The sequence below is a fragment of the Terriglobia bacterium genome (genome assembly GCA_020072845.1).
In the GTDB taxonomy this organism is placed as follows: domain Bacteria; phylum Acidobacteriota; class Terriglobia; order Terriglobales; family Acidobacteriaceae; genus JAIQGF01.
Map to the genome: position 1 here is coordinate 114,454 of JAIQGF010000014.1, position 86,309 is coordinate 200,762.

At 61.4% G+C, this 86,309-nt stretch carries 75 protein-coding genes and 2 tRNA genes; 17 read left to right on the plus strand and 60 right to left on the minus strand.

Features of this window, described 5'->3' with window-relative positions; translation table 11 throughout:
* Positions 1-336 precede the first annotated feature (336 nt).
* The 6 genes from LAN70_15085 to LAN70_15110 form a co-directional block, all read right to left on the minus strand.
* Positions 337-1,617: a BON domain-containing protein gene (locus LAN70_15085; GenBank protein MBZ5512477.1), complete on the minus strand. Its 1,281-nt coding sequence runs from the start codon at positions 1,615-1,617 to the stop codon at positions 337-339.
* A 151-nt stretch (positions 1,618-1,768) separates the two neighbouring features.
* Positions 1,769-3,100 carry a M23 family metallopeptidase gene (locus LAN70_15090; GenBank protein ID MBZ5512478.1) on the minus strand — a complete coding sequence of 444 codons (1,332 nt, stop codon included), beginning with the start codon at positions 3,098-3,100 and terminating at the stop codon, positions 1,769-1,771.
* A gap of 89 nt (positions 3,101-3,189) precedes the next feature.
* Complete coding sequence (locus LAN70_15095) at positions 3,190-4,314, minus strand: VWA domain-containing protein (protein ID MBZ5512479.1); 1,125 nt, start codon at positions 4,312-4,314, stop codon at positions 3,190-3,192.
* Positions 4,315-4,419: 105 nt separating this feature from the next.
* Positions 4,420-6,660 carry a hypothetical protein gene (locus LAN70_15100; GenBank protein MBZ5512480.1) on the minus strand — a complete coding sequence of 747 codons (2,241 nt, stop codon included), beginning with the start codon at positions 6,658-6,660 and terminating at the stop codon, positions 4,420-4,422.
* 27 nt (positions 6,661-6,687) lie between these two features.
* Positions 6,688-7,335: an Ig-like domain-containing protein gene (locus LAN70_15105; protein MBZ5512481.1), complete on the minus strand. Its 648-nt coding sequence runs from the start codon at positions 7,333-7,335 to the stop codon at positions 6,688-6,690.
* Positions 7,336-7,524: 189 nt separating this feature from the next.
* Positions 7,525-7,674, minus strand: coding sequence for a hypothetical protein (locus tag LAN70_15110; GenBank protein MBZ5512482.1), 150 nt, complete (start codon positions 7,672-7,674; stop codon positions 7,525-7,527).
* Between LAN70_15110 and LAN70_15115 the strand changes: the two genes are divergently transcribed.
* Positions 7,673-8,296, plus strand: coding sequence for an Ig-like domain-containing protein (locus LAN70_15115; protein ID MBZ5512483.1), 624 nt, complete (start codon positions 7,673-7,675; stop codon positions 8,294-8,296). The genes LAN70_15110 and LAN70_15115 overlap by 2 nt on opposite strands.
* A gap of 32 nt (positions 8,297-8,328) precedes the next feature.
* Here the strand turns inward: LAN70_15115 and LAN70_15120 are convergent, their stop codons facing one another.
* The 6 genes from LAN70_15120 to LAN70_15145 form a co-directional block, all read right to left on the minus strand.
* Complete coding sequence (locus tag LAN70_15120) at positions 8,329-9,390, minus strand: lactonase family protein (protein MBZ5512484.1); 1,062 nt, start codon at positions 9,388-9,390, stop codon at positions 8,329-8,331.
* 214 nt (positions 9,391-9,604) lie between these two features.
* Positions 9,605-9,799 carry a hypothetical protein gene (locus LAN70_15125; protein MBZ5512485.1) on the minus strand — a complete coding sequence of 65 codons (195 nt, stop codon included), beginning with the start codon at positions 9,797-9,799 and terminating at the stop codon, positions 9,605-9,607.
* A 27-nt stretch (positions 9,800-9,826) separates the two neighbouring features.
* Positions 9,827-11,041: a glycine C-acetyltransferase gene (gene kbl / locus LAN70_15130; GenBank protein ID MBZ5512486.1), complete on the minus strand. Its 1,215-nt coding sequence runs from the start codon at positions 11,039-11,041 to the stop codon at positions 9,827-9,829.
* 90 nt (positions 11,042-11,131) lie between these two features.
* The gene (locus tag LAN70_15135) at positions 11,132-11,392 is read right to left on the minus strand and encodes an acyl carrier protein (protein MBZ5512487.1); all 261 of its coding nucleotides are present in this window, start codon (positions 11,390-11,392) and stop codon (positions 11,132-11,134) included.
* A 37-nt stretch (positions 11,393-11,429) separates the two neighbouring features.
* Positions 11,430-13,127, minus strand: coding sequence for an acetate--CoA ligase (acsA, locus tag LAN70_15140; protein MBZ5512488.1), 1,698 nt, complete (start codon positions 13,125-13,127; stop codon positions 11,430-11,432).
* 30 nt (positions 13,128-13,157) lie between these two features.
* A complete protein-coding gene (locus tag LAN70_15145; GenBank protein MBZ5512489.1) occupies positions 13,158-13,559 on the minus strand; it encodes a 4'-phosphopantetheinyl transferase superfamily protein in 402 nt (133 codons plus the stop codon).
* Positions 13,560-13,764: 205 nt separating this feature from the next.
* Here LAN70_15145 and LAN70_15150 point away from each other — a divergent pair, with 205 nt between their 5' ends.
* Positions 13,765-13,953, plus strand: a complete 189-nt coding sequence (locus LAN70_15150) for a hypothetical protein (GenBank protein MBZ5512490.1) — start codon at positions 13,765-13,767, stop codon at positions 13,951-13,953.
* A 33-nt stretch (positions 13,954-13,986) separates the two neighbouring features.
* On the plus strand, positions 13,987-14,850 hold the full coding sequence (locus LAN70_15155) for a universal stress protein (GenBank protein MBZ5512491.1): 864 nt from the start codon (positions 13,987-13,989) through the stop codon (positions 14,848-14,850).
* A 5-nt stretch (positions 14,851-14,855) separates the two neighbouring features.
* On the opposite strand, the gene LAN70_15160 is transcribed toward LAN70_15155, so the two are convergent.
* Positions 14,856-15,173 carry a PilZ domain-containing protein gene (locus LAN70_15160; protein ID MBZ5512492.1) on the minus strand — a complete coding sequence of 106 codons (318 nt, stop codon included), beginning with the start codon at positions 15,171-15,173 and terminating at the stop codon, positions 14,856-14,858.
* 580 nt (positions 15,174-15,753) lie between these two features.
* On the opposite strand from LAN70_15160, the gene LAN70_15165 reads away from it, so the two are divergent.
* Positions 15,754-16,032 carry a histidine kinase gene (locus LAN70_15165; protein ID MBZ5512493.1) on the plus strand — a complete coding sequence of 93 codons (279 nt, stop codon included), beginning with the start codon at positions 15,754-15,756 and terminating at the stop codon, positions 16,030-16,032.
* Positions 16,033-16,192: 160 nt separating this feature from the next.
* A complete protein-coding gene (locus tag LAN70_15170) occupies positions 16,193-16,672 on the plus strand; it encodes a hypothetical protein (GenBank protein MBZ5512494.1) in 480 nt (159 codons plus the stop codon).
* A 436-nt stretch (positions 16,673-17,108) separates the two neighbouring features.
* On the opposite strand, the gene LAN70_15175 is transcribed toward LAN70_15170, so the two are convergent.
* The 10 genes from LAN70_15175 to LAN70_15220 all read right to left on the minus strand — a co-directional run bounded on the left by LAN70_15175 (position 17,109) and on the right by LAN70_15220 (position 25,933).
* Positions 17,109-17,606: a GNAT family N-acetyltransferase gene (locus LAN70_15175; protein ID MBZ5512495.1), complete on the minus strand. Its 498-nt coding sequence runs from the start codon at positions 17,604-17,606 to the stop codon at positions 17,109-17,111.
* A gap of 14 nt (positions 17,607-17,620) precedes the next feature.
* Positions 17,621-18,343, minus strand: a complete 723-nt coding sequence (locus LAN70_15180; GenBank protein MBZ5512496.1) for an SDR family oxidoreductase — start codon at positions 18,341-18,343, stop codon at positions 17,621-17,623.
* Positions 18,340-19,188, minus strand: coding sequence for a benzoyl-CoA reductase subunit D (bcrD, locus tag LAN70_15185; GenBank protein ID MBZ5512497.1), 849 nt, complete (start codon positions 19,186-19,188; stop codon positions 18,340-18,342). The genes LAN70_15180 and bcrD overlap by 4 nt, the downstream gene beginning before the upstream one ends.
* Complete coding sequence (locus LAN70_15190; GenBank protein MBZ5512498.1) at positions 19,185-20,513, minus strand: acyl-CoA dehydratase activase; 1,329 nt, start codon at positions 20,511-20,513, stop codon at positions 19,185-19,187. The genes bcrD and LAN70_15190 overlap by 4 nt, the downstream gene beginning before the upstream one ends.
* A gap of 5 nt (positions 20,514-20,518) precedes the next feature.
* Entirely contained in the window at positions 20,519-21,802 is a 1,284-nt protein-coding gene (bcrB, locus tag LAN70_15195) for a benzoyl-CoA reductase subunit B (protein MBZ5512499.1), read from the minus strand.
* Positions 21,799-22,956, minus strand: a complete 1,158-nt coding sequence (gene bcrC / locus LAN70_15200; GenBank protein ID MBZ5512500.1) for a benzoyl-CoA reductase subunit C — start codon at positions 22,954-22,956, stop codon at positions 21,799-21,801. Before bcrC ends, bcrB begins: the two co-directional genes overlap by 4 nt.
* Positions 22,957-22,964: 8 nt before the next feature.
* Entirely contained in the window at positions 22,965-24,065 is a 1,101-nt protein-coding gene (gene oah, locus LAN70_15205) for a 6-oxocyclohex-1-ene-1-carbonyl-CoA hydratase (protein ID MBZ5512501.1), read from the minus strand.
* Entirely contained in the window at positions 24,062-25,171 is a 1,110-nt protein-coding gene (gene had / locus LAN70_15210) for a 6-hydroxycyclohex-1-ene-1-carbonyl-CoA dehydrogenase (GenBank protein ID MBZ5512502.1), read from the minus strand. Before had ends, oah begins: the two co-directional genes overlap by 4 nt.
* Before the next feature lie 143 nt (positions 25,172-25,314).
* Positions 25,315-25,701, minus strand: coding sequence for a hypothetical protein (locus LAN70_15215; protein MBZ5512503.1), 387 nt, complete (start codon positions 25,699-25,701; stop codon positions 25,315-25,317).
* 131 nt (positions 25,702-25,832) lie between these two features.
* Positions 25,833-25,933: transfer RNA gene (locus LAN70_15220), tRNA-Phe, on the minus strand.
* Positions 25,934-26,046: 113 nt separating this feature from the next.
* Between LAN70_15220 and LAN70_15225 the strand changes: the two genes are divergently transcribed.
* From LAN70_15225 to LAN70_15235, 3 genes are all read left to right on the plus strand, one after another.
* Complete coding sequence (locus LAN70_15225) at positions 26,047-26,745, plus strand: hypothetical protein (GenBank protein MBZ5512504.1); 699 nt, start codon at positions 26,047-26,049, stop codon at positions 26,743-26,745.
* 151 nt (positions 26,746-26,896) lie between these two features.
* Positions 26,897-27,667, plus strand: a complete 771-nt coding sequence (locus LAN70_15230) for a N(G),N(G)-dimethylarginine dimethylaminohydrolase (protein MBZ5512505.1) — start codon at positions 26,897-26,899, stop codon at positions 27,665-27,667.
* A 125-nt stretch (positions 27,668-27,792) separates the two neighbouring features.
* Positions 27,793-29,439 (plus strand): formate--tetrahydrofolate ligase, encoded by a 1,647-nt coding sequence (locus tag LAN70_15235; GenBank protein ID MBZ5512506.1) that lies wholly within the window; start codon positions 27,793-27,795, stop codon positions 29,437-29,439.
* Between the two features lie 353 nt (positions 29,440-29,792).
* Here the strand turns inward: LAN70_15235 and LAN70_15240 are convergent, their stop codons facing one another.
* The 5 genes from LAN70_15240 to LAN70_15260 form a co-directional block, all read right to left on the minus strand.
* The gene (locus LAN70_15240; protein ID MBZ5512507.1) at positions 29,793-30,689 is read right to left on the minus strand and encodes an energy transducer TonB; all 897 of its coding nucleotides are present in this window, start codon (positions 30,687-30,689) and stop codon (positions 29,793-29,795) included.
* Between the two features lie 201 nt (positions 30,690-30,890).
* Positions 30,891-31,082, minus strand: a complete 192-nt coding sequence (locus tag LAN70_15245; GenBank protein MBZ5512508.1) for a hypothetical protein — start codon at positions 31,080-31,082, stop codon at positions 30,891-30,893.
* Positions 31,083-31,126: 44 nt separating this feature from the next.
* Positions 31,127-32,416, minus strand: a complete 1,290-nt coding sequence (locus LAN70_15250) for a cyclopropane-fatty-acyl-phospholipid synthase family protein (protein MBZ5512509.1) — start codon at positions 32,414-32,416, stop codon at positions 31,127-31,129.
* Positions 32,417-32,685: 269 nt separating this feature from the next.
* Positions 32,686-33,678: a radical SAM protein gene (locus LAN70_15255; protein ID MBZ5512510.1), complete on the minus strand. Its 993-nt coding sequence runs from the start codon at positions 33,676-33,678 to the stop codon at positions 32,686-32,688.
* Positions 33,679-33,782: 104 nt separating this feature from the next.
* Positions 33,783-34,670, minus strand: a complete 888-nt coding sequence (locus tag LAN70_15260; protein MBZ5512511.1) for an aldo/keto reductase — start codon at positions 34,668-34,670, stop codon at positions 33,783-33,785.
* A gap of 465 nt (positions 34,671-35,135) precedes the next feature.
* Here LAN70_15260 and LAN70_15265 point away from each other — a divergent pair, with 465 nt between their 5' ends.
* Both LAN70_15265 and LAN70_15270 read left to right on the plus strand, forming a co-directional pair.
* Complete coding sequence (locus tag LAN70_15265) at positions 35,136-36,386, plus strand: radical SAM protein (protein ID MBZ5512512.1); 1,251 nt, start codon at positions 35,136-35,138, stop codon at positions 36,384-36,386.
* A 131-nt stretch (positions 36,387-36,517) separates the two neighbouring features.
* Complete coding sequence (locus LAN70_15270) at positions 36,518-36,937, plus strand: hypothetical protein (GenBank protein MBZ5512513.1); 420 nt, start codon at positions 36,518-36,520, stop codon at positions 36,935-36,937.
* Positions 36,938-37,177: 240 nt separating this feature from the next.
* Here the strand turns inward: LAN70_15270 and LAN70_15275 are convergent, their stop codons facing one another.
* From LAN70_15275 to LAN70_15285, 3 genes are all read right to left on the minus strand, one after another.
* Entirely contained in the window at positions 37,178-37,864 is a 687-nt protein-coding gene (locus tag LAN70_15275; GenBank protein MBZ5512514.1) for a PEGA domain-containing protein, read from the minus strand.
* Positions 37,865-38,336: 472 nt separating this feature from the next.
* Positions 38,337-39,032 (minus strand): lipid-binding SYLF domain-containing protein, encoded by a 696-nt coding sequence (locus LAN70_15280; protein MBZ5512515.1) that lies wholly within the window; start codon positions 39,030-39,032, stop codon positions 38,337-38,339.
* Between the two features lie 202 nt (positions 39,033-39,234).
* Positions 39,235-40,005 carry a hypothetical protein gene (locus tag LAN70_15285; protein MBZ5512516.1) on the minus strand — a complete coding sequence of 257 codons (771 nt, stop codon included), beginning with the start codon at positions 40,003-40,005 and terminating at the stop codon, positions 39,235-39,237.
* A 670-nt stretch (positions 40,006-40,675) separates the two neighbouring features.
* Here LAN70_15285 and LAN70_15290 point away from each other — a divergent pair.
* Positions 40,676-40,849, plus strand: coding sequence for a hypothetical protein (locus LAN70_15290; GenBank protein ID MBZ5512517.1), 174 nt, complete (start codon positions 40,676-40,678; stop codon positions 40,847-40,849).
* A gap of 174 nt (positions 40,850-41,023) precedes the next feature.
* On the opposite strand, the gene LAN70_15295 is transcribed toward LAN70_15290, so the two are convergent.
* The 28 genes from LAN70_15295 to LAN70_15430 form a co-directional block, all read right to left on the minus strand.
* The gene (locus LAN70_15295) at positions 41,024-41,683 is read right to left on the minus strand and encodes a molecular chaperone TorD family protein (GenBank protein MBZ5512518.1); all 660 of its coding nucleotides are present in this window, start codon (positions 41,681-41,683) and stop codon (positions 41,024-41,026) included.
* A gap of 7 nt (positions 41,684-41,690) precedes the next feature.
* Positions 41,691-42,413, minus strand: a complete 723-nt coding sequence (locus LAN70_15300; protein MBZ5512519.1) for a hypothetical protein — start codon at positions 42,411-42,413, stop codon at positions 41,691-41,693.
* Positions 42,414-42,422: 9 nt separating this feature from the next.
* Positions 42,423-43,424 carry a respiratory nitrate reductase subunit beta gene (locus tag LAN70_15305; protein ID MBZ5512520.1) on the minus strand — a complete coding sequence of 334 codons (1,002 nt, stop codon included), beginning with the start codon at positions 43,422-43,424 and terminating at the stop codon, positions 42,423-42,425.
* 10 nt (positions 43,425-43,434) lie between these two features.
* Positions 43,435-46,200: a molybdopterin-dependent oxidoreductase gene (locus LAN70_15310; GenBank protein ID MBZ5512521.1), complete on the minus strand. Its 2,766-nt coding sequence runs from the start codon at positions 46,198-46,200 to the stop codon at positions 43,435-43,437.
* On the minus strand, positions 46,197-47,669 hold the full coding sequence (locus LAN70_15315; protein ID MBZ5512522.1) for a c-type cytochrome: 1,473 nt from the start codon (positions 47,667-47,669) through the stop codon (positions 46,197-46,199). The genes LAN70_15310 and LAN70_15315 overlap by 4 nt, the downstream gene beginning before the upstream one ends.
* A gap of 10 nt (positions 47,670-47,679) precedes the next feature.
* Positions 47,680-49,218, minus strand: a complete 1,539-nt coding sequence (locus LAN70_15320) for a cytochrome b N-terminal domain-containing protein (GenBank protein ID MBZ5512523.1) — start codon at positions 49,216-49,218, stop codon at positions 47,680-47,682.
* A gap of 10 nt (positions 49,219-49,228) precedes the next feature.
* Positions 49,229-49,693 (minus strand): ubiquinol-cytochrome c reductase iron-sulfur subunit, encoded by a 465-nt coding sequence (locus LAN70_15325; protein MBZ5512524.1) that lies wholly within the window; start codon positions 49,691-49,693, stop codon positions 49,229-49,231.
* Positions 49,666-51,579, minus strand: a complete 1,914-nt coding sequence (locus LAN70_15330) for an FAD-dependent oxidoreductase (protein MBZ5512525.1) — start codon at positions 51,577-51,579, stop codon at positions 49,666-49,668. Before LAN70_15330 ends, LAN70_15325 begins: the two co-directional genes overlap by 28 nt.
* A 364-nt stretch (positions 51,580-51,943) precedes the next feature.
* Complete coding sequence (locus LAN70_15335) at positions 51,944-52,693, minus strand: hypothetical protein (GenBank protein MBZ5512526.1); 750 nt, start codon at positions 52,691-52,693, stop codon at positions 51,944-51,946.
* Positions 52,694-52,812: 119 nt separating this feature from the next.
* Positions 52,813-53,163: a hypothetical protein gene (locus tag LAN70_15340; GenBank protein ID MBZ5512527.1), complete on the minus strand. Its 351-nt coding sequence runs from the start codon at positions 53,161-53,163 to the stop codon at positions 52,813-52,815.
* Positions 53,164-53,768: 605 nt separating this feature from the next.
* Positions 53,769-54,863: an RHS repeat-associated core domain-containing protein gene (locus LAN70_15345; protein MBZ5512528.1), complete on the minus strand. Its 1,095-nt coding sequence runs from the start codon at positions 54,861-54,863 to the stop codon at positions 53,769-53,771.
* A 149-nt stretch (positions 54,864-55,012) separates the two neighbouring features.
* The gene (locus LAN70_15350) at positions 55,013-55,786 is read right to left on the minus strand and encodes a hypothetical protein (protein ID MBZ5512529.1); all 774 of its coding nucleotides are present in this window, start codon (positions 55,784-55,786) and stop codon (positions 55,013-55,015) included.
* Between the two features lie 359 nt (positions 55,787-56,145).
* Positions 56,146-57,525, minus strand: coding sequence for an NAD(P)-binding domain-containing protein (locus LAN70_15355; GenBank protein ID MBZ5512530.1), 1,380 nt, complete (start codon positions 57,523-57,525; stop codon positions 56,146-56,148).
* Between the two features lie 11 nt (positions 57,526-57,536).
* A complete protein-coding gene (locus LAN70_15360) occupies positions 57,537-58,472 on the minus strand; it encodes a hypothetical protein (protein ID MBZ5512531.1) in 936 nt (311 codons plus the stop codon).
* On the minus strand, positions 58,469-59,248 hold the full coding sequence (locus tag LAN70_15365; protein ID MBZ5512532.1) for a hypothetical protein: 780 nt from the start codon (positions 59,246-59,248) through the stop codon (positions 58,469-58,471). Before LAN70_15365 ends, LAN70_15360 begins: the two co-directional genes overlap by 4 nt.
* Complete coding sequence (locus LAN70_15370) at positions 59,245-60,888, minus strand: hypothetical protein (protein MBZ5512533.1); 1,644 nt, start codon at positions 60,886-60,888, stop codon at positions 59,245-59,247. Before LAN70_15370 ends, LAN70_15365 begins: the two co-directional genes overlap by 4 nt.
* Before the next feature lie 851 nt (positions 60,889-61,739).
* Positions 61,740-64,301, minus strand: coding sequence for a hypothetical protein (locus tag LAN70_15375; GenBank protein ID MBZ5512534.1), 2,562 nt, complete (start codon positions 64,299-64,301; stop codon positions 61,740-61,742).
* 398 nt (positions 64,302-64,699) lie between these two features.
* Positions 64,700-66,700: a cytochrome c family protein gene (locus LAN70_15380; protein ID MBZ5512535.1), complete on the minus strand. Its 2,001-nt coding sequence runs from the start codon at positions 66,698-66,700 to the stop codon at positions 64,700-64,702.
* Between the two features lie 809 nt (positions 66,701-67,509).
* The gene (locus LAN70_15385; protein ID MBZ5512536.1) at positions 67,510-68,583 is read right to left on the minus strand and encodes a hypothetical protein; all 1,074 of its coding nucleotides are present in this window, start codon (positions 68,581-68,583) and stop codon (positions 67,510-67,512) included.
* A gap of 21 nt (positions 68,584-68,604) precedes the next feature.
* Complete coding sequence (locus LAN70_15390; protein ID MBZ5512537.1) at positions 68,605-69,099, minus strand: hypothetical protein; 495 nt, start codon at positions 69,097-69,099, stop codon at positions 68,605-68,607.
* Positions 69,042-70,283 (minus strand): hypothetical protein, encoded by a 1,242-nt coding sequence (locus LAN70_15395; protein MBZ5512538.1) that lies wholly within the window; start codon positions 70,281-70,283, stop codon positions 69,042-69,044. Before LAN70_15395 ends, LAN70_15390 begins: the two co-directional genes overlap by 58 nt.
* A 190-nt stretch (positions 70,284-70,473) precedes the next feature.
* Positions 70,474-70,563 (minus strand) — tRNA-Ser (locus LAN70_15400).
* 29 nt (positions 70,564-70,592) lie between these two features.
* Positions 70,593-71,075, minus strand: a complete 483-nt coding sequence (gene bfr, locus LAN70_15405; GenBank protein MBZ5512539.1) for a bacterioferritin — start codon at positions 71,073-71,075, stop codon at positions 70,593-70,595.
* A 228-nt stretch (positions 71,076-71,303) separates the two neighbouring features.
* Positions 71,304-72,101, minus strand: coding sequence for a response regulator transcription factor (locus LAN70_15410; protein ID MBZ5512540.1), 798 nt, complete (start codon positions 72,099-72,101; stop codon positions 71,304-71,306).
* 18 nt (positions 72,102-72,119) lie between these two features.
* On the minus strand, positions 72,120-72,443 hold the full coding sequence (locus LAN70_15415; GenBank protein ID MBZ5512541.1) for a PilZ domain-containing protein: 324 nt from the start codon (positions 72,441-72,443) through the stop codon (positions 72,120-72,122).
* A gap of 145 nt (positions 72,444-72,588) precedes the next feature.
* Positions 72,589-73,968: a TldD/PmbA family protein gene (locus tag LAN70_15420; GenBank protein MBZ5512542.1), complete on the minus strand. Its 1,380-nt coding sequence runs from the start codon at positions 73,966-73,968 to the stop codon at positions 72,589-72,591.
* Between the two features lie 25 nt (positions 73,969-73,993).
* The gene (locus LAN70_15425; GenBank protein MBZ5512543.1) at positions 73,994-74,782 is read right to left on the minus strand and encodes a hypothetical protein; all 789 of its coding nucleotides are present in this window, start codon (positions 74,780-74,782) and stop codon (positions 73,994-73,996) included.
* 21 nt (positions 74,783-74,803) lie between these two features.
* On the minus strand, positions 74,804-76,276 hold the full coding sequence (locus LAN70_15430; GenBank protein MBZ5512544.1) for a TldD/PmbA family protein: 1,473 nt from the start codon (positions 76,274-76,276) through the stop codon (positions 74,804-74,806).
* A 45-nt stretch (positions 76,277-76,321) separates the two neighbouring features.
* Between LAN70_15430 and LAN70_15435 the strand changes: the two genes are divergently transcribed.
* The 6 genes from LAN70_15435 (at position 76,322) to LAN70_15460 (ending at position 83,677) form a co-directional block, all read left to right on the plus strand.
* Positions 76,322-76,678 carry a Smr/MutS family protein gene (locus tag LAN70_15435; GenBank protein ID MBZ5512545.1) on the plus strand — a complete coding sequence of 119 codons (357 nt, stop codon included), beginning with the start codon at positions 76,322-76,324 and terminating at the stop codon, positions 76,676-76,678.
* Positions 76,679-76,778: 100 nt separating this feature from the next.
* Complete coding sequence (locus tag LAN70_15440; GenBank protein MBZ5512546.1) at positions 76,779-78,491, plus strand: hypothetical protein; 1,713 nt, start codon at positions 76,779-76,781, stop codon at positions 78,489-78,491.
* A gap of 9 nt (positions 78,492-78,500) precedes the next feature.
* Entirely contained in the window at positions 78,501-79,334 is an 834-nt protein-coding gene (locus LAN70_15445; protein ID MBZ5512547.1) for an endonuclease III domain-containing protein, read from the plus strand.
* 75 nt (positions 79,335-79,409) lie between these two features.
* Entirely contained in the window at positions 79,410-81,641 is a 2,232-nt protein-coding gene (locus LAN70_15450; protein MBZ5512548.1) for a HAMP domain-containing protein, read from the plus strand.
* The gene (locus tag LAN70_15455; protein MBZ5512549.1) at positions 81,634-82,983 is read left to right on the plus strand and encodes a sigma-54 dependent transcriptional regulator; all 1,350 of its coding nucleotides are present in this window, start codon (positions 81,634-81,636) and stop codon (positions 82,981-82,983) included. Before LAN70_15450 ends, LAN70_15455 begins: the two co-directional genes overlap by 8 nt.
* Before the next feature lie 22 nt (positions 82,984-83,005).
* Positions 83,006-83,677, plus strand: a complete 672-nt coding sequence (locus LAN70_15460) for a hypothetical protein (GenBank protein ID MBZ5512550.1) — start codon at positions 83,006-83,008, stop codon at positions 83,675-83,677.
* Positions 83,678-84,198: 521 nt separating this feature from the next.
* Here the strand turns inward: LAN70_15460 and LAN70_15465 are convergent.
* Positions 84,199-86,309 (minus strand): protein kinase (locus LAN70_15465; GenBank protein ID MBZ5512551.1); only part of this gene is annotated, 2,111 nt, incomplete at its 5' end.

Sequence of the window (86,309 nt, forward strand, 5' to 3'; positions counted from 1 at the left end):
GGCTCGGGATTAGCCACGAGCGCAGCCGCGAAGTAAGGCTTCGCCGCTTCTGTTCCTCTGAGTCTTTCAACCTTTCGACCGAGGAAGTAGTAGAAACCACTTGAACAGCGAGGTGCCCGATGAGGAAAACGCAAATCGAATTTTAGTTAAGGATGCAAGGGTGGGCCGGTCTCCGACACGGAGGAGAAACCCCGGCCAAGCCAACCCCGGGCATGACCGGGGCACCCTCAGGTTCAGTTCCTGCGCTTGGCCGAGGCCATCGGCAAGAATTCAAAAAGCAGGTTCCTCGCAGGGTTTTTATCCTCTTAACAGCGCGAACTGCTCAAGCAGCACGAACTATTCCGGGGGATTGCTGTAGCCCTGTTGGTAATTGTCGGTTTGCGGACGACGCTTCAGGACCGGCCGGTTGGGGTCGCTGCTGCGATTGGAATCGTCCGAGTAATCAATGATGTCGTTGTCATTGCTCGACGGCGGCGGCGCATTGTAGTTGTGGTCGGAGGGCGGCGCGTTGTACCCGCCGCTGTAATCGTTGCGCGGGCGCTGAAGGCTGCTCACCGGCATGACCGTAATCGGACTCTCCAGGCGGAAGCTGAGCAGCGCTTCCGTTTCGACCCGCACCTGCTGCGGCTTGGTGACGGCTTGCGCTCCGCCGCCGACGCCCGCGCCGGTCGCCGCTCCAATCGCGGCTCCCCTGCCACCGCCGGCGATCCCGCCGATGACCGCACCAATGGCCGCCCCGGCTCCAACTTTCTTGGCGGTGCTGGCGCCGCGCGACGTGCCCTGCCGCGTGTACTGGTTGGTGTGCAGGGTGTACTTACGGCCGTTCACCGACAGGCTGGCAAGTTCGAGCGCCAACTGCGGCTGGCCGGCAAAGTGTCCGGCATCCTTCAGCTCGGCAATGCGGCCCACCACGTCGGCGCCTTCGGGAATGATGACCTTGTCACCGATGGTGATCGGCGAATCGAGGGTGGCGCGGAAGCTGTCACCCGGATGATTTCTGCCGGTGTCCACCGCATCGATCATGCGGATGTTGAGCATCGTCCCGCTCTCGATCGTGACGGGTGTCGGCGGAGGCGGCGGTGGCGGAACCACCGGCGCGGTCACGTTGGAGGTCGGCATGGGCGCCATGGCGGCCGTGCTGGTGGTATAGGCCGCCGGGCCCGAGGAGACGATCGGCATGTCGCTGCTGCTGCCCTTGGCTTCATTCCTGGCGTGGCGGTTTTCGCGATATGCGGAGGGCTTCCTGGCCGGGCGCGCGGGAGCCGCGGCCTTCGCGGCGGGCTGTTCTTGCAGAGCCGGAGGCAGCTCGCTCGCCTGCAACGATGGCGGCGCGGCGATCAGCAGGTTGTTGACAACGGTCTTCACGCCCTCGACCTGGGCGGCGTCGTTGGCAGCCTGGGCGCGCTCTTCCTCGGTGGCGGCGGACCCGCTCAGGGTGACCACACCGTTGCTGGACATGACGGAAATGTGTTTTTCGGAAATCTTCGGATCGCTGTTGATCCTGGTCACCACTTCGCCGATCACCTGCGCGTCGCTGCGCCCGCGGCTGCAGCCCACGGCGACAGCCAGCGCCAGCACGGCCGCGATCAGCACGATGGATACACGCTTCGTCGTCATCACTCACTCCTGCCTGCCCAGAGCCAACTCTTACATATGACGCTGGACCTTGCACACCAGAACCGGAAAACTGTTACCAGAATAAACCCGCTCACCCAAGAAAAGTTCCTCGGCGCGCCGGACCAGGAGGTACTAAGGCCAACGGGCGCCGCTACTTGGCCCCAGGCGCGGAGGCTGCCAGATCAACCTGCTTTGCGATGTGGTCCCGGATCCAATGCGCGTCCCACCACTCCTTGGGGTCGATCTGCACTCCATCGAGTTGCATGCTGAAGTGGATGTGGTCGCCGCCGGCAAGCCCGGTTTGGCCGCTCTTGCCCATGACCTGCCCGCGTTTGACCATGTCGCCTTCATGCACGGCAATCTCGCTCAAGTGGCCGTAAATAGACTGCAAGCCGTATCCGTGGTCCACGACGATGCAGTTGCCATAAATGCCGAGTGGCGCGGCATACACCACCCGTCCGTCGTTGCTCGCCTGCACTCCCACATGCTGCGTAATCGACAGGTCGTAACCAAGGTGCACCTGCTGGTCGATTTTCTTGCCCTGGTAAAAGTAATTCCGCACGTCGGCGAAGTTGGATTCCACCTTCGAGTTCGGCTGCTGCTGAAACGGTAGCGCCCACAGGAACCGCGCTTCCGTCTTCAAACGCAAGTCGGAAAGCGTCTTGTTGTTGGCGCGGCGCATTTCGCCGTTGATCTTCAGGAAGCGGGTCACCAGATCGCCCGAGCCATTGGGGTCGAGTTCGCCCACGGCCTTTTGTAAGAAGCGATCGTCCAACGGCAAGTCGCGTACGCGGTATCGGGGCTGCTCTTTCTTGGGGAACGAGAAGACCATTTGGCCGGTCACCTGATTGCCGGCGGGATTGGTGGCGTATACAACCGGGGCGGTACCGGCCGGCGCGTCCCAGGGAAACGCGAACAGCGAAAAGAAACCAGGCTTGCCGCCGGGCATGGGCCAGCTCCGGAATGTCAGGTTGCCGATCTTCACGCCCGCCTCCGTGGAGTAACCGGAGAGGTTGAAGGACACCAGGTCAGCCATGCCGAGATAGAGATAATGCTGCTCGGAGTCAACGCTGAGGACGGGCGGCTGGGTCACGATCGTCACCTCGCGCTCCAGCCGCACGGTGCTTCCCCGGAAATCGTTGGAGGTTGCTTCGACCAAGAGCCGCGCCTTGCCGTCTTTCAGTTGTGGCGTGGTCTTCGCACCGGCCGCGAAATCCCACGTGGCGTCTGACAGGTGCCGTTGCCACAGGATTCGACGCGCCGGCTGCATCTGTTGCGCGAGCTGATAGCGGGCGCCATTCTGCTCTACGTACGCCGCCAGGCGCCGTACTCCATGCGGATCGCTCACGCGAACCGAAACCGGCGTCGCTTGGCCGAGCACGGTGACCGCAGGCGCCAAGACGAGGACCGGCGAGACTGACAACACAAGCAGGGCGATAATCGCAACTGCCGCCAGGAAGATGAAAATGATAATGGTTCGCACGATGGACAATGAAGTTAGCACACCCGGTGCGCGCGGGGGATCAGCCAAATGTGCACTATGTGCTCAGCCGAGCTCTCCGTAAGCGAAGGCTACGGCCGCGCGTAATAGCCGTCTCGGGACTGCACGATCAAGTCTTTCTGCCGGGTGGCGAGTTGAATCTTGTGATAGCCGCCTTCGATGCGGTCGGGAGTGTAACCCAGGCTGTACTGGTTGCGGAGTTCTTCCTGGATCTGGGCATAGATCTCGCCGATGGGCTGCTTTTTGGAAACCTCAAACATGCGGGCGCCGGTTTCCTTGGAGATTCTTTCCAGCACCTTTTTGCCGTCGGCGGTGGATTCCCGACGTTGAGGCCTGGGGTAGCCTCCGCCGCCGCTCCGGCCCCATGGGCCGCTGATGCCCCCTCTGCCTCCGAAGCCGCCGCCGCCGTAGGCTTCCGAGTCGGCGAACAGAATCGAGTACACCATGGTATCGGCACGCTGCGCGGATTCGATGGCGCGCTCCAACGAGATGCGGCTGGCGTTGTCCACGCCGTCGGAAAGAATAATGAGCGCCTTCCGGCCTTCCGTTTTGTTGATGACCTCATCGGAGGCGAGAAAAACCGCGTCGTAGAGCGCGGTGCCGCCACCGCCGTGCGCACCGCCGCGCGAGCCGCCGCGGCCTGACCCGCGCCCACCACCGCCGCCCGACCCGGGATAGCCGCCGCCGTGGCTGCTCTGCATCTGGGGAGCTTGCAGCGCGTCCAGCGCCGACTCCAGCTTCTGGCGCGACGAAGTCAGGTCCTGCAGCAGTTCGACCTCGCCTTCAAAATGGATCACAAATGCCTTGTCCCGGTCTACCCGCAGCATTTGCTGCAGAAAGGCATAACTGGCGCTTCGTTCCTGTTCGATAAGACGCCGCTGGCTCCCGCTGGTGTCCACCAGCAACCCGATGCTGAGTGGAAGATCGCTCTCCCTGGCAAAATACTTGATGGATTGCGGGCGCCCGTCGTCGGTCAGCGTGAAATCATCCTTGGAGAGGTCGCGGACAATTTCGCCTTTTTTCGTCCGCACCGTCGCCGGCACGTTCACCACCTTCACGTTCGATGAAAACGTGGGCACTTGTTGCGCGCTCAGCGGGGCTAAGGCGGCGCAAACGGAGAGCACGGAAAGGAATGAGCAGAATTGGCGCCAGCGCCGAAACCTGCCGCTACATTCGTGTTGGGTTGGTGGCTTCACGTTGGTGGATCCTGCAAGGCTGGCCGGGGCGGCGCCGTCCCTAACGGTCTTAACACGAAATGCGGTAAAAAGTTAGCCGGGCAATCACGGAATCGCAGGCGGCCGCTAATCCTGCCGTGCCATCTTACCCGTTAACACCCGGACATTGTCGGTTTCCAGAATCAGCGCCTGGTCGGAATCCAAAATGTACAGGATGAAGCCGGCATTGCTGAGGACAGCTGAGCTGGGAAGCGCCGTGGCAAATCCGCGGCCAGTGTTGACATCCACCGTGAAACCGCCAACTGTAAAGGCGCCCCCCTGGGTTGCCGTACCGTTGGCAACAATGTCGAGCACGCCGGTGAATGGCGCGCCTCCGGGTAGAGCAACGTGACCCGTAATGCTCTCGTTGGCGACGCTACTGGGCGGCTCGGCCCCTGCCAAGGTGACGGCGAAATTCCCCTGCAGCGAAAAAGTGCTGGGAGCGGACACGGTTTGCGGAAGAACCACGCCCTCGGCGGCCGCGCCTCCGTCGACCTCAAGCATCACGAATCCGCCATCGTTGCGCGGGTAGAACACGAATTGCGACATCGCTCCGTTGTTGACGGTCCAGGTAACGGTGGTGCGACCCAAGGCAGAGTCGGTAACCACGTACGATCCTTGCGTATCAAACACGGTCTGGTTCACGCCATCAAGCAGCCGGTTCGTAATCCCGCCGAGGTTCATGGTGAACAGGCCGCCCATCCCGAAGGAGGCCCCGCCCCTGGAGCCCGCCGCCGTGAAAGCGAACCGGCCATTGAAGCTGGTATTGGCGAAGGGACCCGCCGGCTCGATTGACAGATCGCCGGCCAGGGCGTTGGCGCCATCGATTTCAACCAGCTTGAGACGCGTGTCGTCAACCTGGTAGTAGGCGAACGTCTGAACCCCGAGAGTGCTGGTGATGGTGAGCACTCCGCGGCCGGACGAGGATGGAGAGGTCAACGTGCCGGAAGCGCCCACGTTCGTGGTCACGGTGGCGTTGCGGCTGAGGTCGAGAATGCCGCGACTGACGTTTCCGGCGCCATCGGCGGCCAGGCTTCCAACCATGGCGGTAAAGGCGGGCGAAGCGCCCGCGCTGACGCCCACCAGGCTCATCGCATAATTCCCCTGGATCGAGGCCAGGTTGAATTTGCTTGCCTGCTGCAATTCAAGGGTGCCGCTGGCGGTCGCACCGTTGCTGTCGAAACGAACGACGAACCCCAACGGTTGGTTGGTCAGAACGAATTGCCAGGCAACCAGTCCCTGGGCCGTGTTTACGACGGCAGTTCCGCGTCCATCGCTGCCCACCTGGTAGGTGCCCCCGTTGATGGCAATGGGCGAGCCGCCATCGTCGCTGCGATCGATGATGCCGGCGGTGATGTTGCCGTTGCCATCGAAGGTAATCGTGCCCGCTTCCGCGGACAATGCCTGGGCGGAGCGAATCACGAAAGCAAACGCGTACTGGCCGGCGAGCGAAGCACTGGAAAACTGGATCGAGACAGTGGTGCTTGCCGGGACCGCACTGCCATCCGCCATCTTCGCCGTGACGGTCACCGTCCCGCCCGGAGGTGGCAGCGACGGCGCGATAAATAAACCGCCCGACGAAAGCGTCCCACAGGCGCTCGGCAACTGGCTCCGGCAAGCAAGACTCCAAACCGGGGTGACGCTCGCCCCATTCACCGTGGCGGTGAACGCCTGCTGCGCGCCGGCCGCAAGGGTTAGCCCGGTGGGACTGATGACCAGCGACGGAGGATTGATGGTCACCGTCGCGGACACAGTTTGCGTCGGATCAGCCTGGGCGACGACCGTGACGGTGACGCTATTGGGGTTGGGCAGGCTCGCCGGGGCGGTGTAAAGACCGGCGGTAGTGATGGTGCCGACCGTTGCATTGCCGCCAGTGACGCCATTCACCTGCCAGGTAACCGCCGTATTGGTGGAAAAAGTCACGGTGGAGGCAAATTGCACCGTCCCGCTGAGACCGATCGCGGCGGTGGTAGGCGAAATCGAGATCGGCAGCGCCACGGTCACCGCTGCCGAGGCGCCCTGGGTGGTGTTGGCCACGGAAACGACGGTCACGGTGACCGAGGCGGGACTGAGCGGAGCCGTGTACAGGCCGTTGGTGGTGATCGTGCCCGTGTTCGAGTTACCGCCGGTCGTCCCATTCACCTGCCACGTGACCGCAGTATTGGAGGTGTTCTTCACGGTGGCGGTGAACTGCTGCGTGCGTCCCAGAGCAACCGTCGCGCTGGTCGGAGAAATGGAAATGGAAACCGTGCCGCTGGTACTGCTGCTGCTGCAGCCGGTCATCGTAGCGGCGAAAAGGATCGCAATCGCCGCAGCTACGTGCTTCATGAGGTCTCCCGAAGTCCGCCCATCCGACTATGGCGCGGTCACGGTCAGCGTGGCCGTCTGGCTGGTTACAGTGCCGACCGAGGCGTTAATCATCGTCACGCCGGGGGCAAGTCCGGTCGCGAGCCCATTGGTGCCGACAATCGCAACCCCGGCAGAGCTGTTGTGCCAGGTGAACGTGACCCCGCTGACAGGATTTCCGCTGGCATCCACGGCGCTGGCGGTGAACTGCTGAGTTTGGCCGACCTTGATGGTGGAACTGAGTGGCGTCAGCGAAACGGAAGCGACGGCGGTGGTCGTACTCACGACGTTGAGGTTCGCCGCCGCGCTGGTCACGCCCGATGCCGACGCCGTGATTTGAGCCGTACCGACCGTGTGGGCGGTGGCGACGCCTGCGCTGTCAATGCTGGCAACGTCGGGCGCATTACTGGTCCAGGTAAACGTGATTCCACTCAGGGTTTTTCCTTTGGAGTCCTGGGCCGTTGCGGTAAACGTCTCCTGGGCATTGATGCCGAGAAAGCTGGTAGCGGGGCTAATGACGATTGCGACCAGTGAGCCGGTCGAAGAGCCCCCACATCCCAAGAGCAGCAAGAGCAGCGCGGCCAGCGCCAGCAAGGAGCACCAGCGATGTGCGCTGAGACGAGACTTGGGCTGCGTCGCGGAAAAACGCGTTCGCATGCGCGCGATAACTCCTGGATATCCTGAGGTTCGCCGCTTCCAAACACCTGGCGTTGGGCAAAGTTGCTGGGCGAATTGATCAGCGGACACAAGCTTCACAAGAAGTTTACCATCTCCCGAAGATCTTGCGGTACACTCCCCATCTGCTGCCGACTTTCCGATAGGCGCTGTGTCCGCGTATGATGTGTGTCAGCGCGATGCGCCGCAATTTACCGCAAACGAATCGTGCAGCCGGCCAGGCAACTTAATGTGGCACGCAGGGTTGAAAGCGGATGCCGACCGCATGCCGCGCTTCTGCACCTGCGCCACGGCCAGGTTGGCCTCCAAGATCATGCTCATGGCACTTGCCCGTAGGACTACTCGACGCGCTGCTGTACTGATGTGCTTGCTGGCTCTCAGCGTTTCCCTTGCGAGCTGCGGGGGCAGTTCCTCGTCCAGTTCGACGGGACCGCCGGCGACCATCAACATCACGCCCCTAAAGGCATCCATCTCGCCCAACCAGGTGCAATCGTTCTCGGCAACGGCTCAAGACTCGAAAGGGAATACGCTCACGGGCGTGAGGTTTGCCTGGGCGAGCAGTACGCCGAATGTGGCCAGCATTGACAGCAACGGACTTGCGCTGGGGCGCAGCAACGGCAGCACGCAGATCACGGCTTCTGCGTCCGGCGTGACCAGCGCCCCGGCAACGCTCACCGTCACACAACCCATAGCCTCCATCACCATCGCGCCGCCAACCGCGACGATCGCGGTGAATGCAACCCAGCAGTTTACGGCGGCGGCGGTGGACGCCAATGGCAACGCCGTAACCGGCGTTACCTTCAACTGGGCTTGCAGTTCCTCAGTGATCGCAACCATTGACCCCAACGGACTGGCTAAGGGCGTAGCGCCCGGAACTGTCAGCATTTTCGCGACTGCTTCGGGAGTGACGAGCCCGCTGGCCACGCTGACCGTAACACCGTAATCGCAGATCTCAGCGACAATGCAGCCGCGAGACTAGAAATTGCTGGCGATCGCCGCCGGATTTCCCACCACCGTTGCAAACGGTGAACCGCTCGCCGCACTTAGCGCTCCGCCACCGCCTACCTGGAACACAGAAATATTGTTGGATCCCTGATTGGCAACAAACACCAGCCCGCCCGAGTTGCCAGATGCGATATATACAGGATTCGTGCCAGCGGCGTAGGGCGAGCCGCTGATTGCCGTCAGCGCTCCCGAGCCGCCGATGGAGTAGCCCGATACGTTCCCCGACCCGGAATTGGCGACGTACACCGAACTTCCGACAACCCGCACACTCACGGGCGTTGTTCCCGCCGCAATCGGCGATCCGGAGATAGCTGAAAGCGAACTCCCCGCTACGGCAAAGGCGAGGACGCTGTTCGCCGCCTGGTCGGCGACATAAAGAAACTTGCCGCTGGAATCGACGTCGAGCGCCGTCGGGCTGGTTCCCGCCGCAAAGGGTGAGCCGGCCGCCTGGGTCAGACTCCCGCTCGCCTGATCAACCGTATAGACCGACACCGTTCCCGCACCCTGGTTGGCGACGAACAGCGTGTTCCCGGTCGTTGCCAAACCGCTCGGCCCGGCGGAAGTGGCAAAAGGCGATCCTGTTATCTCGGTCAGAAGACCGGTGCTGCCGTCCTGGCTGAATACGGAAATTGAATTCGAGCCCTGGTTGGCCACGAACACGAACTTGCCGTTGGAATCCATGACCATGGAAAGCGGGTTCAAGCCGGTCTTGGGTGGCGTGGAGGTCACCGTCGTGGTGCTGAGAACCTGGGCGGTGCGGGCCCCCGAGAGCGTACCCGAACCTCCGATCGCGTACTCCGATATCCCGCCTGGCTGAGCGCCGCCGGTGGAATCGAGAACGTAGGCGTAGTGGCGAGTCAGGATGATTGCGTCCGGCCGGGAGCCGGTGCCGGCCAGGTTGTTGGTGTCCGCCGTCAACCCCCCTGAGCTGGAGGCCCCGAAGATTTGCACATTCGGCGTTCCCAAGCCGACAACGTAGATCTTCTTGCCATTGCTGCTGCCGCCGCACGCCGTCAAAGCCGCAGTCAACAACACAAGTGCGGCTATGGAAAATGTCCGGGCAGCCCGACGAATGCCGCACTGGGGTTCGACTGTGATGGCACGCACGCGCATGGCTTTACAGTGTATATGAATTGTCCTGTTGCAGAGCAGGGATGGAAAAGCTCAGCGCACAACTATGCCCTGTGACTCGATCACTCTCACGCGGAGGCTAAACACCGGGAAAACCCAAAAGTTGCGGCGCTGACTAATACCTGTCGTTTTGTTCAAAGCAGGGCCGACCCTCGTGGCCGCCGGCCTGGTGAGTGCGTATCTCTCGCGCTATTCGGACGTAGGTCTCCTCCAATTCCTTCTTGCGCTGTTCCGGCAGGCTGAGATCTTCCAGCGCGCTGACAATGTCGTCGAACTCCGACTCGAGGCGCTCCATCTCTGCGCAAAGCATTTTTCACCTCCATTTCCGCGCCGCGGATCACGCCGCGCACCGGGCGATGAGTTCCTTCCTGCTCAATCCCAGGATCCCGTGTTTCTGGCCGACTTTCTTGAAGGCCGCAATCGCCGAATCCAGATGATGCTTTTCGTGAGCGGCCGACATCTGGGTGCGAATGCGCGCCTGGCCCTTGGGCACCACCGGAAAGAAGAAGCCGACCGCGTATACGCCCTCCGCAAACAGATCGCGGGCAAAGTCCTGCGCCAGTTTGGCGTCGTAGAACATGACCGGCACAATCGGGCTGTCGCCTTCCTTGATGTCGAATCCGGCCTCCTTCAGCAACCCGCGCCAGTACTTGGCGTTCCATTCCAGTTTGTCGCGCCGATCGGTGCTGGCCGTGATCAGGTCCATGACCTTAAGCGCGCCCGCCACGATCACCGGCGCCACTGCGTTGGAGAAAAGGTAAGGACGCGCCCGCTGGCGGCACATCTCCACCAGCTCGCGGCGCCCGCTGACGCAGCCGCCGGAAGCGCCACCTAGCGCCTTGCCCAGCGTGGTGGTGATCACATCGATCTTGCCGAGAACGCCACAATGCTCGTGCGTTCCGCGGCCGGTGCGCCCGATGAAGCCGGTGGCGTGCGAGTCGTCGAGAAACACCATCGCGTTGTATTTTTCGGCGAGCTCGACGACTTGATCGAGCTTGGCCGTGTCGCCATCCATCGAGAAAACGCCGTCCGTGATGATCATGCGCGCGCGCTTGTCCTGGTGCTCTTGCAGCTTTTCCTCCAGGTGTTCCATGTCGGAATGCTTGAAGGTGTCCTGCATGGCCTTGCACAGGCGCATGCCGTCAATGATGGAGGCATGGACCAAGCGGTCGGCGATCATCACGTCCTGCTCGTTCAGACAAGCCTCGAAAAAGCCGGCGTTGGCGTCCATGCAGGAAGGAAACAGCAGAGTATCTTCGGTGCCGAGAAATGCGGTGAGGCGATTCTCCAGCTCGCGATGGATGTCCTGCGTGCCGCAGATGAAGCGCACCGACGACATGCCGTACCCGCGGCTGTCCAGGCCGGCGTGAGCGGCGGCGATCACGTCGGGATGACTGGAAAGACCCAGGTAATTGTTGGCACAAACGTTGATGCACTTCCTGATCCCGCTTCCGACGGGAAACTCAACCTCGATTTCCGAAGATTGCGGCGAATGAATGAAACGCTCTTCTTTAAACAGGCCGGCGGCCTTGATCGCCTGGATGTCGGCCAGATAGGAATTGCGGACTGCATCGTGAAAGGCCACGGGTTGCCCTCCCAGTGAAGTTATGAATTCGAAGCCCGAGAACCGAACGCCCGGGGCTCATGCCACGGGGACTTGCTGGAAACGCCGCACCAGCGCCACGATGCTCTGCACGGTGTCAAAGGCCTGGGGCGTGGCGTCAGCGTCGGGAATCTTGATCGAGCACTTCCTCTCCAGGAAACGCTTGAGAGAAACCATGGAGAAGGAATCGACGATGCCCCCCGAGATCAGGGGCGTCGTCTCGGTAACCTCCCGCTCGTCACCTTCCTCCAGGTACTCCTTGATCACGTAATCGCGCACCATTTTGGCGAGTTCGTCCATTGCCCTGTTCTCCTGTTTGCGCAAACCGCTGCGCGTATCACTCGTTCATCACGGTGGAAAGATCGCCCACCGGCTCGTGGAACTCCTTGCAGCGCAAAATCCGGCGCACGATCTTGCCGCTGCGGGTCTTGGGCAAGGAGTCCACGAACTCGATTTCCTGCGGCATCGCCAGCGGAGACAGCCGCTTGCGAATCCGGTTCATGATTTCCAGTTCCAGGTCCGCCGAGGGCTCGTAGCCCCGCTTCAGGGTGACGTAGGCCTTGACGACCTCCATGTTGACGGGATCGGGCTTGGCCACCGCCGCCGATTCGTACACCGCGGGATGCTCCAGCAGCGCCGACTCGATCTCGAACGGGCCGACCAGATGGCCGCCGGTATTGATCACATCGTCGTCCCGGCCCATGAACCAGAAATAGCCATCCGCATCCACCGAAGCGCGGTCGCCGCAGAGGTACCAGCCGTTCTTGAATTTATTTTGAAAGCCCGCCTCGTTCCTCCAATAACTCCGGAACTGCGAGGGCCAGCCGGGGCGCAGCGCGATCAGCCCGGCAACTCCCGGCTGGTTGACCGGCTCATGGGTCTTGGGGTCCAGCACCGTCGCGGTGATGCCCGGAAACGGCTTGCCCATCGAACCCGGTTTGATCCGCATGCCGGGGAAATTGGTGATCACGATGCAGCCGGTTTCGGTCTGCCAGTACGTGTCGTGGAAGGGTTTGCCGAACACTTCTTGCGACCAGATCACCGCCTCGGCATTGAGCGGCTCGCCCACGCTCGCCAGATAACGCAGGCTCGACAGGTCATGCTTGCGGGGAATCTCGTTCCCCTCTTTCATCAGCAGACGGATGGCAGTGGGCGCCGAGTACCAAACGGTGACGCGGCGCTTCTCGATGAACTCATACCAGCGCTCCGCGTTGAAGCCGGAATCGAGCACCACCTGCGAGATGCCGTTCGCCCACGGGCCGATGATGCCGTACGACGTGCCCGTGACCCAGCCCGGGTCGGCGTTGCACCAGTAAATGTCGTCCGGCCGCAGGTCGAGCACGTATTTGGCGGTGAGGTACTGCGAGACGATGGCGTAGTGGACGTGTTGCGCGCCCTTGGGCTGGCCGGTCGTGCCCGAGGTGTAATGCAGTACGGACGGCGACTCGGCGGTCGTCGGATAGACGGCAAAATTCTCGACTCGGGGCAGTTGCTCCATCTGGAAGGCCGTTTCTCGCGTCTGGAGCGGCGAGCCGCCGGCGTCCACCACGATGATGTGGCGCAGTTCGGGCAGTTCATCGCGAATCTTCCGCACTTTGTGCACGTGCTTTTTCTGGGTGATGATCGCCGAGGTCCGGGCGTCGGCGAGACGCACGAACAGCGACTCGTCGCCGAACGCGGAAAAAAGAGGCTGCGCCACCGCTCCCGTCTTCAGAATGCCGAGAAAGCCGATATACAGCTCGGGAACACGGTCCAGGAAAAGACACACGCGTTCGCCGGGCTGGATGCCGAGTTCGACCAGGAACGCGGCGATGCTGTTGGAGAGAACGCGCAGGTTGTCAAAGGTGAACCGCTTCTCGTTTCCGAGATAGTCTTCCCAGATGAGCGCGAGCTTGTCCGCCTGACCGAGGCGGCAAATGCGGTCGCTGCACATCCAGCCAATATTGAGCGGCTGGCCCGGCTCATAGCCCAGTTCACGCTCGGCCAGCGACCAATTGAATCCGGAGACCAGTTCCTCGTAGGACGGCGGGGCCATAACCTGTCCGATCTCGGCGCACGATCCTGGTCACGACTCCAAGATGACCATCGCGCCGGTTTGTCGTTTGCTCGGAGCGACTGAGAGCCTGATGTGCCGCACCCCCAGTTGTTCGGATTCCGATTTCATTCTGTCGTGCAGCACGATTGCACAGTCGTCGCCCAGCTCGACTTCCACCTCGCGCATCATGCCCAGATCAGCGACCTCGACTCCCAAGGCCTTGAGCGTGGCTTCCTTGGCTGCGAAGCACGCGGCATAACATAGTGCCGGTCTTCTATCCCTGCTGCACCGGCTGATCTCCCGGCTGGTGAAGATGCCATCGCCCGACACCCATTCACCTTGCGCGAGTTCCCGCTCCACTCGGCTGGTTGCGACGAGATCGATCCCGAAGCCAATAATCATGACAGTTGCCAGGCGCAACGCCGGATGCAAGCGCCTCGCCTGCTTGCATCATGATCCACCTCAGGGTTCAGGGTGGAGCCGAATTTTCAATTCTGCCCACCCAGGAGTTCCCGAAATAGGCCTCCGGGCACACCCTCGTTGCCACCGCAGCTAATTGCGGTCGCGTAAATTCGTGTTGAGGGTCCTAGAATGGAGGCAGCAGAGGTTCGATTGCCGCCTGCGTTCGGAGGCCGCCATGGAACTGCAACTGACCTTGCAAGAAGAACAACTGGTGGCCGAGGTTCTCCGGCAGTACCAGCGGGAACTGAGGTTGGAGATTTCGCACACCGATCACCATGAGTTCAAGTCGAAGCTGCGTGAACGGGCGCAAGTGTTGGAAGGAGTGCTGGAGAGGCTCGGGGTTTCGCAATTCGCCGCGAATTGATTACCGATCAACCAGCGGCGCCAAAGGCGCACGATGGAATTCGCACCGAAGAAAATTTTGTCGTTAATTGACCTGAGCCAGGCGTCCGCCAATGTGCTGAAGTGGACAAGGCTGTTTGCGGAGAAGTTCGGTTCCGAGGTCCAGATTCTGCATGCCATGTGGCCGCCGGTTCCGCGCGCCGTCACCGAGGCCGAAGGCGCACAGTTGCTGGAAGAATTCGAAGAGCGGCGGGTGGAATTGCAACGGGCCATCCGCGCGCAGGCCGACCAGGTTTTCAACCACCGGATTCACTGCGAAATTGCCGTTGGGGTAGGCCACCCCGTCAAGGTGGTGCTGGGCGGAATCGGCCAATTGCGTCCCGATCTGATTGTGTTGGGCAGCCACGGCCACGACGGCATGGCGCGCTCGTTGATGGGTTCGGTGGCGGAGAACGTGGTGCGCGAGTCGGCTTTTCCCACCCTGGTGGTCAAAGGCGCGGACTTAACGCTGGGCCAGCAAACGCTCAACCGGCTGTTGTGCCCGGTGGACCTTACGCAATCGGCGGCGGAATTTCTGGACGCGTCGGCGAGCCTGGCCAGCAGCTTCGGCGCGACCTTGGAAGTGTTCCGCGTGCTGCCCGATGACACCGCCGATGTGGAGCAGGAAATGGACCGGCTACAGCAATGGGTGCCCGACCTGGTGCGACAGCGCTGTCCGATTTCCGAGACCGTGCATGCGGGCGATACCGCGGAGCAGATCGTCATCTTCGCGCGCCAGCGTGCGGTGGACATCATGGTGGTGGGAGTGGAGCCTCGCAGGTTTCTCGAGTACACGGTTTTGGGCCGGACGACAGAGCGCGTGGTCCGTCACGGGCCATGCTCCGTCCTGGTGTTGCGGCTGGAGCCTCGAAGCAACTAGTCTTGCTATACCTGCGGTACGGGTGCGAAACGGTCGATCTCCACAGCAACGCCGTACTGCCCGCTAGCGGAATCCGAGCGAACGATGCGCCCGTGGCAGCAAACCATCCCACTTAACGGTAATCCGACTTCTTCCGGCAACATGATAACCATGTCGATTTCGCTGCCTAGGTCAATACGAGCATCGGTGAAGAAGAACAGCCCTCGGTCACTGATGTCCTTCGTGGATGCGGCGATGCTGTGCTGGCCCGCCGTAACCGTCGCCGGGGCTTCGTAACGAATGCGCCGCTGATTGCGTCGTTCCTTAGATTTGGAGTCGCTCACTGGTATCTCCCACGCGCCTGAAGGCTGATAATGCTACCGCCGATCCGCTAGTCGCACCACATTTATCAGAGCTCGGTGGGAATGACTGTACAAGAATGGCCAAATTAAAAGGGCCGCGACATTGGTTATGCTCTAGCCGCCAGCTCCTGCGAGGGAGTCAACGACGTGGAACATGCACCGTCACAGCCCCTTGATGCAATCGCTGCTTTCGCAGTGCCGAACCCCAACGGAACCTCGCAGAACCGTCGGTTTTTTCGGGTCCGGCCGCTCAACGAGTCGCCTCGCCGTGCGGATCACCCAGCCTACTTTGGACTGGCGACCGATGATTGACGCCAACCCTTTCAGCCGTCGACGGCAGGGAGATTAGACATTGCACTAATCATTGTCAATGCCCATTTCTTGTGCAACTGTGGAAATTCCGGCCGAATTCCGCGCGGCTCGCGAATGCCCCCGCAACTGGTTCAAGCCAAGCCAAATAGAGTTGCATGATTTGGATTGACTTGCAGATGGGTTGGCGCAATATCTGACTCTACGATTTTTCGTGATCGCCCAGCCGCTTCCTGCGCAGAGGCCACCGCCCATGACGGACGAACTCGACTCGTTGGTGAAGCAAATGTATCAGCGAGGGATTCTCTATCGCGAGGCGGTCAGCGAATTCCAGAAGGTTTTCGTAGCTTCCGCCCTGCACGAATATAGAGGGAACCTCTCCCACGCTGCTCCAAAATTGGGCATGCATCGGAACACTCTGACGCGGGTGATTGCTCAGTTGGGGTTGGATGTTTCCGCGTTTCGTTCCCCGCGACGGCGTCCGCCCGCCAGTGTGACGGCTGCAGAGCGCAAGACGAATGCTCGCCGATAGCGGCTCCCGTCTCCCAAAATTGAACTTGCCCCCCGCACCGAAACGGGAACGACCGCGTCTGCAATGTGCGCTGTGCCCTTGCGGTTTGGCCCCAGCCCGAGCAGCCTGAGAGTGGCGCGAGTCCCTCCTGCTCGCGTACGGCGGTTTGCAGGAGTTGGCGATGTCAACTCTGCGGCAAGTACGCACTCGAAGCTTCTGGGCAAAAGAGTACTCGTGGATTCATTCTGCTTCCTCAGCGCAAATCACTCTGATATCGGCGTTCGCCGGATTTCTAGTCTTCGGCACGGCAGCCATGTGGGAGTGGATCGCATCGCGGGAAGGGTGGTCACTGCTGCCCATGGCGCTGGTGTCCGATGTGGTTGCGGGTACGCTTTCCGGAGTTTTTATCTTTGCGGTGCTCCGCAACGCTCGGGAGCGCCGCCTGGCGATGCTGCGGCGACTCAAAGCCATCCGTGAGATCAATCACGAAATCCGGAACGCGTTGGAATTGATTCAATTGTCCGCCTATTCCACCCAACATCAGCAGGCCATCGACACCATTACGAATGCAGTCGACAGGATTCAGTGGACACTGCGGGAAATCGTCTCTCCAACAGCAGAAGCAGAGGAAACAACATCGGACCGCGATCGAACGCCTTAGCAGCTACGGATGCAGCGAGGAGTCAGGCAATCGCGCCCGAGGCCCTCAGCCAATGCTCGGCAGGATCAACCTTGAGTGGGAGCTTGCGAGACGTTGTGGCCTCGCAGCGATGGGCACGGGCTGCGATGGCGATGCTCCCCAGTTCCGCCGAGGCGGCAACGAAGTCCTTACAGTCGGCACAGAATGCAAGCAAAACTCGACCGTGTATGGACACGTAAACGGAGGAGCGCTCGCCGGCCATAGATTGCACCTTCGCTGTGGCATACACACTTTAATGCCGAATCAAGAGCTGTCAATTGGCGAATGTTAGTGCAATCCGGTCTTCCTCGCAGTCGCTTGACAGAGCGCGTCTTGGCGGAGTTTTGTACCGAATTTCCACAGGCAGTCCGATGGGCGCAGACTTGCTGGTGAATCCGCTCCCCGGAGCGCGTTCGAGTCACTCGATGCGCGTGGGATCGAGCACGCAGTCGAGGCAGAGACGGCGGGCCGGGGCGAAGCCCTCGTGTTTGAAGAAGGCGAGGAGGTCGAAATCATCCCAGGAAACTTCGGTCCGCAGGGTGGTGACGTGAAGAGCAGAAAGATTCATCCGCAACTGCCGGAGCAAAGCCCTGGCGACGTGCTGGCCGCGGTAGGCGGGATGGACGCCGATGGCATCGAGGGACGCGGTGGGCTCGAGGACGCCGTACTCGCCGTAGTAAAGCGAGGCAATGACGAAGCCGACGACGCAGCCGTCGACTTCGGCGGCGAGGGACACCTGCAGCGCCGCCTGCTTCACAGCGCGCTCCAACATCAGCTCAAAGTACCGAGGACGGCGGCGTCCGGTGGCGGCTGCGTCAATGGAGACGACGGCCTCCAGGTCGCGTTCGTGCATGATGCGGACAGGAAGGCTGTCCGTTTCCAGCATGCCGGGTTCGTCCACAGGTTTGGAATTCATCACGATCTCCCTTCTCACGCGCTGCCGAGGGATTGTCCACCGTCCACGCGCAGGATCTGGCCGGTAATCTGCCGCGCGCCGGGTCCGCATAGAAAGGCGACCGCGGCGGCGACGTCGGCGGGTTCGACGAATTTTCCCAGCAGGCTTTCCGCCAGCGCAGCATTTTGAATGTCCTGCGGCATGGATTGGGTCAGCGGAGTGAGCACCCATCCCGGCTCGACGACATTGATGAGGATGCCGAAGCGCGCCACTTCTCGGGCGGCGGTTTTGGCCAGCGCGATGAGCCCAGCCTTGCTCGCCGAATACGCCGCCGTGCCGAACTTGCCCCGCGAGCCGTTGATGGAACCGATGAGCACGATGCGCCCGCCGCCGCCCGCGCGCATCAGGGGAATGGCATGGCGCAACAGCAGAAAGGCGCCGCGCAGGTTCACGCGTTGCACAACATCCCAATCTTCAACCGCAAGTTTCCACAGCACGCCTTCGCGCGAAATTCCCGCGGCGTGTACCACCAGGTCGAGGCGGCCGTACTCGCGCTGCACGGCGGCGAGGGCCGACGACACCGAAGCGTCGCTGCCGACGTCGCAAACCTGGTAAAGCCCGCTGCCTGATGCCGGGCACGCGACATCGAGCGATACCGCGCGCGCGCCCTGCTGATCGAGTGCGGCAACGATGGCGGAACCGATGGCGCCCGAGCCACCAGTTACCACCGCGATCTTGTCCTGGAGAGATGCGTTCACGCTACCACCTCGGCGCGCCGGGCGAGGATGCGATGGCGGTACGCGCCCCAGAGCGCCGCGCCCAGCGCGCCAGCATAAATGGAATCGGCGTGAGTGCGCACCCGCATGTCGAGTTTTTCTTCCGCGATCTTTTCCTCCAGGGCGCGCGTCAGGCCGATGTCGGAGGCGAGACCGCCGGTAACCGCCACGTCTCCGGAAGCGCCGATGGCGCGCAGCAATTTGATGTAGCGTCCCGCCATGGAAAGGTGAATGCCTTTGAGAATGTCGTTGCGCGATATACCGCGGCTGACCATGTTGATCACGTCCGTTTCCGCCAGCACGGCGCAAATGCTGCTGACCAGCTCGGGATTCTTCGCTTCGCACGACAGCGGGCCGACATCTTCCAGCATGATGCCCAGGTAGCGCGCGACGTTCTCGAGAAACTGCCCAGAACCGGAGGCGCACTGGCTGGTCATGCGATAGTTCAACACGCGGCTGCGTTCGTCAATGCACATGGCACGCGCGTGCAGGGCGCCGACATCAATGACCGCACAAACGCCCGGCATCAGGAAAGCGGCGCCGCGCGCGTGCGTGGTCATGCCGTAAAAATGGCCGCTGCGAAAATCCACCAGCTCGCCCTCGCCGGTGCTGGCGGTATAAGCAATGTCGTCGCGGCGCACCCCGGCTGATTGCAGCACAACTTCATAGCCTTCGCGAATGACCTTGCGCAGGTCGCGCCGGCGAATGCGCTCATTGTGCACGGCCAGAGGTTTCGCGGCGCCGTCCGCGGCGGTTTTGACCAGCACAAACTTTGCGCCGCTGGAGCCAACGTCCACGCCGGCGGCGATGATGGTCTCGGCGCTCATGCGGCGCGATCTCCTGCAGCATCGCGCAGAGCGAATAACGCCGCTCCGAGCGCTCCGGTGTAGATGGATTCGGAAGAAATATTGAGCGTGCGCTCGCCGTAATTATGGCGGACAAGGTTCTCCAGCGCGGAGACAGCGGCGGGATTACGCGCCACGCCGCCGGCAAAAGTGAATTCGTTGGAAATTCCTCCGGAGCGCGCCAGCAGCGACATGGCGCGCAGCATGATGGCGCGGTGCAGGCCGGCGAGGATGTCGGACTGCTTCTGGCCGAGCGAGAGGCGGTCGCGCAACTCGGCGCCGGCAAAGACGGTGCATGTGCTGTTGATCTTCACGCTGCAGGTGCTCTCCTGTGCGAGCGTGCCGAGTTCGTGCAGGCCGAGGTTCATTTCGTCGGCGATGTAACCAAGATAGCGGCCGCACCCCGCCGCGCAGCGGTCGTTCATCTGAAAGCTGGTGACGATGCCGGCGGCGTCGACCTGAATCGCCTTGGTGTCCTGGCCGCCGATGTCGAGCACGGTGCGCGTGCCGGGAAACATGGCGTGCGCGCCGAGGCCGTGACAGAGGATCTCGCTGCGAATCTGCTCTTTGGGAAATGGAAGTCGCTGGCGCCCGTATCCCGTGCCGACCATGCCCACGATGCGGAATTCGAGCGAGCGCACTGAGGTGATGGTGGAACGAAGACTGGGGGCACGCTCCCGAATGGCCGCCGGCGCAGTGGCCAGGGTCTGTTCGAGAGCGGCGGCGGCGTGGCGCCCGAAGGCGTCGTCGGTGGCGGCGTTTTCCACTTCCAGGATGGTGGCATCAAACAGGCCGCAGAGAACGTCGAAGGAGATGCGCTTGGGATCGCTGCACTGCTCGGCGAGTTGCATGTAGTCGGCGGCGGCCAAGTCGCGGAAGAAATCGCTCTTGCGCACCGCCAGCTCGCTGAAATGCTCGGCGACCCGGGAGCGCATGGAGTCGCAGATACGCTTCAGAGATTCGTTGATCGCGTCGCGGTTGGAGGCGTAGCGGGGCGCGCCGGCATGGCGATGAAGCGCGGATTCGAGGTGGTTGAGTTGTTCCAGGTGCTGTTGACGGCGGAAATTGCGCGCCAGCGGTCCGAGAAATTTGTTCTCCATTCCCGTGAATTCGGGATCGGCGGCGAGCGCCTGGCGGACGAGTTCAAATCTGGACTGCACCAGGGCTTCCTCGCGCACGATCTGCGACGCGACCTCGTAATTGCTGCGGGTATTGGTGATGCCGCGGCCGATCACGCGGCCCGCACGGTCGAGCGCGACGGCTTTGGTCGTGGTCGAGCCGAGATCGATGCCCAGCACAATTTCCACCGCGCTCATGCGCTCACCCGCTTTTGCTCGAGCATCTGGAGGTAGCTCTCGATGCGGTTCTTGATATTGGCGGAGGAAAAGTAGCGCGGGTCCACCAGGTCGCTCTCGATGAAGCCGCCGGGGACGCCGGTACGCTGCTCGAGTTGGCGCAGCATGAGCAGTTGGCCGACGCTGAAGGAATTACAACTCTTGACGCTGTTGATCATGAACCCGTCGGCGCGGTATTCGCGGATGTAGCGCTCGAGCAGATCGACGCGCGCCGGCAAGCCCAGGTTCGTATAGCAACCGAGGCAGTATTCGGCGAGGCTCTCCAGCGGGCGGTTGGGGTCGTGGCGGAAGCCGCGGTCGTAGAGCCCGCCCACCTTGGTGTAGGTGCTGGCGACCACCACGGCGCCCTCGTCGTAGAACATCTTCCAGAACTCGCGGAAGCTGGTCCAGTTGGGCGGGCCTTCGACGACGAGGCGGTAGCGCTGCCGCTCCATCGTGCCTTCGGGCGTGATGGGGCCGAGGCCGAGGCGGATGCGCTCGGCGATTTCTTCGCGGAGCACGCGGTAGTAGTCGACGCCTTCGGCGGTGCCGCGGAAGGCGGTGAACATCGGCCCGATGTAGTAGACGCCGCCAAAGTAGGCGTCAATCGGCGAGGGCTCGTGTTTCGCGCTCTCCAGCACCCAGACCAGATCGTCTTCCGCCTGCGCGGAGAGGGCGAGCATCTCCGAAAGGCGCGCCTCGTCGTAGCGGCGTCCGCTGATTTGCTCCAGCTTGGGGATGACCTCGGAACGAAGCTGCTGCACAACATAATCCACATGGTGCGGTTCAATGCGGCCGTTGGCCAGGTACGGTACGTGCAGCATGGCGACCGGGCATTGATATTCCTGCCGCAGCAGTTCGAACCACTTCAGAAACGTGAAACAGCCGGTGTAGGAAAGCAGCAGCAGGTCGGGACGCGGTAGCAGGACACCCGTCGGGCCAACGTTGCCCGACTTCAGCATGCCGATGTCGCACTTCACGTAGGTGCAGACATCCTCGCTGTGGCCCTGCTTTTCCGCTTCCGCGATGAAGTTGGCCGAGAGCTTGCGCATGCCCGACTGCAACGCGTTGATTTCCGGAAGGATCGGCAGCAGGTCGAAGGAGCGCAGCAATTCCGTGAGGTTCCCGGGAACGAAGGTGGAGACGACTTGCTGGCCGGTTTCGCGCGCCCGCCCCAGCGACTCGTAGTAATTCCCCACCAGCTCCTTCTGCAGCACCATGCTGCGCTCTTTCTGCACGGATGTATCCTGCAATCCGCTCATGCCTCGCTCCACAGCCGGATGGAATCCGAAAACGTGCCGGCCTGTTCGCGGATGACGGCGAACTGTCCCGTGTCCTCGGAATACTTGAACTGCGTGTGGGGAATGCGCTCGCGCTCGAGCGCCGCCACCAGCATGGGCTGTTCGAGCAGCGCAGGATCACAAAAACTGGGTGCGCAAAAAATGACGCCGTCGGCGCGGTCGCGGCGTACCGAATCCACCAGCCACCGCCCGCGCTGACCGTCCGGCGCGTAGCACGAGGCGGTGGCAACGCTGTGCGCCAGGTAAGCGTGCGCGAGGTTCTCGAGGGGATTGCCGTCTTCCGGCACGTCGGCGGTGAACCAGCGCAACCCGAGCAGCAGGTCGTCGTCCACGATCCAACAGCCCGCACGTTCCAGGGTAACGAGCAAGGCCACCGGAGGCTGCTCGCAGAACATGCCGGTCAGCACAATGCGGCTGCGGTCCTCGGCAAGTCCAGGTTCCTGCGAAGCCAGATCGAGGTAGCGGCGCACCATCGTGGTGTGCTCCTCCGGGGGAAGCACACTGCCCGCTCGCAGCACCGCATAAACCTGCGCGATGGGGTAGAGCCACGGCGAGCGGCTGCGTGCCTGGTAGAGTTCCCGGAGCACCCGGCGGTTCTGGTTGTACACCTGAATGCTGCTGCGGAGGTCTTCATCGGAAATCGGCCGGCCGGCCAGTCGAACCATGTCGTCGCGCATCGCCGCCAATTCCCGCCGCCAGAATTCGCCTCCGACACGAGCGTCGTAATTCTGGGGAAGGTCCACATAGCGCACATAGCGTCCGGGAAAGAGCATGCTCCACATGCCGCTCAGGTTGCGGATCACATCGCAAATGGATGGGAACAACATGCCTTCGAGCGCGTCCAGGCGTCCCGAAAGCGCCAGTTCGATCGTGCTGCGCGGGATGTGGCAGATGTAGCTCTGGAAGTAGGCATCGCCGCGGATGATCTCCAGCCGATCGCCGCCGCCGAAGATGCCGACCGGCAGCATCCCGGCGGCGTGAATCAGTTCCCGCGGGACATACATCGGCATGTAGCCGATCGCCTTCCGCCCGGGTGCGGCGGATTTCCATTCCGCAACCGCCTTGAAGTCCAGATCTTCATACAGCGCTTGCGCGTGGCCGAGGATTGCTTCCAGTTCCCGGTTCAAGCGGTCGTTCCTTTCTTCTTTATGCCCGGCGTAATTTCCGCGATCAACTCCTCACTCCAGCGCACACCTTCCGCCAGACGCTGGCGCAGGAGCACGAAGTCCACCTCGCGCTGCTGCTTCGGCCCGAAGTGGAATGCGCGGAAGCCGGCGTTGCCCTCGGTCATCATGTTCAGCGCCAGCCATGCGCGGTTGGTTTCGCGATTCCGGTCCCAGTGTTCCAGCTTGTGCTTGCGCACGCTTTCGATGGTCTTCGCCATGCACTCCGGCATGGTGTGCAGCAGCTTGGTACAGAGCTGCTCCACGGCGTCATCGAGCAGCGCAAGATCAATCGCGCCGCTGGACATCGCGGCCTTGCCGGCTTCGCGGGCGTCACCGATTTTCCAGTCTCCGAATACGTGCCGGCCAAACTCGTCGTGCTCGCGGTCGGTCACCACCAGCGGGTTGGCAACGTACTTGCTGTCCAGCATGAGCGCGGGCACGATCTGCGTGAGTCCGCCGAGGCGATAGAAACGATGCGCGCTCCAGGGTTCACACAGCGTGGCGCTGTACATCGCGTGTTCGATCCCGACGAACAGCGGCAGGAAATCGGTGCTGCCGCCGTCGGGCACGGAACCGTGCCGCGGCCCGGCCTGGCCGAACACGGCGAGATCGCTGGCGACGGAAAAATCGCAGGCCATGCCGATCTCCTGCCCGCCGCCGACGCGCATGCCGTTCACGCGACAGATCACCGGCTTGTCGCAGTGCAGGATGGCGGTGACCATGTCGTTGAACAGGCGCATGTACTGGCGGTATTCGCCGGGCGCGCCGGCGTAGACCTCGGCGTACTCGCGCGTGTTGCCGCCGGTGCAAAATGCCTGCGTGCCCGTGCCGGTCAGCACCACCGCCACCGCGGCGCGGTCGTTGCCGGCCTGGCGCAGCGCGAGGATGACCTCTTTGATCATGGTGGTGGTGTAGCTGTTCAACTCGCGCGGGTTGTTCAGCACGATCCACACGTTGTGGAGCCCGTTGACGAGCTTGCCGTCACGATCGCGCGCCGGTTTGCGTTCGATCAGGATTTCGCTCGGGCAAAACTTTTCGACCAGGTTGTGGTCCTTCATGGTTTCGATCCTTGTTGCTGAGGAACCAGCACGGCTCGGCGACGCAGTTGATGGTGATGCGCGGCTTCCAGTACCTGCACGGCTTCGTCCAGGGGGTGGAGTTCGACGAAGGGCGCGAGTTGCACTTTGCCGTCGAGCACCGTCGCGAGCGCGTGCGGATACTGTTCTGGAGGGCAGCCCCAGTTGCCGCGCGCGGTGGCGTCAAAGGCCATCAGGTTGGAAAGGCGCAATTCTACTTTTTGCGCGGTGTATCCGACCACCGCCAGATGAGCGCCGGGATCGAGCAGGCTGAATGCGGTCTGCTGGCCGGCGGTGGTGCCGCTGGTTTCAAAGATCTTGAGGCCAATGCCGCGCCGGCCACTCTGCTTCGCGAAAGAGCGCACCGCGGAACGCACGTCTGCGCACTCACGGCTGTTCACGGCAAGCGAAGCGCCGTGTTGCGCGGCAAGTTCCAGGCGCCCGTTGTCAACGTCAATCGCCGCCACGGCTGCGCCCAAGGCGGCCGCGATCTGCGCGCCGAAACCCCCGATTCCGCCGACGCCGACGAAGATAGCAACGTTGTCCGCGCCGAGGCCGGAGCGGCGAATCGCCTCGTAGGGGGTCGTTACCGCGTCGGCCACCACCGACAGCATCTCCAGCGTGATGCCGGCGGGCAGTTGGTCGGGTACGGGGCAGAGGCCGCGCGCGGGCACGCGAACGTGCGTGGCGAATCCACCATCGCCATCATTGCCCGGCATGAATTGCTTGCGGCAGATGGTGGCATGGCCGCAGCCACAAGCGTCGCAGGCGCCGCAAGGAATCACGGCGGGCACGATGACCGAGCGCCCCAGCCATTCTCCGGCCTGTTCCCCCGCGAGCACGACGCGCCCGGAGATCTCGTGGCCCAGGATCAAAGGCAGGCCATGGCGGGTGGGGACGCCGTCGTAGGCAAATCCGATGTCGGTGTGGCAGACGCCGCAGCCGGCAACCTGGATGAGGACATCGTCCGCCGCGAGGTGCGGTGGGGCTGCCTCGACGCGAGCGAATTTTCCTTGGGCGACTAAAGCCAGGCCTGGCACGAGGGCGGGCGCGGCACAACCCGGTGGCGTAGACCGGACGGCAGCCATGGTCATCCCCATTCGAACGAACGTTCGATATATACAAGCTTACGGGGCCTCGGGCAACACGGCTGTGACCGCCATCACGCCCCGCTGTGACCATCTGGCGGGGATGGATCTGTAGATTAAGGACGCCGAGCGCTACCCTGCTCTCACGCGTAATCGATGGGGTGGCTCTTCAGCCAGTGCTGATCGCGCGCCGCGGCCACATTGGTTATGGCGCCGCGAGCGACGGTTTCAGCGAAGGTGTGACTATTCCATGCGAAGCTTGCCGCAAAGCCGACGGCGCCGCCGAGAGCACCGTAGGCAACCGCCCGGACCGCCGGCTGGTGTTTCCTGCCCAGGTACCCGCCCACCACGCCGATGCATGCACCAAGGGTTGCGAGCTTCAATGCTTTCTTGTTCACATCGGCGAGAAACGGGGAGATCGGACCCCCGTTTAGAAACGCCGTGCGACCTCTGCTCGCTCCCTGGAGGCCGGAACCAACCAGCTCCCGCCCGTAACCAACGATGGATGCAATCCGCTCGTGCAGATTCATGACAAGGATGCTCCCAGAAGCCCGGCCTATGTTCTCGTGGCTTGTCTCCCGGTGCAGTGACGGGGGTCACGCGAACCAGTGCGGGCACAAGCGATTCTCGAGGACTCCGGCCAAGTCGTCAAGAATCACGGTGGCCAGGGACGGAATCGAACCGCCGACGCCAGCCATTTCAGGGCTGTCGTCGCCCTAATCTATCGGTTGTGGCAAGATCTGCCCTCGCGTCAAGAGACGCAACAAAATCCTCCACAGCGGGTTCCAACAGATAGCCACTTTGCCACAAGGATTTTGTCCGGACGGGAAAGGCCCCTTAACCGAGGAGGCCCGTCGCGGGAAGGAAGGTAAGCCATGTTAACCAGGAAAATGAAGCTGGCCTTGGCGGCGTCGCTGGTGCTGATGCTGTGCGGGGCGGGCTTCGCCCAGGAGCAAGAGCACAACCGGGCATATCAACATCAACAAGGTTCTCGTGACGGGCACAATGACCGCGCACGCGACCACAGCTATCGCACGCCCGACCACCGCCAGGACGAATACCGCGGGAATGGCCAGTACAGGCGCTACCCCAACGGTCCGTATGGCGGCTCTACCAACGGCACTTACCGCCATAGTCCCTACTACGGGAATGGCCAGTACGGTGGCTATTACAACGGTCCGTACGGTGGCTATGGCAACGGCCCTTACGGCAATAGTCCCTACTACGGGAACGGCCAGTACGGTCGTTATCCCAACGGTCAGTATGGCGGCTACGGCAACGGCCAGTACGGCAACTACGGCGGCAACGCGCAAAGCGTGGCCTACAACCAAGGGTATCAGACCGGCCTATCTTACGGGGCGGCGGACCGCAATAACGGTCACAGCTACCGTCCGACCTACAGCAGCACCTATCAAAACGGCACCAGTGGCTACCACTCCTCCATGGGCAGCCAGACGGCGTACAAGAATGCGTTCCGGCAAGGCTACCAGGCCGGCTACCAACGCGGCTACGGCTCTGGCGGCTCTGGCGGCTACGGTGGTTACGGCGGCGGCTACGGCGGGCGGAGGTACTAGTCGCGAGTCCCGAGTCGCGCGTAAGTAAGAATTGCGGGCCATACGGCCCGCGATTTTTTTATGTGGGCGACGCAAATTGCGCGCAAAATCGCACCCGAGAACGAACATCTTTCCCGCTCTCGTGAAAGCATCCTCGAGGAGGACTCGCCGCTTGTTTAGGAATGCGATTGTTCGAATCCCGGGAAGTAATTTTGGAAAGGGGCTCACCACCGCCGGCCTGGGAGTTCCGCGCTATGACATCGTAGTGCACCAGCATTCACGCTATCGCGAAGCGCTGGAGGAATGCGGCCTCACGATCACAACCCTGGACGCCGATCTCCGTTATCCTGACTCGACCTTTGTGGAGGATACCGCGGTACTGACCCCGCGCACCGCGATCTTGACACGACCTGGAGCCGCGAGCCGCGCGGGCGAGGTCGCTGCGATCCGCGAGACCATCCGCCGCTTCTTTCCGGCCACACTGGAAATTGAGGCGCCGGGAACGCTCGACGGAGGCGACATCTGCGAGGCTGAAGATCACTTCTTTCTCGGCCTGTCGCACCGCACCAACGAAGGGGGTATCTGGCAACTGGCGGCACATCTTGCCGGTCTGGGTTACACCTCTTCCGTGATCGATGTACGCGAAATGACCAGCATTCTTCACCTGAAGAGCGGCATCTCCTACATCGGCGACAACACCATGGTCGCGATGGAAGAGCTGGCGGGAAATAATCTCTTTCGCGACTACGAACTGATTCGAGTTCCCTTGCAGGAAAACTATGCCGCCAACTGCGTTCGCGTGAATCAACGAGTGCTGGTGGCAGCCGGATATCCGCATCTCACGGCGGAACTTGCCGATCGTGGGTTCAATCCTCTGGTGCTCGATATGTCAGAATTTCAAAAAATGGACGGCGGCCTCAGTTGCCTTTCATTACGGTTCTAGCAAATCACACACATGCGTGACCGCCGCCGCTGTCAACCAGCCGGCGCACATCCAGAGTTGTAGTGGAGCGTCCGAGCATAACCAGCCCTGGTCGCAGTGCCAACGCTCGCTCGCCGGGAGGCCGTATGTCTGCTCCCTTGCTGCCCATCCGAGAGATCACCGCCAAACTCAATATTCCGGATACATTTGTCGAACCCTGGGGTACGCACATCGCCAAGCTGCGGCTGGAACTGTTGTCGGCGCCCCGGCCGCCGGGCCGACGGCGGTTGATTCTGGTCACAGCGATGACTTCCACCAGCAGCGGCGAGGGGAAAACGGTCACCTCGATCGGGTTGGCCCAGGCGCTGGAACGGATCGGCAAGACGTCGATCGTAACTCTCCGGGAGCCGTCGCTGGGGCCCGTGTTCGGATTGAAGGGTGGAGCGACCGGTGGCGGCCGCTCCGAAGTGCTGCCCAGCGAGCGGATCAACCTGCATTTTAGCGGCGATTTCCATGCAGTAACCTCGGCCCATAACCTGCTCGCGGCGATGCTCGACGCCCACATCCATCACGGGAATGGGTTGCGCGTCGACGTGAAGAACGTGCTCTGGCCACGCACGATGGACATGAACGATCGGTCCCTGCGCACAATCGTCAGCGGCTTGGGCGGCCTCATGAACGGGCCGGCACGCGAGACCGGGTTCGTGATCACGGCCGCCTCGGAGGTGATGGCCATTCTGGGCCTGGCTTGCAGCCGGCAGGATTTGCGGCGACGCTTGGACCAGGTGGTGGTCGCGCTCGACTACGATGGCAAAGCCATTCGCGCGCAGGATCTCCATGCAACCGGCGCCATGATGGTGCTGCTGAATGACGCTATCCTGCCGAATCTCGTGCAAACCACGGAGCACACGCCGGCCATCATCCATACGGGTCCGTTTGCAAACATCGCACACGGAACCAGCAGCGTGCTGTCACTGCGCATGGCGCTGCAGCTGGCGGATTATGTCGTGAACGAGACGGGGTTCGCGGCAGACCTGGGGGCAGAGAAATATTTTGACCTGGTGATGCCCTCCTCCGGCCTGCAGCCGTCGGCCGCCGTACTCATCGTCTCCGTGCGATCGATCCTGAGGCAAGGCGGAAAAAACGCCAGCACACTGCCGCTTAGCGCCGGCTTCCAGGCAGGGTTCGAGAACATTGCCAAGCACATAGATACGCTGCGGAAGTTTGGCGTGCCGGTGGTGGTCGCAATCAACAAGTTCCCGGGCGACACGGTGGAGCAGCTTGCTGCGATCGGCGCCTTCTGCCGCGAGCTGGGCGTAGAGTCTGCCGTTTCGGAGGTCTATGAACGGGGAGGAGCGGGCGGCATAGACCTGGCCGAAAAGGTCGTCAGTGCAGCTGAACAAGCCGGGGTGGGATGCGGCCGCACCCTCTACACGCCCGATCGGCCCCTGCGAGAAAAAATCGAGACGATTGCCCGCGAAGTTTATGGAGCAAGCGACGTCGCGTTCGAACCCACAGCCCGAAAGAAATTGGACGTCTTCACGCAACGAGGCTACGCGCACTTGCCGGTATGTGTGGCAAAGACCCAGGCCTCCCTGACGGATGATCCGGAAGTCTTGGGCGCCCCTCGCAATTGGACGTTGACCGTGAGGGACGCCGGGCTGTTCGCTGGAGCCGGCTTTGTTGTGGCCGTGACCGGGGAGATGATGCTCATGCCCGGTCTGGGCAAATCCCCCCAGGCAGTTCGGGTGGACGTGGACGATGAGACGGGCGCAATTCAGGGCCTGATTTGACAGTGGAACGCAAACATCAGGGCAGTTTTGAAGAATGATCGGGCCGGCGACACGCCTGTCTCCCGCTAGTGGACACAAGCGGCGAAAAATTGCGGAACTTACAGCATCCAGTTCCGCGGTTCGGCCTTGGGCGGTTGTGGTTTACCTGCATCTGTAGTCGGTTTGGCAACTGCAGTTTGCCTGGAGATCGACCGCTTGGTCGGACCCCTTCGTGGCCGCTCGATGTTGAAATGTCCGGGCATCGCAGGTGGATTGTGCGACCGATTGGACGCGCGATTTGCCTGACATGTATGAGGCGTAGGTTGCTTACTCGACATGTTCTCCTACTCGCTGATTACGCTGGCTGCCGAAGTTCAATAGAGCCGGAAATTAACCTCCACATTGATCTGCACTGCCACCGGAACACCGTCTTTGCGGGCGGGCTCGAATCGCCAAGTGCGAATGGCTTCGATCGCTTTCTCATCCAGGCCCATCCCAAGTGTCCGCTGAACGCGGATCTTTTGCGTGTGTCCGTCCGACCCCACGATGAGCCATAGAACCACCGTACCCTGATACTTGGCCTTGCGCGCTTCCTCGGAGAATTCCGGATCGGGCGCGTAGATAACGCGCGGCGCAGTGACGCCGCCGCCGACGCGATACACGCCACCCCCCATTCCCCCGCCCCAGCCCGGTCCGACGCCGGGACCCCGGCCAGAGCCCACGCCGCCGCCGCTCCCGCTCCCGATTCCCCCGCCCGAGCCGGTTCCGCTCGATGGTGGTCCCAACACAGACGACAGCGGGTCCCCGAGCGGACCAGCCTGCTGCGGCAGTTGAAGTTCGGGCGGGACGACCACGGTGGGCTCGGCGACGAGCTTCGGAGTCTCATTGCGAATCACCACCATGGGAGGCGTGATCTGCTCGCGCGAGAATTTCGGCAACACGCCTTTGGATGCCGCCAGCTTGTCCCGATCTCCGCCGCCACCGCCGCCGCCTGCTCTTGTCGCTGCGGGCGGGAGCAGATACGGGCTCACATCCGACACCAGCCCGATCACCTGCTGCTTAATTTCGCTGCGGTGATGCATCACGTAAGTGCCTGAGGTCAGAAGCACCACGATGGCGAGCACGTGTACGAGAAAAGACAAAACGAAGGTACTGGGGCGAGTCGTGTAGAGCCCGTAACCCTCGCCGAAGAGGGTGGGCAGAACGGTCGGCTCCGGGGCAGAGCACGCCTGCGGGTGCTCCGCAATTCGAGGCGAAGCAAACCCGATCATTGTGATTCAAGTATAGCTCCGGAAGCGCCTCGTCTCTTGTCAACTTCACTCTTGTGGATAGCGCTCCCGTTCCCGGCGTGGGAAATGCGTCCGTATACGTGGTTCCCAATTCGGTCGGTGAACGGTCGTCAGGTTGAGTCCGCGTCACCGGCCCAGGCCTGATCGGAAGCAGGGAGAGACCGATCAGCGCGCCGCTTCTGTCTACAGCATGCCGCCTGTGCTCACTGTCAGCATGTTTAAGGCGGTTTCAATCCTCAGAATGGCTTCCTCGAGTTCGGGGTGCTGGTCGAGTCTTTTGCGCAAACTGTCGAGCAGCCGATGTGCCTCCTCGAGATGCCGGGCCGCGTCTGCCTGTTGTTCCGGTGAAGGCGGGTTGGTTGGCGTTTCGGTCATTTCAGTCCTCCGTGTGCGCCTCAGCAGTCGTGCACCGGCCAGCTCTAGTTCCGATACCAGTCATCGCGGACCAGGGGTAGCCGGCTGTCGCCGCGCTCGGGTTTCGCCAGCAACGTCTGATAGATGTTCACCCGCCCGCTCGCGAAGCGATGCGCCGAGCCTGCCATGTATAGTCTCCAGATGCGATAGGTGCTGTCATCCGTGATGCGGCGCGCTTGCTCGGCATGGTCCTCGAGTCTCTGCACCCACCGTTTCAGGGTCAACGTGTAATGCTCGCGCAGGCTCTCCACATCCCTCACCTCGAAACCGCTGATTTCCGCCGCATGCAAACTCTCGTTGATGGGCACTAACTCGCCATCCGGAAACACGTACGCGGCGGAAAACGATGCCTTGGGCAGAGGCCATGTCGCCGAGTAGGCGATCCCGTGGTTCAGGAACACGCCCCCGCCTTTCAGCAGCCGCCATGCGCGCGAGAAGTATTCAGGCAGCCGTTTCTTGCCCACGTGTTCAAACATGCCCACGCTGACGATCTTGTCATACTGTTGGCTGCCATCGAGGTCACGATAGTCGCGGAGCTCGACGCGGCACCGGCTCTCCAGCCCGGCCGCGCGAATCCGCTCCCCGGCCACCTCTGCCTGCTTCGCGCTGAGAGTGATTCCATACGCATCCACGCCATAGTGCTCCGCCGCGTGCTGGACGAGAGCACCCCAGCCGCAGCCGATATCCAGCAGACGTTCGCCCCGGCACAGCCGCAGTTTTCGGCAGATGTAGTCCAGCTTGCGCACCTGCGCCGCGTCCAGATCATCTTGCGCAGTCTGAAAATAGGCACAGGAATAAACCAGCCGTGAATCGAGCCAGAGCGCGTAGAACTCGGTGGGCAGGTCGTAGTGATAGCGGATCGCCTGCCGATCGCGGCCTTTGGAATGGAGCCAGCCATGGAGGCGGGGCGCCCGGCGAAGCAGCCGCAGGTGACCGCTCGGCGGCAATCTGCGTACGAGCGCTCCCATGCGAAGACGTTCCGCCAGCGAAAATTCCTGGCGCAGAAGATAGTCACCGAATTCAAGAGCTGTGCCGATGTCGCCCGCAATATCGAATTCGTCGTTTACGTAGGCTTCGCCCATCCCCTGCTCGTTGGGAAGATCGCACATCTGCCGCACTGCGTCGGGATGCTTGATGACGAGAGTGCAGCGCGGTTGGCCGGCGCCGCACGTGCTTCCGTCCCACAATCGGATCTGCAAGTCGGCTTTGCCGTAGCCCGCGAGAAGAGTTTCGAAGAGCTCGATTGCGGCTTGGGCCGGAACTTCTCTGACGACATTTTTGGCCAACGCGCCCATGAGTCTCACCTCCTCGGCTGCCTCGAGGTGCAGGTCACTTTTGCCTGGATACGATCTTGCCGCAGGATCCGGCCAAGTGCAACCTTCAGCGGGCGCCTGTCGCCAAAATTCCGAATTGGCACAAATGGTCAGCGAAGGCTTCACCACCGGCCTCGCTGCCGATGGCAGCCTGCACCGTCGTCATTGCCCAAGCGGCGTTGGTGAACAACTCGCCCAGATTGCGCCCTCGGACCCGGAGGGCGCGGTCGGCGGCATGTTCGATCTCCTTATTAAACCACAGGCACACTGGCGTCAGCGCCGCCACTGGATGGGCGGACACGACCGTCGATCCGATTCAGGCCACAAGCAGCGGCACAGGTGAAGGCATCTGCCATCTCCCGCCGCGTGACGCAACGGGCGATCTTGCCGTAATGATCCTGGTCGACGCAGCCGGCGGGATGGTACTGCGACATCAGGTTGACGTAGGTGTCGGGTCCGAGTTCCTGGGCAATCCAGCGCAGGACGTGCGGCGTACCCGCCAGGCCGTCCGGCATCACGAGGTGCCGCAGCAGAACACCGCGCGAGGCAATGCCATCTTGATCGAGAACCAACGGACCGACCTGACGATGCATTTCCTTGATCGCGGTACGGGCGGCCTCGGGGTAATCGGCGGCGTGGGAACAACACGTGGCGACATCCGCGTCCCAGTACTTGAAATCCGGCATGTAGATATCCACCACGCCGTCCAGCAGAGCGAGCGCGTCCAGAGAGTCGTAGCCGCTTGTGTTGTACACCAGGGGAAGATGCAAACCCGCTTCCACTGCCAGCAGCAGCGCTTCCAGGATTTGCGGGACGACGTGCGAAGGCGTCACCAGGTTGATGTTGTGACAGCCGCGTTTCTGCAGGGCAAGAAACATTGCCGCCAACTCCGGCGCGGTGGTGGCCCGTCCTTCACCGCCCCAGCTTATTTCGTAGTTCTGGCAGAACACGCAACGGAGATTGCAGTACGCGAAGAAGACGGTTCCCGATCCGCGGGCGCCGCTGAGGCATCGTTCTTCACCGAAATGCGGACCGTAGCTACTAACAATGGCGTGGCGGCCGGTGCGGCAAACGGAGGTTTCGTCGTTCAGCCGGTCCGCACCGCATCGCCGGGGACACAACTTGCAGCCGGCGAGCGCGGCGACGGCGCGTTCGACCCGGCCGCGCAGTTCACCGTTCTTCCACAGCTCAAGGTACGCCGCTTCAAACGGACGGCGATCCCGCGCATGTTTCCGCAGTGCCATAGGACCCGGGTGGACCAAAGCGATTCCAGTTCTTGGGACGAGAAGAAAATAGGCGCGGTGAGTGCGGCGGAGCGACATTCCCCCGTTGGGCACCGCGCCCGTGCTCACGAGCTCCAGCGGCGGAAAAAGAGCGCTTCGCGCGCAATCGGCGCGGCTTTCGCCGTCAATGCGGCCCGCTGTTGTTCGCTGAGGGGCGTGAACTCGCGCGCGAGCTGGACATTTTCGGCCAACTGCTCGACCGAATCACACCCGATTATCACGGTGCTGACCGGCAGCGACAGCACATAGTAAAACGCGTCCCGGATGCCCAGTGGGCCGGGCTGCTTTTTCCCCGGCGCATACGGCCCGACCGCGGGCCAGTTCGACAGCAGGCGCCCGCGCGCGGGAATCTTCATGCCGATGATGCCCATCTGTTTTTCCACCGCCATCGGGAGCAGTTTTTGCTCGAAGCTGAGGTGGTGCGGGTCGGCCGCGTTGACCGCCATGAGAATCTGGTCGAAGGGAAACCGCCGCAAGCATTCCATGAGCACTTCCGGATCGGTGTGGCCGGTCACGCCGAGGAAGCGCACCAGCTTCTGCTCGCGCGCTTGCTGCATCGCCTCGATGGCGCCGCCTTTGGCGAAGATCTGGTCCACATCGTCCATGGAGCTGACGTGGTGCAGTTGCCACGCGTCGAGGTGGTCGGTGTTGAGCAAGCGCAGGGATTCCTCCAGCAGTTTGAGCGAGCCGTCGCGGGTACGGTCGTGCGTCTTACTGGCGAGATAGACCTCCTTCCGGCGACGCTTCATCACCTGACCGATGTAGCGCTGGCTCCAGCGTTCGCTTCCTCCGTACCGTGGCGCGGTATCGATGTAGTTGATGCCGAGATCGATCGCCTTCTCGACAATGGCGACCGCCTCCGCCTCTTTATTGGGCTGCTCGACGGTGGCCTGCCCGCCGAGACTGAAGATACCTACGCGGAACCCGGTGCGACCCAGATTGCGCGTCGGCAGTGCCTGCGGCGTCGCCGGGTTGAAGGGCAGCAGCGGCTCGGCAATCGCTACTTTCTCGGCCATGCCCTCCGCCACCAGTCCCGCCGTCAGCGCGCCCGTCGCCTTCATAAAATTGCGCCGCGAACTCGAACTGGGCTTCCCATTTGCCTCGCTGCTCATGATTGCCTCCCGCACCGCTGTTTGCCCGGCAAGTTCGACCGTCAGTTGCTGAGGCGATCGGTGAATCTGCCGGCGCCAGCGCATTTTGCCTGACAATGATGACTCACGCCGGCCACGTGGGAGTCACAGATTGCGGTAACCGTCACTTTAATGACTCCCGAAACGGAACGGCATTCGCACATACCGAAGTTGCCGAGTGTGCAGCGGCACGTAATCGTGGGAAGCTTAGAGACAGACGAAAAGCGTTGCACGCTTGTTCAAAGCTTCGCCAATGCCGTCCGCCTACGCTTGGCCGGGGAAATAATCGTGAGGGTGCTGTTCATCTCGAGCAACAACGTAACCAGCGGCCTGGAAACGCCCTTGCCGCTGGGCTTGGCGTGCGTTACCGCCGCGACGGAGAAGGCCGGGCATGAAGTGCGGCTATTGGCGCTGGCGTCGGAAGCCACTTGGGAAACAGCGATCCGGAATGCGATCGCGCAACTGCACCCCGACATCATCGGCATCTCGGTCAGGAACATTGACGACCAGAACATGCAGGGCGCGCACTTCTTCCTCGCACCATTAAGACAATTGGTTGCGGTTTGTCGCAAGGTTTCGCGTGCTCCCGTCGTCTTGGGGGGCGCCGGCTATAGCATTTTCCCCGGAAGCGCTTTGACATTCCTGGGCGCCGACTTCGGAATTCAGGGCGAAGGTGAGATCACGTTTCCCGCTCTGTTGTCCTGGCTGGAAACGGGCCGTCGAACCGCTGTGCCACCCGGCGTGTATCTGCCGAATCGCGCGGCCCTCCAACGAAGCTATGTCGAACACTTGGACACGCTGTGTTTGCCGGAACCTCGCTTGTGGTTGGACTCCACCGATACGGCGGCGCGAGTTCCGGTGCAGAGCCGGCGCGGTTGCCCGCTGGATTGCGTCTTTTGCTCCACCAGCGCCATTGAGGGCAAACCGGTGCGCAAGCGGTCACCGGAATTGGTGGCCGCATGGATCGCCGAAGTCTGCGCACGAGGATTCCGGAACTTCCATTTCGTGGACAATACTTTCAATCTCCCGCCGTCCTACGCCAAAGACCTGTGTCGCAGAGTGATCGACTCAGGACTTGGCCTCGACTGGTGGGCCATTGTCTACCCGAAATGGGTTGACCTTGAGTTGGTGCGGTTGATGGCCAAGGCAGGGTGCACGCAGATAAGCCTGGGATTCGAAAGCGGGTCGGAACCCATACTTCAGATGTTGAACAAGCGGTTTCATTGCACCGAAGTCCAAATCATCTCCGAGATGTTTGCCGACGCGGGCATCGAGAGGTTCGGTTTTCTGTTGCTCGGTGGACCGGGTGAGACCAGAGACACCGTCGAGGAGAGTCTGGCGTTTGCCGAGTCGCTGCATCTCGATTTTCTGAAGATCACTGTGGGAATACGAATCTACCCGCACACACCGCTCGCAGCCCGGGCGGTGGCGGACGGTGTCGTGAGAGCAGATGACGATCTGCTTTCTCCACGATTTTATTTGGCTGCCTCGCTGCGGGACTGGCTGCCCGAACGCGTGGCTCAGATGGCGGCATCTTGACTCGAAGTGGACATCACCTGATCGAGCGCGGCGCCGGCTCGTAGGCGAGTCCGCTAGTCCCAACATGGCTTGAGAGCCCGATCGACTCAATCTGCGTAGCAGTCCGGACAGAATTTGATGTGGAGGTCTATATGCTGCAGCGATTCGTTGCGGGGACCGCAATTGCAGCGGTGGGAATTGCGTGCGGAGCGCTCGCCATTCTCCTCGTGCCTACCGTGCCAGTGCAGAGGAGCTACCTGCTTCCGCTCTTCTGGTGCTTCGCGCCGCTCGCGTGGGGTATATGGGCGATGCTGGCGCCGCGCTCCTGGGTCCCACGGAGGCTGCCGGTCTGGGGAGCGATCCTGGGACTCATCGCCGGCACGCTCGCGGCGTTCGTGCTCGATATGCCCGCGCGGATCCTGGGCCAACCCGTGCCGGCCGCACTCCGCGGAGTAGGCGTAGCGGTGATCGTGGCGTTCTATTACCTCTTGTGGATGCTGGTGCGTGCTGTCTATCGGGCACTCGGACCAACCGACTCAGCCGCGCCGAAGTCCTTCACCACCGCGGCCTAAGATCGGTTTCACCAGCTGCAAATCCTCCCGGCGGTGGGATTTTGGCCCACAGCTCAGCAGCTCGCAGTCGAGGCAATTATTGCGCTTCGCATGCACGCCCGGTTGCTTCCAAGGGCCAATTTGGGAACACCTTGCTTAGCGCGTCGCGCATTCCTTTTCGGTCCGACGCAAAAAATCGGCCAGCCAGGGCGAGTTGGCCCAGCCGGCCTGTTATGTCTTAGGTTCCCCGGAGAAACGAACTCACCTACTTCTTCGGATGATCTTGGAGCTCTTGCGGACGCCACGAGCGACAACCGCCGATGTACTCTCACTTGTTTCGGTCGTCAGCAGGGGCTCTGCCAGGGGAGCGCCGTTCTTAACCAAATCAGTCTTGATTTGTACCTTCTGATTCGCCAGCGGATTGATATCCGTCTCAAAAGTCTGGTAGCCGGGAAGGGCAATCCTGATCTGATGTGCTCCTGGCGCGATCAGCATGCCTCGACCCGCGCCCTTGAACTCACCCACATGGCCCACGAAAAGACCGTCCATGAAAACCGCAGCCCTCGATGGGTCGACATCGAGTTTGACTTCGGCCGTCACATTTGGCATCGGTCCTGTGGGTGCATTCGTCATGCGTACGAGAACGACTTGCTTCTGCCCGGGCTGAACAAGTACTTTTGCCGTGAAATCCTGGTAGCCGTCCTGGCGCACTACAATGTCGTGGTCGCCAGGCAATAGCAGGACCTTCTTCGATCCCTTGAGTTCCTTCAAGTAGCCCACGTATTGTCCATCAACCCAAACGCCGGATGTCTTTTCGACATGGGAGATTCCTTTAAACTCAATCTCTCCCATGACCGCGTTTTCGGCGTACATAGTGAGGGCCAGAAGCAGAGTGGGGATCAGAAGCATCGCCCACCGTAGTGGATGCATTGTCCGGAGTATTTTCATCGTTACCTCCTTTCCCAGGTGGGAGTGGTGCAATACGCTTGCCAGCCTTTGTAAGTCATTCCATTGAAACAACCTCCGTCAAGGACGCGCCTTCACTGGGTGGAAAGAATGTTCGGGCTACGGTAAGAATTGCAAGTCGCCCCTGTGCAGACATGTGCCAACAACACTGCGGCCACGCACCCGCTATAAGAATGCGGATGAAACCACAGCGGCCAAAACTAACCAATCCCACCACTCAATTTTTTTCAGTTTCCTCCTGGGCGGGACATACAATTCGAGAACCGCGGCGAAAACAAACCATTCCCACCACTTCACTCTCAGTTCCCTGTTGCCCGGGTCAGACAATTCACGCTTAGCCATCGCTGTGATCCATCCATGAAGAAAGGCGCGCCACGGTTGATGGTCTTGGAGTCAAGCGATTGTGCGTGTCCAGCGAGCGGCGTCGCTTTGGACACGCACAATGTCCCAGCGGCTACTGGTTGCTTGCCTGTTCGGCCCGTGTATACTGCCCGATTTCTTTCAGCAGCGGCTCCGCAGCTTCAGGCACTTTCACGGAGCCATTAAGGATCTCCCGCCGATTGACATTCCCCCCATACATGGCATGGTTTCCGCTGTGGTCGGCCTGGACAACGGCGCCATCCAGGCTGACGCCGGCGAACAAGCCCTTACTGCGAGAATAAGTCAGGATTTCCGCATTCATCTTGGCATCCGTAGCGGCGGCCGCATGCCGACCGACTGGGCCGGCGGCTGCGGTTGCATCGGCGCCGATTTTAAACTTATCGCTGAGCAGGCTTCGCAAACCCTTCTCATTCCTGAAAATCATCACGACGTCGGTGGACGAAGCGCCAATCTGGAAACCGACGCTGCCGCCGCCGAGGGCGACAAACAAGGGACTGCTCCAACCCTCAGCCGTGCGACAGGTTGCTATCCCCTTGCCATAGTTCCCACCAACGACAAACGCGGCCTTCTTTTCCCCGGGAATGATGGCGATACATTTTGCCGACTCCAACAATTCCTGGGGGATCGCTTTGTCCGGGGTCGCCATGATCTCGCGAAAGACTTGCGTAGCATCTTGGATTCGTTCGATGTCGTCGCTGCGTCCGGAACTGGCGAACGCAGAAGAAACCAGCGCCACAAAAAAGACAACCGCGATCATGATTCGCTTCATCATCACGAAACCTCCATTTCTTGATCCCGCCTCTCTCTGCTCTGAATGTGCTTCCAGCCAGGCAAGAGGACGGCGTAACAGCGATTCGTCGAGCAGTTCTCAGCCCGGTTGGGGGAGAGGCGGCCTGCCCTGCGAACTGCTCGACATCTTCGCTCTGCGCAGCGAAACCTGTTCCGAGCCAGCGCGTAACGTGATTGCTGTTCTACTGCGCCTGCGCCACCATCTCTTTGGGAGTGCTCACGTAGCCGCTGACCTTGCCCTTGTCAACCGTGAACACGACCACCTCGTAGAGCCCCCGGTCACGTCCGGTGTAAAACTGCAAGGGCTCAAACATGGTGCGATCTTTTTTCTCGATGACACGATCGTCCGCCACCACATTGAGGGTGTACTTGCTGCGTTTGGGATCCACTTTCTTGAGTTGCAAGCTGATGTTGGAGACCCGCGCCGGGACTTGTCCTTTCACCAAGGTCAATTCGTAATAGCTACGCTCCCCGCGGCGCCGCAGAAGATCCAGGTCCTGCCGCGTGTGCGCGATCAGGCCGCTCTGCACACCCAGGTCGCCGACAGTTTGTTCGAGCTTGTTCTTGGTTCCTTGCAGGTCTGACTTGGTAGCGTCGACATCGGTCTTTACGCTACCCACTTCGGTTCTCACGCTGCCCACCTCGGTCTTCACTCCGTCGATCTGCTCTTTCTGCTCCTTCTCCGAGGCTTTCTGTTGCTGCTGCAGTTGGGCGGTGCGTTCATCCAGTTGTCTTCCGGTCATACCCAGCGTCTGGGCCAGGGCGTCGGTGGAAGCCCGCATGGTCGAGTCCGTGGAATCGAGATGCTGGTTGAGTTTCTCCTGGGTCGCAGCCGTGGCGGTTTGAGCCGCCTCCAGCTTGCCGATGCGCCCGCGCGCTTCGAACATCAGAAACAGTGAAGCCAGCACATAGACGCTGGCTATGCTGGCGATCACCAGCCGCGCGGTTTTCATGCCGCTGCCGGTCTTCGGGGAAGAATCATGCTCAGACGTCTTCGGAGAAGAATCATGCTCAGACATCTTCGGGGGAGGATCGTACTCCGACATGGTGTCTACCTCTCTGTGGTCAGATTTAGTCAACAGCTTTGAACCTGCCAAAACGTTCCAGTCGGACATAGTGAAATGCAGGCCAGTTGCCACAATGGCAATGAAAGCTGAAACTGATTGTGGAGACAGACACTTATTTCGGGCGGCCCACGATTTCACTTCCGCTCGCCATGAAAAACTTACCCGTATGGAGCGGTGGCCCTGCATTTCTGTCCCAGTGAACAGAGGATAAATAGGTAAAAAGTTCCGTCGCCGCTGGGCTGCCTTTGACCCGACTTCCCGCGAACTACATCATTGCCGCGGTTGCAGTTATCTATCGGATCTGCGAGGTGGCATGCAAAATGCAAATGCACTCTCCGAGGTATGTGGACCATGAATCCAACTTACTACACTGTGACGCGCTTTCTGTGGAGTGTCGCTTACAAGAGTGAGGTTTGGTTTCGTCTCATTTATGAGCGTACCTATTTACCGGAACGCGGTTTGTATCGTGACAAGTTAGTCCACGCGGAAATCGTCCAGTAGTTCAAGGGCATTGACGCGTGTCGAACTTTGAATCGAGAGCGGGAGGTGTCTGCAAATGAAGATGCCAAGATGGAGCTACATCGCACTCGTTGCCCCCCTTGCAATAGCCTTGGGGTTCGCAGGCAAAACTCTGGCCGCAAAGCCCAAGATGGTGACGGTCCCACAGAATGGGGTCATCGAGGTGAGGCTCGACCAGGCACCCGGTGGGAAGGCGCTACAGGTGGCATGAAGGTTATTGGACCCGGCCACCGTACGCGGGAGCTCATTGGGTGGCACCTCATCATGATGGAGAGCGGTTCTTCAACGGTTACTGGGACGGAGATCGCGGCCGGTTTGAACATGACCACCGCTGGGACCGCGACCGGGACCGTGACCGGGACCGCGACCGCGACCACGACCGCCGCTAGTGGCGCATGACCGGCGGACCCGCCTTCGCGGTATTGCTGACTTCATCGCGCCGGTCCTGCAGGAATGCCGCGAGCAGAATCGTGAGCGGACCGAAGGCAGAGGGAGAATTGTTATTCAGCTTGGCAGCGGCTGTGGGCACCCAATTCAGCAGGTGGCGGCCGAGAAAATCTGCTTCGAGCTTTGCGAGACTATGGCGGGTGGCAAGATCCTGCGCATTCTCCAAGGTGTAGTGCACAGCAGCCAGGAATTCCAGTTGGGTGATGAGGTAATCGGGAACGGCACAGCTTGCATCCCATCTGAGCCCGAGTGCGTCGTAAAACCATGTGTTCTCGAGCGCGATCTCTTGCGCGGGCCTGGTCTTGTCATGCGCTGATTCGAAAAGAGGTACCGGAGGCTCGGGAATGCCAACATCGAAGAGCGCGATGTACGTCGCTTCGTATTCCTCGTAGTTCTTGAACCAGGTGAGGTCCGGGGAGTCTCCCGCGCAGCGTAATTGCTGCCACAGGCCGGCAAGCGCGTCCTTCAACGCCGGCTGCGCGAGTGTGTCGAAGCGCTCGGGTGACGGCTGCGAGAACACGAAGGCGAAGAATCTGTACAGATCGAGGCCTGCCCAATCAAGTTTCGCAGGTGCGCGGGATTCGCCGGCTACTGTCATGAACTCCTCACTGCAATACCTGCCATACGGAAAAGTATTTTCTCCCGTCGCGATCCTTCTGGCTGCCATTCCAGATGGCAAAAGCCAACGGCGTGCCTGCCGGCAGATCGGGCAACTCAATCGCCACCGTCCAGCGGCCCTTCTCGTTTGCGGCGTGGGCCGCGAATGAGGCTCCGGTCCGGCGCGTAGTACCGCGTCCAGCCGCCTCCATCAGCATGGGACCGCGCGCGGCGTTCCAGTAATAGATCTGCACGGGATCATCCGTGTCACCCATTTGCAGCGAAGGCGTCACAGCACCCGGCTTTGTCGGGAACATGACGGCGGCCGCGTCGAAGAATCTGTCATCGGCTTCGGTGGGGAGCTTGCGAAAGCGCGTCTCGGGGGGCGTGTTCGGGACGTCGGGCAGCGCGGCGCTGTCGTGGGTTCGATCGGCCCACGACATCTGCACCAGCACTTTGCCGCCGGCGCGCGCGACTCGCACCTCCAGTACTGGGATTTCCAGAGATGCCGGCTCGTCGGTGTCGTACAACGGGGGCGTGCGGTTCAGGCTGATCCGGTGGGCGGAAACCTGCCCCCACAATGCCGGGTCGTTGAGGAGCACGTCGGCCGTTGCCGACAGTGACGTTGCGTTCAGCGTCTGACCGGCCGGCGCCTTGCCGGCCTGCGCACCGGCGATCGTACTGGTTGCAAGTACGACCACGAGAAGCAACGTCACTCGATTCGTTCGCATGGCAGTCTCCTAAAGCTTGATCTGCACCAGTTCGGGCTTGATGCGATAGCGCGTTTCAGCATCGCGGCCAATGAGCAGTTGCAGCAGTTCGCTGCGCCCGCCGCGCTGGGCCGACTTTAGTTCGGCCTCCAGGCGTGTGATCACGTCGCGCACCTCGGGGCCAAAGAGGTAGATCAGGTAATCGAGCGGCAAGCGCGGGTCTTCGAGAATGCTTTTGTCATAGCTCCCGCGCTTGGGCGGATTGAACGGCGGAACGTAGAAAACATTCGGCTGTGTTCCCTTCTCTGGAAATAGCGGCAAAGCCGCGCGATGTACCAGGACAAGTTTGTGCACCGGGGATTCGGGATCGTCGAGCAGGCCGACGAAGCGCAACCGTCCGGGACATTGGGCGGCACAGGCATTCACCTGGCCCTTTTCCAGGCGCGGATAACAGAAAATGCACTTCTCCGACTTGCCGGTCACCTCGTTGTAATAAATCTTTTTGTAAGGGCAAGCCTTGATGCAGTAGCGGTAGCCCTGGCAGCGCTCCTGATCGAGGACGACGATGCCGTCTTCATCACGCTTGTAGATGGCCTTGCGCGGGCACGCTTCCAGGCACGCCGGATAGGTGCAGTGATTGCAGATGCGCGGCAGATAGAAGAAGTAATTCTCCTCGCCGTTCATGCCGCCGACATCTTCGTCCCAGTTCGCGCCGGACGTCGGAGTGGGCGATGGCATGACCGGCTTCTTCTTGCCCTCATAGAGCCGCTGTTCGTAGTTGAATTCCCAGGCGTGACCGTAGTCGTCCATGGTCGGAAGCGGGCTGGGCTGGAGCTGGCCGTTTTTCCACCCGCCGCCGATCCGGTCCCACTGCCGCGGGTAGCCCATCCCGGGCCGCGTCTCCACGTTGTTCCAGTACATGTAGCCGGTGCCGTCGCGATCGGTCCAAAGCTTCTTGCAGGCGATGGTGCAGGTCTGGCAGCCCAGGCACTTGTTCAGGTCCATCACCATTGCATATTGGTGTTTCGACATGGCTGCCCCCTCAGACCTTTGCCTTCTCGATTTCCACTTTGATGTCGCGATTGTTGCCGGTCGGCCCCCAGTAGTTCAGCCGGAAATTGACGTGTCCATACTTGCCGATGAGCTGCGTGGGTTTGATCTTGATGTAAGTGAGCGACTGCCAGCCGCCCTGCTGGAAGCCGAGGTACTTCTCCCAGCCGTGATACATGGTCACGCGGCCCCGTTTCTCTCCCGGCAGAATCTGCAGGCGGCAGACGCACTGGCCGACGTCGTTATGGATGCGCACCCAGTCGTTGTCTCGCAGGCCGCGTTTGCGGGCGTCGTCGGGATGCATGTAGACGATGGGGCCACCGCGCTGCAACCGCAGCATCGCCCGGTGGTCACGCCAGGTGGAATGGATGGACCAGCGCCCGTGCGGAGTGTTCCAGTAGAGCGGATACTTCTCCGGCACCGGTTCCTTGAAGGTGGGCAGCGCCTCACCCAACTCCAGGCACCAGGGATGATCGATGTAGAACTGCTGCCGCCCGGTGAGGGTGCGCCATGGCCGCTTCTTCTCCAGTTGGTGCTTGAACGGCGTGTAGGCGATGCCGTCCTCGATGTCGCTGTTCCATGACTCCGGGTCGGTGGCGACAAAGCGGTGCGGCTTCTCCTGCAAATGCTGGTAGTTCATGCCTTTGGTCTCAACCGCGTTGGCGAGGATGAAGTTGGCCGCTTGCTCGTCGGTGAGGATGGTTCCTTTACCCGTCCAGTCGTGCGCCAACTGCGTGAAGTCGCGGTTCCAGTCGAAGGCATCGTCGTGGAAGGGCTTCAGACCCTGCTTGGTGGCCAGCTCCGCCATCTTCTCGGCCAGGGCGTGGAAGATGTCCCAGTCCGTCTTGCTCTCGAACAACGGTTCGAGCGCTTTGCCGAAGGGATGGATGTAGCTGTGGCAATCGGTGGTGTTGATGTCCACCTTCTCGTAGTAGCTGGCGGCGGGCAACACGACATCGGAATAGAGCGCCGTGGTGTCCATGCGGTAGTTGATGTCCACGATCAGGTCGAGATCGCGCCACAGCGATGACTCCAGGATCTCGTTGCCCTTGGCCTGATTGAGATAGTTGGCGCGCCACACAATGAAGGCGCGCGGCTTGCGGCCGCCCTTGGGCCACAGCGGCATCCACCCATTCTTCACCGATTCCTGGATGTACCAATCGATGGGCTTGCCGTTGTAGAGGTGCGGATCCTTGCTGGTGGAGTGGACGTAGCTCCACAGCGTGGTGTTCTGGAAGCGTTGCTTCTTGCGTCCTTCGGGGAAGGCAAGCTGAAAGAAACCATGCTCCGGCCAGACGCGTTCCTGGCCCACGTAATGGTTGAAGCCGCCGCCGTTCTTGCCCACGTTGCCGGTGAGCACCACCAGCAGGATGAATGAGCGGTTGATCAGGTCATTGTGGAACCAGTGGTTCGTCCCCGCGCCGTGGATGATCATCGCGGGTTTGCGTGTTCCTAATTCTTTGGCGAACAACTCGATTTCGTGTGCCGGCAGTCCGGTGCGCGCGGCTACTTTGTCCAGCGTGTACTGGGCCAGCTCTTTCTTGAGCATCTCGAAAACGGTGGTGACCTCGACGGTCTTCCCATTCGCAAGCTGCACGCTGAAGTTCCCCGTCAGAGCGGGATCGACGCCGTTGAGCTGGATCGTCTTCTGTTCCGAGCCCATGGACCCGGGTGCCGGTACGGCGCGCTGTTGTCGCGCGTCCCAGACGTAAAAGACATCCTCTTTGCCCTTAGCCTCGAGGTCCGATTGGCGCAAAAAACGCTTCGTGCCGGATAACACAAGCAGCGGCAGGTCGGTCTGCTCTTTCACGTAGGGAACATCGATCAGGTTCTGCTCGATGAGAAGCCGCGCCACCCCCAAAGCAAGAATGCCGTCCGTGCCCGGATTGATCTGCCAGTAGAGGTCGGCGTGCGTGGCGCTGGAGTTGTAATCGGGCGAGATGCAGACGATCTTGGCGCCGTTGTAGCGAGCTTCGTAGGCGAAGTGGGCGTCGGGAATGCGCGTCTGCGAAATGTTCGAGCCCCACAGCACGATGTACTTGGAGTTGAACCAGTCGGCGCACTCGCAAGCCTCGGTTTGCACGCCCCAAGTAAGCGGCTCGCCCGGCGGCAGATCGCAGTACCAGTCATAGAAGGAAAGGAATACTCCCCCGATGTAGTTTGCCAGGCGCGATCCCGCGCAGAAGCTGACCGGACTCATGGCCGGGATCACGCTAAAGAACGTGTTGGTGTCCGGCCCATAGTTGTAGATGTTGTCGAGCAGTTTCCCGGCGACCAGCGTGAGAGCTTCGTCCCAGGTGGCCCGACGCCACTTGCCTTCGCCGCGCTCCCCGGTGCGGATCAGCGGATAGCGCAACCTCTGCGGACTGTACACATACTCGACGAAGCAGCCGCCCTTCTGGCATCCGCGCGGGTTGTAATCGGGCAGGTCCTGGCTGATGCGCGGATAATCCGCCGCCTGTTCTTCGCGTACCATCACGCCGTTGCGGACATAGACTTTCCATGAGCAGGAACCGGTGCAATTGGCGGAGTGCGTCGAGCGAACTACTTTGTCCCAGGTCCAGATCTTGCGATAGAAGTCCTCCCAGCCGCGGTAGGGATAACTGCGGAGAGGGTCGAAGTCGCCGACGAGCGTAGTGAGAACCGGCTTCTCTTTGCGGGAACAGCCAGGGATCGCTAGTGCCGCCGCCGTCATGGCGGCGGTCTGAAGGAAGGTGCGCCGCGACCGCTGGTTGTCCGACTTGTCCTTATTGGTCATGGCTTACCTCCCGGAATCACGCTCTGCGCAACCGCCTTCTCTCGCTTGTGCGCGCCGAAAGTCCGCACGTACGCCAGAACGTCGGCCACGTCCTGGTCAGTGAACGCCGGTGCGTCGGTTCGCTCGAAGGCCGGCATGGCGGTTCCCTGCCGTCCGTAGCGGATGGTGCGCACGATGAATTCGTCGGTCGCTGCCTTCTGAAAGACCGGATTGCCGATCTCCGGTGCAATTCCTCCGCGGCCTTCCATGCCGTGACAGCCCGCGCAGTTGCGCAGGAACAGCGTCAAGCCCCGAGTTGCATCGCCCGCCAGCGTGAGAGGCGGCATCTTTTCGACCGCCGGCACCCCGGCTCGCAGGTACTCGGTGACCGCCGTGATCTCCTCCGGCGCCAGGCCGCCGGCTTGCTTGTCCCACGCCGGCATCTGCGTGCCTGGCCGGCCGTGCTGGATGTTGCTGGTCAAGTACTCGCGGCTCGCGGTCGCGATCAAGGAAACGCCGCGAATGGCGGGGATGAAGCGCTTGAACGTTTTGTCCCAGCGGCTGTAAGTCCCATTGCCATGGCAGGCCGCGCAGTATTGCCCGTAGACCTGCTCGCCGGAGAGCGGCGCCGGATGCAGCGCACGATACTTCTGCTCGATCTTGTCGGGAGCGAGATAACTCTCGGGTATATCGCGCTTCCACTGCGAGAGCATGTAAACCGTCAGCGCCAGCGCTTCCTGCCGGGTCACGGTCGGGTTACGCATCTGGCTGCCGGCAACCAAGCTCGCGGGATCGCGGAAGTGAGCTTCCTGCCACCTCCAGGTTGTGTGTGGCGGCCTGAGATTGCTCATGATGAGCTGGTGGCGCGTCTTGGCGCCTTCGTTGTCGAGCACCGGCCCCAACGCACCCCCGCGCCCTCCCAGCTTGTGGCAGGAGCCGCAGCTCTTTTCCTGATAAAGCTTCGTGCCGGTGAGCAGCAGTGGGATTTGTGCTGCCGGCAACTTTTCCGCGTCGTGACAGGTGGCGCAGGTGGACTGCGTCATCTCTGGCGGCAGCAGAGGATAGTCCCAATAGGCGTCGTCCGCCTTGGCATCGCGGAACGTGGTCGCCGGTCCTTGTCCGTGATGGCAGATGGTGCATCCGAAGCGATCGACAGGATGCTTGTCAAGGATGCCCGCGGGGTGGACCCGGTGGGGCAACGCGACATCGGTCATTCTGGGATCGTCGATTCCGTTGTGGCAGGTGACGCAGCGGTCCACCGTCCCCAGCGCCGGCAGGCTGACCTGTTTCAACTCAACGTGGAACTTGGCCAGCAGTTCGCGCCCGCGCTCGTCGGTGGCTTTTTCCCGGAGGATTTCGCGGTATTGGCGCTGCACGGCGCTCCACTGCGCCAGGTAGTTCTCGTGGACCGCGGCGCCCACCAGATAGACGATGGTGAGAACGCTGGCCCCGAGCAGAATCCAACGATAAATGCGTGAGGGGTCCTTCATCGCATTCCCCCTAATGCGCCGGCCACTGCGAGGGCCACCAGTAGAAATGCCAGTTCGGCCCCCGGTGGACGGTGGCGAAATAGGTCAGAATGGTGAAACCGACCAGGAAACAAGTGAAAAGCGCGACTGCCGCCAGGCGCACGGAGTCTTTGCGCTTCAGGACCAGCAGCGACCAGGCCGCGAAGATAAGCACCAGCAGCGAGCCGGGGTTAAAGATGATGATCCACAACTGATGAACTTCCGGGAACCAGTTGCGCAACCACCCGTAGTTCACCGTAAAGACCAGCATGCCGACCGTTACGAGCACCGCGAATAGCAGCGAGTAGCGGAAGACGGACTTCTCTCCCGGAGTCCCGAACCATGTGCCTTCACCGTCGGGCCTGCGGTCGAGGAATGGAATGAGGGCGAGTCCGAGGACGACGATCAACGGGATCATCAGTCCGCCAGTAAACGCGGAATACGAAACCAGTTCCTGGATTCCGAGAAAGTACCAGGGCGCCTTGGCCGGGTTTTCCGGAATCGCAGGATTGGCCAGTTCCTTCAGCGGCGCGTCCCAGTAAAAGGAGAGCACGAGAGTGGACGCCACCGAGACCATGAACACAGCCAGTTCCGCCCAGAAAAGATGCGGCCAGCTCATCACTGTGTTCTCCGGCCCGCGGTTTACGGTTGGCCGCTGGCCTTTTACCAGGGCCATCAAGCCGTAGGTCTTGGTGGGAATGGGTTGGAAAACGGTTCGGCGGGCGCCGCCCCATTCCGCCTCGCCGCCCATCGGGTCCTCGGGACGCGCCAGGCCGCCGTCTTTGCGAATCCGCCAGAAGTGCACGCTGAGCAGAGTGACCAGCGCCAGGGGCAGCAGGAACACGTGCAGCACATAGAACCGGATCAGCGCGTCCTGGCCGACATAGTTGGCGCCCAGGAGCAGCCGTTTCTGGAGACCGCCCGGGTCAAGCCAGCGCGTGACGCCGAGCGCGTCGGTCAGTTCACGGGGCGAGTTGGCGATATTGGAACCGATGGTGATGGCCCAGTAGGCAAGCTGGTCCCAGGGCAGCAGGTATCCGGTGAAGCTGAGGGCCAAAGTCATGACCAGCAGCCCCAATCCCACCAGCCAGTTGAATTCGCGCGGCTTCTTGTAGCTGCCGGTGAAGAACACCCGCGCCATGTGCAAGAGCACGGTCAAGACCATCAACTGTGCCGCCCAGCGATGAATGTTGCGGATGAACCGTCCGGTGTAGACCGTGAAGTGGATGTCCTTGATCGACTGGTAGGCCAGGTCGGTGGAAGGCTTGTAATAGACCATCAGCAGAAGACCCGTGACCACCGTGATCAGGAACGTGGCCGCCGCCATCAGACCCAGGCCGAAGGTGAGCGTGGGACTGAGAGTGCGCACGTGGACGCGCACGCTGTGAATGTGCAGGAACAGGTTATGAAAAGTAGCCTGCGACTCTTCACGTTCGGATTCCGGTTCTTTGCCCAGGCGGAACCAGGCATCCTTCACCGTATGCGGCAATGCCTGCAGGTTGCGAATGAATTCCTGGGCCGCGGTCGCCATGGTTCGCCTCCTACACGCGGTAACGCGTGCCTGCGGGTACCTCGTTGTCGGCATTGATCACGAGCTGGCCATCGGCAGCCCGGCTGATTTCCAGCCACGGCAGCGGACGCGGCGCCGGACCGCCCACCACTTTTCCGCGATCGTCGAAACGTGATCCGTGGCAGGGACAGGCAAACCCCTGCTGGGCGCGCGAGACGATGCATCCCAGATGGGTGCAGGTGGTGGAGATGGCGTAGAAGCCATCGTCGTCGCGGAACAGCACCAGGTTTTCATCGGAGAAGAGGGTTTCGCTGCCGGCCGTAAACTGCTCCGGCGCACCCAGCTTGAAGCGCCGCACCGGCCCTGGCAGTACCGCGGGGTTTGGCAGCCGGAACAGCCCCGCTGCCGCAGTGCCAACCGCGGCAAAGAAGCTGCCCAGCGACGCGATGCTGAGAAAACTTCGCCGGCTTACGCGGGGTGGGTCGAGACGGGACATGGCTTCCACTCCTTGGCGAAACTGAATTGCTCCATGGTGATTGCGGTTGTGGGACAGCGTTCGGCGCACAGGCCGCAGCGGATACAGCGTTCTTCGTCCTTGATGATGGCGGAAAGGTCGGACACATCGAGTTCCAGTGCGCTCACCGCCGCCTGCCCTTCCGGCGTGGGCGCGATGCGATCGAAAGACACCAGCTTCAGGCACACCGTCGGACAGACATCGACACATCCGCCGCACAGGATGCAGCGCTCGCCGTCGAAAATGGTGTTGATGCCGCAATCGAGACAGCGTCCGGCCTCGGCGCGCGCCTGCTCTTCGTTGTAGCCGATCTCCACCAGCGCCAAAGGGTCCTTCAGCCGCTCTTCCGCGGAACGGGTGGGAATGGCCAGGCGAGCGCGTCGTTCGTAGTGCTTTTCCCGCCGGTAATGCTCCAGAGGAGCGTGGAATTGCACTTCCTCCGGCGTGATCTCCCGGCCTCGCAGATGCCGGTAGATGGAGCGAGCGGCCTGCTTGCCGCTGGCAATGGCATGAATCATCAGCCGCGGTCCGTAGGCGATGTCACCGGCGATGAAGATTCCCGGCGCGGAGGTGGCACAGGTCGCGGGATCGTTGACGATCTGCTGCGGCGAGCGCATTTGGATGCCGTCGCGCTCCGCATCGAGGAAGCTCAGGTCCGCCGATTGCCCGACCGAGAGCAGGACGGTGTCGCCCTCGATCTCGGTGGTGACGGTCTCGTCGAACTTGGGAGCGAAGCGCTTGTTCTGGTCATAAACCTGGCTGCAGCGGACAAAGCGCACGCCCCGCACAAACTTCTGCCCGTTGCTCTCCCGCACCAGGATTTCCTTCGGCCCCCAACTGTTGTGCCGGAGGACGCCCTCTTCCTGACCCTCAACGATCTCTACCGTGTCGGCGGGCATTTCTTCCAGCGATTCCAGGCAGACCAGATTCACCTGGCGTACGCCGGCCATGCGAGCCGCCGTGCGGGAGACGTCGTACTCTTCCTGTCGCAACACGGTGCGCGCCACGTCATAGGCGACGTTGCCACCGCCCACCACGATGACGCGCTGGCCGAGTTCCACCTTCTTGCCCAGGGCCACGTCGCGGAGAAAATCCACGCCGCCCATCACGCCGATGGCATCCACGTTGGGGATGGGCAACGCCCGCGAGCGTTTGGCGCCGCAGGCGATCACAACCGCCGCGAAGTCGCGCCGCAGGTCGGTAAAGCTCACGTCCTTGCCCACCTGGGTATTGCAGCGAATCTCCACGCCCATGGCCTGGATCACCGCGACTTCAGCCTCGATCAGTTTGCGCGGGAGACGGTAGCCCGGGACACCCGTAGCCAGCATGCCCGCAGGTACGGGATCCATTTCGAAGATGGTCGGACGGAAACCCATCAGCGCGAGATCGTGCCCGGCGGCCAGACCGGCAGGCCCGCAGCCGATGATCGCGATACGCTCTCCCGAGGGTTGGGGAAACGCGGCGTTGGCGAGGAAATCGAGAAGATGACGGAGTTCGTCGAGGTCGTCGCACTGACGATCGGCGTTCTCGCTCTTCAGGTACGGGAACAGCTCTTTGCCGGCATCGGCGCGGGATTCGCACCCGAATTTTTCGCACACGAAGCGCTTGAGCGCGCGGATGGAGATGGGCTGGTCAATGCTGCCGCGCCGGCAGGCAGTCTCGCAGGGTGCTCCGCAGATGCGTCCGCAGATGGAGGCCAGAGGGTTTGGACCGCGAGCGATCAGGTAGGCGTCTTCATACTCGCCCGCCGCAATGGCCCGCACGTAACCGCGCGCATCGGTGTGGACCGGACACGCGTACTGGCATTTGATCTGTTCGCGCCAATACTCCCGGTCTGCGAATCGGACCTGGTATCGCTGCTGGTCCAACGGTTCCGCCTAAGAAGAATATGAATAAAGCGACAGAGTGCGCTTTGGATCGCGCCTCGTCTATGACAGAAGTCACACCCCAAGAGGACATCTTCACTTCTAGCGGTCAGAAAGTGCGCCGGCTGACCGTTCTCTGCCTTCGAAACAGGTTGCAAGGGCCCCTGGTCCCGAACCAGATTCCATCGTCTATTGAAATCTGTTGAATTCTGCTGTCTGTTACTGATTGATGTTGAATCTGTTGCGGGCTGCTGGTTGAAAGCTGTTGAATCTGAGTGCTTCTGGATGCTTTCACCGCCACAGAATCGACTACATTCCAAGATAACCGATCTGGAACCGCGTTACCTTCGCCGTGCTCGCCCGCTTACTATTTTCCCCCGCTGTTCTGCACCGTGCTCAGTTGGCTCCGGAGGTTCGCCAGAAACGTTGTGGCGGTTGCGCCCTCGTACTGGTCGAACTGCTCGCCGTCGTCCAGCGCGAATATTGAACCGGCTGTGAGTTCATAGGCAGTGGAGAGTACGTAGTCGCCGCCCGTCGGGCTCGATTTTCGCAGGAACATCACGTAATCCGTCTGATCCTTGGGAAAGCCCACGCCGGCGAAAATGATGCGGCGGACGTGACCCGACGGGAAATAAACATCGCCGCCGCGTCGGGTGACCACAACGGCCGATCTGGTTGTGATGGGTGCGGTCCCATCCTGCTTCAGAACCTCCGTAACAGTGACAGTGAATTCGGAATACACTCCTGTCTTGTCGCGTGTCACGAAGCCGCTGGACGAGGTCACTCGGCCGATCAAAACCACGTCTGCACTGCTGATCGGCAAACCTTCCTTGGGAGCAGCCGAGTCGACCGTCACCGACACGGTTGAACTCTTTGGCGTGGGATCGGTTGCGATTGGGTCGGCCAGCGGATTAGAAAAGAAATGCCGCATACGATCATCTTTGGCGGTGCGTGCTGCAGCGTCCACGCCGGAGCGGACGTAGTCGGCTCGTGGGCCTTCAGCGGAATGTAACCGGGGAGGTTTGGTTTGCTGGAGTTGCGCGCCAGCGGTTGCTGACATCACAAGAATCACTATTGCAGGCAGTAGCCTGAGGCATCGGTCCAGTTGTGTTCTCATATGTACCTCGACACTATTTCTTGGAAAAGCGGACTTAGAGGCATATCAGCAAGGCGTCTCTCCTTCATTAGGCGTGACGTGTCTTATCCCTTCTATTCCTATCTGTCGAAGATGGTTTGTCACGACTCTAAATTAGCGTCGCCCTTTGTGAACATGGCGATATCCTCCAGCGTGTCTTCGGCAGTTCCTGCGAGATTCGAGTCTAGAGCGCATCTCTGAACCAGCGGAACGACCTTATCGAGGTGCAATCGATGGTGAAGGCGTACGACATGCCCAAGCGCCACCAAGGCCGCTCGCCGGACCTCATATCTCTGATCCGAAAGCGCACCCACAAGTACCGATTCGACCCATTCCCAATCATCAATTGTTAAAGCCGCCCGTATGAGTGCATCCGAGGCTATCTGGCTGGAGCTGACCAAGGCTCGCTGTACTGCTTCCTTGGATATCTGCTTTGGTTCTTCGTAGTTCATTCGGGTGCCTTAATAATTAAGCCCTTCTTATCGGTTAATCCCGCTTTCATCAGAGAGTTCCTCTGCTGCTGCGTGAGCTTTTCCCAACCCCGGACATGGCCGTGAAACACTCCGTCCCGTGTCTGGTCTAACACCACAAGTTGCCCGTTCTGCCTGTCAACACCGACTCTCCTTAGAGACGTGTCCTTCACTTGCACGGAGTTGTCTAGTGCCGCTTGACCGTCCTTCGGCCCTTGGCTCGCTCCGCCCCGGTCTTCGGACCCGTGCTTAGGGCTCGGTTCAAATCGAGGTCCGTCTGGCTGAGCAGGGGTGCTTTCGCTGTTGGCTGATGCATTGGCTTGCTGAGCTTTACTAGGTCGGAGCGCCTCGCTAACCGGCTAGCGCCACGATCCAACCTACGATCGCTAGCAGATTTACTGCCGCCAGCGCGTACCACCATCGGTTTCCACGTCTCGCGGCGTAGAGTGACGCTGCAGAGTTGAGAAGAAATCCAGCTACCTGAACGTCCCAAAGATGACGGAATGGAATCCAAAACTCCAGGGTCAGCAGGACAACTAGTGCGACCGAACTCAGGACTCCAACGATGTTCGCTGTTCGACCCATCATCAGCATGCCCCCGCCAAGTCGCAAACGCCATGCAAGATGGGATGTTCTTCGGGATCGTATTCGCCGGTGTGAACATCGCCGAATGTTGTCGGTTGACCGGATTTCGGTTCAAACGGAACCTGGTCGACGTTGGCGTGTCGCGAACTGCGATCCTCGGCTGGAGTGCGGAACTCGTCAAAGCCGACGTTAATCCCTGCCTTTCGTGGCTCATACCCAGCCTGTTGCCAAGCAGCCTCGGCCTGCGCAACGGTCCCTCTAAAACTCCATATGGCGTTTAGCTCTTGGTGCCCGCCATGATTCTCGAATGTGAAGCTGAAACGACTATCTAGCTTCCCGCCTGCCGTTACGCCGCTGGTAGCACCGCTTCCCTGAATCCAATATCCGGTGGACTTCGCTCCCTTCGCATCGGCGAAAGTCACACTCTTGCCGTCAAAGGTTCCGGTATATTTGTTGCGACTCTGATCCGTAAGATTTCCTTTCTCATCGCTCTTGATAACCGTTTTCCGGTAATCCCCATTCTCGTCTTTGTAGTACACGTAGCCGCCTTGGCACGTTGTGCCGTTGTTCTCTGAGCAGTTCTGATTGAAGTCGAGTCCTGTCGGGTCCGTGAGATTGATGGGGTTATTCCTAACGTAGGAGTAGAGGTTCCATTGCTGGGGATCCCTGATGCGCTTCTTAGTGATGAAGATGGGATCGGGCGTCATAAAGCGCCCGAGGCTGGAAGCATTATACCTGGCACCGAAGTTATCCAGTCCGCTCTCGCTATCCCGTTCTTTGCCGGTGAAGTGGCGTGGACTCGGATCGCTTCCTGAGCAGCTTTGCGCGTCGCCAAAGGGCAGATTCGTGCACCATTCGTGCAGGCCTCCATCCATTTGCGTACGCGCGCGCTGCGTTCCCAGCCAATCTGAGTGTGTGAAGTACGTCGTCGCATCGGCATACGAGCCGATGTGGTGCCCGCCAGCGTAAATTTCGCCCCGTATCCAGGACCCATCCGTGACGCTCAGCGTCGTTACGGCGCTGCCGCCGAGATCGTACAGATACTCGACGCTCTCCGTCCCCGTGCGTTTCACCCGACGCCCCTGCGCATCGTACACGTATGTGAAGCTGCCATTATCCCCCGAAATGATCCGGTTTTCAGCGTCGTAAACATACGTATGCGTACCGTCCGACAGCAGGTTGCCTGCAGCATCGTAGCTGTAGCCGTCAATACGGTTGTTCTGCTGGGTGAAGCTGAATGTTGGCGTCAGGCACGACCCGTTATGGGAGCGTAAGTCAGCGTATAGCTGTAGGGCGTGTAAGTTCCTGGGTCGCTGCCCCCGGTCAACGCTGCCCCTGACGGAGTTGCCGGAAACGATGTGCCGGTAAAATTCGAGTTCCCGGTACTGGACGAAGCAGACAGTGAGTAATTGACAGTGGATCCAACTGCCTTTGTGGCCAACGCCAACGTCCCACCCGCCGCAGTCGCCGTTACTGGCGATCCGGAATCGCCATTAAAAGCGACGGCCAGCGCCGAGGCCAGCGAAGAGGGGGTTGAAGATTGTCCATAAGACACCGACTTCGCAGTCCCATTTACGGTGGCCGTGATCGTCCCGGTGTCGTAGACGGTGTTGTACACCGCGTTCTGACCGCCCGTCAGGCTCGCCCCCGAATTGCTGGGCGTAAACGAGGAGTTCGCGAAATTGCCGGAGCTGAACGTGTACGACGACGACAGTGAATAATTGCTCGCTGTGCCCGTGGTTTTGGCGGTCAAGTTCACGGTGGCCGAATTCGCATTTGCGGTTACCGCCGCCGCGCCGTCACCGTTGATCGCCGACGCCAGGGACGAGGCGATTCCGGCCGCCGTCGAGCCCTGTCCCCACGACACCGAGTTGGCATGGCTATTGACGGTAATTGTCATTGTCCCTGCGTCGTACACGGGGACGCCGATGTCGTGTCCACCGGTGAGCTTGGCTTCTCGTTCGCGGCTTTCGGCGGGGATGCTGCGGCCACCTTCAAAGCGAAATGCGCCATGTGTCACGGCGCCGATGCCAGCGGGAATACGGCAATGGGGAAGAAATTCAACATCCCCGACCTGCGTGCGCCGACGAGATCAACGAACTCGCAACCTATGTTCGTCAATTGAAAAAGTGAACCGGAGTCTGCCGCGGTCCTGGCCTGCCTGCATTGGTGATAATTGGAATCTCACGACAGCAGCGGACGGAGGTGACTGAACCGCGTGGCGCAACTTGTCCCGTTAGCGCCTCGTGCAGCGCTCGACGTGATGCAGCGACACCACGAGAGGACCGGTATAGAAAACAACGGTGGCTCCGGCGCTCATTCGAGCAGTTTGCTCGAACCAGGCAGTCTGATTGCGGTTTGTCGGTTGTACTGCAGGAGTCAAGAAATGCTCGCGAGCTCTTTCTTGCCGGCCGTTGCCTCTTGCGCCTCGTGATGGGCCTCCAAAGTCAGGTCTCGCGTTCCCAGCTGCACCCCAATTTTCTTCAGGAAGTCATTGGGCGGAGAGCCGCCGGCAAAGATCCACACGAAATCGTTGGTGATTTCGTGTCGCTCGCCCTTGACGTCGAGTATGACGGCGTCCTGCCGGAACTCGATCGGCTTGGAATTGAAGATCACCTTGACCTTGCCCGAGCGCATGCACTTCTCGATGCGCTCGAGGTTCCGGGCCTTGATGCGGGCAAAGCTGTCCTGACGGTAGGAGAGCGTGACCAGGTTGCCGACCTGGTTGGCCAGTCCCATCGCCGCCTCGACCGCGCTGTCGCCACCGCCGACGATCAAGATCTTCTTGTAGACGTAGTGATCGGCCTCGATCAGCCGGTACATGACTTTCGGCAGGTCTTCGCCTGGGACGCCGAGTTTGCGGGGAGTGCCGGTTTTGCCGAGTGCCAGCACGACGGCCCGCGAGCGGTATTGGGCTTTCGAGGTAACGATCGAAAACAAGCCGTCAGGCCCTCTTTGAATGTCTTCGACCTTCTCACCGCTGCGGACCTGGAAATCGGCGCGCTGCATGACCTTCTGCCAAAACGCCAGCAGGCTTTCCTTGGAGAGTTCCATCTTCTTGAACTTCCCGTACATGGGAAATTCGACCGGGGTGGTCATCACCAGTTTCTGGCGGGGAAATTTCGCCACCGTGCCTCCCACCTGGTCCTGCTCGATGGTGACGTAGTTCAGCTTGTTCTCAATCGCTCGCAGCGAGGCGCTGATGCCGGCGGGACCGGCTCCGACGATGAGGACGTCGCAAACGCCGGGAATTTCGCGGCGCGCATGCTCGCTCGTGAGGCGACCGGCTATGGTGTCGATGCAGTCACGACCCTGGTTGACGGCATTCTTGATCAACGCCAGCCCGCCCAGCTCTCCCACGATAAAAAGATTCCGGACGTTGGTTTCGTACTCGGGAGTCAGGAAAGGCATCTCGGCGCCCATGCTCGGGGTGGCCATGACCATGGTGATGGCGCCCACGGGACAGACTTCCGCGCACAAGCTGTGGCCGACGCACTTGTATCCGTTGATGATGGCGGCCTTGCCCCCAACCATCCCCAGCACGTCTCCTTCGGGACAGACCGTGGTACAACTCTGACAGCCAATGCAATAGGTGACGTCAATGTGCGGATGCTGGGCTCTGGGACCTCCAGAGAACAACTTCCCTTTTTCCGCGGCCGCTTGCCACCGCGCTTCCTTTTTCTTCAGGCCCTTCAGGTAGCCGCGCACGAAGAACAGCAGCACCGCGCCGGCGATCGCATACGATACGAGTGAATCCAAGCCCCAGGCCATCATAGATATCCCAACATCCACACCACGCCGATGTGGAAAATGGCCAGGACCGCAAACGAGTAGCTGAAGGGCTTGTGGACCACGTGCCAGAGGTGAAACACCCGCTGCGCGCGCGAAAGAAACGCCAGGCGCTTGGACAGGGAAGAGTAATCGCGGGCAGCGGCGACCGCTTTTTCCAGCTCCACGTGTGAGCTTTGAAACAGGCCGCCAAGCGTGGACAGCCATTCCATGCCGCTCAAGGTCCGGCGGCGCAGGCGAGCGATGCGAAAGGGTCGAATGAGGTCCAGAAAAATCATGTATCCAAGTGCCACAACCACGGGCATGCGCGCTACCTGAGCTTCCGTGGGGACGTCAAACAGGGCCCACAGGTCGGTTTGCCGGATCAGGCGCTGCGACGCAAGCGCATCGGCATACTGCTCCTGCATGTCGCGCGTTTCGCCGAGCGACAACTCCGCCGCGGTCACGCGCCGCGGTATCTGGCCGTAGAGATAACGGCCAACCACGCCGCTCAACGCGACCGCGGTCATGATCCAGAACGCCATGCCGGCAAAACCGCGGAATTTAAACGACCCGTGGAAGGCGATCACGAAGGGCGCAAAGACTCCGAGCAGGACGTGGAAATCCATCCAGTGCTTGGTGCTTCCTTGGCGCGACAGCCACGCCCAGCGCTTGCGCAGCGGGTACAAAAAGATCACGAGAAACATCAGCAAGCCGATCACGCCGAGCTTGATCCCGATGGCGCCGCTCGGCTTGAGCAGCGCGTGCTTGGCAGAGTACGGGCGTTGCGCCGCGTCGAGGGTGTAGTAGTCGAATCCGTAAATGGCCACGCTGAATATAACGGTCAGGGCGGCGGCATACCCGACGATAAGGCGAACGGCATGGCCGCTGAGCGAAAATCGGGGCAGTGTGGGTTGCGCGATGGAGGTGGTGCTCATGGTTTGGCCTTCACAGTTTCCTCGACGCTGACGTCGAAATGCTGGTAGCCGCGGAAGCGGTGGACGTTGCGCCAGTGCTGGCGCGCGGTTTCAACCTCCACTGTGGCCACCGACGGCAAGCGCAGGGTCGCATCCACGCCGCGCAAGGTGACCGGGGCGTACTCCACATCGGTGCGCAGCACGCGCAGTCCGATGTCGTCCATGCTCTGCGAAAGCTCGGCTTCGATGCGGACGATACTGCCGGACTCGGGATCAATCCATGCCGTACCGGTCAGGTCGAGGGGATATTCCCGGCCGCGGAGAACAAGCTCCGTGGTGGACGGCTTGTTCGGGCGATGGCGGAACCGGACCTTGGCGAGGGTCTGCCCCTTCGCGTCGTCCATTTCAGGCGGTGAAAAATCGAAACTATCCTGGTAGGACGGATGAAATACCAGCAGCAGGGTGGCGAAACCGTTGGTCACCAGCATCGGGACACTGGTCTTCTTGGCCGCACCCTGCTGTTCGAGGCGCGATTCCTGCAAGCTCAGGTCTGATCCTGATTCCTGCGCGATGACCAGGTAATCGTAGACCGATTTTTCCTGGTGCTCGACTTTGCCGCGTTTCGTGAGCTTGATTTGCGAGACCTCTTCCGTGCAACGCACTTCTGAAAACAGCTTGATGAAGTTCCCAACCTGCGCGCGCGTGCGATCAACAATGTCGGCGGGCTGCTTGTCGGCAGCGGGCGCGGCCAGCGCGCAGAGCAACAGCGGGCATAGGAGCAGACGGACCAGTCTCATGGAGCCACTCCTATCCGGGAGCGATTGTCGAAGCGGTAGCCGAGGGTAAGGATCCACTGGTCGTAATCGAGAACGCCGCCCCGCTGCGTGGTGAAGTCGCCCTGGAGGAAGTAGTGGCGGGCGAACGAAGCATCGACCGACGAATTGATAAACCGGGATGCGCCCTGGGCGCTATAGGTAGATACCAGCGTCTGCCGGCCTGCCTGGATCTGCCAGTGCAGGGAGTCGCCAAAGTTCCGCGACAACGCCAGCGACCGGTAGCTGCCCGAGCCGAATGAGCTGTCGAACTTGGAGGCGCGCACGTCAGCCCGCAGGCCGGTCTTCCAGATGTGGTCCCAACTGACGCCGTACAACTGGTTGATCGAGGTCTTCTGGTCTCCCGTGCGCTCGCTGCGGCCGATGTCGGTGTACACCGAGACGTGCCGCACCGGTTCGACGCGCACGCCTGCGCTCAGGCCCTGGAAAAGATACTTGTCCACCAGCCCGGTGCTGATCAGTTGCACCGAAAAACTGGGAACATCGCGGAAGTAGTTGTGGTTCAGGTCGAAGGAAATGCGCGGGTGCGGCTGGAAACGCAACGTAGTATAGCTGCGGCTCAGGCCAGCGCCTGCCCGAGTGACGCCCGGCGCAGGACGCGGATCATCAGCCTGGGCCGATTGATAGATGGAGAAGTAGCGTTTGAAAAAGATTCCGTTCTCGAAAAATATGAAGGGGCGATCGAGTATCCAGCCCAAGCTGCTCAGCGCCACGCCCGACGTGCTGGTGTAATGCACCGAGTCGAAGCTGCCGCCCTCGAAGTTGACGAACACGCCGGCGATGCGGCGGTCGGGGTTGTAATCCCAGGAGGTCGGGTCGGGTGTGGACCCGGCAAACATGCCGGCTGTCGCTCCGTGCCCGAGCTTGCGGCCGACGTAGCCGCCATCGATGGTGTCGAGGCTGCTGGCCCACGGCAGGTACAGGCGGCCGAAACCGGCCACCCAAGTTGATTTCGGGTTATCGTAGCTGACGCTGAGGTGATAGGTGCGATTGATCAGGTCTTGCAGGGTTTGCTGGCCGGCGTAGGAGCTGCTGGTGAGACGGCCGCGCCAGTATCCGCTCATGTTCCAGTAGGTGCCGCCGATGCGCGTAATATCCGCCCGCAGCACGCCGCCGATCTGAGAGCTGCTGGATGCGACCGAGCCGTGGCTGCTGATGCCGCTGTAATCGAGCCCGACCCGCCCGCGCGCCCGGTTCACCTCCGGCAGCGGCGGGCGCGGAATTTCCTCGCGCGCCTCTTCGTCCAGCGGGTCGCCTTCGCTGAACGTCACCACTTGCGGATACTTGCGCTGTCCACCAACAGCGCGTGCTTGAGCGAGGGCTTCGGCGTCAAGCTCGGAAAGGTAAGCGATGTCGCCGGCACGAATTTCACCGGTTGCGCTCTTCACGTCACATACGGCAGAGGTCGCCGCAACCGAGGCAACTTCCAGTTCGGCCACTGCCACCATGTCCTTGGCCGCCCCGGAATCAACGCGCCGCTTAATGGTGAGCTTGGTTCCCTGCGCGAGGCCGGCAGCACGGCCGCCGATGAGGTACACGGCATCCTGACCGACGTACTTTACTTTGAAGTCGGTCTGGATATTGAGCGCGGGCGGCAGCAGCACGGCATCAACCTGAACCGGTTGCGCAGGTTGCGCTGGAGAAACCGGTGACGGCTGCGGCTGTGCCTGCGGTATAGGCGCTGGTCGTGGCCCTGCATTTGGCACGGGCGCCGGCTGTGACGGTTGAGGCGGCGGCAGCAATGTGGCATCAAAAGATTGCGCAGGTTGCGCGGGAGAAACGGGCGCAGGCGGCTTCGGAGCTGGCTTTGCCTCGGGTGCCGCTGGCGTCGCCGGCTGGCTTGATTTTGTTGCTGGCTCCAATGGCGGTGCTGCTGTTGGCGGCTGTTTTGCAACGGGCGAGGGTTTCGGCAGCGGCCCCTCTGTGGGCGCTTGCGCGGCGCGTGAACGGAAGATTTGCGACAGCGAGAGTTGCTGGCTGGCGGGTGTTGCCCCTCGCGATGGGCGTGCAACCGGAGCGGCCTGCGCTATCGTTTGCCCGGAACGCTGCGCTGGAGCTTGCACCGCGAGTTCCAGGTGAAACAGCGGTCGTCGCGGCAATGTGTGCAGCGCGCGCAGCAGGTTGCGCTCCTGCACGATTCGCCTTGCCTGCTCGCCCAAGGAGTTGCTGTCGGCATCGGTGGCCTGCGGTTGGTCGGTTGGCTGCGGCTGCAGCGCTTTCCGTGCTTGCTCCGCCAACGATTCCTGGCCCGACGCCTGCGATTGGCTTGGTAGCTGTTTTGCCTGCAGCACCTTCTTGGCCTGTTCAGCTAAGGACTGCTCCTGTTGGGCGGCGCCCACTCCGGCACTCGCAAGCAGAACGCACATCACTTGTGCCAGCCTCGCGGCGTCACGCGCCCGCAACACTTGCTTCCCAGATCGAATTCTTGTCCACATGTTTCGCCCAGCTTGCCCCATTAGCCGCCGCCACCGTTCTTATGGCAGGAGTAGCAGTTCGTGCTGTTCCAGACGAAGCCTTTGACGCCTGAGTGTTGCGAGGTGGTTTGCGCCTGCGTATGGCACTGGGTGCATAGGAACACGGTGTAGTCAGAAGGATTGGTGTGGCAGTCGCTGCACAACTGCGCCGAGTGGTGCGGAATCTTGAACCAGGTGTGATTGAACGTCGCACCCGCCCAGGTGGTGGTGGTGTGGCACGTCTGGCAGGTGGTGGGGAATCCCGCCGCGACGTGGTTCGGGTTAGTGACGGTCTGGTACTCGGTCTTGTGACACGAATAACAGTCGGTCGGCGTGCCCGCGTATTTTCCGTTGATATGGCAACTGGCGCAGGCCACGCTGGTGTGCGCGCCGGTCAGCGGGAAGGCCGTCTGGCTGTGATTGAAGGTTGAGGGCTGCCAGGCAGTGGTCGAGTGGCAGACCTCGCACTGCTGCGGGAACCCGGCCGTGACGTGATTCGGATTCGTGGTTGAGTTGTAGTTCTTCAGGTGGCAGGACACGCAGGCGGTATTGGCCGCCGTCAGCATGACCGCGCCATGGCAAGACGAGCAGTTCAGGGTGGTATGCGCGCCGGTCAGCGCCCACCCCGTGGTCGCGTGATTGAACGTCGCACCCAGCCAGTTGGTGGTGCTGTGGCACAACGAGCAATCCGTCGGGAAGCCAACCGCGATGTGATTCGGATTAGTCGTCTGCTGGTAGGTCGACATGTGGCACGACGAGCAGGCTGCGTTGGCGGCGGTGAGCGGAGTGCCCGCGTGACACGCGGAACAGGGTTGAGTGGCATGCGCGCCGGTCAACGCAAAACCGGTGGTCGCGTGATTGAAGGTGGCGCTCAGCCAGTCGGTGGTGCTGTGGCAGGTCTGGCAGGTCGTCGGGAAAGCGACCAGCGTGTGATTCGGATTGGTTGTCTGCTGGTACGTCGACATGTGGCACGACGAGCAGACCGCGTTGGCGGCAGTGAGCGGAGTGCCCGCGTGGCACGCGGAACAAGGTTGGGTGGCGTGCGCGCCAGTCAGCGCAAAACCCGTCGTCGCGTGATCGAACGTCGCGCTCAGCCAGGTCGCTGTGCTGTGGCACTGCGTGCAGTTCGTCGGGAAAGCGACCACCGTGTGATTCGGGTTCGTGGTCTTCTGGTAGTCCGCCAAGTGGCAGGAGGAACAGGCGGTCGAGATGGCGGTGTAGGTTCCGCCGGTGTGGCACTGCGTGCAGGGCACCGTGGTGTGCGCGCCGGTCAGCGGGAACGCCGTCTTGCTGTGGTCGAACGAGGCTGGCTGCCAGGCAGTCGTCGTGTGGCAGATGTTGCACTGCTGCGAGAACCCGCCCGTCACGTGGTTTGGATTGGTGGTTTTGTTGAAATCGTTCAGGTGGCACGACACGCAGGTGGTGTTCGCTGCGGTCAGTATCCCGCCGGTATGGCAGGCCGAGCAATTCAGGGTGGCGTGCGCGCCGGTGAGCGCAAAACCGGTGCTGGCATGATCGAATGTCGCGCCCAGCCAGGTGGTCGTGTTGTGGCACAGCGTGCACTGTTGCGAGAACCCGATGGTGACGTGATTCGGATTCTGCGTCCCGTTGAAATCGTTGAGGTGGCACGACACGCAGGTGGTATTCGCCGCGGTCAGTGTCCCGCCGGTATGGCAGGCCGAGCAATTCAGGGTGGCGTGGGCGCCGGTGAGGACGAAACCGGTGCTGGCATGATCAAATTTCGCGCCCAGCCAAGTGGTCGTGCTGTGGCACTGCGAGCAGGTCTGCGCGAATCCGATCTTGACGTGGTCGGGGTCCTTGGCGCCGTTGTAGTCCTTGGCGTGGCAACCGATGCAGTTTGTCGGCGTGCCCTGGTAGCGCCCGCCCACGTGACAGGCGACGCAGTCCAGTTGGGCGTGCGCGCCGGTCAGGGGGAAACCGGTGAAGGCCGCATGATCAAAGCGCGCGCCCGCCCACGAGTCCATCGTGGTGTGGCACTGTTGGCACTGCGTCGGAAATCCCAAGGCAGTGTGACTGGGCGATTTCGTGCTGAGGTACGAATTCATGTGACAGCCGACGCAATCGGTGGACAGTCCCTGGTACTGGCCGACGGCGGCGCCTTTGTGGCAGGACTCGCAATCGGCGACCGCGTGCGCGCCGATCAGCGGGAAGCGGTTCTGGTGCTCGCGAATGGATTTCAGCGAGATCGTCCAGCCGTTGACGCTGTGGCATTGCTCGCACTGCGCTCCCATCTGGCGGCGGTGAATGTCGGCATGGCAATCGGCGCACTTGTTGCCCACGTTGGCAAACACCGCATTGGTATGGCACTGCTGGCAGGCAACGTCCTTGTGCAGGCCGCGCAACGGGTACCGCGTCTTGTTGTGATCGAATTCCGGCACTTTGCGGATCGGCTTCCAGCCGCTAAACGTGTGGCAGTTCTGGCAGGGAATGTCGAGCTTGCCGTGGGGGCTGCGCGTGGTTTCAGGCACACGCGGTGGCTGCGCTGGAACGCCACCAAGCGTGGTCAGCAGCAACAGAACGAATTGAATTGCCAGTGTCGACACCAAGCGCCTTGCACTTTCCCGATGGAATCCACTTCCCAGGTTCGGTCCCTTGGTCGGCTGTGAACTACCCCACGACAGCGGCTGCGGGAGACTTCTTCGCGGCTCGCTGGCATCCCTGGCGCGCTCATCCCTAAACGCGCGATAGGAGAGGGTGTTGTTGAAGCACTACAAGCAATTCCCTCGCCGTCGACAGTACCGTTTTAGTGTGGGGCGGGGAAGATTACGAAATCCCGTGTACCAGCGGCCATCGCGAATGCCAGAGGGTAATCGTCCTGCCGATCAATTGAGGAGGTTGGATACGAGAAGGCGTGAAAATTTCACCTGATTCCAGCAAAACTTGCATGCTGTTGAAAACATTCACCTGCGGCTAGCGGCACGACACGATTGCCGGGTGCTTGTTAGCTGCCGGCGCGAGGCGCGGCCGGCGAGGTTACCGCCGGCCCGTGGCAAGCCTCGCATTGCACGGGAGTGAGCTTGTAGTACAACACGTCGCTTCCGTTCACGGTTTTGATATTGCTGTGGCAACGGACGCAGCGGACGTTCCGGTGCACGCCCTCGAGCGGCAAGCGGGTGCGGTTGTGGTCAAACAGGGAAGGCTTCCACTTGTTGCTGTTGTGGCAGCTTTCGCATTTTGGGGATGTCGCGGCAGTAGCGAACTGGCCGGCGTGGACATCCTTGTGGCAGCCCTCGCATGTATTCGGCGCGGTTCGGAAATCAACGTTTGCCAGGTTGGTTTCAAGATTCGGCGGCTTGTGGCAATCCGCACAGGCGACTCCGCGGTGAGAGCCGATCAGGACGAATTTTGTGGAAGCGTGGTCGAAGCGCGACAACTCCTTCCACGACGATTGCGAATGGCATGCTTCGCAGCCGCCTGGCTTACCCGCGCTGGTCTTCAGCATGCGTTCCGCGAATTGACCCCGATGCGGGTCGCGGTGGCAGGCGGTGCAGGAGCGGTCCTCGAACCGGTAACGTGCCACTTTTTCGAAGCTGCCTTCTCCGGTTGGTTTATGACAATCGCCGCAAGCGACCGCCAGGTGACCGCCGGCGAGCGTGAAACGCGAGGTCTTGTGCCGCTCCAGGGTGAAGGTTGAGGGCCGGAATCTCTGCACCGTGTGGCAGGACTCACACCGGTTCAGGGTAGGAGCGGCGGCGAACTGCCGGTCATGCGCGTCTTTATGGCAGTCGGTACACAGGCCGAACTTGATGCGATAGAGAGTCGCCTTGCCCGCGGGAAGGTGGCATTTTTCGCAACCGACTGAGGCGTGCTTGCCCTCGAGCGGGTACGCAGTCGCCTTGTGCTCGACCAGCCCGAACTTGGCCGGTTTGAAGCCTTCCACGGTGTGGCAGCCTTCGCATTCCCCTTTATCCGCACGCTTGGCGAATTGCCCTGAGTGGGGATCGGGACGGTGGCAATCAGAGCACTTCCGGAACGCGACCGGCTTCTTGAAGTCACCACTCGCGTGACATTGCTCGCAGCGCAGCAGCGCGTGTTTGCCCAGCAAGGGGTATTTCGTGGTCGCGTGATCGAACTTGCCCGCCAGTACGGCCGGCGCCACCGACTTCCAGGTTACGGTGCTGTGGCACGATTGGCAGGAATTGACAAAGGTGCCGCGGTGCGGGTCGGCGTGGCAGCCGGTGCAGCGATCGAAGATCAGCCCGGTCCAGCGCGGAGCTCCGCCTCGCTCCGCCGGTGTATGGCACTTTTCGCAGAGTACGCGCGCGTGCGCCCCGGTAAGAGCGTAGCGCGTACGCGCGTGATCGAACTTAGGGACGTTCTTCCAGTCGTTGGTGGTGTGGCACTGTTCGCAAGTGCGGCCCAGTTGCTCGCGATGCGGATCCTTGTGGCAGGCGACGCAATCGCGGGAGAGGCCGAGATAAGTGCGGCCCAGGTCCTTCATTTTGATCAGCGGTTTTTCAGCTGCCACGATGAAGGCCGGCATATGACAGCGGTTACAACTCAGGGCCGCGTGTTTTCCGGTTAAGGGCCAACCTGCCTGGGCGTGATCAAACTGCTGCCGCGAAGGCTCCCACTTGATAAGCGGAAACTGCTCACCATTGTGGTCGGAGTGGCAACGGGCGCAGGTCTGGCTGCCGGCGCTTTTGGCCACGGAGCGGGCGTGGAAGCCGCGCCCGGCGGCGATCCTGCCGGCGATTTCGCTGTGACAGTCCAGGCACTTGAACGTGGCCTGCCCGCCGAGGCGATGACAGCTGGTGCAGTTGGTTGCGCCCTCCAGGAAACGGTGAGAGCTGGAGAGGGGGCCGGGAGAAATTTGGGCTCGAGCGGTGCCGGCACACAGCAGGATGGCCGCAATACCAGCCAGGCGCAGCACGGCCCGGATGCCAAGGGACAAACCGCACAAAACGGAAGTGGCGCTCCAGTCTTCGTGTCGCTGTGCCAATCTATCGCCTCACGATGGAAGTCCGCCGGTTGGCTGCGTTGGGGGGAAACTACTACATCAGCCCGCCGAGCGCATATTGAATTGTGTGGCACCGATGGCCATGGCCATCCGCGATGTCGGAACACGAACCCCGGTCCAGCCCGCGCGAAGCAAGATCAATTCGCAGGCTGAGCTCCCGCCGGGCGCAATGACCGTCTCGCGAGTATGCCCGCTCCCAGGTGCGGAAGGATTTCCCCGGCCTCATCTGATCTCACCCGCCTCGGATCGAACGTCCTGGCCGCCCTGGAACGCGAGCGGCAGGTACTCTGCTCAGTGGTCGGGTCATGACGATGGAGCGTGATTCAAAGCGCCACCCGGATCGTGCCTGAACCTCTCCCAGAGTTTCTGACCGACCCACCCAACCAAGTACCATTGGAGAAACGAGAGCGCTACTATCGTCAGCAGTCTCCAGCCCCCCTCCGAGATTCCCGCGAAGAAACGATCACCCGTCACCTGCGGAAAAAGCAGATTCTGGCCACCTCTCGCCAAGGCGAAGGAGGGGAACTCGACCCAAAAGGCGAGGTTGAAAAACGGATGCGTGAACGGAGACTCTACGATCCCGATGGAGTGTCCCGCAAAGGTATATCCCGCTCCTGCTGGATGGCCCCACGGATCATGTTTGAACGGGTACGACGCGTGAGCAAAGGCGATCCCAAAGTAAATCCAGAAGCAGAGATTTGCGGCAAGGAGAACCTTCACGAATTTCCCCGCGCTATGGGACCGCACTGTTTCAGGCATCCTGCACTCCTTTACACATTAGACACCGGCTACTACTTGGGAGGGTCGGGAGGCATCTCGTTATAGTTGTGATGAGACTCGATCCCCTTTTGGCCTCGCGTTGGGTCTAGTGCGCGGACGGCATTTTCTCCGGCGATTGAATCGCGCATATTTGCTCTTGTCCCTGCCGGGGCTCCGCCGAGCATGTCTCCCCATATGTGTCCCAAAACCTCGTGACCAAACTCCTCGGCTGTATTTGCTTGAGGAATCTTCTGCGCTACCGCATCAGGGTCATAAACAGCTCCCGCTGTTCGAGTCGGGTCGATGATTGCGAGGAAAGGGTTCATGTAGCTTGTGGAGCCTCCGTTGAGTGGCAGACCCGTGTCCCAACTCGACTGCCTTGCAAGGTTGTCGTAACTAACAGTTACGGTTCGGCTGTCTTGTACCAAGGCCCCGAGTTTAGCTGCATTCGGACTCAACGCAGAGAAGCTCTTCATATCTCCGGTGATTGCTATCGTCGTCTTGCTCGTTGTCCAGTGGATGCCGAGGAAGCTGTGATCGGTGGTTACAGTATTGGTGGTGACGCGCTTCGCGGCCTCAGCGTTTCCGGTCGCAGTCGCCGCGTCCTTTTGGCACTGCGCTGCATTGTTCGCGCACACGATCTCGTGGCCATCTGCGTCTCTAAACGAAACTGGATTGTTGAGCGCATACGCGTACAGGTTCCAGCTCTGCGGATTCTTGCGGTTGGAGTACGACACCGAATCGGGCGTCATGAACCGGCCGATCGTGCTGGCGTTGTACCGGGCCCCGAAGTAGTCGAGGCCGGTTTCCGAGTCACGTTCTTTGCCGGTGAACTTGAGGTGGTTCTCCGTAATCGTGGGAGTCCACTCGGCCCCAAACGGAAGGTACGTGCCCGACCAGATGGGCCAGCCGCCCCAATTGGTGAGCAATTGGGCCGAGCCGAGGTGATCGCCATGGTAGAAGTGCATACTGTCGATGTACGGCCCAGCCCCTCCCCAAGTTTCGATTTGGTACGTCCGGCTGGAACCTGCCGTCCCCCACACATTCATCGCGACCGTCTTCTGCTCGGTATAGATCGGGCGAACCGTGCCGTCCGCGCTCACCAAAACGATGTCCTTGTAAAGAATCTACCAGCTACTGCCCGGCGTGGTGTTTCCGTCGACAATCAAGCTGATGGATGATATCGCTTTCCCGGCGTACTGGCTCAGGTCAATCCGGCGCAGATGGTTGGTATTGCTGATGGTGTCGCTGTTCATCTGCTGGCCGTCTTGGTCGTAGGTGTACCAATTCGTATTGGAAGCGTCAGAGAAGGTAACCATCATCCCGCCCTGCGCCCCGTTTTGCTGCCACTGCTGCAAGAACAGTTTGTCGCCGTTCTGGATGACGTACCCTGCGTATGCTGCTGCGTTAGGGAAATCAAAACCGGAAACCTGCCAGCCGCAGTTTGAGCAATTGGTACCCATAATCTCAATCTGGTAATGATAGCTGTAGGCGCGAACAATCCGCCGTCCGTTAGCATACACGTAGTCCGTGTAGTACCCTGTGGCGATGTCTTGTTCCGATATCAACTCCCCGCCGAAGTAAACATAGCCAGTAGAACTGCCGCCCGCATCCTTGCGCACGCGCTGCCCGTCGGCGTCAGGCACGAGCCGTTATATGTGTTCTGGTGCCAGCGATTGCCGTACCGGTCGTAATCCCAACTGCATCCCGAGCCGTTCGTCGCCACGGCCGTCTTGAGCCGGTTGAAGGTGTCGTAGGTGTACGTCCAGCTACCGTTCACTGAGTCATTGGCATTGAGAATATCGCCGTTGGGAGCGTAAGTCAGCGTATAGCTGTACGGCGTGTAAGTTCCTGGGTCGCTGCCCCCGGTCAATGCTGCCCCTGACGGAGTTGCCGGGAACGATGTGCCGGTAAAATTCGAGTTCCCGGTACTGGACGAAGCGGACAGTGAGTAATTAACCACCGATCCAACCGCCTTGGTGGCCAACGCCAACGTCCCACCCGCCGCAGTCGCCGTTACTGGCGATCCGGAATCGCCGTTAAAAGCGACGGCCAGCGCCGAGGCCAGCGAAGAGGGGGTTGAAGATTGTCCATAAGACACCGACTTCGCAGTCCCATTTACGGTGGCCGTGATCGTCCCGGTGTCGTAGACGGTGTTGTACACCGCGTTCTGCCCGCCCGTCAGGCTCGCCCCCGAATTGCTGGTCGTAAACGAGGAGTTCGAGAAATTCCCGGACGCAAAGGTGTACGACGACGACAGTGAATAATTGCTCGCTGTGCCCGTGGTTTTGGCGGTCAAGTTCACGGTCGCCGAATTCGCGTTTGCCGTTACCGCTGATCCGCTATCGCCGTTGATCGCCGACGCCAGGGACGAAGCGATTCCGGCCGCCGTCGAGCCCTGTCCCCACGAAACCGAATTAGCATGGCTGTTGACGGTAATCGTCATTGTCCCTGCGTCATACACGGGGACGCCGATGTCGTGTCCACCGGTGAGCGTTCCGCCAGAGTTAGTGTACGAAAAAGACGCGTAACTGAAGTTGCCGGAATCGTACGTGGTCCCCGAGGACAAGCTGTAATTCGTTGACGCGCCGGAAGTCTTCGCCGTCAGAGTAACCACCGAGCCGGAAGCGCTGGCGGTTACCGGCGCATTCGAATCGCCGTTGACGCTGGAAGCTAATCCCGCGGCGATGGTCGAACTCGTTGCGCCCGATCCCCAATTGAGGGAATTGGCGTGACCATTGACGGTGACGGTCATCACTCCCGCATCGTAGACGGTCGTGTACTGCGCGTCCTGACCTCCGGTCATTGTCGATCCAGAGTTGCCGGTGAAAGACGAACTGCCAAAGTTCGACGTGTCGTACGAGTATCCCGACGACAGCGTGAAGTTTTGCGCAGCTCCGGTCCCCTTGGAGGTCAGATAGACCGTGGTGCCTGATGGAGATGCAGTGGCCGGAGCGCCGCCATCCGCATTGATCGTGCTTGCCAGGTTGGAAGAATGGCGGAGAGAGAGGGATTCGAACCCTCGATACGGTTTCCCGTATACACGCTTTCCAAGCGTGCGCCTTCAGCCACTCGGCCATCTCTCCGGAGACACTTCGAAGGCGGGACGACTCTCTTATTCTACCTTTTTGTCGCCCAACTGCTGGGTCAGGTAATTCTGGATTCCCATTTCCTGGATCGCATGCAACTGGCCTTCCAGCCAGTCAACATGGTGCTCTTCGTCCATCAGAATCTGCTTCAGCAGCTCGCGCGACCCGTTATCGCTGGCGGCCTCGCAGGTGCGGATGCCGTTATTCAGGCGCTTCACCGCGTCGTACTCCAGTTGCAGGTCGTTCTTGAGCTGCTGTTCGATGGTCGCGCCGATATTGATCTTGAAGTAGTCGCTCATGTTCGGCGTGCCGTCCAGGTACAGGATGCGCTCGATCAGCTTCTCGGCGTGGGTCATCTCCTCGATGGATTCCTTGCGCGTGGTCTCCGCCAGTTTGTAGTACGTCCAGTTCTCGCACATTTCCGCGTGCAGAAAATATTGGTTGATGGCCGTCAGCTCCGCCTTCAGCACTTCCTGCAGGACCGCGATTACTTTCGCATCGCCTTTCATGATTGCCTCCCTTCGGCCAGGCACATCGATGATTGCCGGATGGAATTGCGAACCCAGAAGTTTACCAGATGGGAGGCACGCCCGAATGTTGCTCGCAGTTTGGCAACGCCGGCGGAAATCTGGTTGACGGAGAAGATCCACTCAGGAAGAGGGCCTACATTCCCAGGGAGGAAGCCAGCGGCTCGTGCTCCTGAACAGGTCCCGGCGGCTGGCCTGATTTCCGATGCGCTATTCCGCCACCTCGGCGCTGTTGGAGGCGGCGGCCGCGGCTTCGGATACATCCGCCGCTGCGGCGCCCTTGTTCATCAGCCGGTGGTGAATGCAGTACAGCGCCAGTTCCAGGCGGTCGGAAACGCCCAGCTTGTCGTACACCTTGCGCAGATAATTCTTGATCACCTGCTCCGTGGTTCCGACCTGCTGCGCGATTTCCTTGTTGCGCATGCCCTGCGCCACGCAGGAGACGATCCGCAGTTCCTTGTCGTTCAGGCGGTTCTTGGGACGCGGCGCGGTCAGCAGCGTCGCCTGCGAGCGGTAGGCCTCGATCATCCAGTTGACGCCGCGGTTGTCCAGCCAGGTCTCGCCCTCGGCGACCTTGCGCACGCACTTCACCAGCAGGTCGGGGGCGATGGAGCGCGTCACGATGCCGCGCACTCCGCGGCGCAGGTATTCCACCGTCTGATCGGCATCGACATCGCCGGTGATCACGATCATCTTGACCTCCGGGGCGCGCTTCAGAAATTCCGTCGCCGCTTGCGGTGCATTGGAAGAGATGCGCGACTCGAACAGCAGCACGTCAGCGGGAAACTTGGCCACCGCCGAGAACGCCTGGGCCAGCGTTTCCGCCTGCGCGACGACGCGCAGGTCGTCCTCCACCGCCAGCACTTTGCGGATGCCGACGCGGAAAATGGCTTGCGAGTCGGCGATGATGACACGAATGGGTTGGCCGTTTTCGGCCGAGGTGGGTTGGCCGTTTTCGCCCGAGGTGGGTTGAGTCTCCGCTTGTGCTTTGGCCAGTCGGCTGGCCATGTGGCTCCCCCAGGAGGTCTACTGGCGACGCTCGAACCGATACTCGTCAATGACGGCCGCAATGGCGCGGCGTTCGCCTTCGACGCTACAACGTACCACGCGTCCCAGACCGCTTACCAATACATCCGTGGATGCGCCCAACACTGCTGCCGGCATCGAAATGCGGAATTCGATCGGCGATCCGACCTTCATTTCCGATTCCAGATGAAACAGGACCCCGCCGGATGAAATGTCTTGCGTTTCCGCCAGGTGTTCTTCGCCCGATGTCGTGATGGCGATGGGGAGCCTAAGCGGGAACCGAACCGAGGTTCTCAGTTCCGTTGATGTTTCTTCAAGAGTCACGAAGGCCGTAGATTACACCGACTTCTTGCTGATTTAAAGTTACCAAAGTATTACCGGGTGAGGTCACCTGCGAGGGTTACCCGGAAGTCTTCATTTTCGGTTGTCGAGCAGGCGGACAACTGAAGACTGAGGACTGAAAACTCGCTTAGAACTTCGTCACTTCCGTGAAGTTAAACTTCTTTACTTTCATCGCCGGCACGACCATGTCGAACGACTCTTCCCCGCTCGCCCGCACCGGCTGGCCCATCTCCTCGACGTTCGCCAGCAGTTCAATCAGGCTCTGGTTGAAGCGGAAATTCAAGATGCCGTGCCGCACCTTGCCGCCCTCGACGTAAAACGTGCCGTCGCGCGTCATGCCGGTCAAAATTTTTTCGTACGCGTCCACTTCGCGGATATACCACAGCCGGGTGATCAGCACGCCGCGTTCGGTCGTCGCCACCATCTGCTCCACCGTCTTCGGTTCCGCCGGCGGCGCAAAAACAATGTTGAGCGGGATTTCGCCGATTTCATTCGGCAGCGGCAGGCCGTGACCGGTGACCTCCACCGGCCCCACCTTGCCGGCGTGCCCCGATTTCTTCATCTTCTCCGCCGTGGCGCGCGCGTACACCAGCCGCTTGGGGACGCCGTTCTCCACCAGCGCAACGCGCTGCCGCCGCACGCCCTCTCCGTCGAACGGCGGACCCGACTGCAGTGCATGATCGACGTCGTCGTAGATGGTGACGTTGGGGCCGAACAACTGCGTCGCAATACGGTTGTTGAGGAACGAGCGCTCGTCGAGAATCGTCTGCCCGCCCCAGTCCCAGAACATGAAGCCGCACAAATCCAGCACCGCCGCCGGCTCCAGGATCGCGGTGTACTTGCCCGGCGCCAGTTCCTGGGGCGCGGCGGACTCGCGCGCCTTGCGCGCCGCAATCTCCGCCAGCGCCACTGGATCCAGATTGCGCACATCCGGCGAGTTCGCCTTCTGCCAGCCCGATGAGTCTCTGGCCAGCATGGTGACGGAAATCTCCGCCGAGGTCTGCGTGTGATAGGCGCATAATCCGCGCGAATTCAATACCGCTTCCACGGACTCGGAGGTCGCATAAATCCCTGCCGTGGTCAGGTTCTCGCGCTGGGCGACGCGCACGATCTTGCCCACGGCTTCCGCGCGGTCTGCCGGAGTGATGCCGGCCGTCTCGCTGAATGTGCGCCCCACTTGCGGGCCTGCGCAAAACGCATCCGGCCCGGCAACCGGCAGCAGGTCGGAATCTTTCGCCTGCACGCGCGCCAAATCCTCGCTCGCCTTGACGCAGCGGCGAACGCTCTCATCATCGAACTTGTTCGTCGTGGCGCGCGCCGTCCGGCCGTCGAACACGGTGCGTACCGAAAGAACGTAATTCTCTTCCGCCACGTTCTGGTGAATGGTGTTGTTGGCGAAGCGGGTGAGGGCATTCCGCCCGCCGGAGATGAGCAACTCAATCTCGTCCGCGCTCGAGAACTTCTTTACGCGATCGAACGTATCCTGGGCTTTGTCTTTGTTGAGCACGAACTCTCGCCCCTCATTACCTTGATTACGGCCGTCCACCTGCCACTGCCGTCAACGAAAAATCTCTAGCCATTCTGCTGATGACATCCGTGCATCTGCCCCACAAGTCTTGTACTTCATCAATGTCATAAACCTTCTCGGGATGCTGCGTAGGATTGCGAAACGTTATTCGAATGTCATCCAGGTTGGTCAGCAATGTTTCTGGAATCTTCAGAACCTTGCGGGTGCGAAGATCCGCTACCATCGGGCCCCACATCAATGTAGCCCGGTTGCGATGCACCCGTTCGAGGTAATAGGCACGCAAAATGGCCTCTGTTGCTCGCAGCAGGTGAAAGGCAGCCGCGGTCGGCCGTTCGAATGCAATGCACTTCCCCGCCTCGGTGAGATCGTAACGAGCTAGGTCGGGCAGTTTTGCAAAGGTCCCTGGGGAGAATAGTGATGGGACGTCTTTCAAGAGGCGCGCAACGTCTATTCTCTTCGGCGTAACGACGTATGCCTCGAAACCTTGCAGTTCTGCGTCCAATGTAGTCCGAATCCGGTCCATCTGCTCACTCAATCTCCTCGCTTGGTCTTCCGAAAGACCTGAACCCTGCCCAGGTTTGGACAACTCCTCCAACAACTTCGTTAGCTCCCCACATGCGCGGGAAGTTACCTGCAGCCCGAGATCCTCCAAGGCTTCCAGGAACTTAGACAGGTTAGTGCGTATGCCCCAGCCCGATGGATGGTCGCCAACTAGCCAGTCGGCTTGCACATCCTGCAGGTATCGAAGACTGGTTCCAAAAAAGTAGTATTCGAAGATTGACTTAGTCTTCACGGGTAATCGCTCCTACCCAGTTCACATCGACGCGCCCTTGTACGCTGTGCCCACCTTCACTCCCCGAAATCGCGCCGGACTGGCGCCGTGTCCCGTTCCCATCACTTGCTGCGGCTGTCCCTTGCCGCAATTGGGCGTGCCCCACAACGTCCAATGCTCGCGCGAGCAAATGGCGTCCATGGAATTCCAGAACTCAGTCGTAATCCCGGAATACGACGGGTTCTTCAGCATGCGCCCGAGCTTCCCGCCCTTGATCTCCCAGCCGATCTCGGTGCCGAACTGGAAGTTGTAGCGCTTGTCGTCAATCGACCAGGAGCGGTTCGTCTGAAAAAAAATTCCGTGGTCGGTGGAGGCAATCAGTTCCTCTGGGCTGAGCTTCTTTTCCCCCGGCAAGATGCTGACGTTGGTCATACGGATCATGGGCAGCCGGTTCCAGCCTTCGCCGCGCACCGTGCCGCCCGAGCGCTCCAGTCCGACCATCGCCGCCGTCTCGCGCGACGTCAGGTATCCGGTGAACAGTCCGTTGCTGATGATCGGCGTGCACTGCGCCGGAACGCCCTCGTCGTCGTACTTGAAGGTGCCGAGGCCGGGCCCGTGCTCGGGGCGCGCGTCGGCCACCACGTTCACCAGTTCGCTGCCGTACTTCAGCTTGCGCAGCTTGTCGATGGTGAGAAACGAGGTGCCAGCGAAATTGGCTTCCATGCCCAGCACGCGGTCGAGTTCGATCGGGTGTCCCACTGACTCGTGAATCTGCAGCCCGAGCTGCGAGGAATCGAGGATGATGTCAAACTTCCCTTGCGGACACTGGTCGGCTTTAGGCAGCGCGACGCACTCCTCGGCGATCCGCCGCGCGTTCTCCAGCAGCTTGAGCTCGTGAATCAGCTCGTATCCTTTGTCCTGCCACTGCCCGCCGAACGAAGTCGGATATGAGCGCTTCTGAATTTCCGAGCCGGCAAAGGAAAACGCCGCGTATCCGGCGCCCGTCGTGTGCTTCACCTGGTGAATGTCGGAGCCGTCGGAGGAGTAATACCACTGCTCGTAGCGGCGGAAATTCATGTTAGTTTCCGCCAGCGTAATTCCTTTGACCGCACGCAGTTCGGCGTCAACCCTCATCAGCAGGTCGAGGTTCTGCTCAACCGAGATGCCGAAGGGATCGATCTGGTACGGGCTGCTCCAGTCATCCGTGTATGCCTTCTCGGGCGCGAGGCGCACGTCGTGCTGCTTGACCTGCGCCGACGCGCGTGCGATCTCGACCGCCTGCCCGGCGGCGATCTGGACGCCGGCGCGCGTCAGATCCTCGGTAGCGGCGAATCCCCAGGCGCCGTCAGCCAGGACGCGGATGCCGATGCCGAGCGACTGGCTGTCGGCCACGTGCCCTATCTTGCCGTTCTTGGTGGCGAGCCCGCGCTGGCGCTCGTCTACGATGCGGCAGTCGGCGAACTGCACGCCGCGCGCGCTGCATACATTCAGCGCCCAACTGGCAATTTCCTTCATGCTCATAACCAGCAGACATGATAAATGAGGAGCGGGAGTTGCGGGATGAAGAGGCGGAAATCGGCGCTGAAGGTCGTTAACCTGGAGCAGGACATGCCGACGGTGCCGCTGGCATTGTCATTGCTGAATGACGCGCTGCGGATGGCACGAGCCGAGGGGTATGCGGCGGTAAAGATCATCCATGGGTACGGCTCTTCCGGGAAAGGCGGCGCGATTCGCATGGCGGTGCAGGCGGAGTTGATGCAGCGGGCGCGCGCCGGAGAACTACGCGCGTTCATCGCCGGCGAGGAGTGGCGGATTTCCGACGAGCGCTCGTGGGCGCTGTTGCAGTCTTGTCCTGAGCTGAAACAAGACACCGATTTGGGGCGGGGGAACAAGGGGATTTCGATTGTGGTGCTGTGACCGGCGACGAAGGCGGAATGTTGACCTGGCTGGCTGGCGAACGCGCTAGTGACTCCCGTGACAGTTCAGGGTACACTTCCCGGCCATCTCCGCGAAATTCATGGCCACAGACAAGTCAGAGCGGCTCCTCGCACGGCTTGAGGAAAGCAAGCGCCGTTTCGGCCCCGGCGAAGCCGCGCGCGCGGAGATGGCCATCGCCGCCGCGGGCAAGGTGCGCTTCCGCGACGCGCAGTCTCTCATCCGCTTTCACGACGCACTTCTCTTCTCGCGCGCGTTCCCGCAAGGGCCCGGTGTGGTGCGCATCAGCGAAGCGCTGCTCGCGGGCATGCACGCGCGGGTCGAGCAATTGCGCGCCTCCGGCGCCGACATGTCCGCTTTCGACGACGAATCGGTCTCCGGCATCGCCGGCATTGAAATCGTGGACACGTTTCCTTACGAGATCGCCGCCTGGCTGGCGCAGTCGTATCCGCAGCACGTCGAAATCTGCTGGGACGCCGACATCAACTCCGCACGCCTGGCCAACACCTGGCCGCGCTTCATGCCGCTGCTCGATGAAGACGGCTTCGTCGAGCCTGACGTGCCCTATCGCGAGTGGCTGGATGCGGCTCGCGGCAACGAGCCCGAAGTAGCGTGGCTGTTGCGGCGCTTTGCCTCGCTCAACATGCCCGAGCGCGGCCAGGCGGAACTGTACGAATCGCTACAACTGCCGGTGCAGTGGAACCTCGGCGGGCTTCCCGCCAGCCGCACTCTCGCCCGCGGCAACTCGCGCCCGGCGTTCTTTCATCGCGAGCCGCTCATCCGCCGCGGCGACGTCTCCCTGGCGCGCGAACTCGCTTCCCCACTCAGCCTGGAGACCCTCTCGCCCGGCGAAAGCGCCGCCATGATCAACATGGGGCGCGAGGTGCTGACCGTCCGCTACCGCGGGCTCTACGGCATGACGTTCGGAGCGCCGCCGGTCTATCTCGCCGAGGCCGGGCGCGGCACGCAGATTTTTATCTGGGGACTTCCACCCAGCCGGCGTTTCCCTCTGCGCACTTACGCTGCGGGGTTCACGCTCAAGAACGGAATTCCGATCAACTACCTGGAAGCGATCGCACTCGCCGACTGGATGGAAATCGGCTTCAACACCTTCTATGCCTTTCGTGAAGGCGAGACGGGCTGGACCTACGCCCAAGTGCTGCGCGCGCTCCGCCAACTGCTCGGCATGGACACGATTTCCGTGTACCCGTACCAGCTCGGCGCGGACAACGAGGAAGCAATCGCCTCCGGCGCGTTCTGGTTCTACCGCAAGCTCGGTTTCCGTCCCGGGCGGCCGGAACTTGCCGCGCTGGTGGAAGCAGAAGAAAAGAAGATTGCCGCCGACCCGCGCTATCGCACGCCCGCACGCACCCTGCGCAAACTTGCCGCCGGCCATGTCTTCTTCGAAATGCCCCGCACGCCGCGAGGCGATTGGGACCGCTTCCGCGCGCGCACCCTCGGCATGGCCGTGCTCCGCGAGATGGCGAAGTCCGGTGGCGACCCCGACGCCTTTCGCTCCGCCTGCACCCAGCGCCTGGCCTCAGCGCTCAATTCTTCCCCGGGCGAGTTGACTTCCGACGAGCGCTACGCCTTCAGCAACTTCGCCCTCTCCCTGAACTCCGCCGCCGACCTGCGCACCTGGACCGCGGCGGAAAAAGCGAAATTGCTGCACATCATTCGCGCCAAGATGGCGGACGAAGAATGGGACTACCTGCGCCTGATGCGCGAGCACCCGCGCCTGCGCCAGGCACTGATACGGCTGGGCTCTCCCCACGCCCCGGCGGCGGACGTTTAAACTTATTTTGTGGCCCTTTCCCGCTCGGAAACAATTCGCGCCTTCTACCAGACCCTGTTTCGCGCCTGGGGACGTCAGCACTGGTGGCCGGCGCGGAGCCGCTTCGAGGTCGTCGTCGGCGCCTTTCTCACCCAGAATACGGCGTGGGCCAACGTCGAAAAGGCCTTGGCGCAACTGCGCCGGGCGCGCGTGCTTAGCCTCAGGGGAATTCGCAACACGCCGCTCCCGCAACTGGAGCAGCTCATCCGCTCCGCGGGTTATTACCGTCAAAAAGCGGCGCGGTTGAAAAATTTCGTCGCCTACCTGGATGAGCGCCATGCCGGCTCTCTCCAGCGCATGTTCACCCGCCCCACCGCCGAATTGCGCGCGGAATTGCTGGCGCTGAACGGCATCGGCCCGGAAACCGCGGACTCCATCCTGCTCTACGCCGGCAATCATCCGGTTTTCGTCGTGGACGCCTACACCCGCCGCATCCTCGACCGCCACCGTATCCTCCCCCCGAACGCGCCCTACGACGACATTCGCAACCTGTTCGAAGGCGCCCTGGGCACACCCGAATTCGTAGCGCAATGCGAAGGCGACCCGCATTTACCGGCTACTGACCACCAGCCACTGGCCTCTCCCGAAGGTTCGTGCCACTCGCCCTCTCGCATGAGCACCATTCGTCGCACCGCGACCGCACAGGTCTTCAACGAAATGCACGGTTTGATCGTCGGTGTAGGAAAGAATTTTTGTTTGAAGTCGAAGGCGCTTTGCGACCAGTGCCCGCTGCGGCTGTTCCTGCCGGTTCGAGGGCCACGGCTAACGCCCCAAGCCCCCGCGCGTCGGCCGCGTCTTCGCTGAATTTCCCTGCTGGTTCTCCCGTTATAATGTCCCTATCGCCCCGCATGACGCGCTTCTGTCGCGGGGCCGCTCCTTTTGTCTGCTAAAGCGCCAATTCGTTCCGAGGAAAGCTCGCGCCGGCGCCGTACTGCCCTGATCATTCTCGCGATCATCATCTTTCTATTGTTGTTTGTAGTTTCGTCCCAGCAGGCATTCGATCTTACGTTCCTCCGCCCCACCACCAGCGAGCAGACGCTGATCTTCTCCGCCCTCTCCTCGCTCATCTTCCTTCTGCTGCTGGCGCTCATGGTCGTGCTGGCGCGCACTCTACTCAAGTTGTTTGCCGAAACGCGGGGAGGCGTGCTGGGCTCGAGATTTCGCACCAAGATGGTGCTGGGTGCTCTGGTGCTGTCGTTCGGCCCGGTGCTGTTCATGTTCATGTTTGCGTATGGGCTGATGAACCGCTCGATTGACAAGTGGTTCTCTCGCCCGGTGGAGGAAGTCCGCCAGGACACGGCGCGCGTCGGAACGCTGCTCTCCAGCTACGCGGCGGACAACGCCAAGGCGGAAGCCACCTCCATCGCCGAAGCGGCGCCTACGCAGCGCGGGTTTGAGAAAGGCGATTTCGGACAGGTGGTCAACATCTTCCGCCACCACGACGCGCCTCTTCAGGGTGGCTTCGCGGTCGCCATCCTGGACGGCGAAGCCGAGGCCGCGTACCACCTGCCCGAGCCCTGGCCGATGGTGCGCCAGCGCATCGGCGAGCACCAGGGGACGCTGCTGCCGTTGCCCAAATCCTTCACTCTGAACGGCGTCGAGTACATGCTGGGGTCGGCGATGGTGGGCGGACGCGGCGGATGGGTGCTGGTCGGCATGCCGCTGCCGCCGGAATTCTCGCGCACCATGGCGCAGATCGAAGCCAGCCAGCGCCGTTACATGGAACTGGCGCAGCAGCGCAAGCTCGTCCGCCGCACCTACATGGGACTGCTGCTCCTGCTCACCGTGCTGGTGCTGTTCGCCTCCACCTGGATGGCGCTGTTCCTCTCCAAATTCGTCACCCGGCCGGTGGCAGCGCTGGCGGAAGCAACCGAGCAAATCTCGCGCGGAAAATTCGATTACCGAGTTGCCGTGGATACCGGCGACGAGCTGGGCAAGCTGGTGCGCTCCTTCAACCGCATGGCGGAGGAGCTGGAATCCTCGCGCCGGCAGATCGAGGCCTCCAGCCGGGAACTCGCCGATGCCAACGCCGCCCTGGAGCAGCGCCGCCGCCACATGGAAACCATCCTGGAAAGCATTCCCACCGGCGTGCTGTCTCTCGATGCCGAACGCCGCATCACCCACACCAACAACGCGCTCAACCGTATTCTGTGGCCCGAGGGCAACGGCTCGCACGAGGGCGCACGCATTGATTCCATCTTTCCGCCGGACGTCATGCAGGAGATGCGCCATCTGCTGCGCAAGGCCGACCGCATGGGCTCCACCACCATCCAGATGGAAATCCCGTTTCAGCGCCGCCATCTGACCGCGGCGGTGACCGCTGCGTCGTTGCAGCACGAAGGCCAGCGCCTCGGCTACGTGCTCGTCTTCGAGGATTTATCGGACCTGCTCAAGGCGCAGAAGCAGGCCGCCTGGCGCGAGGTGGCGCGCCGGGTGGCGCACGAAATCAAGAACCCGCTGACCCCCATCGCGCTCTCCGCCGAGCGCATCCGCCGCCACCTGGAGCGCGGCACGCCGCCTGACCCGCAGTCGCTGGAAGTGATCAAGGGTTGCGCCGAGACCATCGGTGGCGCCGTCGAAACCGTGCGCACGCTGGTGGACGAGTTCGCTACGTTTGCCCGCTTCCCGCAGGCGCAGCCGCAACCCGCCGACATCAACGCCATCGTGGAATCCGCGCTCGCCATGTTCAACGGGCGGCTCGACAACATCCGCGTCCACACCCAGCTTGCACCCGACCTGCCGAAAGTCATGGCCGATCCCGAGGCCATCAAGCGCGCCATCGCCAACCTGGTGGACAATGCCGCCGAAGCCATGCAGGAGTCTCTGATCCGCGAAGTGGACATCAGCACCGCGCTGGCCGGGACGCGCGACGCCATCGAGATCGTGATCGCCGACAGCGGCCACGGCGTCACCCACGAGCTCAAGGAAAAATTGTTCCTGCCGTATTTCTCCACCAAGAAGCGCGGCACCGGGCTCGGGCTGGCCATCGTCAGCCGCATCGTGGAAGACCACCGCGGCACCATTCGTGTCGAGGAAAACAAGCCGGTGGGCGCGCGCTTCATTGTCGAGCTGCCGGTCGCCGCCGAACCGGCGCAGATGGCCCATGCATAACGTCCTCATCGTCGACGACGAGCCCGGCATCCGCGAGTCGCTCAAGGGCGTGCTCGAGGACGAAGGCTATACCGCCGCGCTCGCCGGCAGCGGGGAGGTCTGCCTGGAGATGCTCGACAAGCGCCCGTTTGACGTGGTGCTGCTCGACATCTGGCTGCCCGGCATGGACGGCCTGGAAACGCTGCACAAGATCAAGCAATCCGATGCCTCGCCCGAGGTCATCATGATCTCCGGCCACGGCACCATCGAAACCGCCGTGCGCGCCACCAAGCTGGGCGCCTTTGACTTTCTGGAAAAACCGCTCTCCATCGAGAAGACGCTCATCCTGGTGAAGAACGCGGCCGAGGCGCGCCGCCTGCGCGTGGAGAACCGCGACCTCAAGCGCCAGCAGCCCAAGAGCGTGATCGCCGGCGAGAGCATCCCGATGAAGGCGCTGCGCCAGCAGATCGCGCTCATGGCGCCGACCAACGGGCGCGTGCTCATCTTCGGCGAATCCGGCACCGGCAAGGAACTCGTCGCCCGCGCCATCCACGCCGAAAGCGAGCGTTACGAGGCCATGTTCGTCGAGGTCAACTGCGCCGCCATCCCCGAAGACCTGATCGAGAGCGAATTGTTCGGCCACCGCAAAGGCTCATTTGCCGGAGCGAGCGCCGACAAGGAAGGAAAATTTCAGAAGGCGGACGGGGGCACGCTGTTCCTCGACGAAGTCGGCGACATGAGCCTGAAGACGCAGGCGAAAGTTCTGCGCACCCTCGACGAACAGAGCTTCACGCCGGTTGGGGGAGACGAGGTGGTCACCGTGGACGCGCGCGTCATCGCCGCCACCAATCACGACCTGGAAGAGGAGATTTCCAAGGGCAATTTCCGCGAGGACTTGTTTTATCGTTTGAACGTCATTCCCTTCTACGTCCCGCCGCTGCGCGAGCGTCTGGAAGACGTGCCCCTGCTGGCGCGCCATTTCCTCAAGGAATTTTCCTCGCAATACAGCCGCCGCACCAAGGAGATGACCGACGACGCCATTGACACGCTCATGCGCTACTCGTGGCCGGGCAACGTGCGCGAGTTAAGAAACGTGATCGAGCGCATCGTCATCATGAACCCCGCGGTCACAAAACTCGACCGCAAGCACCTGCCGCCGCTGGTCTATCGCGATACTTCGCGCCGCGGGGGCGACGGCTTCTCCACCCTGCACCAGGCGCGGGCCGCCTACGAACGCGACTTCATTTTGAAAACCCTCGACCAGAATCACGGCAACGTCAGCCGCACCGCGGAAGTGCTGGGACTGGAGAGATCTCACCTGTACCGGAAGATGAAGACGCTGGGGATTGCGGTGAAGGAGTGATTTGTCAAGAAGAGAGTACCGCTTGACGGAGTCTGAGGAGTTGTTTGAGGAATTCTGCCACAGCAACTGTGTTGTTGTGGAAAAGGTGGTTCCTGAGAGTGAGAAAACCCCCGATTACCTTGTCCGGCACCGAGATGCAGCAATCATCGTAGAAGTAAAGCAGTTCGATGCTACTGCGGCAGAACGCCGCACATTGCTCAAATCCCCCGATGAATTGGACGAATCAGACGCTTTCTATGATGGCAGACCTGGCGACGGGGTTCGATCGAAGATAAATAGCGCCATGCCTCAATTGAAGCGATTGTCTGGCGGCAAGATTCCGACGTTGTTGGTTCTGTATGACAATGTACAACTCTGGCCTGAGATCTGCGATGCCTACGCAATCAAGGTGGCAATGTACGGGGTTGAAAGCATTCTTATAACGCCCGAACCCGCTCCAGAAGGCGGTGCAACGGTGGTCGCAAGATGGCACGGACCACGGCGTAAGGCGACGCGACTGGCCAACACCAGCCTAAGTGCGATTGCATTGCTACTGCTGGACGGCGAACGGCTTAGAATGAATATTTTCCACAATTTCTTCGCACGCAATCCTCTGTCTCCGGTGTCGCTCCGGTCGTCTTCGATCACCCATTACCGCCTGCCAGCGGACCCTGATCACGTATTCGCAGAATGGGAAATCTTTGATTCGCAATAGAACTCCTGTTCAAGCAAAAGCCCACGCGTGAACGAGACCCGAATTATGGATGTGTGCCATGCAGCACTCCCGAGCTTGAATTCAACCGTCCCTACGGGACTGGACGCTCATCGTACCCTGCTCCCGGCACTGAAGTGCCGGGCTATTGTCATTCGTCCGTACCGGACGGGTTTCATTTTGGTCCGGAGTTTCCGCCGTACCGGACGGGTTTCATTCTGGTCCGGAGTTGCAGCCATCCATAGACAACCAACACATGGGACTTTTGTCGACGCGATCAGCAAGCGTGATTCGAACTAGTCATCGGTGCCGCCGACGGCCAGTGCTTTCATGCCGTTTTGGCGGGCAATGCCGCCGAGGTAAGCCCATCAGAAGGAACTGCTACCCCTCAGCCCCGCAGGGGCGGATGAAAATAGCCCGGCGCTTCAGCGCCGGGAATGGTGCGCTAAACTCGCCGAAGTCCCGTAGGGACGGCTGACCAGATTTTCGCCAGGAGTTATGAGCTAACAGCTAACAGCTTTCCCCTACTTCATTCCATCCACCAAATACAGATCCGACAGCGTGCGATGGTAGCCATACACCGCAGTTTTGGCGTCGGGCGTCAGCAGGATCGGGCCGATGGTCACCACGCCCGCCGGATCGGACGGCATCAACTGCTTCCACGCCGAGCGCCGGCCGGTCATCATATCCAGGCGGAACACGCGCGCCGGTAATTCTCCCGGCTGGTAAACGTATAACCCGCCATCATTGCTGAAGGTGATCGGCTGCTCCCCGGCTACGAATCCCGGAATGGGCTTGGGATCTCCTCCGTCGATCGGATACAGGTAGCCTTTTTCGTCTCCGGCAACGGCGGCAACGAATTTTGCATCGGGCGCGATGGCGAACGAGGTGCTCACCAGGCCCTCGGGAGTAATCGCATGCGATTTGCCCGAGCCTACGTCGAGCACGAACAGGCGTGTGCCTCTGCTGGGCTCATTTCCTGAGAACAGGATGCGCTTGCCGTCAGGGAACCAGCGCGCCCAGGTGTGATTGATGTTGTCGTGGGTGAGTTCCCGGGCATCACCAACGCCGGTCGGCAACAGCCGCAACTGCGCCGGAGAACCAGGCGACTGCGCAACCGCCCACTTACCGTCGGGCGACAGCGCAACCGCCGCGCCTTCTCCCAGCAGCACCGCCGGCGAGCCGTCCGTCTTGCGCACGTACACCGCATAGGTGAGACCGCCCGACTTCGAATACGCCAGGCCACCGCCGCTGCCTTCTTCATCGAACAGCAGTGTCTTGCCGTCGCCCGACAAATCGCCGGGATACGAGTAATCGAACCAGGACAGGTCCTGCTCCTTGGCATCCTTGCCGACGATGGCCATCAGTTCGCGGCGCCAACTGGCGCGCGTCAGCAGCACCCGGCCGTCCTTAAAGATGTCGAGCAGCATCAGCGTGCCCGGCATGCGCGTCACCAGGCGCTGCTTGCCGTCAAGCGAGACCGCCCATAGCGTCCGGTCGATCCCCGATTTGCTGGACGTAAACCAGACCTCTTTTCCATCCGGCGACCACGCCAGTCCCTGCACGGTGTACCAGTCGGCGGAAAGCACCGTTCTCTTCCCCTGCAGATCCACCGCGGCCACAGAACCGCCGTCGTCGCCTTGCAGCGGATGGTCAATGAAGGCAATGCGATCGCCCTGTGGGGAAACCCGCGGGCTCCCGATCCATCCCCCCGATTGGTAGAGCACTTTTCCGGCGGGATACTCCAGGCGGTTGCGGCCATTCACGTCGCGCACGATGGCCAGCTCTTTTCCGTCCGGGCTCCAATCGGCCCATTGCACGTTGGCGAGAATTTCGCGCGGCGCGCCGCCAATCAAAGGCGCCCGCGCTAGCGTGCCGGTAGTCACCCACGTCCCGATGGCGTGCGCATTCAACAGCACCGCCATCTCGCCGCTGGAAGAGACCGACAGCAGTTGGGTTCGCGGCAATCCCATCGAACGCGACTCCGGCGCCTCCGGCCGCGCAGTATAGACGTCGCTGGGATTGCCCTGCCAGGCGGCGCTGTACAGGATGGTCTGGCCGTCCGGCCCGAAGCGGGCCGCGCGAATGCTGCCGCGCCGGAACGTAAGCTGGTGGTAGAGCGGGGGTGGCGGCGGAGGCTGCAGGAATAAGAGCCGGCCGATGTAGATGCCAACCACCAGCGCTACAACCGCGGCCGCAGCGGCGACCAGCGGGAGCATCCGTTTGGCGCTCCCGGAGGCCGCCGCTGCGATCGGCGCAGCCGGGGTCGCGGCCGGGGTTGCCGTAGAGCGGCTGGAACTGCCGTCGCGCTGCAAGCGGCGCAGGTCGCCGCGGATTTCCGCCGCCGTCTGGTAGCGCAGCTCGCGATCTTTTTCCAGGCACTTGCCGACGATGTGTTCCAGCTCGACCGGCACGTCCGCATTCAGGCTGGCCACTCCGGCGGCTTGCTTGTGCAGGATTGAGTCGAACAGCGCCGCCGAGGTCGTCCCCTGGAATGGCAAGGCGCCGGTGGCCATTTCGTACAGCACCACCCCGAAGGAGAACAGGTCGGTGCGCGCATCCAGGTCTTCGCCCAGCGCCTGCTCCGGCGACATGTAGGCGATCGTGCCCAGTGCCGTGCCCGGGCTGGTCAAGT

Coding starts and splice junctions, on each gene's coding strand:
- LAN70_15085 (MBZ5512477.1), bottom strand. CDS start 1,617: ATGACGACGAAGCGTGTATCCATCGTGCTGATCGCGGCCGTGCTGGCG.
- LAN70_15100 (MBZ5512480.1), bottom strand. CDS start 6,660: ATGAAGCACGTAGCTGCGGCGATTGCGATCCTTTTCGCCGCTACGATG.
- LAN70_15105 (MBZ5512481.1), bottom strand. CDS start 7,335: ATGCGAACGCGTTTTTCCGCGACGCAGCCCAAGTCTCGTCTCAGCGCA.
- LAN70_15115 (MBZ5512483.1), top strand. CDS start 7,673: ATGGCACTTGCCCGTAGGACTACTCGACGCGCTGCTGTACTGATGTGC.
- LAN70_15110 (MBZ5512482.1), bottom strand. CDS start 7,674: ATGAGCATGATCTTGGAGGCCAACCTGGCCGTGGCGCAGGTGCAGAAG.
- LAN70_15125 (MBZ5512485.1), bottom strand. CDS start 9,799: ATGCTTTGCGCAGAGATGGAGCGCCTCGAGTCGGAGTTCGACGACATT.
- LAN70_15135 (MBZ5512487.1), bottom strand. CDS start 11,392: ATGGACGAACTCGCCAAAATGGTGCGCGATTACGTGATCAAGGAGTAC.
- acsA (MBZ5512488.1), bottom strand. CDS start 13,127: ATGGCCCCGCCGTCCTACGAGGAACTGGTCTCCGGATTCAATTGGTCG.
- LAN70_15150 (MBZ5512490.1), top strand. CDS start 13,765: ATGGAACTGCAACTGACCTTGCAAGAAGAACAACTGGTGGCCGAGGTT.
- LAN70_15155 (MBZ5512491.1), top strand. CDS start 13,987: ATGGAATTCGCACCGAAGAAAATTTTGTCGTTAATTGACCTGAGCCAG.
- LAN70_15165 (MBZ5512493.1), top strand. CDS start 15,754: ATGACGGACGAACTCGACTCGTTGGTGAAGCAAATGTATCAGCGAGGG.
- LAN70_15170 (MBZ5512494.1), top strand. CDS start 16,193: ATGTCAACTCTGCGGCAAGTACGCACTCGAAGCTTCTGGGCAAAAGAG.
- LAN70_15175 (MBZ5512495.1), bottom strand. CDS start 17,606: ATGAATTCCAAACCTGTGGACGAACCCGGCATGCTGGAAACGGACAGC.
- bcrD (MBZ5512497.1), bottom strand. CDS start 19,188: ATGAGCGCCGAGACCATCATCGCCGCCGGCGTGGACGTTGGCTCCAGC.
- bcrB (MBZ5512499.1), bottom strand. CDS start 21,802: ATGAGCGGATTGCAGGATACATCCGTGCAGAAAGAGCGCAGCATGGTG.
- oah (MBZ5512501.1), bottom strand. CDS start 24,065: ATGAAGGACCACAACCTGGTCGAAAAGTTTTGCCCGAGCGAAATCCTG.
- had (MBZ5512502.1), bottom strand. CDS start 25,171: ATGGCTGCCGTCCGGTCTACGCCACCGGGTTGTGCCGCGCCCGCCCTC.
- LAN70_15215 (MBZ5512503.1), bottom strand. CDS start 25,701: ATGAATCTGCACGAGCGGATTGCATCCATCGTTGGTTACGGGCGGGAG.
- LAN70_15225 (MBZ5512504.1), top strand. CDS start 26,047: ATGTTAACCAGGAAAATGAAGCTGGCCTTGGCGGCGTCGCTGGTGCTG.
- LAN70_15235 (MBZ5512506.1), top strand. CDS start 27,793: ATGTCTGCTCCCTTGCTGCCCATCCGAGAGATCACCGCCAAACTCAAT.
- LAN70_15240 (MBZ5512507.1), bottom strand. CDS start 30,689: ATGATCGGGTTTGCTTCGCCTCGAATTGCGGAGCACCCGCAGGCGTGC.
- LAN70_15245 (MBZ5512508.1), bottom strand. CDS start 31,082: ATGACCGAAACGCCAACCAACCCGCCTTCACCGGAACAACAGGCAGAC.
- LAN70_15250 (MBZ5512509.1), bottom strand. CDS start 32,416: ATGGGCGCGTTGGCCAAAAATGTCGTCAGAGAAGTTCCGGCCCAAGCC.
- LAN70_15255 (MBZ5512510.1), bottom strand. CDS start 33,678: ATGGCACTGCGGAAACATGCGCGGGATCGCCGTCCGTTTGAAGCGGCG.
- LAN70_15270 (MBZ5512513.1), top strand. CDS start 36,518: ATGCTGCAGCGATTCGTTGCGGGGACCGCAATTGCAGCGGTGGGAATT.
- LAN70_15275 (MBZ5512514.1), bottom strand. CDS start 37,864: ATGAAAATACTCCGGACAATGCATCCACTACGGTGGGCGATGCTTCTG.
- LAN70_15280 (MBZ5512515.1), bottom strand. CDS start 39,032: ATGAAGCGAATCATGATCGCGGTTGTCTTTTTTGTGGCGCTGGTTTCT.
- LAN70_15285 (MBZ5512516.1), bottom strand. CDS start 40,005: ATGAAAACCGCGCGGCTGGTGATCGCCAGCATAGCCAGCGTCTATGTG.
- LAN70_15290 (MBZ5512517.1), top strand. CDS start 40,676: ATGAAGATGCCAAGATGGAGCTACATCGCACTCGTTGCCCCCCTTGCA.
- LAN70_15295 (MBZ5512518.1), bottom strand. CDS start 41,683: ATGACAGTAGCCGGCGAATCCCGCGCACCTGCGAAACTTGATTGGGCA.
- LAN70_15300 (MBZ5512519.1), bottom strand. CDS start 42,413: ATGCGAACGAATCGAGTGACGTTGCTTCTCGTGGTCGTACTTGCAACC.
- LAN70_15305 (MBZ5512520.1), bottom strand. CDS start 43,424: ATGTCGAAACACCAATATGCAATGGTGATGGACCTGAACAAGTGCCTG.
- LAN70_15310 (MBZ5512521.1), bottom strand. CDS start 46,200: ATGACCAATAAGGACAAGTCGGACAACCAGCGGTCGCGGCGCACCTTC.
- LAN70_15315 (MBZ5512522.1), bottom strand. CDS start 47,669: ATGAAGGACCCCTCACGCATTTATCGTTGGATTCTGCTCGGGGCCAGC.
- LAN70_15320 (MBZ5512523.1), bottom strand. CDS start 49,218: ATGGCGACCGCGGCCCAGGAATTCATTCGCAACCTGCAGGCATTGCCG.
- LAN70_15325 (MBZ5512524.1), bottom strand. CDS start 49,693: ATGTCCCGTCTCGACCCACCCCGCGTAAGCCGGCGAAGTTTTCTCAGC.
- LAN70_15335 (MBZ5512526.1), bottom strand. CDS start 52,693: ATGAGAACACAACTGGACCGATGCCTCAGGCTACTGCCTGCAATAGTG.
- LAN70_15340 (MBZ5512527.1), bottom strand. CDS start 53,163: ATGAACTACGAAGAACCAAAGCAGATATCCAAGGAAGCAGTACAGCGA.
- LAN70_15360 (MBZ5512531.1), bottom strand. CDS start 58,472: ATGAGCACCACCTCCATCGCGCAACCCACACTGCCCCGATTTTCGCTC.
- LAN70_15365 (MBZ5512532.1), bottom strand. CDS start 59,248: ATGAGACTGGTCCGTCTGCTCCTATGCCCGCTGTTGCTCTGCGCGCTG.
- LAN70_15395 (MBZ5512538.1), bottom strand. CDS start 70,283: ATGACCGGAGGTCAGGACGCGCAGTACACGACCGTCTACGATGCGGGA.
- bfr (MBZ5512539.1), bottom strand. CDS start 71,075: ATGAAAGGCGATGCGAAAGTAATCGCGGTCCTGCAGGAAGTGCTGAAG.
- LAN70_15410 (MBZ5512540.1), bottom strand. CDS start 72,101: ATGGCCAGCCGACTGGCCAAAGCACAAGCGGAGACTCAACCCACCTCG.
- LAN70_15430 (MBZ5512544.1), bottom strand. CDS start 76,276: ATGAAGGAAATTGCCAGTTGGGCGCTGAATGTATGCAGCGCGCGCGGC.
- LAN70_15435 (MBZ5512545.1), top strand. CDS start 76,322: ATGAAGAGGCGGAAATCGGCGCTGAAGGTCGTTAACCTGGAGCAGGAC.
- LAN70_15440 (MBZ5512546.1), top strand. CDS start 76,779: ATGGCCACAGACAAGTCAGAGCGGCTCCTCGCACGGCTTGAGGAAAGC.
- LAN70_15455 (MBZ5512549.1), top strand. CDS start 81,634: ATGCATAACGTCCTCATCGTCGACGACGAGCCCGGCATCCGCGAGTCG.